Below are 111,810 nucleotides of genomic sequence, written 5' to 3' on the forward strand. Positions count from 1 at the left end.
CTGCTTGTCGGCGACGACGGGTCCGACGCCCTTTCCGACGCCGTACGCGGTGCCGAATGTCGCGGTAATCGCCGCAGCGAAGGCTGTGATCTTCAGTCCCGTGTTCATGACGCTCCCCTGGCGGTATGAGCCGCTGCTGAAGTGGCGGCCGATACGTCAAACATACCCCCTGGGGGTATGAAGTCAAGACCTGTCTGCCGACGCTGATCAGGGGCAAGCTCAGGCTTCGCCGAGCAGCGGTCCGAAGGTTTCCCGGCCGAGCACCTCCGCCTGCCGACGGCCGAGGACCTGACCCCGTACCTCCGGGTGGTCCGCCGCCCAGCGCAGCGCTGACGCGCTGTCGGCGAAGAAGTTCAGGGAGGAGCAGCAGGCGTCCACCGCAGGTCCCGAACACGCGCCGGTGGAAACGAGGACCACTGCGGACGCGGGCTCCCAGACGGCGGCGCCGTCGCGGAAGGCGACCGTGATCTCCCGCCCGTTGTGCGGGTCGGCCGAGCGGATGTCGACGTCCCGGCCGAGCATCGGCGCGATGCCCAGCGCGTCCACCGCGCACATCGCCCACACCTGCGGGCCGCCCGAGATCTCCACGCGATGCGCGGTCGGTACGGGCGAGAAGGGGTACGCCGCGCGAATCCGGCCGTTCGCGCCCAGGGACAGATAGTCGGCGGCGGAGAGCTGTGCGAGCACATCGGCCGGTGGAAGACCGAAGGGTCCGGCGGCTTCGGCGAGTTCGTCGTCCGTGGGCGGCCGCCCGTGCGTGGCGAAGGCGCGCAGAACCGCCTGCTGTACGGCGCGCTGCCCGCCCTCGACCGGCGCCAGTCGCCCCCGCCCGCCTCGGCCGAGCACGTCGGCCGCGAAGTGCTCGCCGAGAGTCGCGCGCAGGCGCTCGACCGAGGGCACTCCGGTGACCGCGTCCTGTTCCGGTCCGTACAGCCGGCACGACAGACTCGCGGTCTCCCCCTCCCGCGCGAAGGGATCGGCGCCATTGACCAGCAGGGTCGGGGATCCGTGCATCCCCAGTCGCACTGCCTCACCCTCCCCGCTCACCTCACGCCATGCCACCTGTACGTCGCCACGCCCGGCCAGCACCTCGGCCAGCCGTCCGCGCAGTACCTCGGCCAGGGGACACTCGGGCACCGCCAGCACCGTCAGTTCCATGACTGCCTCCTCGTCGGTCCGTACTGGCGACGCTAGACGTTCCAGTGCGGTGGAAGGTCAAGGGCGTACGGTGAATGCATGCGCATCGGAACCCTCGCTGCCGAAGCAGGCGTGAGCACCAAGGCCATCCGCTTCTACGAGGAGGCGGGACTGATGCCCGCGCCGCCGCGTACCCCCGGCGGCTACCGGGACTATCCGCCACGGGCCGCCGACCGGCTGGGCTTCATCCGCAACGCCCAGGCCGCCGGGCTCACGCTCGCCGAGATCCGTGACGTGCTGGCGATCAGGGACGGCGGGCAGGCGCCTTGCGAGCACGTCGGCACGCTGGTCTCCGAGCATCTGCGGCAGGTCGAGGAGCGGATCGCCGACCTCACGCGCGCCCGCTCCGCACTGCTCGAACTGGAAGCGGCGGCCGCCGCGACCGACCCCGCCACCTGCCCGGACGGGCCGATCTGCCGCATTCTCAACACCACCGCGCAACCGGCCGCCGACGGGTCACAGGCGCACTGACGCCTCGTTTCTCGCACCAGCCGGTTCGTTGACGGTCGTCGCCTCTCGTGTTCGGGGCGATCGACGGCGGCGCGGGCGGGGGGCCGCCTCGCTCAGGCAGTCCGGTCGCGGCCGTCGCGGCGGTCCGGTTCCTGGTCCGGACCGTGGCCGGGTCGCGCGCGCGGCACCAGTGCCGGGGCAACGTTGCCCAGCACGGTGTCGCGGTCGACCACGACGCGGGCCACGTCGTCCCGGCTCGGTACCTCGTACATCACGTTGAGCAGGATCTCTTCGAGGATCGTGCGCGCCGCACGGGCGCCGGTGCGGCGCAGAAGCGCCTGGTCGGCGATCGCCCCGAGGGCGTCCTCGGTGAACTCCAGCTTTACGCCGTCGATTTCGAACAGCCGCTGGTACTGCTGAATCAGCGCGTTGCGCGGCTCGGTGAGGATCCGCACCAACGCCGCCCGGTCGAGCGGCCGTACGGTCGACATCATCGGCAGCCGGCCGACGATCTCCGGGATCAGCCCGAACTTCAGGAGGTCCTGGGGCATGACCCCGGCGAAGGAGTCCCGCTCTTCCCTGCTCCCCTCGCCCGCTGTTCCCACCTCGCCCGCCTTGCCCGCCGGGATCGTGGCGCCGAACCCGATGCCCCGGCGAGTGGCCCGCTGCTCGATGATCAGCTCCAGGCCGGCGAACGCCCCGCCGACGATGAACAGCACGTTGCTCGTGTCGAACGGGATGAGTTCCTGCTGCGGATGCTTGCGGCCGCCCTGCGGCGGAATGCTCGCGGTCGTGCCCTCCAGGATCTTCAGGAGCGCCTGCTGTACGCCCTCACCGCTCACGTCGCGCGTGATCGACGGGTTCTCGCTCTTGCGGGCGATCTTGTCGATCTCGTCGATGTAGATGATCCCGGTCTCGGCCTTCCTGACGTCGAAGTCGGCGGCCTGGACCAGCTTGAGCAGGATGTTCTCGACGTCCTCGCCGACGTACCCGGCCTCCGTCAGAGCTGTCGCGTCGGCGATGGCGAACGGGACGTCGAGCATGCGGGCGAGGGTCTGGACGAGGTACGTCTTGCCGCAGCCGGTCGGGCCGAGCAGCAGGACGTTGGACTTGCCGAGTTCCACTTCCTCCTCGCCACCGCGCCGGCCGGCCGCCGCGCCGATGCGCTTGTAGTGGTTGTAGACCGCCACGGCGAGCGCCTTCTTGGCGCCGTCCTGGCCGACGACGTACTCGTCGAGGAAGGCGCGGATCTCCCGCGGCGTCGGCGGCTTCTTCGGCTCGCCCGAGGCCGGCCCGTCCGGTTCCTCCGCGATGAGTTCGTTGCACAGGCCGACACACTCGTCGCAGATGCAGATGCCGCCGGGGCCCGCGATGAGCTTCTTGACCTGCTTCTGGCTTTTCCCGCAGAACGTGCACTTCAGCAGGTCGCCGCTGTCACCGATACGTGCCACTCGGAAACGTCCTCACTCGTCGAAAACTCACCTACGCCGGCCGAACGTCCTCGCCGAATGTTCTCACCATATGACGTCACCATCTGGATGCCGACGGTATCTTGAACCGACACGGACGGCAACGCGCAGGCAAGTGAGGACCATGGGCCGGCTCAGCAGGGCGGAGCTGCAGGAGTACAACCGCGCCAGGGTGCTCGACGCGGCCAGGAACGAGTTCACCGAGCGTGGTTTCCCCGGAGCGAAGGTCGACGCCATCGCCGAGCGCGCCGGGCTCACCCGTGGTGCGGTGTACTCCAACTTCCCCGGCAAGCGGGCGTTGTACTTCGCCGTACTGGCCGACCTCGCCGAGCGCGTACCCGAGCCTCCGCACCCCGAACCCGGCCGCACCGCCCCCCAGGCGCTCGGCGCACTCGCCCGCGCCTGGGTCGCCGGGCTGCCACTCGTCGGCGCCGACACCGGCGAACGGTACGCAGACGGAGGGCCCCGGCTGGGCAGGCACCTGATGTCGGAGGTCCTCTCCGAGGAGCGGATCCGGCGGCCGTTCGCCCAGCTGATGAAGCTGGACGCGATCCTGCTCGGTCTGGCCCTGGAGGAACTCCGGCCGTCCGGCCTGCCCGCGCCGCCGGCCCGCCTCGTACGCCTGGCGGAGGCGGTCCTCACGACGCTGCACGGCGCGAGTCAGATGGCCGACGCCGCGCCGGGATTCATCGAGCCCTTCAACGTCGTCAGCGCCTGCGAGCGACTGGCGGGCCTCGACCTCCAGGACGCGTGGCCCCCGCCGCACCTCCCCTACATCCCGCAGGCACGCCCAGCCGACGAGCCGTGGTCCCCGCCGCCCGCGATGGACGCCGTGCGCGGCGAGCCGGCGCGGACGGCGGGGGACGGCGTGGTCGCGATCCTCGGGCTGCACCGGCTGGAAGCGGCGGAGGAAGCGGTACGGGCCGCACCGCCCGGCGCCACGGTCACCGCCGTCCTGGTCACCGGCGAACCGGACGAGCTGATGCCGCTGGCAAGGCTGGCCGTCGCCGGCCTCTGCGGCTGCCTGCGCCAGGCGTTCCCGCGGTCGGCGTGGCCGCGACTTCAGGTGGTGTACGACGCGTCGGGCGCCCTCGCGCGGGCGGCGGGCGTGCCGGCGGTCAGCGACGGCACCGAGGCGGCCGTCCGTATCGAACGGGGCCGGATCGTCGCCCGCGCGGACGGACGCGGCGCGTGCCACGCGGCCGCCACGGCCGCCGGAGCCACGCGGGCACATGACGCTCGCCGGGACGACACGAGCCGCCCTTCATGACGGCGGAAGATCAGGCCGCCGCGGCCGTGGTGGAAGCCGCCTGGCAGGAGTTGCTCGGCGACGACGCGGATTACGTGAGTGCGGACCTCGTCGCGGCGGCGTACGCCGAGCCGCGGCTGCGTGAGCTGTTTCCGTGGGTCGGCATGGGGGAGCTGCACTTCAGCCGGTGCACCGAGGAGCGGTGGACGTGGGATGTGCCGTACATCAGGCCGATGGCGGGGGGACGGGACCACACCGGACCGGGCCCGTACTCCGTGGAAGGCCCTTCGCGAATCCAGACGATCCATAGGGCCGGCAAGGCGGAAACCGCCCAGCGGGCCGTCGCGATGGTCGTCGAGCGGCTTCCTGAAGGGTGCGGTCCGGCGTTCGCCGGAACTCCGGAGGAATGGGCGTCAGCCCAGCTCGAGGCTCGTGATGCCGAACAGGCCTGAGCGGTCGATCTGCGGTACCGGCCCCGTGTACATCCGCGCGGTCTCGAACGACGGGGTCAGGCCGAGCCGTTCCATGAGGCGCGCGGCCTCCGGGTGGGTGTCCGGCACGTCGATCGCCACCGGCTTGCCCGGAGTGGTGGCCCCGAGCGCGCCGACCAGTGCGGCGGCCACGCCGGTCGACTCGGCGTAGAGGGGGCCGATGCGCGAGGCCGCGCGGCAGGCTCGCAGGACGGCGAAGCCCCGCAGCTCACCGTCCTGGACCGCCGCCAGCGCGGTGCGCTGCGGTGCGGCGATCCAGGACGCCAGGAAGTGGTCGCGAGCCGCCGGGAAGAACCGGCGGTCGTAAGCGGCGAGTTGGGTGAACGACAGCGTCCGGGCATCCACCAGGGTGATACCGGCGGGCGTCGCGGCGCCCGTATCTCCGCCCCTGTCTCCGCCCCTGTCTCCGCGCCCCTCTCCGTCCCCGCTCCCGTACGGCACACCTTCGTACCGGATGTTGTTCCAGGCTGACCGGAAGCCGGACTTGCGGTAGTTGTCCTGCTGTTCCACCACGCCGTCGAGCCCGACATTGCGTCCGTCGAGCCGCGCCATCCCCGCCCGCCACAGCTGAATGCCATAACCCCGGCCGCGCAGCGGAGGGCGGGTGATGTAGAAGCCCAGGAAGCCGAAATCGGTTCCGTAGCGCACGACCGAAACGCACGCCGCCGGCTCGCCGTCGAGCCGGCCGATCAGAAAGCCGTGCGGGTCGGTGGCGAAGAAGGCGCCGCCGTCACTGAGGCCCGGATTCCAGCCTTCGGCGCCGGCCCAGTCGCCCAGCAGCGCCATGTCGTCGACGCTCGCGACCCCGATCTCCAATGCAGGCATGTGTTTCGCTCCCAGAACGTCGTTGGGCCGGGGGAGGGTTCTCATGAACAATCCCCTTGACCCCAAGCGCGGTTGGTGTTCAAACGTGATCCCTGAACCTGGCAGGCCAGCGCCGGCGAACCGATTCAGGAGCGTATGACATGCACGCGATACGGCTGCATGCTTTCGGCCCCGCCCGGAACCTGCGCTACGAGTGATCGAGACCACCCTGCGCCGCGGCCTCCCCGTCGGCCCTCATGAGCCGCCGGCGGTCGGACCGGGCGTGAGCGGGGACCGGCTCGGCCGCCGGGTCGTGGCTCAACTGGAGCGGGACGGAGGGTACGCGGAGCAGGCCGTCGCCACCGTCGACTCGCTGCACCGCATTCCCGACCACCTGGACGACGGAACCGCAGTAGCGATGATCACGACCGGCTCCACGGCTGGGCGTACTCCCGGTCGCACGACTGACCCCGCGCGACGTGGTGTTGGCCATGTCGGCGGCCGATGCCGCCGTGGACTACCGCGATGCCGACTGGCCCGCCCAGGTCCGCAAGGCACTGGACGGCCGTGACGTGAGCGTGGTCTTCGACGGCGTGGGAGGGCGGCTCGGCCGCGAGGCCCTGGAACTGCTGGGCCCCGGCGGACGGTTCCTGCTGCACGGCTGGGCGGCGGGGGAGCCGACCGAGATCACGACGCGCGATCTGGTCGGGCGGCAGCTCACGGCGACCTGGGCGATCGGGCCGAATATGATCCCCGCCGGGGGCCCGCGCGAACTCGCGGCCCGCGCGCTGGACGAGGCGGCGGCAGGCCGTCTCGTCCCGTTGATCACTCGTTTCCCGCTCGCATGGGCCGCTGACGCGCACGCGGCCCTGGAAGCCCGCGAGACCGAGGGCAAAGTGATCCTGACGGTATGACGCCGGGTATCACGCCGTGTGGCGCCGGCTACTCGGGCCGCGACGCGCCGGGCGTCAGGTGCGTGGCGAACCAGTCCCGGGCGAGGTCGGCGACCTTCTCCAGCGCCCCTGGTTCCTCGAAGAGGTGCGTGGCACCCGGTACGACTTCGAGGCGGTTCTCGCAGCGCAGCTCCGCCTGGGCCTGCCGGTTGAGGTCGAGTACCAGGGTGTCGCGGCCGCCGACGATGAGCAGTGTGGGTGCTCGTACGTCGCCGAGTCGCGGCCGGGCGAGGTCGGGCCGGCCGCCGCGCGAGACGACGGCGCCGACGCCCGTTACCCCGCCTGTTTCCCGGCCCGTACTGGCGGACGCACCGGCGGACGCGGCGGCCCGCAGCGCTGCCGCGGCTCCCGTGCTCGCCCCGAAGTAGCCGATCGGGACGGACGTGCGGCGGCGCAGCCAGCGCGTGGCGTCCCCGAGTCTCCCGGCCAGGGTTTCGATGTCGAAGACGTTCGCCCGGTGGGCTTCCTCCGCGGGCGTGAGCAGGTCGAAGAGCAGCGTGCCCAGACCCGCACGGTTCAGGGCGGCGGCCACCGACCGATTGCGCGGGCTGCGGCGGCTGCTGCCGGAGCCGTGGGCGAACATCACGACCGCCGTGGCGCCCTCGGGCATGGTGAGATCCCCGGCGAGCCGGACACCGCCGGCGTCAACCTCGACCGCCTCCTCGACCCCCTCCTCGACTCCCTCCGAGCCGTTCCCCTCGGCCTCCCGCGCCGCCATCTGCCCCAGAAGTGTGATGACTTCCTCGTCGGAGGTCTGTGCGAAGTTGTCGTACCACTCGCCGACCGCACGGAACATTTGCGGAACGGACAGACACACGACGTCGTCCACCTCGCTGCTCAGCCGGGCCACCGCGTCCGGCGCGCCCACCGGGACGGCGAGCACCACGCGGGCCGCACCCTGCGCCCGTACGACCTGGCACGCGGCCGCCGCCGTGGCACCGGTCGCGATCCCGTCGTCGACCACGATGACGGTCCGCCCGTCGAGTACCAGCCGCGGCCGGTCACCGCGGAACCGCAGCGCCCGTCGTTCCAGCTCCGCCTTCTCGGCACGCTCGACCGCCGCCACATCGTCGGGCCCGACCCCGGTGCGGCGGACGATGTCGTCGCTGATGACGCGCGCCCCGCCCTCGCCGATGGCGCCGAACCCCAGCTCACGGTGGTACGGGACGCCGAGTTTGCGTACGACGATCACGTCGAGGGGGGCGCCGAGCGCCCGCGCCACTTCGAAGGCGACCGGGACCCCGCCCCTGGGCAGGCCCAGTACGACGGGCTTTTCGCCCTCCAGGTGCCGCAGGGCCTGCGCAAGCCGCTGTCCCGCGTCGGCGCGATCGGTGAACAGCACAGTGGTTCACCCCCAAACCAGGGGAGACAGAAACCACGTCCACACCCTCTTCGAAACAACCCTATTTGACACTGTTTGGCAAGTCGGCGGTTCTAGGCCGGTCGGCGCACTCCTGTACGGCAGTCGGGTGCGGCCGCGACGCCAGGGCCTTGAGCCGCAGCGGTTGCGGTTCTCGCTTCCCGGAGCCAGGATGTCCCTGACCCAATGGTGACTATCGCTCACTCTTCGTGTTCGGGGGTCGTTGCTGCAACGAGGTGAAGCATGTGAGCCTCGCGGTAAGGAGCCACGGCCATGACACTTCCCAGCGGCCGGTATTACGCGGTCGAACTGCACGTATCGGCGGAGCGCGTCTCGCAGATCCGGCGCATCGTTGCCGCTCACCTGCGGCACTGGAATCTCGAGCTGCACATCCAGCCTGTGTGCAGGGGTGTCGAGGAACTTCTGACCAATGTCCACCGGCATGTCGGCGACGACAACTGGTGCGTGGTCGAACTGCGCTGGACCGGCAGGCACCTGACGGCTTCGGTGGCCGACAACGGCCCCCCGATGCCACGCCTGGCCTCCGCCGGTGGAGGCGGCCTCGCCGTTGTCGCCCGGCTGTGCGACAGCTGGGGGACCTGCGGTACGGCTGACGGCAAGGTCGTGTGGTTCACGCGACGCGTGGAGGACGCGCGCAACAGCCCGCTGATGCCGCGCCCGCCCGTTCCGAGCATGGGCGACGCCAAGGGCCAGCCGGCCCCGGCTCCGGCGCCCGTCGCGGCTCCGTCCCCCGCACCGGCCCCGCTCCCCGCCCCGGTCCCCGTACTCGCCTAGCCGGAAAGTGCGCGACCGGGCTGCGCTCCACGTGGAGCGCAGCCCGGTCGCCGCTTGTCATCGGCGCGGGGTACTGACGGCCCGCCCGCGCACAGGACTAGGTTGTGCGCCATGAGCAATCTCGAGCGCCAGGCCGTGCCCTCCGTCTGCGGCGGCCGAGGCTTCGTCGTGGCGGAGCCGGTACGTGAACTCCTGACCGCCCGCAAGGTCCAGCTCGGCGAATCCACCCAGGTACGCAGGCTGCTGCCGAACCTGGGCCGCCGGATGATCGGCGCATGGTGTTTCGTCGACCACTACGGCCCCGACGACATCGCGGACGAGCCCGGCATGCAGGTCGCGCCGCACCCCCACTTCGGGCTGCAGACGGTCAGCTGGCTGCACGACGGCGAAGTCCTGCACCGCGACAGCCTGGGCAGCCTCCAGACGATCCGGCCGCGCGAACTGGGCCTGATGACCTCGGGGCGGGCGATCAGCCACTCCGAGGAAAGCCCGAAACCGCACGCGCGCTGGCTGCACGGTGCTCAGCTGTGGGTTGCCCTGCCCGAGGGCCACCGCGACATCGAGCCACACTTCCAGCACCACGCGGACCTCCCGGCCGTCACGGCGCCCGGCCTCACCGCCACCGTCATCCTCGGCTCACTCGACGGCGCCGCGTCGCCAGGTGCGACGTACACGCCGATCGTCGGCGCCGACCTCGCGCTGGCACGAGGCACCGAGACCAGGCTCCCGCTGGACCCCGACTTCGAGTACGCCGTCCTCTCCATGTCCGGCGAGGCGCACGTCGACGGCGTGCCCGTGCTCCCCGGCTCGATGCTCTACCTCGGCTGCGGCCGCACCGAACTGCCCCTGCGCGCCGAGTCCGACGCCGGCCTGATGCTGCTCGGCGGCGAGCCGTTCGAGGAGGAGCTGGTCATGTGGTGGAACTTCGTGGGCCGTTCCCACGAGGAGATCGAGCAGGCCCGCAAGGACTGGATGGAAGGCACCCGCTTCGGCGAAGTCCACGGCTACGCCGGCGCCCGCCTCCCCGCCCCCGAACTCCCGCCGGTGGTCCTGAAACCGCGCGGACGAGTACGTTGACCTGCGCTGACGCCCTGCCCTTGAGCGGCCACAACGTCGTGGCCACCATTTTGGTGGGGGGCGCCGCCACCGCACAGGCAGCCCCCACGCCCTCCGAGACCAGCACGACATCGACGGATGGGGCGGCGGGCTGGGAGCGATAGCCCGGCACCTACAGCTATTCGTCGTGCATTTCGCTGCGGGACTCCTGTGCCGGCGCCGCCCGCTGCGACGCGGTCGGCGGCGGCAAGTACGTGCTCTGGGCATACATTTAATTCAGCCCATCCTTTCGGGCCGGCTCGCGAAGAACACGTCACACCGTGAGCGCGCAGCAGCACGAGCGGCGGGCGGCGCGTGAAGGTGCTGAACGCGCCCCGAAGCGCACGGAGCGGGTTCGAAGTCCATTCGGCGGCGTACTGGCAGTGGACTTCCCAGGCTCCGGCCCCGGTCGGCGCAGTACGCGCTGACCAGATCGGCTACCAGGTCTACGACGGCACGACCTGGTCCGAAGAGGTACTCCTCCCCGTCAACGCATCCTCCCCGCCGTCGCTCCCGGACGGCTTGTTCCAAAACCCCTGGTCAGCGGCGCTCATTGGTCTTTCTGCTGATGGAACTCAGCCTCCATGGTTTGGAAAGCACATTGTGTACAGGGGTGTTGACAGATTGGATTGCCAAGGTCAAGACGGCGGGTTGCTCCCCGGCGTTGAGAAGGGGGCGACATGGGGTCGCTGCGACATTGACCTGGATCCTGGAGGTTGCCGTCGTGCTGGACCGGCCCTCAACTGGTACAGAAGGAAGCGAATGACATCCATGCTCGCCGACTGCACGTCCTGGCCCGAGGCGTTCGTCGACCGCTACTGGGCGGCCGGGCACTGGCGTGGCTATACGTTGGACAACCTGCTGCGCGGCTGGGCAGTGCGGTACGGACCGCGGACGGCGCTCGTGCACGGCGGCACCCGCATCACGTACGCGAACCTGAACCGGCGCGTGGACCGCATGGCCGCCGGATTCCGGCTGCGGGGCCTGCGGCCCGGGCAACGGGTCGTCGTCCAGCTACCGAACGTCCCCGAGTTCGTCATCACCGTGTTCGCTCTGATGCGCGTCGGCGCGGTCCCCGTGTTGTGCCCGGTCTCGCACCGCACGTCCGAGGTGTCCCACCTCGTGCGGGTCACCCAGGCCGTCGGCTACGTCGGTCCCTCGACGTACCAGGGCTTCGACCACACGGCGATGGCCGCGGACATCGCGGCCCGAGAGCCCTTCCTGCGGCGGGTGTTCACCCTTGAGGCGCCGGGCGCCTCGTCCCCGTACGGCGGCCTCTCGGCCGACTCGTCGGGCTGCCACTACTGCCCGCTCGGCTCCATCGACGCCCCGCCCGGGCCGGCGCTTGCGCAGAGCGCCGACCAGGTGGCGTTCTTCCTGGTCTCCGGCGGTACCACCGCGGCGCCCAAGCTCATTCCGCGTACCCACAACGACTACGCCTACCAGGCGCGGACCGCCGCCGAGCTGGTGTCGCTCACCGAGAACGACGTGTATCTCGCCGCGCTGCCCGCTGATTTCAACTTTGCCTTCGGCTGCCCCGGCATCGTCGGCACCCTCTCCGTCGGCGGCGCCGTCGCCCTGGTCGAGAACCCGGGACCCGCCGAATGCCTTTCGGTCATCGAACGAGAGCGGGTCACCATCACGTCGGTGGTGCCCGCCGTCGCCCAGCTCTGGCTTGACGTACTTCCCACGCTCCAGGCCGACGTGAGCAGTCTGCGTATCGCGCAGATCGGCGGCGCGCCCTTGCACCGGGCGACCGCCGAACGGATAGGCCCCGAATTGGGCTGTCGCCTGCAGCAGGTCTTCGGCATGGCTGAGGGGGTGCTCACTCTCACCCGGCCCGCCGATCCGGACGAGACCGTGCTCACCACGCAGGGCCGCCCGCTCTCACCCGACGATGAGATCCGCATTGTCGACGTCGACGGCAAGGACGTGCCCGACGGGGAGCCCGGCGAACTCCTCGCCCGCGGTCCGTATACCCTGCGGGGCTACTACCGGGCGCCCGACCACAACGCACGCTCCTTCACCACCGACGGCTACTTCCGCACCGGCAACCTCGCGCGACGTACCCCGGACGGCAACTTGGTGGTGACCGGCGGCCTCAAGGACGCCCCCCGGCGCGCGGCGGGCTGACCACGAAGATCCATCTGGCCTGTGCCGGGCAGGGCCGGCCGCCGGCCTTCACGACTGTTCGGTTTGAACGCCCCACGAGGTGGACTTGTCCCAAGTCAGCACACGGTCCGCCTGCTGATGCGTGAGGTCGGCGAGTTTTCTGGCCTCAGTGAGGACGTCTCCGTGTTCCATGACGAGCTGGTCGTAGATCGGCGAGCCGGGGCTGGTGGGACGGGCTATCACGTTCGGGTCTCCTTCGAGCACGGAGGGCACCGGGCGGGTCCCGGCCTCCGGCCCCTGCCCGAACGGCGGCGGTTCATGCTCAGGCGGAACACATTGCACCGGCCTCTTCCAGGGAAGGCGTGGCGTAGTCGACGGGTGCGATCCGGTCAGGGGCCAGTGACTGGGTGTGCGGCTCGCCGCTCCCTGGCCGGCACGCGCGCCACTTCGGCAGACCTGGCTTGTTGGGCGTGCCGGTACGGGCGAAGGCGGCCCAGTAGTCGGTCATGGTGGCCGCCCCTCGAACAGGTAGGGGGTGTCGCCCGCGTGGTAGGCGCCGAAGTCGAAGCGGCCCGGCAGCGGGAGGTACATGGGGGCGTCACGGTCCGCGAATTCGTAGGCGTACGTCGGAACAACGGCCTGTCACCCATGGTGAAGTCGTAGCAGCGCCACGAGAGCCAGTAACCAGGCGGCGCGCGCGGACGACCGCGCAAGGGAAAGCCTTCTCATTCTTCCTCCTGGACAACGCTACGGGCGGAGCCCGGAAAGGAGAGTGCTGGTCATGGCGAAGTCGGCGGGCCCGGTGTTCCAGTTCGCGGACATCGGGCTGACGGCGATCTTGTCGGCGCTCACGGCCTCGACGTCCCCGCCCTTGGCGGCCGGCTGCGGGGCGAACTTCACATCCACCTTCCACGTACCGTCGCCGGAGTCGATGAAGTCCGGCTTCAGGGGCGCCTGCGGGTCCTGGAACGTCGTGGCAACCCCGGCCGCGGTCCCGGTGCCGTCCGCGCCGACGACCGGGTGGTTGATGTTCAGGCCGACACCCTTGGGCAGCAGCCGCCCGGACTTCGCCCGGGACTGCAGCTGGTCGATGAGCTTGACCGTGAAGTCGACCGTCGGGCGCATGGCGTTGACAGTGGCGACCGCGTCGGGCACGCCGAAGCCGCCGGTACTCAGCGCGATCGCGGGTACGCCGGACTCGAGGGCGGCGACAGCGCCACCGACCGTACCGGAGTGATTCGCGAGACCGGCGAGATTCGGGCCGAAGTTGGTGCCCGAGACGACCAAGTCCGGGGCCCGGTCTTCGAATACCTCGGAGAGGCCGAAGACCACTGAGTCGCCGGGTGTGCCGTCCACGGCCCACACCTTCGGCTCGGGGTGCTTGACCGTGATGGTGGGGCCGCTGAGTATCTTCGTCCCGGTGCCGCTCTGGTTGGTCAGTGGGGCGACGATGGTGACGTCATGTCCGGCAGCGCTCAGGCGCTGGAACGCCGCACGAATGCCGGGGGCGTTGTAGCCGTCGTCATTGGTGAGCAGGATGCGCAGCGGGCCCGTAGGCGCGCTCTGCGGCGCGGCGGCCGCCGGCGCCGTTCCGGCAAGGGCGGGCGTACACAGCAGCAGTGCGGCCAGCGGCAGAACTTGCTTGCGTCTCACGATGTGCTCCTTCGAGGAGTGAGGGCGATGTATGGGACCGGCGGGCGCTCGACCCTCGACGAGGGCCCGCCGGAGTTGAGGGGCCGGGCCGCGCTCAATGAGTGCGCGGCCCGGGATTCGTTCAGCGCACGCTGCGGATCGGGAGGATCGCCAGTGCACCGAGCAGGGACAGCGCTCCACCCACCAGGAACAGCCCGGTGTAGCCACCCAGGACGGTGACGACCGCCGAGGCGACGAAGGGGGCGATGATCTGCGGTCCGGCATTGGCGATGTTGAGTACGCCCATGTCACGCGCGGCGTCCTCGGCACTCGGCAGGACGAGCGTCACCACGGCGGTGTCGACGGCCATGAAGCAGCCGAAGGCCAGGCCGTTGAGCGCGCTGAAGACGAGCATTCCGGTCCAGGTGGGACTGATGACAGGGATCACCGTTACCAGACCGGCGAGTGCGGCCGAGGCGCCGACGAACACCTTGCGTCGGTCCAGGCGGTCCGAGAGCAGACCGCCGGCCACCGTGGAGACCGCCATGGCGACCATCGACACCGGGGTGAGGATCGCAATCGCTGCGGCCGGCTGCATACCGCCCGGGAGCGCGATGTGGTCGTCCAGGATGTAGAGCTGGTAACCGATCACGGAGAAATAGCCGAGCACCATCAAGGCCCGACCGATGAACGCCCACCGGAAGTCGTGATGGGACAGGGCCGAGAGAAACGCGGCGAGCTGCGCGCGACGGGGCACGGCCGGTGCGGGTGCAGAGCGGGGGACATCGCGGCAGAAGCTCGTCAGCAGGACGGCTGCACCGGCGACCAGGGCGCCGAACACGAGATAGCCGGTTCTCAGATGACCTGAGGTCTGGGAAGCGATGAGTACGCCGACGGTTCCGCCGATCGGGAGTGCCAAACCCACCAGGGCCGATGCGGTTCCGCGCCGGGACGGGGGGATCCGGTCGGGCACGACAGCGGTGACCGCTGCCTGGTAGACGTTCATGGTCGCCTGGACGAGGCACCAGCCGATGCCGACCAGCACCGCTGTCTGGGCGGTACTGAGAAACGCCAGGGCGGCGAGCGAGGCGAGGGCGCCGCCGAGAATCCACGGGTTACGGCGGCCGGTCCGGTCGGACAACGCGCCGGCGATCGGATTGAACGCGGTCGCGAAGACCGCGCTGATCCCGCCCACCAGGCCCAGAATGGCGACCTTGTTCGCCGGGTCGATGGAGGCGATCTGCAGGGGCAGCAGCACGGAGCCGACACCCATGTACACGGCCATCATGGACGCGTTGGCCACCAGGAGCAGCAGCATCAGTCCGCGCTGCCGGGGCACCTTCGGCGTCGCGTGTGCGGGCGGTTCGGTCAGTTCGTTCGTGGTCATGACGGCCGCCGGTGTGTACACGCCGTACTACGGCTGATGGGGACGGACATGTCGACTCCTCGGGGGAGGGAGCAGAGAGGGGAGGGGCCGCTGTAGCGAGAAACGCGCGGCGGAAGAACCCTGAGACATCGCGGTTACACGTGTTAATCGCGGTGTTCACTGTTTAGCACTCGCTTCCGGCACTCCGCTAGGCCTGGTGTCGAGGGAACTGGGTGCGCGGGTCTCGATGAGAGGGCCGCGAAGAAGCGCGTGTAGGCGCCATCTAGCGCGTGGACCAGGGGGTCTGGCCCTCCCGGCCGCTGGGTGGTCACTGCTTTGGCGCGGTTCAGCCTGGCTGAAAAATGTATTGCCCTTGTGGCGAGGGTCGGGTCGGCGCAATACTCCGCGGTGCCGCTGCGCTACTGCCCGTACCGGAGCCGGCGATGTGAGCCCCGACAGCAACGTCCGCGCCACGCGCCACGAGCCACGCGCCACCCCGCAGGGGGTCTCCGTCCATGAAAGGCGTCTCGTGCTGAACTCGTCCCCGCGAACCGATCCGCCCCCAAGATCCGGCCGGCCTCCTGGGCACCAGCTTCCGGCCGCCCCACCCCGAGGCGCGCTCGTCACCGGAACCGTGCTCCTGCTGGGAGTTCTGGCGATCGGCCTCACGTTGAGAGGTGGAGGGGCATCGGCAATTCAGAATCTCGACGATCGTTGGGCCCGGTGGGCGGAGGGTCCACGAAGTGAGGCGGCCACGAACTTCACCGACATCCTCGATCGCCTGGGCGGCCCCTTGGGGCTGATCTTCCCCCTCGTGCTGGTGGGGTGCCTCTGCGTTTACGGTCGGTGGAGGTCGGGACTGTTCGTGTTCGTTGCCTGCGTAGTCGCGAACATGCTCGTCGTCCTGCCCCTGAAGTCCCTTGTTGACCGGCCGAGGCCACCACACCCTCTGGTCCTGGTCAACGACGGGTCGTACCCCTCTGGTCAGGTGTTTACCGCTGTGGCTCTCGTGATGGTCGTCGCCGTGGTGCTTTTCCGCCCGGATGTACGACGCTGGTGGTGGGTGTTTGGGGGCGCGTACGTCGCCACCATGATGTGGAGCCGCGTTTGGCTGCACGCCCAGTGGCTCAGCGACACGGTCGCCGGAGCTGTGGCCGGCATCGGCACCTGCTTGCTGTTGTGGCGGGCGTTCGCGCCCCTCCTGGAACGCGAGGCAGTGCGTGCTGCCGCCAACCGGTTGTGGTAGGTGCTCACTCAGGTCGACATCCCGTCGTATTGACGACCGTCGCAAAGGCGACACACTTGCACTTGGGTCGCTGCCTCCACGCCGTGAGGCCGGCTTCCATGACGAGTGAGGAAGGGAAGTTCATGGCTATCTCTGAAGGCCAGGTTCCGCCTGTGGTCGACCTGCGGGCAGGACGGCTGCAAGGCGCCGTTGACCGCGGGGTGGCCGTTTTTAAAGGAGTGCCGTACGCCGCACCCCCGGTCGGAGCTCTCAGATGGCGCCCGGCGCAACCGCACCCGGGTTGGAGCGGTACGCGGGACGCCACCGTCTGCGGTCCGAGCGCGCCGCAGATGTTCATGGAGGGCGGCGACCCCGTGATGGGTGGTCACGGTTCGCCGCCGTTCGACGACGACTGCCTGACCCTGAACGTATGGACACCGGCTGCCGACGAGGGCCGCCGTCCGGTGCTCGTCTGGATTCATGGGGGAGGCTTCGTATCGGGCTCGGGGTCCCTGCCCAATTACTCGGGGGAGGCCTTCGCTCGCGACGGCGACCTCGTTGTCGTGAGCATCAACTACCGGCTCGGGCCGCTCGGATACCTGTACTTCGATGGCGAGAAGGAAGGGAGCTCCGGGCCCGAGCCCGGGAACTTCTGGCTCACTGACCAGATGGCCGCGCTGCGGTGGGTGCGAGACAACATCGAGCGCTTCGGCGGGGACCCCGCCGCGATCACAGTGGCGGGCCAGTCGGGTGGCGCGATGTCAACCGCCGCGCTGGCAGGCCACCCCGAATCCCAGGGCTTGTTCCAGCGCGTCATTCTGCAGAGCCCGCCCCTCGGGCTGCATATCCCCACTCCGGCCGAGTATCTGGAGCGAACAGACTCCTATCTGGAGATCGCAGGCGCCAAGACCACCACTGAGCTCAGAGAGCTGCCCTGGCCGAAGCTGATAGAGGCGGCCGGCGGGCTGTTCGCGCGCACCATGCGATGGGGCTATTGGCCCACGCCATTCCTTCCCGTGCGCGATGGGGCGACGCTGCTCGAGCACCCCGCCGACACCCTGCTCCATGGCGCGGGCGCCGAGCTCGACGTGATGATCGGCTGGACCCGGGAGGAGGCCAACTTCGCCTTCGCGCTGGACAAGGGGTACGACGCGGCGACTCGGGATCAGGTGATCGCCAGGATCGCGGAGACCTTCAGTGAGGACGACGCCGCCGAGGTGTACGACGCCTACGCGCGGACCCGCCCCGGCTCCCGCCCGGTCGATGTGCTCATGGATCTGATGACTGACGAGCTGTTCCGGGTGCCGTGCGTGGAGCTGGCCGAGGCCCGGGCGGGGACGGGGAGGCTGGTGTGGGCGTACCAGTTCGACCTGTCCACGCCGGCGTACGGCGGCAGGCTCGCCGCGGCGCACTGCCTGGAACTGCCCTTCGTTTTCAGCAACTTCGACAACTGGACGCACGCCCCGTTCCTTGAAGGGCTGGATCCCGCGGTCTGTGACGGGCTGGCCCACAGCATGCACGAGGCGTGGATCGCCTTCGTTCGCACTGGAGACCCCAACCACCAGAACCTGCCGAACTGGGAACGATACGACGCGGATTCGCGACAGACCATGCGCTTCGACTCGGTGGTGAGTGCCGTGGGAGATCTGGCCGGACACTCGCGTCTCCTGCACGGCAGGTTGCGGGAGCGACCGTAAAACTGTGCGCGCGACATCTCGCGCGTACGCCAACCCATGGACTTAGGCAGTTACACGTGTCATCTTGTGGGTGGTCGCCGCGTGGGGGCGGCGACCACCCCGCATCGACAAGCCGGCCCACATCCCAAGGGTCGACGCACCATGAAACGGAACAGGTACCCCATGTCACAGACCCCGGCGGTTCGGCCGCGTATGCTCACCGCCCCCGACGGCACGGCCTTTCGCGACCTGAACGGCAACGGCGTCATGGAGCCTTACGAGAACCCACGCCTGCCAGTCGCCGAACGGGTAGCAGACCTGCTTCAGCGCATGACTCCGGAGGAGAAGGCGGGCCTGCTCTTCCAGACCATGGTCACCATCAACGCCGACGGGACACTGGTGGAGCCGGAACCAGGCGCTCCTGTCGATGACCCCATGCGTGCGTCCACCTCTGCCATGGTGACCGGCAAACTCATGAACCACTTCAACCTGTTCGGCGCGGCAGCCCCGAGGCGCATGGCCGAGTGGAACAACCGGCTTCAGGACCTGGCCGCAACAACACGCCTGGGCATTCCGGTGACGATCTCCACCGACCCCCGCAACGGCTTCGTGGACAACCCGGCCGCCAGTGTGCACACCGAAGGCTTCTCGCTGTGGCCGGAACCTCCGGGCCTCGCCGCCATCGGTGATGAGGACCTCGTCCTCGCGCACGCCGACATCGTCCGTCGCGAGTACCTCGCGGTCGGCATCCGGCTGGCCCTGGGGCCTATGGCCGATCTCGCCACCGAACCCCGCTGGCCGCGCGTCCTGGGCACCTTCGGCTCGGACGCGGAGGTGAGCGCGCGCCTGGTCGCCGCGTACATCCGGGGTCTGCAGGGGCAGACTCTCGGCACTGGCAGCGTCGCCGCGATGACCAAGCACTTCCCCGGCGCCGGCCCCCAGATGAACGGCGAGGACGCCCACTTCGCGTACGGCCGCGAACAGGTCTATCCCGGCGACAACTTCGACTATCACCTGATCCCCTTCGAGGCCGCCTTCGCGGCCGGGACCTCGCAGATCATGCCGTATTACGCCATGCCGATCGGCACGCCTCACGAGGAGATCGGCTTCGGCTTCAACAAAGGCATCATCACTGGTCTGCTGCGGGAAAAGTACGGCTTCGACGGCATCGTCTGCACCGACTGGGGTCTGGTGACCGACACGGAGATCTTCGGAGCACCCTTCCCCGCCCGCGCCTGGGGCGCCGAGCACCTGGACCGCCTGACCCGGGTGGAACGCATCCTCGACGCCGGGGCCGACCAGCTCGGCGGCGAGGCTGCCCCCGATCTGGTCCTGGAGCTGCTGCGCACCGGACGGGTGACGGCCGAGCGGATCGACGCCTCAGTGGCACGCCTCCTGCGGGAGAAGTTCGTCCTCGGCCTCTTCGAGGATCCGTACGTGGACCCCGACACAGCCGCCGAAGTCTGCGGAAGCGCCGAGTTCGCCGAGGCGGGGCTTGCCGCGCAGAGCCGCTCCATCACTGTGCTGAAGGACCGGCCGGACAACGCCACGGCGCCCCGGCTACCCCTCGCCGGCGACGGCCGCATCTACGTCGAGGGAGTCGACGCAGATGTCGCCGCGCGGTACGCGACAGTCGTTGCGACGCCCGAAGAAGCCGACGTGGCGATCCTGCGTATCGGCGCCCCCTATGACACGCGACGGACCACAGGGTTTGAGTCTTTCTTCCGGGCAGGCCGTCTCGACTTCACGGAGGAGGAACTCCGTCCCGTGCTCGCCGTCGCCGCCACCGTCCCCACGGTCGTGGACATCTTCCTCGACCGTCCCGCTGTCATACCGGAGATCGCCGAGCACGCGGCGGCGCTCGTGGCCAATTACGGCGCCTCGGACACTGCGCTGCTGAATGTCCTCTTCGGTGTCTCAGTGGCCGAAGGGCGCCTGCCGTTCGAACTGCCTCGCTCGATGCAGAGCGTCGAGTCCAGTCGCGAGGACGTACCCAACGACTCCGAGAACCCGCTCTTCCCCTATGGCCATGGCCTGCGGCTGGGCTGACCTCAGCCACAAGCGGCAGGGTGGCAGTCCGGTACATCCATTACCGCGAGGGTTGCCCGGTGGCGCCGCGCCGTTCGCGGCCGGTCGGAGTGAACACCGCGCGCAACCCTCATGGGAGCTGCGCCCCACGGACCACCCCAGTGCCCCAGCCCAGGTGAGCCCGATCGCCCAGCGTCCGGCGATGTTGTCATCGGGGTGACGGCCCACATCGCTCTGCCGGCGACGTCGGAGATACTCATCCGACCGGTGGCCAATGCGACGCTCACGCGTGCGTCGCTCAGCAGCACTTTCATCAACTCAGCCTCGACGTAGGCGCTTCGTCGGCATTTCCGACGATGGAACCAGTCAGTTCCACCAGCTTCGGGCCCTGGGAGTCCTCGAGCCCGAGCCTGCCGTGCATCGCTCATTCGTGTCACAGCCTGCCTCTGGTCGCGGCGCGGCTGTGCTGACCGACGACGTAGCAGTAACGCGTGTAACCTGGGGAGGAAGCGGTCAGTCGGACCGAGGGGAGCGAAGAAGGACGTCATGGCCCAGGACACACCCGCCCAAGCCTCGATCACCAGCGCGGACGTGGCGCGTCTGGCCGGGGTGTCCCGTGCCACCGTGTCCTTCGTACTCAACGACACTCAAGGGCACCGGGTCAGCGAGAGCACCAGGGCGCGAGTGCTTTCCGCGGCCAAGGACCTCGGCTACGTGCCGCACGCGGCCGCCCGTTCTCTGCGCGCCGGGCGAAGCAATCTGGTCCTCATGCCCGCGTCGATCTCCGCGATCGGCCGCCTGGTCAGCGACTGGGTGGACGATCTGCACAGCGAACTCGACCGGCACGGATACACCACCGTCCTGCACGCCGGCCGCTTCCCCGACCCGGTCAGTGCCGCCCGCTCCTGGGCCGAACTGCGGCCCGCGGCGGTGCTCGCCCTGGACGGCGACGCGCTCACCGTCCAAGCGGCGGACCTTCTGCGCCGCGCCGGCGTCCGCGGGCTCCTCGCCTTCGCGTCTCGCCCGATGGAAGGTATCCACACAGTGGCGTTCGACCACGCCGACATCGGCACGGCTGCCGCTGAACACCTCATCGGGCGCGGACGCAGCAGGATCGGAGTGGTCATGCCGCAGGAGCGCGGGCTCGACGCCTTCGCCCGGCCGAGGCTGGCCGGTGCCCAGGGCGTCGCCGCCCGGCACATGGCCACCGTCAAGCCGGTGGAACTCGCCTACACCCGTGACTCCGCCGGGTCCTTGGCCAGGCGCTGGAGGTCCTTGGACCTGGACTCGGTGTTCGCCTTCAATGACGAGTACGCAGGCCTCCTGATGCATGCCCTCCAAGCAGAGGGCATCACCATTCCGGACGACGTGGCCGTCGTCGGCTCCGACGACCTGGTGCTCTCCGCCCTCCAGCAGCCGCCACTGACCACGGTTCGACTGGAGCTGCCTTCGGCGGCGTTCATCGCGGAGACCTTGCACGACTTGATCGAGAAGGGGACAGCGCCGCCGGTGCCCGGCATAGAGACCGTGCTGGTCCAGCGCCAGACGTCCTGAGGTCGCCGGCCGGAGGCGAGCCGCTGTCCCCGGGCCTGGCGTTGTCTTCGGCCTAGCCTTCCCGGGCCAGCTTGTGCCGGAACACCCACCACGACAGGAGAGCGGTGCCTGCGCCGGCCGCCGCGCCGGCGACGGTGTCGCTGAGCCAGTGCGCATGCAGCCATGTACGGCTCCACATCATCGCCAAAGTGAACAGCAAGCCCCCGATCCACCACGCGCGTCGGCGGGCCATGGGGATGAGGAGAGCGCCGATCATCACCACCAGCATGGCTGCCCCAGCAGCGTGCCCGGAGGGAAAGGAGCCGTGGTCGACGCGGACCATCGGGTTCTCCGGACGGGGTCGGTCCACCAGGTACTTGAGGACCTGGACGACCAGCATGCCTCCGCCCAGGTACGTGGCGAGCAGATAGAAGACGGACCATCTGCGCTTTCGCATGATCAGGAAGATCAGGAGGCCGACGGGCACGACGACCCCCAGCGGTCCGCCGAACCAGTTCAGGACAGCTGCCACGGCGGCGTAGAGACCGTCGTGGGGGCCTCCCATCCAACCCAGCCAGCGCTCGTCCAGCCCCTGGAAGGGCGGCTGGGTGGCATCCGAATGAACGACGATCCCCAGCAGTGCGGTGACGAGGATGCAGAGAATCCCCAAACGCAGCACGCCGGCTCCGGGGGGAGCAGGAGTGGATCGGCGGCGTGTGGCGGCCACCGGAGTATCAGGGGCGGCGACCGGAGTGTGGGACATGAGAGCCTCTCGCGGCCGCGAATGCCCGCGGCCCAGATCTGATGAACGGGGACTCGGAACACCGGTCCGAAGGTGGGGGCGCGGCAGAGTGGCGCGCCCCCCTCGCGACGGGCGGGAGATGCCGGTCAGGCGCCGAGGTGGCGAGCCAGGAAAGCGACTCCCCCGGTGACGATCGGGGTGACATCCGGGGCACCGATGAAGATGTGGTCGGCACCGTCCACGGGCTGGAGCGTGACATCGCCGTCCACCGCCCGGAGCGCCTTGGCCAGCACCTCACTCTGGCTGTACGGGACCAGAGCATCCTGAGTGCCGTGAACCAGAAGGAACGGCGGGGGAGTTGACCCTTCCGCGTACGTGACAGGGCTGGCGACCCGCGCCAGCTCCGGCCGCTCCTCGGCGGTGCCGCCGAGCAGCGCCTCGTAGGGATCAGGGAATTCGACACCCGGTGGCATCGGCGGCATGGGATGCGAGAGCAGGGCGCCGACCTCGGAGACGCCGTACCAGTCCACGACTGCCTGGACGGCCGAAGTCCCCTCGCGCACGCCCTCGTTGCCTTCCAGGCCCTGGCCGTTCGGGCTCCCTGGTGTCACGAGCCCCGCGAGTGCGGCGAGATGACCACCTGCCGACTCGCCCCAGACGCCGATGCGCTCCGGGTCGATGCCGAATTCGCCGGCGTACTGGCGGACATAGCGGATGGCAGCCTTCACATCGTGGAGCTGGGCCGGGAAGGGGGCTTCGAGACTGTGCCGATAGTCAATGGACACGAGAGCGAGCCCTGCCCCGAGGATTGAGCCGTGCAGCAAGGTGACGGGAACGGTAGGCGGCGGGTAGCGCCGGTCGCCGTCCAGCCACCCGCCACCGTGGATCCAGACGACCGCCGGAACCGGAGCGTCACCCGGAGGTACGTGGACGTCGAGCAAGCGGGGCCGGTAGCCGGGAGTCGTCGCGTAGGTGAGCGCGTCGAAGCGGCGTACACCGTCCTCCGCCACCACTGGCGGCTCTGGAGCCCGGTAGGGAGGCGGAGGCCACGCCTGGTCGAGGTCGACCGGAGCAGATTGCGTCATGGGGGCCCTTTCGAATCAGTCGGGAAACAAGCAGGAAGCGGTGCGGTGCGGTGCGGGGCGTCAGGTCGAGGGCTCGGATGGCCCGCAGACCTTGGCAAACATGGGCTTCATGTCATTTGTCCGAAATGCTTGCGCTTTCCCGTGGGAGATGCTTAGCATGTTACACGTGTAACAACAACCTGGCGACGTCTGGCCGCCTCTCATGCGCTCGACGTCAACGGTCCCGTCTCGGCCTCGTTACACGCGTAATCTGCCCGGCCGTACGCCCTCCTGCTCGGGAGCTCCTCATGCTCGCTGCCGCTGTGGTTCGTACCGGCCCGCCTTCGGGTCGGCGCACGTCCGCTCACTGGTCGTTCAGTCCGACCGCCGCCGCTGTCCCGCTGATCCGGGCTCGGGTTCGCGACGCCCTTGAGGTGTGGCGGATCTCCCTCGATCTCTCCGACACCCTGCTGCTGGCTGTCAGCGAACTGGCGACCAACGTGGTCCGGCATGCTGCATCGGCAACCGGCAGGCTGCGCGTCACCGTGACCTTTGGGGGCGGGTTGCTCCGGCTCGACGTGGCTGACGGGGACCCGTCCCTGCCGTGCGTCGGCCCGGTCGACCTGGAGGCCGAGGGAGGCCGCGGGCTGGCGATCGTCGGCCTGCTGGCCGCAGAGGCGGGCGGGGGAGTGTCGGTAGTCGCAGGCCGGTGCGGCAAGGCCGTGCGGGTGTGCCTGCCGGTGGGCTGAGGCGAGCCGAGCGCAACACGCTGTTAACGAAATCGAATGTGCTGAAATATTGACGGACGCCATTTTGGCGAGATACTACCTTCACTCTCCCCGCTGCCCCGAGATTGAGGTGCCGCCCCATGGAGCTCTCCCCGTCCGCGCACGTCGATTCCTTCTGTCGCGATCGACTCCCGCCCTTCCCCCTCTGGCCCGAACTGCACTTCGATCTGCCGGAGTTGCACTACCCGGACCGGCTCAACGCGGCCCAGCACCTACTCGACGGCGCTGTCGAACGCTGGGGGCCCGACCGTGACTGCCTGCTGACTCCCACGGAGCGGTGGACTTACGGCGACCTGCTGATCCGAGCCAACCAGGTCGCCCAGGTGCTGACTCAGGACTTCGGGCTTCGCCCCGGCCATCGCGTCCTGCTGCGCGGCCCCAACAACCCCTGGCTGGTGGCTGCTTGGTTCGGTGTGCTCAAGGCCGGCGGGGTCGCCGTCACCACCATGCCGCTGTTGCGTGCGACAGAGCTCGCTGACCTCTGCGACATCGGCCGGCCGACTGTTGCCGTATGCGACCACCGCTACCTCGACGAGCTTGCCGCCGCCGACGCCCCCGGCCTCGCTGTACTCGCATACGGCGGCACCACGGAAGCGGACCTCACTGCGCGCTGCGCGACCAAGGACGGGCGGTTCTCCAACGTCATAACGGCGGCCGACGATGTGGCCCTGATCGCCTTCACCTCTGGAACAACTGGTCGGCCGAAGGCGACCATGCACTTCCACCGCGACGTACTGGCAAACGCCGACACCTTCTCCCGCCACATCCTCAAGCCGCGGCAGGACGACATATTCACCGGCACGCCTCCGCTGGCCTTCACCTTCGGCCTCGGCGGACTCGTGGTCTTTCCCCTGCACGTGGGCGCGGCGACCCTGCTGATCGAGCAGGCCGCCCCGCAACAGCTGGCCGACTTGGTGGAAAAGCACGGTGTCACGGTGCTCTTCACCGCACCCACCGCCTACCGGGCGATCATGTCTGCCGGTGCGGTGGGCCGGCTGGCCGGGCTGCGCCGCTGCGTATCGGCCGGTGAGGCGTTGCCGGCGGCAGTGTGGGAGGAATTCCATGCCGCTACGGGGCTGCGCATCATCGACGGCATCGGTGCTACTGAGATGCTGCACGTGTTCATCTCCGCCGCTGACCAGGACATACGGCCGGGTGCCACGGGGAAACCTGTCCCCGGGTACCGGGCGCGTGTGGTGGACGAAGAAGGCCGGCCCGTCCCCGACGGGCAGCCCGGCCTTCTCGCGGTAACCGGCCCCACCGGCTGCCGGTACATGCGGGACCCGCGCCAGACGACGTACGTCAGAGGCGGCTGGAACATCACTGGCGACACCTACATCCGGGATGCCGACGGCTACTTCTGGTACGTAGCCCGCAGCGACGACATGATTGTCTCCTCCGGGTACAACATCGCCGGACCAGAGGTGGAGAAGGCGCTCGCCGCCCACTCCCACGTCGAAGAATGCGCCGTCGTCGGCGCGCCGGACACCGAGCGCGGGATGCTCGTCAAGGCGTACGTGGTCCTCCGGTCCGGCGTCGCCGCCGACGAGGCCACCGCCGCGGAGCTGAAGAACCACGTCAAGCGGTCGATCGCGCCTTACAAGTACCCGCGCGCCATCGAGTTCGTCTCCGAACTGCCGCGTACGAGCAACGGGAAGCTCCAGCGCGGCGAACTGCGCAGACGGGCCCACTCCGCTTCGCCGACGGACAGCTGTGCGGCCGGATCTGCTGAATTCCAGGAGCACGAGCTGCCCAGCGTCGTCGTCGAGAGCCGCGTGGAGTGGCAGGACACCGACGCGGCCGGCCACTACCACCACTCCACAGTGGTGCGCTGGGCCGAAGCCGCCGAGGCGGTCCTGCTACGGCGCCTGGGGCTGGCGCACCTCTTCGGCAGCACCCCCCGCGTCCACTTCGAGGCCGACTACCGGGCTCGCCTGTGGTTCGGCGAGAGGGTGCTTACTGAAATCCGGGTCACCAAGGTCGGAAACAGCTCCCTGCACTACGCCTTCACCGTCAGAGGCGAAGGCGCCGAGGTTGCCGCCGTCGGGCGCATGGTCATCGCCCACTCCGCTGCCCGTGCCACGGGAACCACCCCCTGGCCGGATGACGTGCGGGAGGTCCTCACCAAGGCCGGTCCGCAAGCCTCCGAATTGTTCGCGTGACCGAGCCGCAAACACTCGATACATATGTAGCCATCTTGACGGTCGTAGAAAGAGCGGCATATGTTGTTGTTCAGAACCACAAGGAGGATGCAGTGCGCGTAGCAGTAATCGGAGGAGGGCCTGGAGGGCTGTACTTCGCGGCCCTGGCCAAGCAGCTCTCCCCGCGATGGGACATCACCGTCTGGGAACGCAACGCGCCTGACGACACATTCGGCTTCGGAGTCGTCTTCTCCGACGAGACACTCGACGGCATCGCACAGGCCGACCCCGAGATCTTTGACGCCATGTCAAAAGACTTCGCCCGGTGGAGCGACATCGATGTCCGTTGCCAGGGGCAGGTGCTCACCTCGGGCGGTCACGGCTTCGCGGCCCTGGGCCGTAAGCGGCTGTTGCAGATCCTTCAGGAACGCTGTGCCGCACTGGACGTGGACGTTCGCTACCGCACTCAGGCGCCCCCGGTGGAGGAACTCTCCTCCCAGTACGACCTGGTCGTCGCCGGTGACGGCGTGCGCTCGGCCACCCGTGCGGCGTACGCCGACACCTTCGGCCCGGACCTCGACGAGCGGAACTGCCGCTACATGTGGCTGGGAACGGACAAGGTCTTCGAGGCCTTCAACTTCATCGTCGCCGAGGGGGACTTCGGCACGTTGCAGGTCCACGCCTACCCGTACGACGACACCCGCTCCACGTTCATCGTCGAGATCGACGAAGCCTCCTGGCGCCGGGCCGGCTTCGACAAGTTCGCCGCCCGTGACCACCCCGCCGGGACCAGCGACGAGGACAGTGTCCGGCTGTGCGAGGAGATACTCGCCGAGCACCTCGACGGCCACCGCCTCATCCCCAACAACTCCAAATGGATCCGCTTCACCACGGTCCGCAACAAGACCTGGCAACACGGCAACGTCGTACTGCTCGGGGACGCCGCCCACACCGCTCACTTCTCCATCGGCTCCGGCACCAAGCTCGCCATGGAGGACTCACTCGCTCTCGCCGCCTGTCTTCACGAGCACCCCGACGTCCCTACCGCGCTGGCCGCATACGAGGCCGAACGCAAGCCGGTCGTCGAATCCACCCAGCGCGCGGCGCAGGCCAGCCTCGAATGGTTCGAGAACGTCGGGCGCTACACAGGCCAGCAGCCGCACCAGTTCGCCTTCAACCTCCTCACGCGCAGCCGCCGTGTCACCTACGACAACCTGCGGGTACGGGATGAGGAGTTCACCGCCGCAGTCGTCCGGAGCCATGTCGCAGATGACTCGTCGGAGGTCGCTCTGCCCGGGGACGCGAACGTCCCGCCGATGTTCCGCCCCTTCTGCCTCGGTGGCCTGCGCCTGCGCAACCGCGTTGTCGTGCCCCCCACCGCCCTCTACACCGCGCGCGACGGCGTGCCCGGAGACTTCGAGCTCGTCCACCTGAGCACCCAGGCGCTGGGTGGATCAGGCCTCGTCTTCGCCGGCATGACGGCCGTCAGCCCCGACGCCCGGGCCACCACCGGCTGCCCGGGGCTCTACAGCGACGAACAGGAAGCGGCCTGGCGGCGCATCACCGACTTCGTCCACCGCCAATCAGAAACCTGTCTGGGTATCCAGCTCACCCATGCCGGCCGCCGCGGCGCCACGCACACACCGCGCCCCGACGGCAGCTCCGCCCCCCTGGACGCGGCGGAGGCCTGGCCACTGCTCGCCGCTTCACCGATGGCCTGGGACGAGCGCAGCGCCGTACCGCGTGAAGCCACCCGGCACGACATGGACGTCATCACACGCGACTTCGTCACCGCGGCGCAACGCGCCCACAACGCCGGCTTCGACGCCCTTGAACTGCAGTACGGCCACGGGCACTTGATGTCCGGTTTCCTTTCGCCACTGACCAATCACCGCACTGACTCTTATGGCGGCAACCTGGCCGGACGACTGCGCTTCCCGCTGGAAGTGCTGCGCGCGGTCCGCGCTGTCTGGCCAGCGGGCAAAGCTCTCGTCGTCCGCGTATCCGCCGCCGACTGGGCCGAGGGCGGCACCACCGAGGCGGACGCCGTCACCATCACCCGCGCGCTCGCAGAGGCCGGCGCCGACGCGGTGGACGTTTCCACCGGAGAGGTGGTGGCCCATCAGCAACCTCGGTACGGTCGCAGCTATCAGACGCCCTACGCCGACCTGATCCGCAACGCCACCGGAGTTCCCACGATCGCCGTGGGTGCCATCTCGACGTATGACGATGTGAACTCGATCATTCTGGCCGGCCGGGCTGATCTGTGCGCTGTCGGCCGCGCCCAACTGCACGATCCCCTCTGGACCCTGCACGCTGCGGCCGCCCAGGGGTATGTGGGTCCGGCGGCTCCCTGGCCGCCTTCGTGGAAGGCGGGCAGCGGGCGCCCTCCCGGGGCGCGGACGGACCGTATCCCGCCCCGGCTTCAGCTGCTCCGGCAAGCCACTGCGCCCGTCCACCAGCGCTGGCTCGCGCCCGTTGAAGCTGCCGCTGTTCCGACGGCCCGCTGATCAGGAGAAATGATGGAAAACCTGCCCCGCTTCACCGCTGCGGCAGTCCAGGCGGCGCCCGTCTACCTGGACCCTGCCGCCACCGTCGACAAGGCGATCGGCCTCATCGCCGAGGCCGCCGCGGCGGGCGCCGAACTTGTGGTGTTTCCCGAGGTCTTCGTCCCCGGTTATCCGTACTGGAACTGGACCATGAATCCGGTGCAGGGTTCCCCCTGGTTCGAGCGTCTCTACCGCGCGTCCATCGATGTACCCGGCCCACACGTGGACGCACTGCGCGCGGCGGCTCGCCAGTACGGCGTTGTCCTGGTGATCGGTGTCAATGAGCGCGGTCCGCACAGCCTGGGCGTCCTCTACAACACTCTCCTGACGATCGGCCCGGACGGCGAACTGCTGGGCGTCCACCGCAAGTTGGTGCCCACCTGGGCCGAGAAGCTGACCTGGACCGGGGGAGACGGCAGTTCCCTGCGGGTCCACTCCACCCCTGTCGGACCGCTGGGCGCGCTCGCCTGCGGTGAGAACACCAACACCCTCGCCCGGTTCACCCTGCTGGCACAGGGCGAACTGGTGCATGCCTCCTGCTACATCGCCCTGCCGGTCGCCCCTGCCGACTACGACATGGCGGACGCCATCGCCGTGCGTACCGCGGCTCACAGCTTCGAGGGCAAGGTCTTCTCCGTTGTGGCCTGTTCGACGATCTCTCCGGAGATCGTCGACACCATCGCGGGCGACGACGAGGAGATACGTCGGACCCTCGCCCGTCCCCGCAGCGCGCTGTCCGGGATTTTCGGGCCCGATGGCAGGCCGGTCACCGAACCGCTGATCGACGACGAGGGCATCGTCTACGCCGAGATCGACCTGTCCAAGTGCATTCAGCCCAAGCAGATGCACGACATCGTCGGCCACTACAACCGCTTCGACATCTTCCAGCTCCACGTCGACAACACACCCCGCACGCCGGTCACCTTCACGACCGACCCCGCGCAACAGCCCGTACACCCCGTCACCGCCCCGCTCTCGACCGAGAGCACCAGCACGAGCACCAGCACCAGCACCAGCACCAGCACCACAAAGGAGGACGCATGACCACCGAGTACGACGACGACCAGCTCGGCCGCGCCCGGGTGGCCGACACCCCCGAACTCACCGCGTACTACGCCGAACTCGCCGGACGCGAGGCTGGTGCTCTGTGGACCGTCGCCAATGACATCGAACCGTGGTTCCCGCAGCCGAAGTCCGTACCGGTCCTGTGGCGGTATGACGAACTGCGGCCCCTCGTCCACAAGGCACTCGACATGGTGAAGGCCGACGATGCGGGCCGGCGAGTGGTCATGCTCGTCAACCCGGGCCGCAAGGACGTCAGCGCCGCAGTCGGGCTCCTCTATACGGGCCTGCAGATCATGGGCCCCGGCGAAGCCATGACCGCCCACCGGCACCAGGCGGCTGCCCTGCGCTTCGTCCATGAGGGCACCGGCGCCTGGACCGTCGTCGACGGCCAAAAGCTCAGGGTGAGCCCGGGCGACTTCGCCATCACCCCCAACGGCACCTGGCACGAACACGGCAACGAGTCCGACGACGCTCCCGTCATCTGGCAGGACGGCCTCGACATCCCGCTGGTCAACGCGCTGGACGCGGGCTTCTACGAGGTCCACCCGGAGCTGTACCAGGAGCCGGGCAAAGTGATCAACTCCTCCGTCCTCACCTACGGCGCGAACCTCCTGCCGTACGGCGTGGACAAGTGGACCAAGCCCTACTCGCCGCTGCTCGCCTACCCGTGGGAGCCGACGTACGAGTCGCTGCGCAGCCTGGCCAAGGCCTCCGAGGGCTCCCCCTACGACGGCGTGATCGCGGAGTACACCAACCCGGTCACCGGCGGCTCGGTCATGCCCACGATGAGCGCGCACATGCAGTTGCTGCGCCCCGGCCAGTCGACCCAGGCCCATCGCCACACCGGGTCGGTCATCTACACCGTAGCCAAGGGCCACGGCGTCTCAGTGATCGCCGGACAACGCTTCACCTGGAAGAAGGGCGACATCTTCTGCGTCCCGTCCTGGGCCTGGCACGAGCACCACAACATCGACCAGGGCGACGACGCCTGTCTGTTCTCCTTCAACGACTTCCCCGTGATGCGCGCACTCGGCTTCTACCGGGAAGAGGCCTACACCGACAACGGAGGTCACCAGCCCGCCACCTAGACCCGCGCCGCCGTTACCACCGCCCGCCGGCCCTGACACCGGTGTGTGGAACGGCAGCGCGACCGGGGACGGGCCTTCCGCCCCGCATCGTCCCCGGTACCGGGGCGGTGGTGCAGAAACCTGACCTCTTCACCACCGCCCCATCCTCCAGCCCGTACCTCTCGCTGATCGCGTATCCCGCAAGGAGCCCCCATGCGCCTGGTCACCTACACCCACAACGAAGCCTCCGCCCGCCTGGGCGCACAGGTCGACGACCGTGTCATCGACCTGGCCACGCTGGCGGCCTGTCACGGCGAGCAACTCCCGCTGGACCTGCTGTCCTTCGTCCAGGCCGGCGACATCGCCCGCGAGACCGCGCAGCGCCTGATGGCCGGAGACCCGGCTGAATGGCCGTCCGATGCCGTCCACGCGATCGACGACGTCACGCTGAGCGCTCCGCTGCGCCCAGGGAAGATCATCGGCGTTGGGCTGAACTACGTCGAACACGTCGAGGAGTCCAGCCGCAGCCTGGACACCGACAAGGAACTGCCGCCGCGTCCGGTGCTCTTCAGCAAGCCCGCAACCGCCGTCACCGGTCCTGGACAGCCGATCCGCCACAACGCCAACCTGACGAACCAGCTCGACTGGGAATGCGAACTGGCTGTCGTCATCGGCCGGACTGCCTTCGGCGTCAGCGAGGACGACGCCTTCGACTACATCTTCGGCTACAGCATCATCAACGACATCAGCGCCCGCGACCAGCGCCGCTCCGGCCAGTGGTTCTTCTCCAAGGGACAGGACTCCTTCGCACCCCTCGGACCGGCCGTGGTCACCGCCGATGACATACCCGACCCGATGGAACTCGACCTCGAACTGCGCGTCAACGGTGTCACCAAGCAGAAGTCGAACACCCGCCACATGCTCTTCCCCATCGCCCGACTCATCGCCGACATCACCTCCGGCGTCACCCTTGAGCCCGGGGACATCATCGCCACCGGATCCCCTTCGGGCGTCGGCGCCGGCATGGTCCCCCCTGAGTTCCTCACTCCCGGAGACACCGTCGAGGCCACCGTCGAGGGCATAGGCACCCTGACCAACCCCGTCACCGACGCGCGCTGACACACAAGCACCACCCGCACTCACCCTCACACAAACCACTGAGCGACAGGAGCGCCCCTGTGTCCCCCCGCACCTACCGGATCGGCCAGATCGTGCCGAGTTCCAACGTCACGATGGAAACCGAAGTGCCCGCCATCCTGCGCGCAAGAGAAACCATTGCGCCGGAACGCTTCACGTTTCACTCCAGCCGGATGCGCATGACCCATGTCACGCCCGAGCAGCTCAAGTCCATGGACGCGGACTCGGACCGGTGCGCCGTCGAACTCTCCGACGCTCACGTGGATGTTCTCGGCTACGCGTGCCTGGTGGCCATCATGAGCATGGGCCTGGGCTACCACCGCACGTCCGAGGAGCGCCTCCACACCCGCACCGCGGAAAACGGAGCTCCGGCGCCGGTCGTCACCAGCGCCGGCGCCCTCGTCCACGGACTGCACACTCTCGGTGCCAAGAAGATCGCCCTGCTCGCGCCCTACCTGCGGCCCCTCACCAAGACCGTCGTGAACTACCTCACTCACGAAGGCATCGAAGTCCTCGACTACGAGGCGCTCGAAATCCCCAACAATCTCGACGTCGCCGCCCACGACCCCTCCAAGCTGCCGGGCCTCGCCCGCGCACTGGACTACGCGGACGCCGACGCCGTCGTCCTCTCCGCATGCGTGCAGATGCCCTCGCTGGGGGCCATCGAGGAGGCGGAACAGCTTCTGGGCAAGCCGGTGGTGTCCGCCGCGGTCTGCACGGCCCATCAGATGATGCGTGCGCTCGACCTCCCCGCGATCGCCCCGGGAGCCGGCCACCTTCTCGCGGGCGCCTACGCCGAGGCTCCCCTCCCGCAGCGGACCGCTCCCATGGCGTGACGTCGGGTGACGGTAGGATCGCCACCGCACACGACGGAAGGCGATCATGTGGAAAGCTCCAGGCCAAGCTCTCTGATCAACACGGTCTACGGAGCGTTCCTCCGCCGGCTCGGCGGGTGGATCTCGATCGCCGACCTCATCGTGCTGCTCGCCGAGCTGGACGTGGACAGCCAAGCCGTACGCTCAGCGATCTCCAGGCTGAAGAAGCGCGGCGTACTGGAACCGGAACGCCGGTCCGCTACCGGCTACCGGCTCAGCCCGGCCATGCACACCGTTTTCGACGAGGGTGACCGACGCATTTTCGGCAGCCTCGAGCCGGCTGAGTTGAGAGACGGCTGGGTCATGGCGGTGTTCTCCGTACCCGAGTCCGAACGAGCGCACCGTTACCAACTGCGCACCCGCCTGACCTGGCTGGGGTTCGGCAACCTCGCCCCCGGTGTCTGGCTGGCACCCGGCCGCCTCCTGAAGGATGCCCGCAGCACGCTCACGCGGCTTGGCCTGAGTGACTACGTGCACCTCTTCACCTCGGATTACGCCGCTTTCAGCGACCTGCGCACATCGGTCGCTTCCTGGTGGGACTTCCCTGCCATCCAGGCGCAGTACGCGTCGTTCACCGACACCTACGGCCCGGTCGCTGAACGCCTGGGCACGAAAGGTGACGTAGACAGCGGCGAGGCGTTCCGTCACTACGTACCCATGCTGACCCAATGGCGCAGACTCCCTTACCTCGACCCCGGCCTGCCGGCAGAACTGCTCCCGCAGGACTGGAACGCTGTCGCCGCGCGTCAGGTGTTCCAACAGCTGCACGACGTGCTTGCCTCTCCCAGCCTGGATCACGTACGGAAAGTGACCGCCCTGTAGATCGCGCACCGTAGTAAATCCGGTGCGCGATCTCGTGCTGCGCGCTGAGCGCTGCGCCACACCGACGCGGGGCACGGGCGCGGGTCGGGCGGGATTTCACCTTCGTCACCGGGCCCGCCCGGCACTTCGTACGCAAGCCTGCCCGGATCGACCACGTCCAGGCAGCCGCAGCCCGCGCTTCGAAGCACGCGTTCCTGCGGGGGCTCGGGGCGGACGAGGTGGTCGACTACGCCCGTTGGTCCGCAACCCTCGGGCTAATCCGCTGATTGGCCAGGGGGTCGGGCGATGAGGGCGTTGATTGTCTTGCCGGGGCCAGGGCCGAGTGTGATGGTCACGCCGTCGGTCAGGCGGCGGACCATGTGCCAGCCGAAGCCCCCGCTGCCGCCGTTGAGGTCGGGGGTGACCTCGCGCGGGGGCGCGGGATTGGGGTCGCTGACTGCGGCGCTCACCGCGTCGGGGCCGGCGGACAGTTCGAGGGTGTAGCGGCCGCCGCCGTGGCGCAGGGCGTTGGTGACGAGTTCGGACACCACCAGCACGAGGGTGTCCGCCACGTCCGCTCCCAGTGCCGGGCTTAGGCTGTTGGTGAATGCGCGGGCGATCTCGCGGGCGCGATGGATGTCAGCCGTGCTGTCACCCATCGTTCGATGTGAGGCAACCGCGTTGGTGATCTTTGTGTCGTTCATGCACGTACACCCCACCTGGATCGGTTGTACCGCTTTGCAGAACGAGTAGCGTGCCCGCTCGATCAGCTTCCACACGCGGGCGGCGGAATCCCGACTTCTCCAACTGAAGAAAATCTGCCGTGGCGGTAGTAGACATTGCCGTTTGGTCGGGTAGGGTTTCGCTCGTAGCCAGGACAGCAAGTGAGGCGCGGCAGGGATGAACTGCCGCGTACGCAGGTTCAAGTGAGTTGTGGCACGGCAGCGGAACCTCAGGGCCGGATGCGCCAGGGTCCTGAGGTTGGCTGCCGGGCCGGACGGCCCACAGGGGCCGTGAGCAGTTCCGCAGTACGACAGATTGATCGCAAGGAAAGAAGGAGGTAGACGCCATCAGGATCGCCCGGGCGAGGAAGAGTCCGCTCGGGTACCGAAGGCCCCGGAAGGTAGGTGGTCCCCGGTCACGCATCCGCGATCCCCGCGTTCCCGTCCATCCCCATGGCGGAGATGCGGAAACACGAATCCGGCACAGAAGTAGCCGGTAGATGGTGTTCATTCCCCGGACCCTGGTGCCATGCGGCACCAGGGTCCCTTCACATGTTCAGTACGACGCGGACGCCGGCGAGCCAACCCTGTGCCTCTCACGGGCGGATGCCGGGCTCAACAGCGAACAGCTCGCGCCGGGAACAACGGATGCATTCGTCGCCGACGCAGGGGCACAAGGGCACGTACGACAACTCGTTGGAACGGAAATAGAGATGAGTGTGATTGCATGTCCCACCACCCCCGGACGCCGGACGACTACGCGCAGACCCACCCTGACAAGGGTGTGAAGCGCAGCAACGGACTGGCGATCGCCGCGCTTGTTCTCGGCATCGCGGCGATCCTCCTCTTCTGGACCGTCTTCGGCGGCATCGTACTGGGCCTGCTGGCAGTGATCTTCGGCGTTATCGGCGCACGCAAGGCACACGGGAGCCGGGCACCGCACGGCAAGATATCGATCATCGGCGCGGTGCTTGGAGCGCTGGGGCTGATCGCATCCGTTGTGATCATCGCGATCGGCGCGTCGATTCTCAACTCCGATGAGTTCAAGAACTTCGACGACTGCGTCAAGCACGCCAAGACGCAGAGTGAACGGGACCTGTGCGCGAAGGACTTCAACAAGGAAGTCGATTAGGCCAGGAGACGGCGGGGGCCCGGCCTCGTTCAGCAAGCGGCGGCGTGTCCTTCCCTCCAGCGCTGCGCGATCGTGCCGCGCACGGTGTAGAAGTGTTCCGCTTCTACACCGGGTGGGGGCAGCCGCTCAAAAGGAAGACCACGTATCGAGGACGTGCGCACGACGCGTCGGTGTCACGGTAGAGTGGATATTTGCTGTGTGGCAATAGTTTGGCCCGGCGCCTGCGGTTGGTGGGAGCTTCGGCGCGTTCAGATGCAGTCAGTGTTGGCGGGCGCGGCGCAAGCTCTTCTCTACGCCTCGATAGGCTGCCGCTCCCCTCTTACCGCTTTCTCGACGAAATGGCCTTCACCGTGACGAACTTCCTGGCCGTGGAGCGTGCTGTGCGCACTGCCGCACCTCATGCGATCTTTGACACGGTGCGCGCCGCACTGGTCGAGTTCTACGAGGCCACCGAGGTCGATCTGCTGATGGCCGACTACAGTCTCACCGTCCTGCAGCCGGTGACTGCCCTGCCGCACACCGCGAGGCCGTTGCCCGTCCATGCCAGCCCGGAGGGCCGCGCTTTCGGCAGTCAGGAGCCGTTCGGGCAATACGTGGCTCATGACGGTTCCGTGGATCTGCATCTGCCCGTGACCGTCCGCGGGGACAGGCTCGGGATCTTGACCGTACGCCTGCCCAAACGGAGATGCACCCCCGAGACTGTTGAGGAACTGACTGAACTCGCTGAGCTCCTCGGGCACGAAATCGTCGTTGCCGAGCGCGATACGGATCTGTTCCTTCAGGCCCGCCGCGCCAGTCGGCTCACCTTGGCGGCGGAGATGCAGTGGCAGTTGCTGCCTGCTCGGGCCTGCACGCGCCCGGAGTATGCCATCGGGGCCCAGCTGGAACCCGCCTACGACATCCACGGTGACAACTTCGACTGGTCCACTACGGCTGAGACCCTCACTCTGAGCATCACCAACGGAATGGGCGAGGGAATCCAGGCGTCGCTGCTGACCAACTTGGCCGTCAACGCTCTGCGTAACGCTCGCAGGGCGGGCATTGACATCGTTGATCAAGCGGCCCTGGCCGACCAGGCCATCTATGCCCAGTACCGCGGCGCGCAGTACGTCTCGACCCTGCTGTTGTCGTTCGAACTGGCCACCGGACGCGGGCAAGTAGTTGACGCCGGCTCGCCTCAGCTGTGGCGTCAGCGGGACAAAGTCGTGGAGCACGTCGACTTCGAGGCCCAGCTCCCCTTGGGCATGTTCGAGGAGACCCTCTACACGGCCCAGGAATTCCAGGCGCTGCCCGGCGACCGCTTGATCTTCGTCAGCGATGGTGTCTACGCCGCGGTCTCTGGCGTCGGCGAGGCCTACGGGGAGCGTGCGCTGGCACGTGCCATCCAGTCTGTCAGCCTCCTGCCGGCCGCCGCTGTTCCGCGCGCGCTCTTGCAGGAACTGGCGTCATACCGTGATGCCGACGCCGATGACGACGCTCTGGTCGTGTGCCTGGACTGGTTCGGGCGCACCGCCGCGGCTTAGGAGTGAGCCTCGGCAATGATGAGGCGTCTCCCTGCACCTCGGGGTGACGGCGCACGCAAGCAAGTGGCGCGTCGCCTCGAAGGCCTCTGTCTGACGGCGTTTCGCCGCGTCTGCGGCACGCGCCGGTGCCGCGGCTCATCTCTCCGGCGCGGTTCCGGCTTCCCTTGGTCGTGTGTCACGTGCTTATATTTGCCATACGGCAACAATCGAACGGAGCGGGAACACCCCGGCCGGCCGCGGGGCCGGGCGTTGCTTGCGGGGTCGCGAAGGGGAGTTTGAGTGAGCAGCAATGAGGCGGTGGCCCGAAAGCGTGTCGCCGGCGTCATGCAGGGACGCGTCGATGAGATCGCCGACCGGTGGGTGCAGCTGCAGGTGCGGCACGCCGCTGTGAGTGCGGATGCTCGTGAGAGTGAACTGCGCGAGGAGGCCGACGCTCTGGTCGCTGCCTTGGCTGCCGGTCTCGACAGCGCTCTGCCGGTTGACCGGATCGTGAACTCCCACGCCGACCTGAACCGCGCTGTCACCGAACTCTCGTTGCGCAGAGCCAGGAGCGGCGAATCCCCGACCGCCACGGCGCTGGCAGTCCTCGCGCTCAAGGAGGCGCTGCTGGAGGCCGTGCAGGAGAGCACCCAGGACGGCGGAGAGCTGTTCTCCGCGGCGTTGCTGATCAACCGGCTCCTGGACGCCGCCGGGGCACTGTCCTTCGACACCTACGTCGAAGGCCGCGAGGAGATCATCCGCAGGCAGAGCAGGCAGCTGCTGGAGCTCTCGACTCCCGTCGTCCGCCTCTGGAAACAGGTTCTCGGCGTACCGCTCATCGGCACTCTCGACACCGCCCGCACGCAGGTGGTGATGGAAAACCTGCTCCAGGCCATCCAGGACCAAGAAGCAACAGTCGCCATCATCGACATCACCGGCGTACCGACCGTGGACACCGCTGTGGCGCAGCACCTCATGCAGACCGTCAACGCCGTGCGTCTGATGGGGGCGGACTGCATCATCAGCGGCATCCGGCCGCCGATCGCGCAGACCATCGCCCAGCTGGGCATCGACCTGTCCACCATCATGACCCGGGCCACCCTCTCCGACGCCCTGTCCGAAGCCATCAAGCTCACCGTCGGCTCCCTGCCCACCTCCAACGGGCCTTCCGACGGGCCGGCGCCGCGATGAGAGGACGTGCTTCCACCGGTGTGCCCATCCTCCGTCTGGGTGACGTCCTGATCACCGGGCTGCTCAACGAACTCGACGACAAGGCCGCCCTGGCCTTCACCGACGAACTCACCGAGCGCATCTCGGCCGACAGGGTACGCGGGGTCCTGATCGACATCTCCCGCCTCGAGATCGTCGACTCCTTTGTGGCACGCACCCTGATGGAACTCACCACCATGGCCAGACTCCTGGGAGCACGCGTGATTGTGGCCGGAATGCGACCCCCCGTAGCGATCACTCTGGTCGAACTGGGCATTGAACTTATTGGTGTGGAAACCGCCCTGAACGCAGAGCAGGGCATGGCCGCCTTGGGCTGGCATCAAAGTCCGCAGCCCCCGGAAGGGGCCCGACGTGACACAACTCGCTAAGACAACAACCGCCGCTGCTCCCCGCGAAAACCGGCCCCCGGCCGGCACCGCTCCGATGGAGTCCACCACGCGCGTGGTACTGGCCACCGAGGAGGACCTGCTGACCGTCCGCCATGCGGTGCGCGCAGCCACACTCGCCGTCGGCTTCGGCATCGTCGATCAGACCCGTGTGGTGACCGCGGCCAGTGAGCTGGCGCGCAACGCCTACATCCACGGCGGGGGAGGGGTGCTCACCATCGACTACCCGCGTCGCCACGGTGGAAAAGGACTGCGGCTGACCATAAGTGACGAAGGCCCCGGCATCCCCGATGTCGACGCCGCGCTCGTCGACGGCTTCACCACCGGGGCGGGTCTCGGCCACGGCCTGGGCGGTGCCCGTCGTCTCATGGACGAGTTCGACGTACGCACCGGGCCGGGCGCCGGAACGACTGTGATCGCCACGCGGTGGGTGAACCGGTGACGCGTTCAGCGATGCCGGCGACCGCCTTCGTACGCATCGATCACTACAGCGCCGTACAGCTGGCCGCCCAGACCGCCCGCTCGTTCGCCGAACAGCGCCACCTCCCCGGGGCGATGCCCGACCAGGCCGCGGTCCTCGCCTCCGAACTGGCCAGCAACCTCGACAAACACGCCAAAGACGGGGCCCTCTACATACAGCCACTGCCGCTGGGGGCCGGTCTGGAGATCCTCGCGGCCGACCGCGGCCCGGGCATGCCGGAACTGCAACGCTGCCTCGCCGACGGCTACACCACGACCGGCACCCTGGGGGCCGGCCTGGGCGCGGTCAGCCGGATAGCGACCGACTTCACCATCCGTACGCAGGTCGGTGTCGGCACTCTGGTCTGCGCCCGCCTGGCCCTGCCCGACCAGCCCCAACCGGTGTGCCAGGGCGCCGGGTTCCTTTGCCTGCCCGCTGGAGGCGAACAGGAATGCGGGGACGCGGGCGCCATCGTCGAAAACGACAACGTCCGCACCGCGATCGTCATCGACGGGCTCGGGCACGGACCTCATGCCGCCGAAGCCGCCCAGATCGCCCTGCGCTCCTTCCACAGCGCAGCAGACCAACCACTGCCCCAAATCCTCACCACACTGCACCGGGCGCTGCGCCACACCCGAGGCGCAGCGGTCGGCCTGCTGCGCCTGCACGCCCAACAGGCGCAGCACTGCGGGATCGGCAATGTCCGCGCTCTGGGCTTCTCGCCTCGCGGCGTCGATCACCGGCTGACCGGCCAGCCCGGCATCGTCGGCTGGAAGATGCCCGTCCCCCAGATACACACCATCCCCCTGGCGCCCGGAACAACCGCCGTACTCCACAGCGACGGTATAAACGCCCAATGGGCGCACGCACCCTCCCCCTTCGTGCTCCGCCTGCCACCACCTCTGCTCGCCGCGGCAGTCGCCCACGGCCACCGCTTCAGCCGCGACGACGCCACCGTTCTGGCCGTCAGGGCCCACCAGGAATACTGATGACCGACCGTCTCTTTCACGCTCTGCCGCCACTGCGCCGGACCGTGCGCCGTCTCGCACATGCCTACCAGCTGCCTGCCGAAGTCAGAGGCCGCCTTGTGCTGTCTGTGGCCGACCTGACGGACAGCGAATTCCAGGCCGGCCGGCCCGTCACCCTGCACACCGCCCACGAAGCGGGTACGGACGCGGACTCCCACGTCCTGGCAGTCACACTGCGGTTCGCGAAGGGACGGGGCACGCTCGCCGCCACGACAGATCTGCCCCTGCCCGCCACGCAATCGTCCCCGGACTCGCTCACGTGGCGGATCCCCGTCTCCGCAACACAGGAAGACCGCTCCTTTTCCAGCCGGCTCCCGGCTGACGGCAGTACCCGATACGAACCGTGGCCGGGCAGACCAGCAGGGACGGAGACGCAGGCCATCGAGGAAGAACTCCGAGCAGCTTTTGCACAGACCGACGGGCTCGTCGCCGAGCATCGCCGCCTCAAGCACGAGCTCGCCGAGACCAACGCCGGCGTCCTCGCCCTGTACGTACAACTTGAAGAACGCGACGAACAGCTACGCAGGGCACACGGTCAGATCCTTCAGGAACTCGAAGACGCCCTGCGCCCACAGCCGCTCAGCCTTGACGGCCTCGAGCTCGCTGTCCACTACGAACCCGCCGACCCCAACGCTCCCACTGGCGGGGACCTCTACGACTGGTTCCGCCTCCCCGACGGTACGCTTCACATCACTGTCGTCGACGCACTCGGACATGGAGTGCGAAGCACCCGTAACGCCCTCAACGTGACGCACGCCGTACGGACCCTGGCCCTCGAAGGCCATCCACTGCAGTCCATCCTCGCGAGCACCCACGAGATCCTCATGCCGCTGGACCCCGAACTGATGGCCACCGTGCTCCTGGCCCGGCTGGACCCGGCCACCGGACAGCTCCAACTGGCCAACGGCAGCCACCCACCCGCGCTTGTGCTCCGGTCCGACGGCACCGCGCACTACCTGGAAGCCCGGGGGAGAGGCATCGGCTTTCCACTGCCCGGCAGCGAGAAGGTCCTGCACGCCGGTATCGAGCCGGGCGACCTGCTCATCCTCTACACCGACGGACTCACCGAAAGCCGCCGAGACCCGTGCGAGGGCGAGATCCGACTCATCGAGGCGTCGCGCCGCCACGCGGCAAGACCGCTGGCCGAAATCCCCAGTTCCATCGCGGCCGACATGCACGCAGTCGTCCTCCACGCCGACGACACCCTGGCCCTGGCCATCCGCATCACCAGTCGCGAGGGGTAATAGAGGTCCATTACCTCGCCGTGATCCGTCCCACACCCCGCGGGTGGGGGCACTGGATGTGGAGGGGGCGGCTGACAAAACACTCTCTCGAATGAGAGAGTGGTGCGATGCCCCGCAATCTGCACTCCGTCGACCATGAAGAGGTGGCTCACGCCGCATGCGCGGTGTCGGAACTCCTGCAGATGCTGTGGGGCCGCGGTCAGGAAGCCGCACCCTCCGGGCCGGTGTCATCTTCCCAACTGCGGGCCCTGACGGTGCTCGAGGGGCAGGACGGTGTCAACCTCCGGGCTTTGGGTGAGGCGCTCGGATCGCGACCGTCGTCCGTGAGCCGTTTGTGTGACCGCCTGGAAGCAGCGGGGCTCGTCGAGCGGTACCCCAGCGCGATCAGCCGCCGAGAGATCGAGGTGCGCCTGAGCCGGCGGGGACGTGCTCTCCTCGACGAGTTCCGGGCGTTTCGGGCACGCGAGGTCGAAACGGTGCTGCAAGAAATGAGTCCGGCGAAATTGGCCGCCCTCGCCGAAGGGCTGGAAGCCTTCCAAGCTGCCGCTGCGCGTGTCGGCCTTCCCGCCGAAGCGGCTAACGGACAGCGCCCCGCGGACATCGCCTAATCCCCTGCCTTCGATCGCTGTGGCCTCCTGTCGCACAGGGTGAACCGGACATTGCGGCCACAAAATAATTGCCCTCAGGACAATATTGACACAGGGCAACTGTTTTAGTCCAGGGGCCTCGATGAAGGTACGGACGTCCCTTGCGGGGCCCAGGCGTCGCTGCGATCGCATTGGTATCGTTGCCGCGCGGCAAATGATCCGTGCCGGCAAGCAGCTCTTGCGCTTGCCGCCAAGGGGCGGAACTGTCGGCCAATGATGGCCGTGCAGCCCACGGCCGTGCAGCCCACGCAGAGGCAGGATGGAACATGCGTATGGCCCGGCGTGGTGATCGGCGAGCCATCGCTGTCCGTGTCGAACGTGCGGACGATGAGGGAAGCGATCATGACTGACCAGTCCCGAAGCTGGCTCGGTGCAGCCGAAGACGCATTGAGGGCGGCGCCCCCCACCGGCCTTCTGTTCACCGCACGCTCGCTGCTCGCCACCTACCTGGACGCCCGCTGGGTGACCTTGCTACTGGCGGACTACGGCCTCACCGTGCTCCAACCAGTGACGCGCCTGCCCCACACAGGCGAGGCGGTGCCCGTTCGCGGCGAGCATCCGGCCGGCCGCGCCTTTTCCGCCCAGGCCGCCGTCGTGGAGGTGGCAGGAGAACCCGGCATGGTCACCGTGCACCTCCCCATCACCGTGCGAGGAGACCGTTTGGGCGTCCTGTCAGTGCATCTTCCGGAGCCGGCCAGAGGCACGCCCGGCGTACTGGAGCTCGCGGCCTTCGCCACAGCCATCGGACATGAACTGCTCGTCGCCGAACGAGACACCGACCTCTACCTGCAAGGGCGTAGACGCAAGCGCCTCACGCTGGCAGCGGAAATGCAGTGGCAGCTCCTGCCCGGCCGAGGGCTCACTCAGAATGAGTACACCCTTGGTGCTCACCTCGAGCCGGCCTACGCAATCGGCGGCGACAACTTCGACTGGACCACGACCGACGACCACCTCACCATCACAGTCTCCGACGGCAGGGGGACAGGAATCCAGGCCGCGCTCCTGACAAACCTCACCGTCAGCGCACTGCGCAACGCGCGCCGAGCCGGAATCTCGTTGTCCGACCAAGCATGCCTTGCTGACCAGGCCATCTACGGTGAATACGGTGGAGCGCTCTATTCGGCCACCCTCCTGCTGCGCTTCGACTTGACCACCGGGCACGTTCAGGCGGTCGACGCCGGCTCACCGCAACTGTTCTGCCAGCGGCAGGACACCGTCGAGCGCATCGAACTGGAAACCCAGATGCCGCTGGGCATGTTCGAAGAAACGGAGTATCGCGAACAGTCGCTGAACGTGAAGCCTGGAGACCGGTTGGTCATCGTGAGTAGCGGCGTACACAAGGCTCAGTCACGCGACGGGAGTGTCTTTGGTGAACGCGCCCTGCGGGAGACCATTGCTGCCACTCGCGGCTCATCGACGCACGAAACAGCACGCGCCGTCGTCGACGCGTTGGTGCAGTACCACGGCAGCCACGATCTGCCCAACGATGCCGCCGTAGTCTGCCTGGACTGGCGCGGAAGGCCCAATACTCCCGTGTCAGCCGCCGCTGCCCCCGCCGACTGAGCCGATTAGTCCCGGTCGGAGTCGGCGGCCCGAGCCGCCTTCGAAAAGGCCAGCAAACCGGCGAGGAGATGCTCGCGTTCAGCCGGCGACACGCGGTTGAGGATCTCGCCGAACAGTGCGTAGCGGCGTGCGAACAGGGAATCGATCAACCCATTTCCCGCCAGTGTCAGCACCAGCCCGATTTCCCGTCGACTGGTTTTCGCCGGTTCACGGCGCAACAGGCCCGCTGCTTCGAGCCGATCACACAGCCTGCTGACAGCGGGCGGAGCCGCACCGACTTCGTCGGCCAACCCCGTCAGGTTGATGCCCGGACTTCGGCGAGCGATCAGCAGCGCTTCCAACTGGAGCGCCGACAGCCGAGGAGATGCGGAGTGAGAGGCCTGCCCCCAGACGTCCACCAAAGCTTCAGCAGCCTCAGCCACCTGGACGGCAAAATCGTGCAGGGGATCGTTTGATGGTCCCGCGCGGTCCATACGGCCGTCACTCCCATGAACACACGTATCGGTGGAATCTAATACGGGTCGTCTGCCCGCTCTGCCGAAAATATCCCTGCTCAGGCGTCGTCGCTTGCGGAGATGTGGCAGCCGGTGGCAGGCCGGACGGCACATGTCCGGCCCGGTGTCTGAGTTCCCTGCCTCGACACACACCAGTTGCAGCCCTGACTACACTAGTGCGGCCGGCGTGCCACGTCTTGTTCCAGCCCGGCCATGTCAGTTCGCGTGCCCACGACCAGGTCCCCGGTCGGTAGACCGGGACCAGGACCTGGCCGCGGGAAGTAACACGGGCGGTGGTGCGGGCGGCGATCAGGGTTTTCCTGTGCCGCCGGCAGCGATCACTCCCCCCGCGTATGGGCGCGCAGAGTACGGAGAGCGGCGGTGACCGTTTCCTTGTGATGCGGTCGCTACAAACGGCCCTTGCTACCGAGGAAGTTCGCCTGCCGTCTTCTCCAGGCGTAGGAGGTCGTGGGGTGTGAGCTCACAGGCGTCACATACGGCTTCGATCGGCGCGCCCTTGCGCACAGCACCGACTGCTTCCATCTCCACATCTGCGCGGGCAGCGTCTACTGCGGCTTCGGCGTCACGTAGACGGTTGACGGCCAGCTCAAGAGGGGCGAGGTCCATTGCCGGATGGTCGCACAAAACTGTGCTTCGGAGGAACTGAGGGGGGCGCATGGTTGTCGACTTCAGCCTCCGGCAACGCCTGCGGGCTCACCGTCATCGGCCCGGCAAAGCTGTAGAGCCACAGGGCGCTCTCCATGGGGGCCCGTTCGAGTGGCCCTTGCAGCAAACTTCCCTATGAGCGCTCTCGTTGACACGCCGCGGCCCACGCGTGCCCGATGGCTCAGCCATGTCCCGACGGCGGCAAAGTGGTGGCGGCAACTCTGCCTCGTTGACGACTCCGAATGGAGGAAACGCTGCGCCTGGCATCACCCAGTGTGTTTTGCGGCCGGTATCCGGGTAACACTGCGTAACGAAAGCCTCCTGAGGAACCTCAGAGAAAGGCGGGACACATGTCCATGGGCACCGGAATCATCTTCGGCATGGTCGTAGCGATCATCACTGCACTCATGCTCGTCCCACCAGTGACACAGTCACGCTCCGGCCACCTCAGAAACCGGTTCGGGCCAGAGTTCGATGCAGTCGCCTCTCAGTACAACGGAAACGCCAAAGCGACAGAACGGGAACTGAACGCCCGGGTAAGCCGGTTCGGCAACCTGCGCATCCAGGGTCTCACCCCGCAGATGCGCGAGCAGTACGCCGCTCAATGGGCCGGCCTGCAAGAACGGTTCGTCGACTGCCCCACCGTCGCCGTCGCGAAAGCCAATCAGCTGCTGTGTCAACTGGCCGTGGCCGTCGGCTTCCCGGCGGAGTCGCACGAACGTCAGCTTGAGGCCCTGTCCGTACATCACCCGTACCGCGTGGACGGCTGTAGGCAACTGCACTTGGCTGCGCACAAGCACAAGACGGCTACTGGAGCGGCTGAGGTCGAGGAGATGCGCCAGGCTATGGTCGCCGGTCGCCTGCTCTTCGAAGAGTTGCTCAGGGCACGGCCGGATGAAGGGCCTCGCAAGGCAGGGGCACATCGGCGGAGTCCGCGGCGCTTTCGAAGCGTTCCGGCCCAGCGAACTGGCGGCCGTACGCGGACCATCGGTTAAGCGACGACCTTTGCCCTCTCGATCCCAGGAGCTGGGCGGGGACCAGGCAGGCTCAGGGTCTGGTCCCTGTGCCGCCTCGGGGTGCGCGCAAGCACACCGCGCGAGGTCACCGATCGGTCAGGACCCCGGTGGCGGTTTCGTTGCCTGCCTGGTCGTAGGACCAGCCGGTGGTCACCCCGTTCTTCGCCGTCGCTGGCCGGCCGAGGCTGTCGTAGGTGTAGGTGGTGACACCGAGCGGAGCAAGCGGGGTGGGCGTCGTATGTGAACGACGTGATGGTGCCGCGGGCATCCTCGACCGCGCAACGCCGACCTTCGAAGCCGCCGCAGGTTGTGGTGGCTTTGTTGTATGTGAAGGGCATGTGTAGCGCCAGTCGCCCCCTGTTGCCGTCTGGCAATAGTTGCTATTCTGCACACGTTCAAGCAGTCTTTGAGGGCCGGGGCGTGAGGCCAAGAGTTGTCGACCGATAGCCACTTAGGACATGGGGCCGGAAAGGAATCCGTGGATCGACCGCTCAGCCCGGGCAGCCGGCTTCCAGCGAGGCTCAACCGGCTTAGCGGCACTCCCCGTTGCCCGTGCCGGGAGCGGCCCTGGCTTGGTGGTCATCGACGCTCGACCTCAAGGGGCGTCGAGTGACAACGGACGCCGCCCTGTTGCTGGCTCCCCCTACGCACGCCCGGCGGCACACCGCTGCAGCTGCCAGCGGTGCAGGGTTGGGGAGTGGGCCGCTCGTCGAGAACAACTACGACGCCCGAAGACGGCGTAACGGCGTGGCAGATCCGTCGTCATCCTGGCGGCCCAAACGAGCCTCTTGGTGGCCGTCACGGACCCGCTCGGCTGATGGCCGCGTTCTCCGGTACCCGGCGAACGCGCGCGAAACCTCAGATGGTCGCTATGAGAGGAAAGAGACATGACGGCGTTCTCTGCAAGAACCGGTGAGACACGGGAGCAGGCCACTGATGGTCCGGTCCGTGTGGGTGATTTGCCTTGGATCGAGGACGCGGGAAAGGTCGCCCCGAAGGATGCGCGGGTTGTGTCGAAGTTGTTTTTCGATCAGTTGCAGGTCCTCGAAGAGGGCACGCATGAGTATCAGTACGCGCGTAACACGCTCATCGAGATGAACCTCTCACTGGTCAGATTCGCTTCGCGCCGCTTCCGTACTCGGGGCAGCGGCGAGATGGACGATGTCGTCCAGGTCGGCACGATCGGGCTGATCAAAGCCATCGACCGCTTCGACCTCTCTCGCGAGGTCGAGTTCGCCACCTTCGCCGTGCCCTACATCGTCGGCGAGATCAAGCGGTTCTTCCGTGACACCAGCTGGGCAGTTCACGTGCCCCGCCGACTGCAGGAATTGCGGGTCAACCTCGCCAAAGCCAAGGAAGACCTTGCCGCCGTCCTTGACCGTGATCCCACGGTCAGGGAACTCGCCGAGCAACTTGAGTTGAGCGAGGAAGAGGTCATCGAGGGCCTGGTCGCCTCCAACGGATACACCGCCAGCTCGCTTGATACGCCCACCGAACCGGGCGAGGACGGCCAGTCGCGCCACGCCCGCGCCTTGGTCGACGTGCTGGGCGAACCCGATGCCGCGATGGAAATCGTAGAAGACCTGCAGGCCCTGGCTCCCCTGCTCAGCGGCCTCAATGACCGGGACCGAACAATTATCGAGATGCGCTTCGGCCGTGAGTTGACTCAGGCACAGATCGGGAACGCACTCGGTATCTCCCAAATGCAAGTCTCCCGGCTGCTGAGCCGCGTCCTGACCACACTCCGGTCGGGCATGCTCAGCAACAACTGAGACGGCCACACTCCGGCCTTGGTCTGGAGACTGCCGCCATGGATGTGGCGCGCTGGAAGCGCCTGCCGCACCAGGGCGGGAAGACCGCAGTGAAGTACCACACCCGGCGCCTTGTTCTTGCAATAGCCGGCACCGATGGGGGTACACGCACGTCCTTGGGAACCGATGATCACGGCGTCGGCGATGACCGAGGCCGTGACGAAACCAGAGAAGAGGGCATGCTTATGTCGCAGGTCGAGGAATCCATCGAGGTCAACGTGCCGGTCAACACGGCGTACAACCAGTGGACCCAGTTCGAGACGTTCCCGCAGTTCATGGAAGGCGTCGAGCGGATCGAGCAGCGCACCAACACCCTCACCCACTGGGTCACCACTGTGAACGGCGCGGCGCGCGAGTTCGACGCTGAGATCACCGAGCAGATTCCTGATGAGCGCGTGGCCTGGACGACAGTGAATGGCGAAGCCAAGCAAGCGGGCGTTGTCACGTTCCACCGCATCGACGATGCCAAGACGAAGATCATGCTGCAGATGGACTTCGACCCCGAGGGCTTGGCCGAGACGGTGGGCGACAAACTCGGCTTCGTCAAGCGGCAGGTAACCGGCGACCTGAACCGGTTCAAGATCTTCATCGAGAACCGCAGTGCCGAGACTGGCGCTTGGCGCGGCCAGGTCTGACCAGCCCTGCTACGTAGGGGGTGGCTCGATCAACAATGCAGTCTGGGCGGCAGAGCTTTTCGCCGCATCTCGGTCGGCCGTTGATCTGGTCGACGCGTTCGGGGATGGCGGCCACCTTCTCGGGCCGGGTCCGGGGATTTTCCGGGCCCGGCCGGCCCACGCGGACACCGTCCATGGCGGATTCGGGCCGGGGCCGCGTGCTGGTGGGCGCGTACTGTCGTGCAATCGACGAGTCATCTGCCGCCGGTCACGAACCGGCCGCCCCATCTGCGACCGCGGCAGCAACGACTCAACAACGGCCCACGACCAGTGCGATGCGTGGCCGGTCAAGCCCGGTCGCTTCGTGCAGTGGAAGCTCGACACCGACTTCGGATCGCCCCTGGTGTAGCGGGCGTACTTCGGGCAGCGGCAGCGGCAGTCGGCTGTCGGCAGTGAGCGCAGTACGTGGCCCGTGGTGGAGTCCATCTCGTACGAGGTCACCGTCTCGACCAGGCGCGCCGACAGCACGGCCACCCTGCCGGCCGTGCCGCCGGTGCGGGTCTCGACGCAGCTTCTGCCTTGCTGCACACTGACCGGCACGGTGGAGAAAGCGGCCGTCAAATGATCCGCCCCGGGTTGGGGCACAGCGAACGGGAAGCAGGGGAGCGCCGGTGGAACACTCCCTCGTACAGGAATCCGCGCAGGGAGAGCGCGGAGCGTCGCCGGTGGTCCCGGCGGAGCGCCCTGCGTCGCCCCGCCGTGGTTCCGAGTCCGGTACCGGGCCGGTGCTGGGCCGCGCGCTGCAGATCCTCGGTGCGTTCAGCGCGGACTGTCCGGAGATGACGTTGAGCGAGCTGTCCCGGCGGTCCGGGCTGCCCGTGTCGACCGTGCACCGGATGCTGGGCGAGCTGATCGCCTGGGGGGCGCTGGAGCGCGGTGACAAGGGGTGCTACCGCGTCGGCCTGCGGCTGTGGGAGGTCGGCTCGTTGGCGCCGCGCGGTCAGGGGCTGCGGGAGCGTGCCCTGCCGTTCCTGGAGGATCTTTCCCAGATCACCCGCGAGAACGTGCAGCTCGCGGTGCGCGAGGCTACCGAGCTCGTCTTCGTCGAGCGCATCGCGGGCTCCGGCGCGGTCCCTGTACTCACACGCGTGGGCGGGCGTTTCGCCCTCACGGCCACCGGGGTCGGGCTGGTGCTGCTCGCGCATGCCCCCGCCGAGGTGCAGGACCAGGTGCTCGCCGGTCCCTTCGAGCGTTTCACGCCGTGTACGGTCACCGATCCGCGTGCGTTGCGGCGCATGCTGGCCGAGACGCGGACCAACGGCTACGTGGTCAGTGACCGCCAGGTCACGATGGACGCCGTGTCGGTCGCCGCACCCGTGCACGGCAGCGACGGTGCGGTGATCGCCGCCGTCTCGCTCGTGGTACGCCACGGCAGCACCTCTCCGCACGCGCTGGCCCGGCTGGTGTGTACCAGCGCCCGGGCGATCTCCCGGGCCATGGTCGCGCCAAGGGCCTGAAGCGCGACTGTCAGCAGCTTCGGTGCCTGGGGCGATCGGTGACCGCCTTGCCGTACGTCTGCTCTGTCATGGGCCGTCGCCCCGGGATGGCGACGCGCCGCGGCGATCAGGTCGCGCAGAACTGTCGACTGGCGACCTGATCGCCGTTCATAACAAGGTGACGTTGGGGCGCCCCCAGGAACGCAGCTGTTCAGAAGCCGCCGCGTTGCCAGGGACCCCAGATGGCGATGCTCATCCCGATTTTTGACTGGATGTTCACGAAGAGTGTCCTGCCGTCGGGCGCGAAGGTCGAGCCTGCGAATTCGGCGTCAGGGTCATCTGTGAGGGGTTCCAGGCGTGCGAAGTCGAAGATGGAGCCGGCGGGAGTAAGTCCACGCAGGTAGTTGCCCCCGTCGCCGTCCTCACACAGCACGAGGGTGCCGCGCGGACTGGCGGTGACGTTGTCCGGCAGATCGAGGGTCATCGAGTGTGGAGACTCGTACATGAGTCGAAGCATGTTCTCTTGCGTGTCGTACGCCCACACCTGGCCGCGGCCGTCGCCGAAGCCGCTGGGTGCCGCATCACCCGCTGCGGTCGCGCCGCCTTGGGTTGAGACGAAGTACACGACGCCACGGTGGTAGACGCACCCTTCCAGCCGGGAAAAGATCGCCGCACCCTTGGCCCGGCCCTGCGAGCCGACCGCTTGCATCGCCGTGGCATTGGCCGTTCCCGGCGCGAAGTCCGGGTCGGGGTCGTCTATGTCCACCCAGGACACCCGGTAGGCCGCGCCCGGCCGCTGGCCGAGCGAGAGGTCCGCGTTCTCCTCGCCGCGCACAGCCAGCATCTGGAGCCGTCCGCCGTCCAGCAGTTTCCCCGTGGTCCGCGGATCGCGCGGCGGCAGATAGCGGTAGAAGCCGGAGGCGAACCCGAAGTTGTCCTCGCACTCGTAGACCGCACCTGTGTGAGGGTCGAAGGCGACCGACTCATGGGGGAACCGTCCGGCGGCCCGTATCGGACGGGCGGCGGCGGCCTTGCCCGTGGGCACCTCGAAGATATAGCCGTGCTTCTGTTGCAGAAGACTGTTGTCGCCGCCGGTGAAGTCGTTTCCGACGTCGGGGCCGTTGACGGTCTCCTCACAACTGACCCAGGCTCCCCACGGCATCGGTCCGCCGGAGCAGTTCATCTGCGTACCGCTGAGGCTGGCCGCGCTCCGTAGCACTCGTCCCTGACCGGTCACCATCAGAGTGGCGGTTCCGCCGCGGGCGGCTGGATCGTAGACGGTCTCCTCCGGCCCGAAGGCCTTTCCGGGGCCGTTCAGTTCATGGTTGCGGACCAGCAGTGTGGTGCCCAACTTGCCCGGGAAGGCGGCCATGCCGTCGTGCTTTCCGGGGGTGATGGACCCGTCGCTCATGGGCTCGCCCGCCGGGTTGAAGGACCGGTAGGAGAATCCCTTCGGCAGATGAAGCCGGATCTCGCCGTCACGCGCGTCGCGCACCGGCCCGAGCGTTCCGTAGCCGCTGCCGGGCCTGGGGCCGCCCTTGAGCGAGGCGCTGGCCACTCCAAGAAAGGGCCCGCCCAGAACTGCTCCCGCAGCCACAGCGGTGCCTCCGGCAAGGAAATGCCGTCGTTCCACGCTTCCTCCTGATGTGAAGTCTTGAAGAGGCGCACAAGGTATCCGCGCGTAGACCCTTCAGGGAACCCCTGCGTCGGCTTCTATTCATTCAAAGTTTGATCAGATGGTGTTGCGGTGTCTGCCTGCCGCGTTCCGGTGTACTCCAGCCTTTGATTGTCAGGTCGGCTGACGTTAGTGTTCCGGCTTCCTGCTCCTCCTGGAGGTTTTTCATGACCATGGAGTTCGCCACCCGCTACCGCTCGCGCTCCCACATCCCCGCCGAGCCGGGCAAGCCGTACTTCATAGAAAAGGGCATGGGTGACCGCGCCCACCTGATCACCGATCTGTTCACCATCTACTGCGGCGGCGAACAGACCGAGAACACCTTCAACTTCTTCACCTGTGACGGAGTCAAGGGCGACCTCATCCCCGCCCACCTCCACGCGGACACCTACGAGGTCTTCTACGTCACCGACGGCGCGGTACGTCTCTTCGTCGAGGACCTTCAGGGCGAACAGCAGGAGAAACTGCTCACCAGCGGCGACTTCGGCTTCGTACCGAAGAACTGCCCGCACTCCTACCGCATCGAGCGCCACCACAGCCGGATCGTCGGCGTGGCCGCAGGTCCCGGCAGCACCTTCGAGCGGTTCTTCGAAGGCCTCGGCGACCCCACCGACGACATCGGCCTCCCGCACCGGCCCCGCGTCCCCAGCCTGGACGAGTTCCGCGCCGCCGAACAGAACTTCGACGTCCGGTACCTGCCCACCCACCAGTGGAACACCGGGAGTTGACGTCCAAGTCCGCAGCCACCCCCGGCCCCGCCCGCTGCCCCGGCCCTGTCCTGTCCTGGAGAAAACAGTGCCCCTGTCACCCGACCTCATCGCTCTGCTCACCCCGCCCGCGCCCACTCGGCTGCCTCTGCCGCCGGCCGCACACCCCGCCCCTGGCGTCCGGCTGCTACGCGGCGCGGTCTACTCCACCCCGGCCAACGCCCGCCCGCTGGAACTCGACCTGTGGCTGCCCGACGAGCCGCAGGGTGCACTGCCGGTCATCGTCTACATCCACGGCGGCGCCTGGCGGACCGGTACGCGGACGGACATGGGGCCGCGCCTGCGTGGCTGGCGGCCCGGTCCCTTCGCCCGGCTGGCGCAGGCGGGGTTCGCCGTCGCCAGCCTCGACTACCGGCTCAGCGGCGAGGCGCTCTACCCCGCCCAGCTCGATGACGTCACCGCCGGCCTGGCCTGGCTGAACGCCCGCGCCGCGGAACTGGGCCTGGACACCCGCCGCATCGTGACCTGGGGTGAATCCGCGGGCGCCCACCTCGCCGCCCTGCTCGCGCTCACCGCCCCGGTCAGCGGCTGCGTCGCCTGGTACGGGCCGACCGACCTCACCGCCCTCCCCGCCCAGAGCGCGCCCGGCGCGTACGACGCCGCCGACCCGCGCACTCCCGAAGCACTGCTCATCGGGGCGGCGATCGCCGATGCTCCCGACCGCGCCCGGGCGGCCAGCCCGGTCACTTATGTCACCGCCACCGCGCCGCCGTTCCTCATCCTCCACGGCACCGACGACTCCGCGATCCCACTCGCTCAGGGCGAAGAGCTCGCCGCAGCCCTGCGCGACGCCGGCGTGGAGGTGGACTTCCAGCCGGTGCCCGGCGCCGACCATGTGTGGGTTGGCCTGCCCGAGGAGGAGGTCGAGCGGTGCTTCGACACCTCCCTGGCCTTCGCCCGCGCCCACACCGCGGCGCCACCATCGCCGGGACGTCCGTAAGCACCGGCTGCCGATCACGCTTGCAGCGGTCTTCGGGTCGGCGTACGGGTTCTCCGGTGTGCCGACTCGTCGATCCGCTGGTGGTTTATCAGTCCCTGCTTCACGGCGGTGACGACGTAGGACGGCTCGTCGAGCCACCTGTCTGGACCACGCCGGCGTTGACGTATAGAGCGCCACCGTGGTGAAGGGCGTGCTGTTCGCGCGAACGGTCGGCTGCCGGATCCGGGGGGCCGCCGGCACCCGGGGGCGCCGCGGCGGCAAGCAGGTGTGACGGTGCGACCGGCGCGCGGCGATACCGGCACTGGCCGATCGGGGACACGGCCCAGACCGACGCGCTGCTCTCGGTATGGGCCTTGGGGCGTGGCCGGGACCCTGGCGGTGACCGTCTCCGCGCCGTGGCTGATCGTCGCGCAGGGGCGCGGAAGTTACCGCCTCCTGCCTCAGCTGGCGAGCGTCATCTCCTCCGGGCGGCAAGTCCTGGTGGTGACCGCGCTGGGCGCCGCGGCTGCGACGGTGCTCGCAGCGCGGGTCACCGCCAAGGGCGCCGGTCCGCTGCCCCAGGAGGTCGTCCCGGCGCGCGCCGCCCGCCTGGCCGATCGCACTGTCCCTGATGGTCCTCTCGTACCCTGTTCGCCGAACCGGGCGAACTCCTGGGCGGGCCCGGCGGGCGCGCCACTCGGCGACTGGCTTCTGTATCGCGCCGCCGACGTGCTGCTGCTCGCGGTGGTGTGGTTGGCGCTGCGGCAGTTGCCCGGACTGCTCACCCGAGCCACTGTCCCGGCGCTGGCGGCCGGCGCGGTCTGTGCGACCGTCCTCGGGCTGCTGGCGAGCCGGCTGCTGCGGGTGGTGATGGACGGAGCGGGCCTGCGCTGGGGCCTGCTGCACCTGTCCACCGGTATCGGTCGCGGCGTCCCGGCCGCGCGGAAACCGCCGAAGCCACGGCCACCGTCCAGGACACCGCCCGGTCCTAGCGCTACAGGGCTACAGGGCTACAGGGCTGCTTGAGCTGAGCGACCAATGGGTGCATCCGCGCTGCCCCGTCGGGGCGAGGTGGGGCGACTGCCGTGAGGCACGCGGCGGTTCAGTCCACCCAGGTGGGCAAGGTGTTTCTCGCGCAGCTCTTCGGCCCCGCGCTCGTGGCTGCGCTACTTCTGCGGTCGCCCGTACCTCGGCGGGCTCGCTGTGGCCGCCGCCGCGCAAACCTTTCGTACGTACGCCGCCCCGGACTTGGCGGAAGCCGCTCCCGTTCCCGCGCTATCCGGCGCGATCGCGGAGGTACGCGTCCAGCTCGGCGGCCCCGGCCAACATCGCGCGCCCGCGGGCGGACAGCCGGCCGTGCCAGTCGCGCAGGGCGGCCTCCAGCGGCTCCAGCCCGCCGGCCGCCCGCACCTGGGCGATGAGCGGGGCGATCTGCTCCAGCAGGTAGCCGCCCCGCCTGAGCTGGTGGGCCAGCAGGACGTCCCGCACATCGGCCTCGTCGTAGACGCGGTACCCGGTCCGCGGGTCGCGGCGCGGGCGCACCAGCCCGGCGCGCTCCCATTTGCGCAGTGTGGCGGAGCGGATCCCGAGCTTCCCTGCCAGCGGCCCGATGAACGTCCCGCCGGGCGACCCCGACACCGCGTCCAGCCCGGACGCCGCGGTGGGCTCCAGGTCGCGCAGGGCGCTCTCCACGGCCTGGAGCGTCCGCCGGTCCTCAAGGAGCTGGGCGTGGCTCTCGTCGATGAGGCGGAACGCCTCATCGACCACGTCCTCGTTCACCGCCCGCATGATCGACGTCGCCGTCTGGTGGCCGTGGCCGGGCACCAGGGCGAGGAACGCGCGCAGGGCCCGCGCATGCAGCGGGGTGTAGGTGCGGTAGCCGTGGGGTGTGCGCCGGGCAGGCGGAAGGATGCCGGCCTCCTCGTAGTTCCTGACGGCCTGCGTGGACAGACCGTGCCGGCGCGCCAGGTCAATCGGCCTGAGCCGCTCGCCGTTTTGAAGGTTCTGACCCATGAGCCTGCCGAATCGCGGGATGTATCGCGGGAATATCGCGGAAAAGTTTCAACCGAGGGTTCAACGATACCGTTGATGGCATGGCTACTGACATCCAGGACACCGCCCATGCCGTCGAGGCAGCCGCCGTCATGAAGCTGCTCCCGGCCCGGCCGCGGCTGCTCGCCCTCGGCGAGCCCACCCACGGCGAGGACACTCTGCTCGACCTGCGCAACGAGCTCTTCCGGCAACTCGTCGAGCAGGAGGGCTACCGGACCATCGCGATCGAGAGTGACTGCGTGATGGGCCTGGTCGTGGACGATTACGTCGCCACGGGCACGGGCACCCTCGACGAGGTCATGGAACGTGGATTCAGCCACGGGTTCGGCGCGTCCGCGGCCAACCGTGAACTCGTGCGCTGGATGCGCGCGTACAACGACGGCCGGGCCGCGTCCGAGCGGCTCCGCTTCGCCGGCTTCGACGGCCCACTGGAGATCACCGGCGCCGCGAGCCCCCGGCATGCCCTCTCCGCACTCCACGGCTACCTCTCCGCCCTGGTGGACGCGGACCTGCTCCCCTGCACCGCGGAAACGCTCGACCGCCTGCTCGGCGCCGACGACCGGTGGACCAATCCCGCCGCGATGATGGACCCGGCCGAGTCCGTGGGGCAGTCGGCCGAGGCCAAGGAACTGCGGCTGCTCGCCGATGATCTGGTGGCGCTGCTCGACGCGCAGACGCCGCACCTGATCACGGCGACCTCGCGAGACGACTGGGACCGGGCGTGCCTGTACGGGCGCGCTGCCACCGGCCTGCTGCGCTACCACTTCTGGATGGCCGACACCTCACCGGCCCGCATGACGCGTCTGATCGGGCTGCGGGACTCGATGATGGCCGACAACCTCCTCGCCGTCGCCGAACGGAACCCGACCCTGGTCCACGCCCACAACAGCCATCTCCAGCGCGACAAGAGCACGATGCGCATGTGGGACCAGCCACTGCTGGAGTGGTGGAGCGCCGGCGCACTCGTGAACGCCCGCCTGGGGAAGGAGTACGCCTTCCTGGCCACGGCCCTCGGCACAATTCGGCACCAGGGAGTCGACACCCCGCCACCGCACACCGTCGAAGGACTCCTGTACGCGCTCCCGGAGGACCGCTACGTCGTCGACGCCACCCGGCTGGCCACCGCCCTCGGCGACGCGCGACCCGCCGCCCGCGTGTCGCCCTGGTTCGGCTACTCCCCGCTGGACCCGGCCCACTTGGCAGAAAACGACGGGATCGTGTTCGTCAAGGACGTTCCGGAGTGCTAGTGCCGCGACCGGGAAGGCTTACCGGGTTGCTCGGGGTGGACTGGTTCACCGTGGTGGTCGCGACTGGCGATTCAGGAGCCCCACCAGTACGGCGAGATCAGCCGCTCCTGCGGGATCGTCCGCGTAGGGGGTGGTCTGGAGCGGGCCTGCCTCGGCCGGCACCACACCCTCGCGGGCCGGCACGAAGGTGAGCGCGAGCAGAGCCGCCCGGCCGTCGCCGTCGCCGTCGCCCCAGCTCGGTACCAGCCGCACTCGGCGCCGGTACGATCCAGCACCCAGTTGCCGACCACACCGCCGCTGCCCCCTTCCCCGACGCCTTCGTGCCCGGCCAGTGGGCGATACGGAGAGTACGGTTCGGGCAGCTCGGTGGGCGGGGCGCACTCCATGCTCGTCTCGGATCAGCGCAGTTGGTGCGGCAGCTCAGTCCCGCCGCGACAGGCCGGCAGTGATGAGCCAGGCGGCCGATTCGTAAAGCACGCCGCTCGGCGTCTCGTGGGCGTCCAGGCTCGCGCGCAGATCTGTCAGGGCTCGGTGGCGGCCGCTGTCGTCGAGGCCGTCGAGCATCCAGCCGAGGAGCCCGGAGACGAACGCGTACGCCCGCCCGGCGTCCGGCCCGAAGCGCAGGGGGGCGGACAGGTCCTCGAAGCGCGGCTCGGTGAAACCCGCCGCCGTGAGCCGCGCCCGTACTTCGTCCGGCTCGGCCATGGAGAACGGACCCGGCGCACCGGGCGCGGGTGCGGGCAGGGGCCGGCCCGCGGCCATGGCCGTGGTGAAGGCCCGGAACCATTCGTTGCGGGCCGGCGCCTGCCACACCAGCAGCACCAGACGGCCACCGGGGCGCAGAGCCCGCGCGATGTTGCGGAACGCCCTCACTGGTTCGGCGAAGAACATCGACCCGGTGCGACTGATCGCCACATCGAACTCTCCCTCGGGGAACAGATATGTCTGGGCATCAGCCTGCTCGAAGCGGACGTTGCCCAGTCCCTCCCCGGCGGCCTTCCGCCGTGCCACCCGCAGCATTTCGGCCGACAGATCGACGCCGAGCACCCGTCCGCCGACCGCCAGGCGTGCGGCGGCACGGGCCGATTCGCCCGTCCCACAGCCGATGTCGAGCACCCGCTCACCGGCGCCGATGGCGGCGGCTCCAAGAAAACGTGGTTGGTAGCCGCGGACCGCCCGGTCGAACTGATCGGCGTGTGCGGCCCAGTAGGCCCCCTGCTCGCCGTCCCAGGCGCGCGCCTGCTCGACGTTCGACGGATCGGGCTGCACGGTCTTGTCGCTCACCATGATCACCTGCTTGTGCGGACAAAGGGGTGATTTCATCCCGGTTTACGCCTTGGGGGTCCCGGCCGCATCTGGCCGCGGGCCCGGAGCAAGCTCTACGAGGAGCCGGTTTCCTGACCGACTTCAAACGGGCCGGCGAGCGGCCTGGAGCGAGGCCGACGACTCACCCCGGATTTATGAGCCAGAGGGGCACAATCGAGGCAGGGGGACGGCGACAGCGCTCCGCCCGGAGGGTGATGATTGACATGCCAGGGACCCGGTCTCATTCCCGCTATGTGCCGGATCGGGGGCTCACCACGCGCATGGTGACGACGATGTTCCTGATCGGGCTGCTGTACGTCGTCTTCATAGGCGTCCTGCTGGCCGTCCTGCGGGGGTCGTGGCCCGTCATCCTGCTGATCGCGGGTGGGCTGTTCATCGCGCAGTTCTGGTTCAGCGACCGGATCGCGGCCTTCAGCATGGGTGCCCGCGAGGTCACCCCCGAGCAGGCGCCCGAACTGCACGGTGCCATTGACCGCATCTGCGCTCTCGCCGACATGCCCAAGCCCCGTGTGGCGATCGCCGACAGCGACGTACCGAACGCCTTCGCCACCGGCCGCAGCCAGAAGACCGCCCTGGTCTGCGCCACCACCGGCCTGCTCCGTCGCCTGGAGCCGGAGGAACTGGAGGGCGTACTCGCGCACGAGCTGTCGCATGTCGCCCATCGCGATGTCGCGGTGATGACCATCGCGTCGTTCCTCGGTGTCCTCGCGGGCGTGATGACGCGGGTCGCGCTCTGGGGCGGCTTCAGCCGGGCGGGACACGGCCGCGACGGAAACGGCGCCGCTCTTGCGATACTCCTGATACCCCTGGTCAGCGCCGTCGTCTACGCGATCAGCTTCCTGCTCACCCGGCTGCTCTCCCGCTACCGCGAGCTGTCCGCCGACCGCGCGGCCGCTCTGCTGACCGGCCGCCCGTCGGCCCTCGCCGCCGCGCTCACCAAGGTGACCGGCCAGATGGCGAGCATCCCGACGCGGGACCTGCGGAAGGCTGAGCCGTTCAACGCCTTCTGGTTCGCGCCGGCGTTCTCCTCCGGGCAGAGCCTGAGCAGGCTGTTCTCCTCGCACCCGACGCTGGAGCAGCGCCTGGAGCAGCTCGGCAGGATCTCGATGCAACTGGGCCGCCCGTAACGCGGCCGCTGAAGCCGTCCGTAACCCAGAAGAGAGGATCTTCCTGTGGGACTCCTCGACACCATCCTCGGCCGCAGCAAGCCCGTACGCCCCGACCTCGACCAGCTCTTCGGCCTGCCCGCCGCCGCGATCACCCTCCAGGCGGCTGCCGGTTTCACCCCGACCGGCATCGGCTCGGTGTGCTTCGCCAGCGTGGAGGGCGGCGCCTTCGCCGCGCTCCAGCAGGACGTACGGGAGCTGCTCGACGCCGATACCGGCCGGGGCGGCGTACCGGTCGCGTTCAGCCAGGACGCGTACGGCTACACCTGGCTGCTCGTCCGCCACCCCGCCGATGACACGGCCTCACTGGTCAACGACCTGCACGCCGTCAACACCCTCCTCCAGGACGCCGGATTCGGCCCGCAGCTGCTCTGCTCGCTGATCGGCTTCCGGGAGGCCGCCGGGGACCGCGCCCTCGCGCTCATATACCTCTACAAACGCGGCACCTTCTACCCCTTCGCGCCGCTGCCCGGGAGGACCGAGAAGCGCGACAACGCTCTGGAACTCCAGGTCAGGGCGCTGCTCGCGAACGATCTGCGGGTCGAGCCGGACCTGGCCCGCTGGTTCCCGGTGTGGGGCGCGCCGGGGCTCGCGGGGGCGAACTGACCTGCCCACGCTTCCTTGCGGTCGCAGTCGGGCTCAGGCCGGCCAGGGGGAGGGGCGGGGCGGTGCGGGGCGGGGATAGATCCGGGACTGCTTGACGCTGCCGAAAGCAAAGCTGGACTGGATCGAGGCGATGCCGGGGATGGCATGGATCTGGTCGCGGACGAGGCGCTCGTACGCTTCAAGACTCTCGGTGACGATGCGGAGCAGATAGTCGCTGTCACCGGTCATGAGGTAGCAGTCCTGGATGTGTTCGATCCGGCCGACGTGCTCCTCGAATGTGCCGACCATGTCGGACGTGTGCCGTTCGAGGCGGATGTTCACGAAGACGGTGATCGGAAGGCCGAACGTCAGCTGGTCCACGATCGCGGTGTAGCCCCGGATGAGACCCGCCTCCTCCAGCCGCCGGACCCGGCGCAGGCACGGCGACGGCGACAGCCGGACGCGGTCGGCCAGCTCCTGGTTGGAGAGCCGCCCGTCGGCCTGCAATTCGCGGATGATCTGTAGGTCTACGGCGTCCATCGGGCACTCCTTGGCAGATTCTGCCCCCAGGCTAGGAATCCGGGGTGGAAATAGCAATCGCGTGCCCCGCCTCCTGCCATAGCGTTGCGGACGGTCTGACAGACCCGGCCCGCCCCTGACAGACCCGGCCGAGCCGGTTGCGCCGCGCCGCCCACCACGCCCGCCGGAGGAAACCCCTTTGAGTACGACCGAGCTCGCCCCCGCGGCCCCGCCCGCCCCCGCGAGCCCGAAGCACGGCACACGTCGCCCGGGCGAGGTCGCGGGGATGGTGGCGCTGCTGCTGACGGTGGCGGTCTGGGCCGGGTTCGCGCTCAGCGCGCGGGCCCTCAGTACGTCGACGCTCGAGCCGGCGGATGCCGCGCTGCTGCGGTTCGGCGTGCCCCTGCTGGTCCTGGCGCCGGCGCTGTGGCGCCGCCGCAGGCGTTTCGCCGCCGTCGGCCGATGGACGGCGCTCAAGATCGTCGGCGGCGCCGGGGTGCCGTTCTTCCTGGCCGCGATGTACGGCGGCTCGCTGACCTCGACGGCCTTCGTGGGGGCGATCGTGCCCGGCATGGTCCCGCTGTTCGTATCCGTACTCATGATGTCGACCGGGCGCGGCGTCCCCAAGCGGATGCAGACGGCCGGGCTCTGCCTGATCGCCACGGGCGTCGTCGCCCTCGTCTCGCCGTACGTCGTCGCGGTCGACGGGGACGTCCTCTTCGGGTCCGGGATGCTGCTCCTGGCCAGCGGGCTGTGGGCGCTCTACACCGTCGGGCTGCGCGAGGTGGACCTTGACCCCATCGGGTCGATCGGGCTGCTGTGCGCGCCCTCGTTCGTGGTGGTGGCCCTGCTCGTCCTGGCCGGCGTCCTCCCCACCAACCTCGCTGCGGCCACCTGGCCCGACCTCGCGTTCTTCCTGCTCGTGCAGGGTCTGGGTGTCGGGCTCTGCGCCGGTCTGCTGTACGCCTTCGCCATCCGGCGCCTGGGCGCGGAGCGGAGCGCCGTTGTGGGCAGCCTCAGCCCTGTCGTCGCGACGCTGCTGGCCATTCCGCTCCTGGACGAGCCGCTGACCCTGGCCGTGCTCGTCGGCGTACCCCTCATCACCCTCGGCGTCGTTCTCGCCAACACCCGTACTCGCCATCGTCCCAAGGTGCTCCCCCATGCTTGAGCTGCTCAGCCCTCCGCCCACCGACCCGCTGTTCGCCCTGGTCGCCGAACTGGGCGAGGCCGTCGCCCGCCCCGAGCGGCTGGACCTGCTGGTCGGCGTCTACCGGGACCAGACCGGGACCACGCCGGTAATGGCCGCCGTCCGCGAGGCCGAACTGAGGCTGGCCGAGCGGGGCGAATCCAAGGAGTACCGGGGCCTGTCGGGCAACCAGGCGTTCAACCGCGCGATGACCGCCACCGTGCTGGGCACCGAGGACCTGATATCCCGGGCGACGGCGATACAGACCGTCGCCGGTACCGGGGCGCTGAACCTGCTCGCCGAGTTCGTCCACCGGACCGCTCCCGGTGCGACCGTCTGGATCAGCGACCCGTCGTACGTCAACCACCGGCCGATCCTGGAATCCGCCGGCCTGACCGTACGCACGTACCGCTACCTCGACGCCGACGGCCGACCCGACCAGGCCGGCCTGCTGCGCGACCTGAGCCAGGCCCGGCGCAACGACGTCGTCCTGATCCAGGGCTGCTGCCACAACCCCACCGGCGTCGACCTGTCCGCCGAAGCCTGGGACACGCTGGCCGACCTCGCGGCGCACCATGGCTGGGTGCCCTTCGTCGACCTCGCGTACCACGGACTCGGCGACGGCCTGGAGGCGGACCTCCAGCCCACCCGGACGATGGCGTCGCGGGTCGAGGAGATGCTCATCGCCGTGAGCTGCTCGAAGAACTTCGGTCTCTACAGCGAACGGACCGGCTGCGCGATCGTCCTCGGCCCTTCGCAGCAGGCGCTGCGCCATGTGGAGTCGACCCTGCAGAACGTCGCCCGGGTGCTCTACTCGATGCCGCCCGAGCACGGTGCCGCGATCGTCACGACCATCCTGGACGACCCGGCCCTGTACGCCACCTGGCGAACCGAACTCGAGGCCATGCGCACCCGCATCAATGCCAATCGGGCCGACCTCGTCGCCCACCTCGGCTCCCTCGGGTGCGACCGGCCGGCGGGGATCCTCGCGCAGCAGAGGGGCATGTTTTCTATGCTGCCGCTGACTCCGGACCACATGCTGCGCCTGCGCGAGGACTTCGCGGTCTACGGCACGGGATCGGGCCGGATCAACATCGCCGGCATACCCGCCCACCGCATCCCGTACCTCGCGAACAGCATCGCGGCGGTCGCCACAGTCGGCGCGGTTACGGGGGGCTGATTCGACGTGGGTCGCCGAGGGCGCGGCGCGCCCTCGGGCCAGGAGGGCGCGCCCGGTCGCGCCGAACAGCCGCCGTCGCGGCTCCTCCCTCGGGCAGCAGCCGCGCGAGCTCAGTGAGGTGGGGGCGGTCCAGCCGCGACAGGCGCGGGCCTCCACTGTCACCGCGCCGGCGTTCGCGCGCAGCGTGTCGACCAGCCTCATCTTGCCGACGCCCGCCTCGCCGGTGACCAGCACCGGCCGAGCGCGTCCGGCCGCCGCCGCACGCCACACGGCGGTCAGCCGTGCCTGCTCGCCGGCGCGCCCGACGAGTGGCTACGTCGCCGGTGCCTTCCCGGCGGAAGCCGATGTCGGCGCCGTCCGGTGCGGCGGCAACAAGCGACTCGCACAGGGCGCGGGTCCCGCGCGATGGCTGGACTCCCAGCTCGCGCTCCAACGTCGTGGCACAGCTGCGGTGGGCGCGAACTGCGCGGGCAGGGTCCCCGGACGCGTGGCAGAGCCACATAGGAGCCGGTGGGTCTCCTCACGCAGCCGATCGTGGGTGACCAGCCGTTCTGCGCAGCGGATGGCCTCCGGCCACTGCTGGTTCACTCATGCCGGCGTGCGAGCCGCTCGAGTGCCTCCAGGTGGAGCTCCGCGAGCCGCCCCTCGGCAAAGGCTCGCGGCTGCGGCGCGTCGCGATGGAGCAGCCGCGCGCGGAGAGCTTCCGTGTGCGTCAGCACGTCACCGGATCCACCAACCCGCCGCAAACGCGGTCGGTGCTGGTGATCGATACGCCTAGGCTGCCACTCGGCACCGGCCTCGATTCCAGGAGCGCACATCATGTCCGACCCCGTCCAGAAGCACCCGTATCCCGACGCCCTTCGACCGGACGAAGCACCCGCGCCGCACGCACTGCTCGCGCCGGTGATCGGGTTGCTGGGTACCTGGGCCGGCCGCGGCTGCGGCAGGTACCCGACGCTGGCAGAGGAGTTCGCGTACGCGCAGGAGGTCACCTTCAGCCACGACGGGCGGCCCTTCCTCCACTACGAGGCGCGCGCCTGGCTGCTCGACGCGGACGACACCCCGCTGCGGCCGTCGGCTCGGGAGAGCGGCTGGTGGCGGCTGCAGCCCGATGGGCGCGTGGAGGCGTTGATCACCCAGCCCACCGGCATCGCGGAGATCTCGGTCGGCCACGCGGGCGACGGCGCGGTCGACCTCACCACCCATCAGGTGGCTCTCGCTCCCACCGCCAAGGAGGTCAACGCCACCCGCCGCCGCTACACCCTGACGGACGAGGACACGCTCAACTTCGTCCACGACCTCGCGGCCGTCGGCCAGCCACTGCAACACCACCTTTCAGCACAGCTCCGACTTCGACGCGGGAGCGGGAACTAGGCCGTCTGTTGCCGCTGTTGATGCGGTCGGTCGGTCGACGCGGCTGCGGGCGCTCAGAAAAGTGGAATATCGGATATGGCGCGTGCAACCATACGGTTGTCACGCATGTCTTCATGAGTGACAACACTGTCCCCATACCAGGAGAACTGGGGGACGCCATGCAAAACCGTCCACGCCTCGCGGCACTCGCCGTCGGCATACTTCTCACCGCCGGGGTCGGCGCCACGACTCCCGCCGTCGCTTCGCCCCAGTCCGGGGCATCGCAGCAGGCCCCCGCAACCGCCCTCGTCGTCAACGCACGGTGGGGCGGACACTGCACCTTCGACCGTCTCGTCATCGATGTCCGGGGCGCCATGCCCCCGGTCTCCGTGAAGCCGGTGAAGGAACTGCGGTACGACGGCTCCGGGAAGAAGGTCCCGCTCCCCGGTAAGTACTTCCTGGAGATCAAGCTCAGCCCGGCCGCCGCTCACAATGAAGCGGGTCGGTCGGTCTACAAGGGGCCCAAGCTGGTCAAGACCGGGCTGCCCACGCTCAAGGGCGTCGCCCTGACCGGCGACTTCGAAGGAGTGGTCACCTTTGGGGCCGCTTTCCACACCAAGCCCTCCTACAACACCTTCAAGCTCCACTCGCCGGAACGCTTCGTTCTCGACATCCGCCATCCGTCCGGGTCTCAATGCCGCACGGGCTGACGACGGCCACTGCTCGAAGCCGCACCTCTTCCCACGACTGTGGCCACCGGGTGGGAACCCGGTGGCCACGTGATCTATGACTGGAGTATCAGGCGACAGTCCGCATAGGGGAGGGCTTTGGCACGCGGCAGATGCACCAGGAACTCCTCCATCGCCGGCACCCCGTCCTCCCGCGGCACCTTCGCCCTGATGAGCTGCCCGGCCACCACCATTTCGAGCACGCGCTGCGGCCCGTGGTCCCGGACGCCCCTATTCGGGAATGTCCCACGCCACGGCCAGGGGCCGGCCCCCGAGCGCGACGGTGCCGCGTGCCCTGTCCACGGTCAGGAAGGTCATTGCCGGTGATCCGATGAGTAGCCGAGGTACGTCGAAGAGGGTGCCTCGAAAAGCTGCTCCGGGGTGCCCTGCTGCATCGCCCGGCCGTCTTTCATGACCAGCACTTCCTGGCAACGCTCATCGCTTCGTACTGGTCGTGGGTCACGTAGATCACTATGGGCCGGAATTGCCCAGTGATCTCACGGATCTTGTGCCGCAGCGAGTGCTTCAGCTGGGGGTCGATGACCGTCAGCGGCTCGTCCATCAGCACGGCCGCCACGTCATCGCGGACAAGGCCACGGCCGAGCGAGATCAGCTGCTTGTCGTCGGCGGTGAGCCGCCGGGCGGGCTGCCCGAGCCGGTCGTCCAGGTCCAGCGCTTCGGCGACTTGATGGCGAGGTTCTCGTACACCGTCATCGACTGGTAGATGACGGGAAGCTCGAGTCGGTGATCCGTGGCCTCGCCCGGCGACCTTGTGGCGGGATCGTCCGGGTGGAGGATCTGCCGCCGGAATGCCGGGTGTCGTCCCACAAGGTTCTGACCACCATCGAAGCGCTGGAACGGGATGCCATTCTGCGGGGGCTGATGGACCGCAAGTCCAACGTCCAGCGCACCGCGCAGGATCTCGGCACGAGCCTCACCTAGCCCGCCGCACGGCGCCCCTGACGCAACGTCAGCGCACACTCGCGCTAGTGTGCGAGCGTGAGTCTTCATGTCGTCATAGGTTTCGGGCCCGCCGGGGCGGCCACTGCTCGGCTGCTGGCCGAAAAGGGCCATTCAGTACGCGTCGTCACCACGTCGGGCCGTAGCCCGGAGCCCGGCATCGAGCATGTGGCGGTGGACGCGACGGACAGCAAGCGACTGATCGACATCGCGCAGGGCGCGGCCGCGATCTACGGCTGTGCCGCACCGCCCTACCATCGCTGGGCGAGTGAATGGCCGTCGCTGGCCTTGTCGGTGTGTACGGCGGCCGAGGCGACCGGGGCCGTCCTCGTCATGCTGGGCAACCTCTACGGCTACGGTCCGGTCGACGGCCCCATGACCGAGGAACTGCCGCTCGCGGCGACCGGCCCCAAGGGGCGGGTACGCGCCGCCGTTTGGGAGCGGGCGCGGGAGCTCCATGAGCAGGGTCGTATCAAGGCGGTAGAGGTGCGGGCCTCGGACTTCTTCGGGCCCGGCGTCACCGACGGCGGGCACCTGGCCGTGCGGGTCGTGCCACGACTGCTGCGCGGTAAGCCGGTCTCCACGCTCGGGGACCCGGACGTCCCGCACAGCTGGAGCTACCTCCCCGACGTGGCCAGGGCCCTGGCCGAGGTCGCGGGAGAGGAACGGGCCTGGGGACGGGCCTGGCACGTTCCGACGGAACCCGCCCTGTCCGTCCGGGAGATGGTCGACCGCCTTGCCGCTCGGTCGGAAACGGGTCCGGTCACGGTGCGAAGGCTGCCGCCGGCCGTGCTGGGTGTCGCGTCGGTCTTCTCCCCGCTGCTGCGCGAACTCAAGGAGATCCGCTACCAGTTCGGCCGTCCGTTCGTAGTTGATTCGAGCGCTTACGAAGCCGAATTCACGGTACGAGCCACCCCCATCGACGAGCAGGTCAAGGCGACGGTGGACTGGTGGCGTGAGCGACTGGCCACCGCCGAGTAGCGACCTCAGTGAGCCCGCGTTCGACATCCTGCCCGGCTGGGAGGCCGTCGGCCTCATACAGAGCCCGGCGAGCGCGCACCATACCGAGAGGTCCGTCTGGTGGCGCCGGCGACGGCGGATCCCGAACACGCCCGTTGGTTCGTACAAGTCGTCGCCGAGGAACTCCTGCGCCGCCACCACGGCGGGCAACTCGCTCGAACTGCGCCCGGCTCTGCGGATCGCCCGGCACGTCGACGGCTGAATGCTCTCGTACCGCTGCCGCCCCGGGGACCGGCCCGCTGGTTGAATCCCCCGGTTTGTGCGTTGTAATGAACTCGTAATGCCCCCGACCGTCTTTGGCATGCTCAGCACCCATACGCTTCGTAAGCCCTCGCCACAACAGCCCCAACGCGAGGCAACACACTCATCACTTCCCTGTTCCCGTGGGCTGGCTCAGCCAGAACGGGCAGCAGGAAGCACGCAAGCAAGTAGGGAAATTGATGTCCACCGACGTCCGCACGTCCGCGCCCGCCGGCGCTCCTTCCAGCCCGGTCGTCACCTGGCTGCTCACCCTGGTGACCCTCGGAATCTACTGGCTGATCTGGTACTACAAGGTCAACAAGCAGGTGAAGGAGATCGACCCGACCATTGAGGTCAAGCCCGGCATGGCGGTCGTCGCCGTCACCTTCGGCTCGTTGCTGATCGTCCCGCCGTTCGTCTCCATCGTGAAGACCGGTTCCCGCATCGCCCAGGCACAGCGCGCCGCCGGCGTGACCGCCGACTGCTCCGGCGGCGTCGGCCTGCTGCTCGCCTTCGTCCTCGGACTGACCCCGCTCTACTACCAGAGCAAGCTCAACACGGTCTGGGCCGACCGCGCCTGATTTACCGCCACACAGGCGGGCCGGTACGTGGGTAAGGGGCCGGGAGAGCGAATCGCTCTCCCGGCCCCTTCTCGCTCAGCGGCGCAGCACCCACCGCTGTGCCGACTCCAGCGGGCCGTACCGGAAGCGCCGTAGCCACAGCGTGGCCCCCGCCATCAGCACCACGCACACCGCGGCCCACAGTCCCATCACCCACCACGGGTGGGCCGGCCCGGCGAACCGGGTCGCGAGGCCCAGCCCGAAGCCGTACGAGACCACAACACACAACACGTTCTGCAGGACATAGCCGGACAGGGCCATCCGGCCGACCGAGGTGAGGCCGATGGTCAACGGGCCGGGACGCCGCACCCGGTCCACCACCGCACCGATCAGGCCGATGTAGCCGACGGCGACCAGCGGCGCGGCGCAGTAGCGGCCCAGCAGGAACCAGTCCTGGCCCGCCATCGCGAAGGCCGCGGTGAGAGGGATTCCCAGGCCCAGCCCCCAGCGGAACATCCGGGCGCGGAGTTGTCGCCCTGTTTCGTCCGCGCCGAATGCGCCGGCCCGCAGCAGCCGTACGCCGAGCAGGAAGAGAAAGACCAGCAGCCCGAAGGAAAGGACCGGCTCCAGCCGCAGCGCGAGTGCGTTCTCCAGCCGGAAGGACACCTGGTCCAGGTAACTGCCGTGCGCGTACAGGTCCACGACCTCGCGCGAGACACCGCCCCCGCTCTCCTCGTCGGCGCCGGCCGACACCAGCACGGCCGTGAGCAGTCCCATGACGGCCAGGTGCAGCCCGGCCGCCCACCACATGACCCGTCGCCGCGCCACGTCCGACCGGGTCAGCAGCCAAGCCACGAGCAGGGCGGTGACCGCGTACCCCATGAGTACGTCCCACGCGAAGACGAGAACGAAGTGCAGGGTCCCCTCGGCGAACAGGAACAGCGCCCGCCAACGGTAGCGGCCCGGCCAGCGACGGCCGTGCCGTGCCGCGGAGTCGAACTGGATCGCCAGACCCACTCCGAACAGGATCGTCAGCATCGACAGGAACTTCCCGTCCGCCGCCACTCGGAACAGCAGCTCGGCGACCGCCGGTACGGTTCCTTGGCCGCTCCCGCCGGTCCCGCTCTGCAGGATCCCCCACTCGGCGCCGGGAGCCGTGAAGATCCACACGTTGGTCATCAGCGTGCCCAGGATCGCGACTCCGCGCAGTACGTCGAGGAGTGCGAGGCGGCTGCCACCGGCGCCGGATGTCGAGACAGGTGAGGGCAGGGTTTCGGTCATGTCCCCATGGTCGGGGCCTCTCGCCCGGCCCTCGTCGTGAGCAAGGACGAACCCGGGCTACATCGAAAGATGCACTCGAGGGCCGGGACGCCGACGCCTCGGCCCACGCTGTGTGGCCAACTCCACTGTTAACGTGTCACTTTGATGAATGGAGACAGCAGGTGACATCGACCGAGTTCCGCATAGGCGGCGACCTGGACGTGCGGCGGATGGGTTTCGGAGCCATGCGACTGCCGACCGAAGCGGGCCCCGCCCGCGAAACCTCCCTGGCCGTTGCCCGGCGGGCCGTCGAGCTGGGCGTCACGTTGATCGACACCGCGCACTTGTACGGCGGGGGAGCCAACGAGGAGCTCCTCGCCGAGGCCTTGTACCCCTACGCGGACGGGCTGCAGATCACGACCAAGGTAGGAGTCGCGCGGTCCGGCTCCGGCCCGGAAGCCGAGTGGAAGCTCGACGGACGTCCGCATGTCCTCCGTGAGCAGGTCGAACACGCGCTGCGTCGACTGCGGGTGGAGCGGATCGAGCTGCTCCAGTTGCACCGTATCGACCCGGAGGTCCCCCTCGCCGACCAGCTCGGCACACTGCGTGAGTTGCGGACCGAGGGCAAGATCGGCCGGATCGGGCTGTCCGAGGTCACCGTGGCGGAACTCGACCAGGCACGGGCGATCGTCGACGTCGCGAGCGTACAGAACCGGTACAGCCTGGTCGACCGCGAGCACGAACCTGTGCTCGCAGCCTGCGAAACAGCGGGGATCGCCTTCCTGCCGTGGCGGCCCGTCGCAGGAGCGGCGGCAGGCTCGACAGCCGAGATCGCCGCCGTGGCGGGCGAACTCGACGCCACCCCCGCGCAGGTCGCTCTCGCGTGGCTCCTCGACCACTCTCCGGTCATCCTCCCGATCCCCGGCACCGCGCGGATCGACCACCTGGAGGAGAACCTGGCCGCAGCACATGTCCGCCTGACGCCGGCCCACCGGGCCCGCCTCGACCGTCTGCCCTTGAGTGCCTGACCCCCCAGTTCGCCGGCGCGGGATGCTCGCCCGTGCGCATCAGGCCGGGCTGACCAGGCGGTCCACCGCTGCGGTTCCTGACGTATAGCCTCTGGCCATCGCTCCGGGCAGCACCGCGTTCGGGGGCCGGCTCTGTGCCTGCGCCGCACCGAAGTCGTGGGCGGACGCCGGCTGCTGACAGGCCCGGGCGAGCATCACTGCCGGTCCGGGGGTGTGCGGCAGCTGCCCGTACAGCACCTGTTCGAGCGCCGATATCAGCCGGGCCACATCGTGCTGAGGGCGTACCACAAGCCGCAGGAAACGGCTGGAGCTGCCCACTTTGTTGGCGCAGTCTCGCACCAATACTCCCTGCTCGGAGAGCAGCCGGTCGCGCAGAACCGTCCCGTCCGCACCTTCGGGCAGCCGTACGTAGACGAAGTTGCCCTGCGAGGGATAGACGGTCAGGCCCGGCAGTTGGGAGAGCCACCAGGTCATTTCCTCCCGGTCGCGGCGCGAGCGCTGAATGCTGTCCGCGTACTCCTGGCGGTGTCCCCTCAGCATGAACACCACTGTCTCTGCGAAGGAGTTGAGGTTCCACTTCGGCAGAGCGGCGCGCACCTTCCCCGCGAGCCCGGGATTGGACACCAGGTAACCGAAGCGCACACCGTGCAGCCCGAAGTTCTTGCCCAGACTGCGCAGCACGATCACATTCGTCCGCAGCACCGCCTCGGCAGCGACGCTCGGTTCCGGTTCGGCGTCGGCGAACTCCAGGAAGGACTCGTCGACGACCACCAGATCGAGGTCCTGGAGTGCGTCGAGGAGCGCGAGGACCTGGTGCTTGGGCAGGAAACCGCCGTCGGGGTTGTTGGGGTTGCAGATGACTGCCGCGCGGGAACCACGCGTCCGGATGAACCGTACGAACGATTCCGGATCCAGGCCGAAGCCATGTGCTTCCGGCAGCAGGAGCATGTCGACGCGCTTGCCGGTTTCCATCGGCTGGTCGGTCCACCGGCCGAAGGTGGGGACGGGCACGGCCAGCGACTCGTGGACGAGCAAGTGGTCGATCCACGTGATGAGTTCCGTGGAGCCGTTCCCCATGGCGACGGTCTGCGGGTTCAGTCCGAGCACCTGGCACAACTCGGCGGTGATGGTGTCCGCACTGCTCGGGTAGTACGTCAGGATCTCGCGGAGCCGGCTTCCGAGTTCGTCGAACATCTCGGGGGTGGGGAAGTACGGGTTGCAGGGAATGCAGAAGTCGATGATCTCGCCGGCCGCTCCGGCCCCCGCCCGGTTCAGGGTGAAGTACGAGGGACTGTGCGCGGTGGACGAGCGAAAGAGCGCGGTGACATTGGTGCCGGCCATGAACTGCCTCCCCTGCGTGCGTAGGCCCGTACATACGGACGGTGGTAGGGCGGCGTTCAACGTGTGAGGTGGGGGAGGAGGCGGTGGCGGCCGGTAGCGAGTGAACAGCGTCGTATGACGACCCGTATGTAGCAGGGACCGCTTCCAGCGGCTCCCGGCGTTGGTGACGTCGTGTCGGAACGGCTTTGAGGATGTCGGATGAGACATGCACGACGCAGACTGCAAGGACTCGCGCGTTTGGCAGCCGTCGGTGGACTGCTCAGCGGCGGTCTGATGATGACGACCGCGATGGCGGGCGAGCCGGCCACTCCGGACACAGACGAGGGTGGCACCGTTCAGCCCGCCGAGTTGGGCGCGACTCTCGTTTCGCGGCTCGGCACCTCCCGTACCGCAGGCAGCTGGATCGGCTCCGACGGGCAACCGGTCGTCGCGGTGACCGATGCGGACGCGGCGGTCGAGGTCGGTCGGGCGGGGGCACGCGCCAAGGTTGTCCGCCACAGCATGCGACAACTCCGCTCGGCCACCGACGCACTGCGTGCCGCGCCCCGAGTGCCGGGCACCGCATGGGTGGTGGACTACGCGTCCAACGAGGTCGTGGTGCATGCCGACAGCACGGTCTCAGCCGGGGACTGGTCACGCCTGTCCGGCCTCGCCGACCAGATCGGCGGCTACGTACACATGCAGCGGACCGCGGGGTCCTTCACCACCCGGGTCAGTGGCGGCGACCCGGTCTTTACCGGCAATGGGCGCTGCTCCGCCGGATTCAACGTCACCAACGGCAGGAACGACTTCATCCTGACGGCGGGGCATTGCGGTCCCGTTGGCACCACCTGGTTCCAGGACGCACAGGGCGGCGAACGGGTCGGCACCACGAAGGCCGGCAGGTTCCCCGGCAGCGACTTCTCGCTCGTCGAGTACGAGAACGGTGACGCGTCCAGTGGCAGGGGCGTAGTGGACATCGGTGGTGGCCAGGAGGTACGGATCACCGCGGCCGCCGATCCCTTCGTCGGCCAGCAGGTCTTCCGCAGCGGCAGCACTACGGGCGTGCGTTCAGGCCGGGTGACCGCTTTGAACGCGACGGTGAACTTTCCCGAGGGCACGGTGACGGGACTGATCCAGACGACGGTCTGCGCCGAACCGGGCGACAGCGGTGGCCCGCTGTTCGCACAGGGGCTGGCGCTCGGGCTGACCTCGGGCGGCAACGGCGACTGCACCACCGGTGGTCTCACCTTCTTCCAACCAGCGACCACGGCGATGGCCGCCCTCGGAGTGAGCGTGGCCGGCGCCGCCACAACGGCCGAGGAGGGTAGCGGCGCGGCTCCGCCACCGGCTGCCGCTCCCGGAACGTCCGCACCGGGAGGGGCAGCCGGTACGACGCTGCCGGCCGGAAGTGTCTCCCTGCGGACCCTCGTACCGGGACTGGTGGTTGTCGCTGTGAGTCTTCTGGGCCTGGTGGCGACCCGCTGGATCCGGTCGGCTTCTGACCGCAGAAGCTACCGGAGGCACTACTCACAGGCCTGGGGCTGATGGTCTTAACTGAGCGCTGTCGCAGCCCCTCTGAGCAACAATCCACACCCCAGTACGAAGACGACGGCGGCCGTGCCGAGCGGGGCCGCGCGCTGGGCACGCGACAGTGCCCGGCCTCGCAAGCGCCGCGTCAGCCTGCGCGTCGCGGTCTCCCTCAACCGCACGGCCGCGAACCCGGCCGCCGCGAGTGTGAGCGCCAGCCCGGCTCCGTACGCCAGGACCAGCAGAAACCCGAACCATGCTTGGCCGAGCGCAGCCGCTCCGACCAGGACAACTACGGCGGACGGACTCGGGACCATGCCGCCGGCGAAGCCGAGGAGGATGATCCCGCGCAGGCCGGGGGCGGGAGGGACGTGGGAGTGGGAGTGGTCGTGCCCGTGTCCGTGGCTGTGGCTGTGGCCGTGGCCGTGGCCGTGTTCGTGGTCGTGGTCGTGTTCGTGACTGTGCCCATGGGGACGATGGCGCTGTCGCCACGCCCTCCGCAGCAGCAGCGCCCCCGCACCCGCGACCAGCATCCCGCTCGCGATACCCAGCCAGGAGACGACCGTAGGCGCTGCCGCCGATCCCGCCGTGATCAGTGCGCCCAGCGCGAAGACGCCCAGGGTGTGGGTCAGGGTCACCGAAAACCCGAGGGCCAGCACGTCGCGCAGCGAACGTCGGCCGCCCGCTGTGGCGGCAGCCGCCATCATCGTCTTGCCGTGCCCCGGTGCCAGCGCGTGCATGGCGCCCAGCAGCAGGGATGCGCCGAGCGCGAGTGCGGCGAAACCCGCGGTCAGTTCGTGCCGGGCCACCAGCCCGGTCAGCGACTCCGCCCAGCGGTCCGCCCCGCGCGGCAGCACGCCCGCTGTCGGGGAACCGCTCCTTTCGTCCTGGCTTCCGGCGAGTGCCGGCCCGCCGGTACGGACCGTGAAGGCGGCGGACCGGAATTCAGGCGGGGTGAAGAGCTGATCGTCGGGGTACGTGGTCAGCCGCCGCGAGACGGAGTCCCCCGGCACGTCCGACCCTGAGAGCGTCATCCGGTCGCCGCGCGCCGTGATCTCCCGCCACCCCGCTCCGGCCGTGACAGATGCCGGGCGGTACGCCAGCCTCATTCGCTCGTCACGCGGCAGGGGCGCCGTCAGCTCGCACGTTACGCGCAAGGTCTGCAGCCCCGCCTGCCCCGGCCGTACTTGCGCCTTCGCGCTTCCCGCCGCGACGGACGCGGTCTCCCCGCTCGGTGACGCCCCGCCCGCGAGCTCGACCCGAGCTTCCCGTGCCGCCGCGTCGCACCGCGACCGGGCCCATGCCGACAGTTCGGCCGAAGCCAGCCGATCGTCTCCGTCGGCGTCGATACGGTTCCGCTCCTGGGCGGCCGGTATCTCTGCCAGGTCCTCGACGTGGTCCACTGTCAGCTTCCCCGGAGCGACGACAAGCCCGTCGTACTGATTGACGGTGAAGTTGCCGAGGGGGTGTGCCTGCGCCGCCTGGGCGGGGAGTACGGCCAAGGCCGATCCGGCCACCAGCGTGGCGAGTGCGGAAGCGGTGGTACGGCGCTTCATGACTCCCCCCGAGGCCCGGAGAGCACGGACTTCCCGGAAAGCACGGACTTCGCCTCGCGCGCCGCCGTGGGCGAGAAGCCCGGATTCAGATCCAGCGCGGCACGCAGAAAGCGCCGCGCGGCCTTGTCGTCGCCGAGGGCGTGTTCGATCATGCCCCGGTGGAAGAGGAACGAAGCGTTCTGGTAGCCGGGCGTTCCGGCCGTCGCCTTCTTCGCGTAGGTCAGGGCCTCCTCATCCTTGCCGTTCGCGTGGAGCGCCCAGGCGAGCGCGTCCGCCGTGTGGACACTCTCGCGGCGCGACCATTCGGCGCGCGCCGACCTCAACGCCTCCTCGGCGTCGCCGTGATCCGCCTCGATGAGAGCGGATTCCAGATCGGTGGCGACGCCGTTGGCGCGCGCCAGCCGGGTCCACGTACCGACGAGCGCGTACTGCTCCTCGGCCCGCTCGCGTTGCCCGGACGCCTCATGCAGTTCGCCGAGTGCGGCGAGCTGACCCGGCAGTGGGTAGCGTCGTACGACCTCTTCGAGATCGCTGAGGGCCCGCTTCGTCCGACCTTGCGCGGCATACGTACGCCCGCGCCCCTCCAACGCCGGCACATACTCCGGATCGGCGCGCACCGCCGTCGTGAAATGGCCCTGTGCACGCCCGTACTGCCCCTGCGACCAGGCCAGTTGGCCGAGCGAAGTGGCTACGTACGCCACATCGGCGGGAGCGAACGCGGATTCCAGCGCACGCAGCAGCACCTGGCGCGCCCTCTTCATGTCACCGTGCAGCTCCAGCACGTACGCGTACCGGGTGAAGACCGGGATGCCGGGCCGGCGCCGGTCGGCCAGCTCAGCCGCTCGCAGCGCCTCGTCGTAGCGCCCGAGTTCCACCAGGGCGTCGACCCGGCTGGACAGCGCCCGCTCGCTGTACGGGTTCACGCGCAGCGCCCGGTCCGCCTGACTCAGCGCCGCGCCGAAGTCGTGCCGGGCGGCGGCGAGCGCCGCCCGCCCGGCGAGTGCCGCATCGTTCTCGCCGGGCGGGCGCAGCTTCAACGACCGCTCGTATGCCTTCTCCGCCTGCGGATACCGTGTCGGATCACCGCTGGTCCGGGCCTGCTCGACGTACGCCGTACCCAGCGTCGCCCAGCCCGTGGCGTCCTTGGGCTGCCGCTGGAGGTGCTTGTGCAGGGCGTCGATGCCCTGCGCGAGGTCTCCGGCTGTCAGTCGCTCGACGGACACGTCCGCCGCCAGGGCGGGTGTGTCCCGCCCGGACCGGTCCGAGTCGCCGTCGGCCCCCATCGCCACCGAGGTGGCGGTGAGCCCCGCTGCCACCGCCACGACCACCGCGATCCGCCACCGCCGCGGCCCATGCCATCGCGCATGCCATCGCTCACGCGACCACGCGGACCGCGGCTTCCGTACGAGCATCGCCTCTCGCCTTCCTCGGGTTTTCCTTCGGGTGTTCTCGGCCGGAGGTCAGCCGAGCCAGGACCGGCGTACGGGGTGACGACGTGAGCGCACGTATGCCGTGCCGAGGCCGACGAGCAGCACCCCCGCCGCCCCTGAGGCGGCCGAGACGAGCATCACCGTGTTGTCGTCCCACGACGCGGTGATCGAGGACACCCCGCCCGTCAGGCCCGTGGCGGCCGCCTTGGTGTCTGCCTCCGCCGCCTTCCTGCCGTCGGAGCCGGAGGTGGGCAGGGCGACGTACGGGAAGCTGGCGGCGAACTTCTTGTCGTTGGCGTCGACCGCGTCACCCAGGTCGTTCTTCGAACCGACGAGTTCGCCCTCGACGACCTGAAGCGCGATGTCCAGCACGTCGTCGGTCAGTCGTCGTCCGTTCGGGAAGCCCGCGTTGTCGCCGTCCAGTACGCCGAGCCGCTTCGGCTCCGCGACCGGCTTGATGGAGGTGTTCAGGCGCAGCATCTCCGACGGTGTGACGTTCGGCGGCTGGTTGACGTCCTTGACACCGGTCAGGAACACCGAGACGAGGTCGTTGCGCGGCTCCGCCGGAGCCTTGATCTTGTAGATGCCCTCGATGAGCTTCGGCAGCTCCGGTTCGGTGACGTTCTTCAGGAAGTCCCCGTCGTTCTCGGGGGAGGACGCGTTGAACTTGTCCTTGTCCTTGACCGGGTTGACGACTTCGTTGACCAGTGGCATGCCGAGCCGGGACACGCGTGTCCAGTGGCCGGAGGCGCTCTTGCGCTCCGTCGTCGAGTAGATGCCGACGACCGGCTGTTTCTCCGACTCGCGGATGTACGAGTTCGGCACCTGCAGGGCGATCGTGTTGACGTTGTAGCCCTTGAGCGTGTCGTTCCCGACCTCCGACAGATCACCGCCGTACAGCAGGTCGAAGACCCGCAGATCGAGGAAGAAGGGGTCGTCGGCCTGACCGGCGAAGGCCTTGAGCCCGCCGGGGACCTTCTGCACCGCCTGGTCGCGCAGCTTCTGGTAGTCGGGCATCGACGCCTTGCCGACGTTCGACGGGGCGACCGGAAGGCTCTTCGCGAGCTTGTGCCGCGAGACGGTCTTCCCGTGCGCCAGCCGCAGCAGATCGATGTCGTAGGTCTGGGTGAAGTTGAGGTCCGGGTCGTCCAGGCTCTCCACCGCACCTGTGTTGTAGAGGAAGGTGTTCTCGTTCTTGCGGTGGTCCTTGAACGTGAACCGGTACAGCAGGTCGTCCTGGGCGTCACCGTCGCTGTCGATGTGGATGTCGTAGCGTGCGTCGTTGGCGAAGGTGTAGAAGTTCGGCCCGCCCGCCGGCTCCTGGAACGGCAGCCAGTTCGCCACCAGAGTCGTCGAGTCGGGATGGTCGGGGCTGACGAACGCGTACACGTCCGTGTTGTCGAACTGCGGCTGCCCGGAGATCAGCGGCGCCTCCCGGTGGCTGGAGGCGGCCGCCGCCCGCGGCTCCAGGACGGTCACGCCGGCAGCTGCGAGTCCTCCGCCTGCCAGCGCACCACAGGCCAGCAGAGCGATGCTCCCGCGACCGGGCCTAGTCCACACACTTCTGGTGATTACGGCCATCTCGTCCGTCCCTCATCCGTCATCTCGTCCGTACCGGCGTGCTTGTACGTCCAGTACGTGCGCCGAACCCGTCTTGTTCGGTCTCGATGGCTGAAAGATCGGCGGGGTGCGTGACGGCCGAGCCGTCAGGTCCGGGCCGGGAGGCGCGTCAGCGCCGTTCAGGTGTCGGTGCTCTGCGTCCTTCTGCGCGGTTTCCAGCCCGGCTTGGGGATGGAATCGATGAGGCGCCGCGTGTACGGATCCTGTGGATGGTCGAGGACGGCTGCGATCGGGCCGTGCTCGACGACCTTCCCGGCCCGCATCACCAGGACTTCCTCACTGACGTGCCGGACGGCGCTGAGGTCGTGCGTGATGAACAGCAGTGTTGTCCCTGTGTTTGTTCGGATACGCGCGAGCAGGCTCAGGATCTGTGCCTGGATCGACACGTCCAGCGCCGCGATCGCCTCGTCCAGGATGAGCACCCGCGGTTCGGCGGCCAAGGCACGGGCGATAGCGACGCGTTGGCGTTGTCCGCCTGACAGGGCCTTCGGCAGGGACCTCGCTTGCCGGTCGTCCAGCCCCACCATGTCCAACAGTTCCGAGACCCGGGCGTGGAGTGCGTCCTTCGGCAGAGGCCGGTGCAGCATGACCGCCTCCGCTACGGCGTCGTACACCCGCTGTCGCCGGTCGAGTGAGGAGTAGGGGTCCTGGAACACCATCTGGATCTGCCGGCTGCGCACTCGCCGCACATTCGGCCGTACTCGTCCGGACGGGCGCCCGCTTCCCGCGACGACGATCTGCCCTCCGCTGGGAGCCTCCAGCCCGGCGATCATTCGCGCGGTGGTCGTCTTGCCGGATCCCGACTCGCCGACGACCGCCAGTGATCCCCGCTCGGGAAGGGAGAATGTGACGTCGTCGACAGCGACGAAGTCCCCGAAGACCTTGCGCAGGTTCGTTACCTCAAGCATGCCTGCCGGCCTCCTCGGTCGGGAGCGTGTGGGGGAAGTGGCAGGCCGCTGTGCTGTCGCCGGCGGAACGCGGCCGGGGGCGGTCACTGACGCACAGGTCCTGCACGCTGGGACATCGGTCGGTAAAGGCGCACCCGTGGGGCGCCTCGAAGCCGGACAGCGGTCTCCCGGCGATGGCGCGCAGCTCGGTGCTGGTGTCGCCGACGGCCGGGCGGGACGCGAGCAGGGCGCGCGTGTACGGGTGCGCGGCCTGGTGGCGGAGCAAGGTGGCCGGGAGTTCCTCGACGGTCGTACCCGCGTACATGACCATGACCCGGTCGCACACAGCGGCGGCCAGTTCCAGGTCGTGGGTGATGAACAGCATGGCGAGACCGCGGGCTTCACGTGCCTCGCCGATGATGGCCATCACCTCCTCCTGGGTAGTCACGTCGAGCGCGGTGGTCGGCTCGTCGGCGAGCAGCAGCCGCGGTTCGGCGGCCAGCGCGGCGGCGATCATGACCCGTTGCAGCAGGCCGCCGGACAGTTCGTGGGGACGCTGCCGCATGCGCCGGTCGGCATCGCTGATGCCGACTTCCCGCAGGATTCCCGTGACCTTGGCGATGGCCTCGGCGGCGGGGACGCCGCGCGCCGCGGTCAGTCCCTCCACCAGGAAGTCGCCGACGCTGCGGGCCGGATTGATGTGGGCCCGCGGATCCTGGAACACCATGGCCACGTCGGTGGCGCGGAATTCACGCAGCCGCTCCCGGGTCATGTCCGGGACGGACTCGCCCGCGAAACGCAGATCCCCGTGCAGCCGGGCCCCGTTCGGCAGCAGGCGCAGAACGGAACGGGCCGTCAGCGACTTACCCGATCCGGACTCGCCGACCAGGGCCACGGCGAGGCCTTCGTCAATGCTCACATCCGCTCGGTGGACCACGGTCCGCATGGTTCCGTCGAGGGGCAGATCGAGCCTCAGCCCGTTGATCTGGAGCAGCGGTGATGATGTCAGCGGTGACGATGTCATGCGTCTTCTCCGAGCAGGCGTCGGGACAGCCCCGTCCCCAGCAGGTTGAACGCGACCACCACCACCAGGATGACGAGGCCCGCGTACAGCGACTGCTGTGGTTGGCCGGCGAGGATCGAGGGGGCCCCGTTGGACACCATCAGTCCCCACTCGGGGTCCGGCGGCTGGCTGCCGAGCCCGAGGAACGAGATCGCCGCCACGTCGAGAAGGGCGTACCCGAAACCGATGGTGGCCTGGACGAGGACGAAGGGCAGCAGGTTCGGCAGCAGATGCCGGAGCCAGATGCGGTGCGTGGGAGCCCCGAGGAGCTGGAGCGCCGAGACGTACGGCAGATTGCGTTCCTTGATCGCGGCCGATCGCACGACGCGCGTGATCAGTGGCAGGTAGGCGATCGACAGGGCCACGACGGGAGCGGTGAGGCCCGCCCCGAAGACAGCGGCTGCGAGAACCGCCATGATCAGGCCGGGGAAGCCGAAAATGACGTCGAGCGCACCGGAGACGAACCGGTCGATCCAGCCCCCGGCCCAGGCGGCGGTCAGCGCCAGCATGGTGCCGAGGGTGGTGGAGATGAGGATCACCACGGCCGGTGCCGCCAGGCTGGAGCGAGTACCGGAGATGAGCCTGGACAGGATGTCGCGTCCGGTGTCGTCAGTGCCCAGGAGGTGGACCGCGGAGGCTCCGGCGTTGACGTTGAGCGGGTCGACGGCGTTGGGGTCGTGCGGGGAGATCAGCGGACCCAGCGCGGCCAGCAGGAGGAACATGGCGACGACGCCGCCGGCGCCGAGCGTCACGTAGTCGCGTGGGCGGTCAATTCGGTCCTCGGTACGGGCCGGACGGCCAGGACGGCGTGCAGGGCTGCGGCTGAAAAGGGTGGTGCTCATCGGGTCCCCTTCTGCTTCTGCGCGGTTCGGGGATCGAGTGCGGCGCTGACCAGGTCGACGGCGGTGTTGATCACGACGAACACGACCACGAAGATCAGGGACACGGCTTGGACCACAGCCATGTCCTGCTTGGACGCCGCCTCGATCATGAGCGCTCCCAGCCCGCCGGTTCCGAACGCCTGCTCAGCGACGGCGGCGGTGGCGATGAGGCCCGCGATGCCGACGCCGGACACGGCGAAGACGGGGCCGGAGGCGTTGTGCAGAACGTGCCGTCTGATGACGGTCGGCTCCGGTACGCCGCGGCTGCGGGCGGTCTCCACGTGCTCCGCGCGCATCTCCGCGCGCACGGCGGTCCGGGTGACTTGGGCGACGTAGCCCGTCCAGGTCACCGCCAGCGCGAGAGCCGGCAGCGTCAGGTGCGAGAGGGTGCCGGTGAAGCCCTCGCCCGACCCGTACACCGGGAACCACGGCAGCTGGACGGCGAACACCCAGATGAGCAGGACCGACATGATGAACGTCGGCACCGCCATCGCGCCGGCCGTGAGCGTCGTGGCCAGCGTTTCGATCCGGCCGCCGCGCAGTGCGGCGATCGTGCCGATGAGCGTGCCGGCGAGGAGGACCAGGACGGAGGCGTAGGTGACCAGCGAGAGGGTGTCGCCCGCACGGGCGCCTATCAGGTTGGCGACGGTGTCGCGGTAGACCAGGGATTTCCCGAAGTCACCGTGGAGGCAGCCACTGAGCCAGTGCCAATAGCCCTCCAGGAACGGATCGTCCAAGTGGTACTCGCGGTGGATCCGCTCCAGCACCTCGGGGTCCGGGTTCCGGCTGCCGCCGACGAGCAGCGTGGCGGGGTCGCCGGGAGTCAGGAACAGGGCGCCGTAGATGGCCAGACTGGAGGCGAGGACGGTCACCACGAGAGTGGCCAGCCTGGTGGCGACGAACCGGAGCGTCATCTCGGACCACCCCCCGTACCGCTGTCGGGCAGGACGGTGAGGCGCAGGCGCGAGGGATGCGCGGCTCCCGTCCGAAGCAGCTGGACGCTCGCCTTGGGAGCGGTCGTCAGCCACGGGTTCTCGTGCGAACCGGAGTTGGGCAGGTGGTTGGGAAAGTCGCTGCTCGCCACGGTCAGCGCGAGACGGTGGCCCGGGCGCACCCGGTAACCGGTGTGGCCCAGAGCGATCTCCATCTCGCCCGGCGCGTCCGCCTGTGCACAGCCGCGTACGATCAGCCGGGCCGTGCCGTCCGGTGCCAGGTCGAGGAGCCTGACGAATACGTCGAAGGTGGGCGCCGTGCTTTCGACGTGCAGCACCGCGTGTATGGGGCCGGCCAGATCGAGCGGGGCGTCGGAGGCCGGTCCGGTGAAGACGAGGACGTCGTCCCGGTCCGCCGTAGGGCGCTCGTCCGGATGATCGCGCAACACCATGAAGGTGTCCGCCGTGGCGGACGGCACCAGGTCGTCCGGGTCGTACCGCCACTCCACGGACTCCACGGACTCCGCGTCAGGTGCCGCAGCGGCGGCGAGCCTGCCGCCCGGCACCGGACTGGTCGCGGCTTCCGGTGCCCCCAGGTACAGCTCGGTTCCGGTCGCCTGCGGCGGGGGCCAGGCCGTCGACGTACGCCAGTCGGCGTGTCCGAGCTTCCACCGCACTCGCGGTAGTGATTCGGGCCGCGTCGTGCCCTTGAGGAAGACGTCGAAGAACTCCAGTGCCGGCCCGGTGTACGCGTCGAGCATGCCGTCGAGAGCGGCCTCGCTGACCAGGTGATCGGCCTCCGGGGAGACGGGCGCGTTCTCCAGGAAGTAGTTCTCGTGGTCGGTCGTGTCGGCGATCAGGTACTGCACCGCCGCCCAGCCGGGGCGTCGGGCCAGTTCGGTGTAGTCGCGCATGTGAGCGATGCCGAGGTTGTCGAACCAGCCCACGCAGTGCAGGACCGGGACCGGGCGTGCGTCGTAGGGATGCGGTCCGTTGTACGGGCGCAGAGGGATGCCGCCGACGACAAGGTCGAAGCCCGCCGAGCGCTTCCCGATGACCGCGAAGGCCTCCTCGTACGCCGCGATCAGCGGGCGCTTGGTGAGGTCAGCCTCGAACGCGTAGCTGTCGTTGTCGATCCAGACGTGCGCCTGGTAGTCGGCGCCTTCCAGCCACAAGGGCTGTCGGCCGGACCCGGCGTCGTAACTGGCCACACCAGGGCCGTTGTTGGTGCACGTCACGCGGGGGACGATGGCGCGCAGGGCGGGGTGCTGGCCGGCGACCGCGGACCACTGGGTGAAGCCGTAGTACGAGTCGCCGAACATGCCCACGAGCCCGTTGGACCACGGCTGGTGCGTGAGCCACTCGATGGTGTCGTACCCGTCGTCCACCTCGCCGGTCCAGCCCAGCGTCTCGCCCTGCGAGCGGAACTTTCCGCGGACGTCCTGGACCACCATGACGTAACCACGCGCCGTGAACCGCCGCGCGACCTTCTCGAAGAAGACGTATCGGCTGTTCTTGTCGTACGGCAGTCGGACCAGCACGGTCGGAGCGGGTTCAGGGCCGGCGCCATAGACGTCGGTGGCCAGCAGCACTCCGTCCCGCATCCGCACCATGTGCTGCTGCGCGTGCTGGGGGACGGGCTGGGCAGTAACGCGCTCAACGGCAAGGCTCATGGGCTCTCCACGCGAAGTAACATTGAGAAAACAATGTGATATAACAGCGTTGCATCTTAATGCCCGCAGCGTCAACCCCCTCTGAGCTAGGTTGCCTCCATGCCGATCGACGTCGACGAAGTCCAGCGCCGCAAGGAAATCGCCCGGGCCACCCTCGCGGTCGCCGCCCGCGACGGGGCTCGCGCGATCACCATCCGCGCCGTGGCCAAGGAACTGGGCGGCTCCACCGCGATGGTGACCAACTACGTGCCCACACGGACAGCCCTGATCATCAACGCGGTCCGTGCCGCCGAGTCCCGCTGGCGCACCGACCTGGAAGCCCGCCTGGAGGACCTGGTAGGCAGAGAGCGTCTGCGAACCACGGTGGAATGGCACCTCAGCACCGAACCCGACGACCTGCTGCTGCGCACGCTGTGGGTCGAGATGCTCTCGTCGGCGCACACCGACCCGAACGGCGTCGACCACCGCGAACCGCGTGAATCACGCCAGGAGTTCGTCGACGCGGCCATCGCGGCGGGAGTACCCGATGCGGAGCTGGCCGCCGACATCCTCTCGCTGCTGACCCGCGGCTATTTCATCTCCACCGTGGAGGATCCGGCCTACTGGACGGCCGAGCGGGCGGGCCGGGTCGCCCGGGCCGTGGTCGACGCGCTCGTCGAGGACTGACGGAGCCCGCCGGAGGGGGATCAGGCGTAAACGGGGATCAGGCGTAGTGGCGGTAGACCGCCTGGGCCACGCAGGCGGGCTTGTCGCTGCCCTCGACCTCCACGGTGAAGGTCAGCCGCATCTGTACGCCGTTGCCCTTGACCTCTTCCACGGAGCCGACCGCGCCGTGCAGGCGGACTTTCGCGCCGACCGGCACGGGGCTGGGGAAACGGACCTTGTCCAGGCCGTAGTTGACGCTCATGGAGATGCCGGTGATGTCCAGCAGATCGTTGAAGAGCGGGATGATCAGGGCGAGCGTCAGGTAGCCGTGGGCGATGGGCCCGCCGAAGGGGCCCTCCTTGGCCCTCTGCGGGTCCGTGTGGATCCACTGGTGGTCATCGGTGGCGTCGGCGAAGGTGTTCACCCGGTTCTGGGTGATCTCCCGCCAGTCGGTGCGGCCGAGGTCGGCTCCACTGAGGGCCTTGAGTTCGTCGAGGCCGTGGGCTGTTGCGGGCATGGGGTTCCTCATTCGGGGTGCGTAGGGTGGCCGGCGTAGGTCTCGCGCACGGCTGGTTTGATGATCTTTCCGGAGGCTGTACGGGGGAGATCGCCGGCGAAGACGACGGACTTCGGGATCTTGTACTTCGCCAGCCTGCCGCGCAGGTGGCCGAGGATGGCGTCCTCGTCAGTGTCGACTTCGGCGTCGGCTTCGGGCCTGAGGACCACGACGGCGCGGCCGACTTCGCCCCAGACCTCGTCCGCCACTGCGATGACCGCGCACTCGCCGACCGCGGGATGGCTCAGGATCGCGTCCTCGACCTCGGCCGGATAGACGTTCTCCCCGCCCGAGACGAACATGTCCTTGACCCGGTCGACGATGTAGGCGTACCCGTCGCCGTCTGTCCGGGCCACGTCGCCGGTGCGCAGCCAGCCGCCGTCCGCGAAGGCGGCCGCGGTGTCTTCCGGTCGGCCCCAGTAGCCCGACATGACGTTCGGGCCGCTGACGAGGATTTCGCCGCTCTGCCCGGGTGCGGCCTCGCGGCCGTCGGGCAGGGACACGCGGGTGTCGGTGAAGAAGTGCGGTACGCCCGCGGAGCCGGCCTTGGCCGAGGTCTGCTCCCTGTCCAGGTAGAGGATCCCGGGGGAGGCCTCGGTCATGCCGTACCCCTGACTGAACGCCAGGTCGCGGGCGAGGTACGCGGCGATGGTGCGGGCGGGGACGGGTGCGCCGCCGCAGTTGAGCGTACGCAGGCTGGACAGGTCGGTGTCGGCCCACCGCGGCCGGGCGGCCAGGGCGTCGTACATGGTGGGAACGCCGAACATGTACGTCACGCGCTCGGACTCGATGAGTTCCAGGACGCGGTCGGGGTCGAACGCGGGGAGCAGCAGCACGCGGCCGCCTTTGAGAAGGGTGGGCAGGCACGTCATGTTGAGACCGGCGGTGTGGAACAGCGGGGCGGCGACCAGGGTGATCTCGTCGCCGGCCAGATCGGTGTCCACGAGGACGTTGACGCTGTTCCAGGCGATGTTGGCGTGGGAGAGGACGGCGCCCTTGGGCCGGCCCGTGGTCCCGGAGGTGTACATGATCATGCAGGGTTCGTCCGGGGCGACGGCCTCGTCCAGCGGCTCGGTTCCCCCGCCGGCGAGCAGTTCGTCGTAGCCGATGACACCGGCCCCGGCCCCGTCGAGGGCTATGCGGTGGGGCACGCCGGCCTCTGCGGCGGCCGCAGAGGCGGCCTCGGCCTGCTCCGGTGCGTGGATGAGGACCGTACTGCCCGAGTCGGAGAGGTTGTAGGCCAGCTCCGGAGCGGCCAGTCGGATGTTGAGGGGGACGAAGACCGCTCCGAGCGCACCCGTCGCGAACAGCGTTTCGAGGAAGGCCGGGTGGTTGGGGCCCAGGTACGCGACCCGGTCGCCGCGGCCTGTTCCGAGCGCGCGCAGAGCGTGGGCCAGGCGCAGTACTCGCTGGTGGAGTTCTCGGTAGGTCCACGTACGGTCCTCGTGAACGACGGCGATCCGGTCCGGGGTCTTACGGGCCCTGCGGGCCGGCCAGGAACCGATGCCTTGGTTCAACACGGCGACTCCTTCAGTCCTTGAGCAGGCCGAGCAGGCGGGCGGCGTTGTCTTTGAGGATCTTCGGCCGGACCTCGGGTTTCATGTCGAGCTTGTCGAAGTCGGCGAGCCACCGGTCGGGGGTGATGACGGGGTAGTCGGAGCCGAAGAGGACCTTGTCCTTGAGCAGGGTGTTGGCGTACCGCACCAGCTGCGGCGGGAAATACTTCGGCGACCAGCCGGACAGGTCGATGTAGACGTGCGGCTTGTGGGTGGCCACCGCCAGTGCCTCGTCCTGCCAGGGGAACGACGGGTGGGCCAGGATGATCCGCAACTGCGGGAAGTCCACGGCGACGTCGTCGACCAGCATGGGATTGGAGTACTTCAGCCGGATGCCGCCGCCACCGGGGACACCGGCGCCGATGCCGGTCTGACCGGTGTGGAACAGCGCGGGTACGCCGAGTTCCTCGATGGCCTCGTAGAGGGGGTACGCGAGTGGGTCGTTGGGGGAGAAGGCCTGGATGCTGGGGTGGAACTTGAAGCCGCGTACTCCGTACTCCGCCACCAGGCGGCGGGCCTCGCGCACTCCGGCCCGGCCCTTGTGGGGGTCGATACTGGCGAACGGGATGAGCACGTCGGGGTGGGCGGCGCAGCTTTCGGCGATCTCCTCGTTGGCGATCCTCGGGTGCCCGGTGGCGTGTTCGGCGTCCACGGTGAACACCACGGCGGCCATGCGGCGTTCGCGGTAGTAGGAGGCCATGGCTTCGATGGTCGGCTGCCGGTGCCCGTGGGCCTTGAAGTACTCCTCGGAGGCGCCGAACAGCTCGGGGCTCAGAGAGCCGCGGCCGTCCTTGGAGACCTCCGCATGGGTGTGCATGTCGATGGCGGTCAGTGCGTCGAGGTCGAGCGCGAGGCCGCTCATCTCAGGCCTCCGGTGCTGCGGGGGCCGGGATGCCGTACGTCTCGGGCTCCGCGCCGACGCCGCCGTGCCACTCCTGCGCGATCGCGCCGGCGCTCCAGCCACCGTCGGCGAAGGCGACCGCCTTCTCCTGGGGGTGCGCCCACAGGGCCAGCCGGTCACCACCGATGCCGATCGCCTGCCCGGTGACGTCCTTGGAGGAGTCCGAGGCCAGGAAGGTGATGAGCCCGGCGACGTCTTCGACCGTGCCCAGGCCCTCGTCCTTGCGCAGCCAGTCCGGGAGGGGGTCGCCGGTGCGCTCGGACTCCGCGAGAACCGGCGCGAAGGCCGGAATGGTCTTGGTCATATCGGTGGCCGCGACCGGAACGACGGCGTTGACGGTGATGCCGGCCCTGGCCAGCTCCATGGCCCAGGTACGCGCCATCGCGACGATGCCGGCCTTGGCGGCGGCGTAGTTGGTCTGGCCGAAGTTGCCCCGCTGCCCGGCCGGCGAGGAGATCAGGATGAGACGGCCACCGGTGCCCTGCTCCCGCATGCGGACTGCCGCCGCCCGGGCGCACGTGAAGGTGCCGCGCAGGTGAACGTTGACGACGGCGTCGAAGTCCTCGTCGGTCATCTTCCACAGCACCCGGTCGCGAAGGATGCCCGCGTTGGTGACGAGCACGTCCAGGTGTCCGAACTCGCGCACTGCCGTCTCGACCAGCTGCTCGGCCGCCCGGCTGTCGCCGACCGCGGCCACGACACCGGTGGCCTTGCCGCCGGCGGAGGTGATGGCGGCGACCGCGGCGTCGACCGCGTCGCCGTCGACGTCGTTGACGACGACGGCGGCTCCTGCTGCGGCGAGGGCCTGGGCGTACCCCAGACCGAGCCCACGTCCGCTGCCGGTGACGACGGCGACCTTTCCGTGCAGATCCATGTCTCGCGCCTCTCTCGTTCTGCAGTGATTAACAGGAATCCTGATGATGGGGAGTCTGGTCGATTCTCAGGAATCCTGTCAATGGCCTAATCTGGATCCCTGTTGACGTTCAGACGGAATCTCGTGGAGGCATGACATGGCGTCCCTGCTCTACCTGGTCAAGCGGACCGAGTTGGTGGTGCGCGCACGCCTGGAGGAGCTGCTCAAGCCCGCAGGTGTCACGGCGCTGCAGTACACGGCCCTCACCGTGCTGGAGCAAAACGACGGGGTGTCGGCCGCGCAGCTCGCCCGGGACTCCTTCGTCACGGCCCAGACCATGGCCGACATGATCCGCACGCTGGAGAACCGCGGTCTGATCCGCCGCGAACTCAACCCCCGCAACCGGCGGGAGAGGCTCGTCCTGCTCACCGACGCCGGCCGCCGGCTGCTGGCCGAGTACGCGCAGCCGGCTCGGCAGCTCGAAGAGCACATGGTCCGGGACCTCAGCCCCGAGGAGACCGCCCAGTTCCGCGACACCTTGAACCGTGCGTGGCGGGCGCTGTCCTGACGCCCTTACTTGAGTGCGTACATGCGGATGGCGACGACGTCCTCGCCCTCGGGGCGCGCGAGCCCCACGAAGACCGTCTCGGCGAGCCATCGATGCGCGGGCGCGTCCGTACGGAAGACCGGGGAGGTCCGGTAGTAGTGGCCGGCCTCCGAGACCTGGAGGTCGCCGTCGTACTGGTCCGGGCTGTCGGGCTTGGGCCGGTAGAAGCCGCGGTTGACGATGTCGATCACCGCGCCGTCCTCCGCCTGGATCAGATAGCGCGCGTCGAGCTCGCAGACCTCGCCCCGGGTGCTGCTCCAGTCACCGCCGCCTGCCAGTACCTTTCCGCGGAGCAGGGGACCTTCCACGGTGCCTCCGACGATGGGGGTGAACTCGGTGTTCTCGCCGTCGCCGTGGCCGATGTGGAGCGTCTCGGTGACGTGGGCTCGGATCTCGAAGGCGAACGCGAGAGCGGGAGTGAAGGGCACGGTGGGACTCCGTTCAGTGGGTGTGCTTCATGGGGCTCGCCGTGAGTGGGCGAAGGCGGGCCCTGGAGGCTGGCGCGCGTAACGGGGGACAGCTGCTCAAGTCGGCAGTTCTGCCGCAGGCGGGGCATTGATGCTGCCCGGATGTCGCCGCTGGGGGCGCTGAGAAGTGCGCGGGGCGACGGTATGGACGCAGAAGCTACCTGCCTCCGCGCGGTTGCACCAGCCCCGGACGTGCGGCCTGTCCGGGGATCGGAGAAAACACGCCAGGGTCTTGACTCGTTCGCCCGACGGATGGAAACGTGTCATGCAACAACGTTATATGACGTTCGTTTATTACGTCGGCAAGGAGCATCCGCCATGGCTGTCCAAAGACCGGTGCTGACGGTGCTCATGTGCGTGGGCCTGCTGGCCACAGCGTCCTGCACGTCCGCAACCAGCGGAGACACCGGCACACCCCGGGAAATCCGGCTCACCACCACTACTCCGCCCGGCAGCGAAGTCGTCGATCGCGTCACCTGGGCCCTGCCCTACGGGGAGCCGACGACCCTGGACCCGGCGAAGGTGGGCGACTACTCGCCCCAGACCGTCGGAGCGAACCTCTGCGACACGCTGACGCGGATGAACGCGGACTTCTCCCTGAGTCCCGGCCTGGCCCGGAAGACGACCTGGACCGACGCGCGCACCCTGGTGCTCGATCTCCGGTCCGACGTCACGTTCTGGGACGGCTCCCGCATGACACCCGAGGACGTGGTCTACAGCCTGGAGCGGCAGACCGACCCGAAGACGCAGGCGCTGTACGGGAACTACCTCTCCGCGGTGACGTCGATCAAGGCCACGGGTCCGAACCAGGTGACGCTGCGCACCAAGGCGTACGACCAGACCCTCCCCAAGGCGCTTTCGACCTCCTTCGGCGCGGTCAGCCAGCAGGCGTACACGCAGAAGGCCGGCGCCGCCTATGGCACCGCCAAGGGCGGGCTCATGTGTACCGGGCCGTTCAAACTGGCCTCGTGGAAGTCCGGCGACAGCATCACTCTCGAACGCAACGACGCTTACTGGGACTCCCGGCTCAAGCCGAAGGCCGGCCAGGTCGACTTCAAGTTCATCACCAACAGCAACACACTCACCAGCGCACTTCTCTCCGGCGAAGTGGACGGTACGTACGAACTGCCGCCCACCAGCGCCACCGCGCTCGCCCGGGCGAAGAACGGTGCGACCTACCTCGGTCCCTCCACGCAGAACGTCCTGTTGATCCCCGGCAGCGCCAAGTCCCCCGCCGCCGACCGCCGGCTCCTGGACGCACTGTCACACTCCCTGGACCGGAACGCGCTGATCAAGAACGTGTTCGGTGGCGACGCCACGACCCTGAAGTCGCTTGTCCCACCGCTCACGTGGAGCGGCGATCCGGCCGCCGACCGGTTCGACGCCGCCTACGAAGCGCTGCCGGCCGTGCCGAAGCCGGACCTGGAACGCGCAAAGAAGCTGATGGACCAGGTGGGTCCCGTGGCACGGCCCCTGGTCGCCGCGATCCCGGCGGGTGACCAGAAGGGGCTGCAGACCCTGACCTTCATCCAGGCCGCCGCCAAGAAACTGGGTGTCGACATCCGGATACGGCAGCTTCAGCCCACCGAGATGTCCTCGCTCTTCTACGACCCCTCGATCCGGCAGGGCATCGACCTGATTCTCACCTTCGGTTACGTCGCCATGCCGGACCCGTCGTCCTACGTGGCGGAAATGGTCACCCCGCGGGGACTCTTCAACTGGACGAACTACAACAACGCCGAAGTGACCCGGCTGCTCGGGAAGGCGCGTACGTCCTCGGACGCCGCGGCGTCGGCCAAGGCCTACACCGAGGCCCAGGCCCTCTTCACCTCCACCGTCCCGGTGGTCTATCTCGCCAGCACTCACGAACGCATGTTCATGAACAAGCGCATCAGCGGCGTGCCCACCTCCTTCGCCTACATGGGCATGCCGTGGGCCGCCCACATAGGCGGTACGGCGAAGTGACTCGAGACCTCACATCCCAGGAGACAACGATGACCGACAGCACGGGCGAGAAGCCGCTGTGGGACCGCTCAGCCGCCGAGCTGGCAGCCGGAATCCGCGACAAGATGTTCTCCGCGACCGAGGTCGCGCAGGCGTTCCTGCGGCGGATCGACGAAACCAACCCGGCTCTCAACGCCCTCGTGGACATCCGCCCCGAGGAGGCACTCGCCCAGGCCGCGGCGGCGGACGCACAGGTCGCCGCTGGAGAGGCGTTGGCGCCCCTGCACGGCGTGCCGGTCGCCACCAAGATCAACACCGCGCAGCGCGGGTACGCCAGCTCGCACGGCATCCCGGCATGGGCGGGCGCCGTCGCCCAGGACGACGCGGCGTGCGTCGCGGCACTGCGCCAGGCCGGCGCGAACCTCATGGGCCGCAGCAACAGCCCGGCGTTCGCCGTACGGTGGTTCACCGGCAACGATCTGCACGGCAGGACGCTCAACCCGTGGAGCAGCGCACACACCCCGGGCGGGTCGTCCGGCGGCGCCGCCGCCGCAGTCGCGTCCGGGATGGTGCCGATCGCGCAGGGCAATGACATCGGCGGCTCCATCCGGTTCCCGGCCTACTGCTGCGGCGCGGTCGGCCTGCGCCCGACGATGGGCCTAGTCTCCGCCATGGAGCCCGGCGGAGGAGTGGAGTTCGACAGCCCGCTCTCCTTCCAGACCATGGCGGTGCACGGACCGTTGGGCTGGACGGTCGATGACGTACGACTGGCGTTGAACGCCATGGTCACACCCGATCTGCGGGACCCGGTCGGCCTCCCGGTGCGCCCGCCCCTCGGTGAGTCCCGCCCGGTGAAGGTCGCGGTCGTACGCGATGTCGGGCTGGCCAAGTCCCACGCGGCGGTGGAGGCGGCCATCGACGACGCCGCGGGCCGGCTCGCCGAAGCCGGCTACGAGGTGGAGGAGGTCGAACTGCCGCTGCTGGGCGAGGCGGCCCGGCTGTGGTCGCTGCTGCTCTACGAGGAACTGCGCACGATGATGCCGGAGATCGAGCAGTTCGGTGACGACACGGTCCGGATCTCGCTCGCCTCGTCGTTTGCCGCCGCCGCCGAGACATGGGGGGAACGGCCGACGCTGGACGCCTACATCAAGGGCTACGCGCGGCGCGGCACACTCATCACCCGGCTTCAGCAGTACCTGGGGGACGAGCGGATCCTGCTGACACCCGTGTCGGCCGAGCCACCGTTCGAACAGGACGCGGACCTGGCCGGCGACGGCCGCGTACGGGAACTGCTCGCCGCGCAATGGCCCATGCAGGCCGTTCCGGTGCTCGGCTTCCCGGCGATGTCGGTACCGACGGGCATCAGGGACGGCCTTCCGTCCGGCGTGCAACTGATCGGAGGGCGCTTCCGCGAGAACCTGCTGCTGAGAGCGGCCACCGAGATCGAGGCTCGGACACCGCGAACCCGCCCTTCACTGGCCTGGTCCAACAGCAGCTGAGACGGACTTCGCGCTCACGGCGACGGCGTTGGCGGTGACGATCACGGTGACGGCAAGCCACGACGCCAGGTCGAGGTGCTGGCCGAGGACGAACATGCCGATCAGGGCGGCGAACACCGGATTGACGCTCATGAAGACGCCGAAGAAGCGGGCCGGGACCCGGCGCAGCGCGAGCAGGTCGGCGAGGAACGGTACCGCGGAGGACAGCACCCCGGCGGCCAGTGCGCACAACAGGGCGCCGGGGGTGGGCTGGTGGAGCCACAGGGCGACCGCGCCGACGGGCAGGTAGAGCAGGCCGGAGACGGTCGCCGCGGCGGCTGACCCCTGCAGCCCGGGCAGGCGCTCGCCCACGGTGCGGTTCAGCAGGATGTAGCAGCCCCAGCAGACCGCGGCGACCAGCGCCAGCGCGATGCCGGGGTAGTCCGTGCTGGGCCGGGGCCGGGCCAGGACCACCACAGCCGCCGCGGCGGCGAGCGCACACGCCAGGTCGATACGGCGGCGGGAGCTCGCCAGCGCCACGGTGAGCGGGCCGAGGAACTCCAGGGTGACCGCCAGGCCGAGCCCGATCCGGTCGATCGCCGTGTACAGCGTCAGGTTCATGGTCGCGAAGACGGCGGCCAGCCCCAGTACGGGCGCCCATTGCGCGGCGGTGAAGGAGCGCAGCCTCGGCCGGCCGGCGCTCAGCAGCACCACGGCTGCCACCCACTGGCGTACCGCCACCACTCCCACCGGACCGAGAACCGGGAAGGCGAGCGCGCCGACCGACGCCCCGACCTGGTTGGACAGGCCGCTGCCCACCATCAGCGCCATCCCGGACCACCGGGGCGACGTCGTCTTCGTACCAGCGTCCATTGCCATGCCATGACGATCCGCCGCGCCGGCCCATACCCAAAATGCATCCGACGCGCTATCTATACCCTGGACGCATGGATGGTCGTACGGAACTGGAACTGCGGCACCTGCGCTGCCTGGTCGCGATCGTCGACACCGGCAGTTTCACCGACGCCGCGATCGAGCTGGGCCTCTCCCAGGCCGCGGTCTCCCGCACCCTGCTCGCGCTGGAGCGGATCCTCGGCGTGCTGCTGCTGCACCGCACCAGCCGCACCGTCACCCCCACCACCGCCGGCGTGCAGGTCCTCGCCCGCGCCCGCCACCTGCTCCTTGAGGCCGACGAACTGGTCCACCAGGCCACCACCGGCCACACCCGGCTGCGCATCGGCCACGCCTGGTCCGCGATGGGCCGTCACACCGCCGAGTTCCAGCGCCGCTGGCACGACCGCTACCCCGACGTCGAACTCCACCTGATCCGCCACTACACCCCCACCGGCGGACTCGCCGAGGGCCTGTGCGACCTGGCCGTCCTGCGCACCCCCATCGACACCCGCCGCTACGCCCACGCCCTCGTCGGCCACGAGCGCCGCTACCTCGCCCTCGCCTCCGACGACCCCTGGGCCAAGCGCCGCAGCGTACGCCTGGAAGAGATTCGCGACCGCACCCTGGTGGTGGACCGCCGCACCGGTACCACCACCTTGGACCTGTGGCCCGAAGGCGCCCGCCCCGCCGTTGAGTACACCCACGACATCGACGACTGGCTCGCGTCCATCGCCACCGGGCGCTGTGTCGGCGTCACCGCGCAAGCCACCGCCAACCAGTACCGCCGCGACGGCATCGCCTACCGCCCCCTGCGCGACGCCGACCCCATCCCCGTCCACCTCATCTGGCGCCGGCACGACCCCCACCCCACCACCCACGCCGCCGTCGCCCTGCTCACCGACCTCTACCGCGCCGGCCCCGATCGGGCACGCGGCGGGAAGTAATGAATGGGAGCCCACCTTACGGGCTGGATTCTTCCCCCCCAACGCCCTCAAGGCTGTACACGCCGGAGGGATTTCGCTGATCGGCTTCCTGCTGCGCTGTTGCTCGTGTTTTGACCATGGGCCGGCCGCTTCCGACGCGTTCCTCAGCCTGCCCGCCGCCGTGAGGCCATCGGGCCGGGAATGGCCAACTTCCGGCCCGGCCGGATTCCGGGACGACCGGGTCGTCAGTCTCCCCACCTGTCGTGCGAGGGCCCTACCACGTCCGGGCCGTGGCCTGCTCCGGCCGGGCGCGGTTGCTCATGTCGGGGAACGTGACGGTGACCGTCAGCCCGCCTCCCGGTCGCGCACCGGTCGTGATGTCGGCGTCATGGGCGTCGGCGATGGCCGCCACGATCGACAGACCGAGCCCGAGCCCCTCGGTACGGGCGGCGCGGGTGGCACCCAGCCGCTGGAACGGCTGGAAGAGCTGATCGATGGCGTTCGGCGGGACCGGCGGACCGGTGTTGGTGAGGGTCAGCGTCGCGCGGCCTTCCACCGTCCGGGTGGCCACGTCGATCCTGCCGTGGGGCATGTTGTGCCGGAGCGCGTTGTCGACAAGGTTCGTGACGAGGCGCTCGGCGAGGTTACGGTGGCCGGCCGCCAGAGCCGACGAGATCGAACAGCGGAACGTGATGCCCCGGTACCGGGCTTCGGCGCTCCTCGCCTCGACCACCTCATGAGCCATCCGGGCCAGGTCGAACGGTTCACGGACGTCGATGCCCCCCTGGCTCCTGGCCAGCGTGAGGAGCGCCTCGATGAACCGCTCCTGCTGCGCCCCCGCGGCGAGGATGCGCTGGTGCGCCGCCCGCAGGGACTCCACGGTCGCGTCGGGATCCGACAGGCTGACCTGGCCGAGCGTCCGTTGACGGGCCAGCGGAGTGCGCAGCTCGTGCGAGGCGTTGGCGACGAACTGACGCTGAGCCTGGAAGGACGCTTCGAGCCTGCTCAGCAGCCCGTCGAAGGTGTCGCCCAGTTCCTTGAGCTCGTCGGCCGGACCGTCGAGCGCCAGGCGCTGGTGCAGGCTCGTCGCCGAGATGTCCCGGGCCGTCGCCGTGATCGTACGCAGCGGGCGCAGCATGCGGCCGGCGACGATCCAGCCCAGCACGATCGAGATCACCAGCATCAGGGCGAGCGCGATCCCGGACTGTACGAGCAACTCCTGCATGACGACGGTCTTCTGATGCGCCAGGATCTGCTCCGCCGCGTTCGAGAGCATCTCGGAACCGCTGCGCCTGAGGGGATCCCGAGCGCCCTCGGGCGGCGCGAGCGCGTCGCTGGTGCCCGGGGCCGGGATGAAGCCCTTGGCCGGCCGCGCGGAGACGGCGCGGCTCGTCAGGACGTACGTAACACCCAGCAGGGCGGCGCCGGACACGAGGAACAGCCCCCCGTACAGCAGCGTCATGCGCAGCCGCACCGTGCGGCGGGGCAGGGATGAGCGGGCGATCCGGCTCGTGAGCCGGGCAATGACCGACATGGGCGTCCTCAGCTTGAGATCCGGTAGCCGCTCTTGGCCACGGTTTCGATGACCGGGGGATCCCCGAGCTTGGCCCGCAGCCGACTGATCGTGATCTTCACGGCGCTGGTGAACGGATCGGCGGCCTCGTCCCAGACGCGTTCGAGTAACTCCTCGGCCGAGACGGCCCGGCCCTTGGAAGCCAGGAGCAGCTCCAGGACCCCGAACTCCTTGGGCGCCAGCTCCAGCAGCCGGTCCCCCCGGCTCGCGCTGCGCCGGGCCGTGTCGACCACGAGGTCGCCATGGCGCAGGGCGGGTGGCACGGCCGGATGGGCGCGACGAGCCAACGCGCCGATCCGCGCGATCAGTACGGGGAAATCAAAGGGTTTGGGGAGATAGTCGTCGGCCCCCAGGCTGAGCCCGTCGACCAGATCCGTCGCCGTCGCCGCCGCGGTCAGCATCAGCACCCGGCTCCGGCACCCGGCTGCGATCAGCTCGGCGCACACCTTGTCGCCGTGCATCCCCGGCAGGTCCCGGTCGAGCACGATGACGTCGTAGTCGTGGAACAGCGCTCGCTCCAGCCCGTTCGGACCGTCGAACGTCACGTCGACGGCCATCTGCGCACGGCGCAGACCGACGGCCACTGTCTGGGCCATCTCCTCGTCGTCCTCCACAACGAGCACCCGCACAACCCGTCGCCCCCTTCGTCTTCGTCGATGCGCAGCCGGCCAGGCACATCTTGACCACCTCATCCAGTATGTTCCCCACCTCCGGTTTCCTGAGGGTTTCACCGCGAGGCCGTGTGCACTTGTTATTCACCGGAGGAGGCAAGGTATTTACGGGAATTGGGGTCCAAGTGCTCAAACTCGTCGTTCCCCGCGTGCCCGACTACGGTCCTTCATGTCTTACGCGGTCAACTCAGGGGAGTGGTAGAAAGAATTCTCCTGTACGCAAGCAGACGAACGCCGAGATGGGCTCGTTGATGAACGAGCGGTTCAACGTCAGCGGGGCGCTGCCGGCCAAGCTCTACGGCCGACCGGAAACTCACCGAGCTCACCTTTTCCGGGACTTCTCCATTCCCAAATGCCGCTGAATGGCCGCCCGGTGGAGCGAAATCTTGGTGAAACCGCCGCCTCCGTAGAAAGGACTCATGCCGGAGAACCAGCGAGCAATGGAGACGAAGATGGTAGTTACCGCCATCGAGGGCACCGACCCGAAAGCGGGACGGAACAGACGGTTGCGCCGGAGCGGCGCGATGGCCGCTCTGCTGATGAGCGTCGCGCTGTTGGCCGGCGCCTGCTCCGGCAGCGACGAACCGAAGGAGACCGTGGCGGAAGTGCCCGGTTCGGAGTCGGAGACTCCCAAGGCCACCGGGAAGGAGGACGTGCTGGCGTACGCCAAGTGCATGCGCCAGAACGGCATGCCCGACTTCCCCGACCCGCAGCCCGGTGGCGGCCTCGGCCTGCCGCCCGGGACGGACCCCAACTCGCCCGACTTCAAAAAGGTCGAGGACAAGTGCAAGCACCTCATGGGCGGGGACCAGGAGAAGCGGAACGGCGACGACACCTGGTCCGCGGCCGACAAGCTCAAGTACTCCAAGTGCATGCGGGAAAACGGCGTGTCGAAGTTCCCGGACGCCGACGCGAACGGTGGCTGGCAGTTCCCGGAGACCGGCGGCGACGTCGATCCGCAGTCGCCCCAGTTCAAGAAGGCAGAGAAGGCATGCAAGAAGTACCAGCCGCAGAACATGCAGAGGACGGGATCCGGGAGCGGCTCGTGAGCGCCTCGCAGACTCTGGAGGAGAACGCGGCTGCCGGCTCCTCCCAGGACAACGACGGTCCGCCTCCCCGTCGCCGGCGGCGCGGACGTGTCCTCGCCATCGCCCTGGCGGTTCTGGTCGCGGCGGGCGTGGGCGTCGTCATCGCCGATCCCTTCGGTACGAAGGCGAAGGACGCCACGATCGAGAACGGCACTCCGACCGCGACAGCGAAGGTGACCAAGGGAACGCTCTCCGCCCGGACCCTGGAGAACGGGACGCTGGGGTACGCCGGCGACTACCAGGTGATCAACAAGGCCGGCGGCACTGTCACGAAGATGCCTGCCGTCGGCCAGGTGATCAAGCAGGGCAAGACGCTCTACCGGGTCGACGGAGAGCCGGTGATCATGCTCTACGGCGGCTACGTGCCGGTCTACCGGGCCCTGTCCTGGGGGACCGAAGGCGCTGACGTGAAGCAGCTCAACGCCGCACTGGTCGCCCTCAAATACGCCACCAAGGACGAACTCGACCCCGGCTCGGACTACTTCGGCCGGCAGACCTACAACGCCCTCCTGGAGCTTCAGGACGACGTGGGCCTCAAGGAGACAGGAGATCTCCCGCTCGGACAGGCCGTGTTCATGCCGGCCAAGGAGATCAGGGTCACCAAGGTCACCGGGGTGGCCGGCGCGGCGGCGGGCGGCGGCGCGAGCCTGATGCAGGCATCGTCCACCGACCGGGAGGTCACCGTCGAACTGAGCGCCAGCCAGCAGGCCGACGTGGCGGCCGGCGACAAGGTGACCATCACGCTGCCCACCGACAAGACCATCGACGGTGTGGTGTCGGCGGTGGGCAAGGTGGCGACGAAGGGGACGACCAGCCCCACCATCGACGTCAAGATCAGGCCGCTGAAGCCGAAGGAGACGGGCCGGCTCGATCAGGCGCCCGTTCAGGTGTCCATCATCACGGAGACCGTGAAGGACGTGCTGTCGGTGCCGGTGAACTCGCTGCTGGCGCTCGCCGGCGGCGGGTACGCGGTCGAGGTCGTCGAGGCCGGTGGCAAGCACCGTCTGATCGCCGTGAAACCGGGCCTGTTCGACGACGCCGCGGGCAAGGTCGAGGTCACCGGCACCGGCCTCGAGGCCGGCCAGAGCATCGTGGTGCCGTCGTCATGACCGAAGTCGAGACGGAGGTACGAGCGACCGGTGCCCGGCAGCTCGGTGAGCCGGTACTGCAGCTGGAGAACGTGACCAAGATCTATCCCGGGGTGTCGCCGGTCGTGGCCATGGACCGGGCCGGCTTCACCATTCGCCGGGGCGACCTGGTGGCGATCGTGGGCCCGTCGGGTTCGGGGAAGTCCACCCTCCTACAGGTGATGGGCACCCTGGACCGTCCCACCTCGGGGACCGTCAGGATCGTCGGTGAAGACGTCGCCAAGATGTCGGACTACGCGCTGGCCGGACTGCGGGCCACCCGGATCGGTTTCGTGTTCCAGCAGTTCTTCCTGGCGGAGCACGCCACAGCCCTGGAGAACGTGGCCGACGGAATGCTGTATTCGGGCGTCAGGCACGGTGCACGGATGAAGGCCGCGGGGGCGGCGCTGGCCCGGGTCGGTCTCGGCCACCGTGTCAACCACCGCCCGCCGCAGCTGTCGGGAGGTGAGCGGCAGCGCGTCGCGATCGCCAGGGCTCTGGCCGGGAACCCGGCGATCGTGCTGGCCGACGAACCCACCGGCAACCTCGACAGTGTCTCCGGGGCCGCGGTCTTCAAGCTGCTCAAGGAACTCAACGCCGAGGGCACCACCATCATCATGATCACCCACGACCGTGAGCTGGCCGCCCGGCTGCCGCGCCGCATCGAGGTCCACGACGGCCGGATCGTCGCCGATGTCACCGCGGACGAGCAGCCCCTGGACACCGAAAGGCATCTGCCATGACGACCACGGCTCCCGGCCGGATGCATCCGGCCGACATGGCGCGGACCGCCGGGGTCGGGCTGCGCACCCGGCGGATGCGGGCGGCGCTCTCGGCGCTGGGCATCTCGATCGGCGTCGCGGCGATGGTGGCGGTCCTCGGGCTGTCCGCCTCTTCCCAGGCCGGCCTGCTCGCCGAGATCGACAAACTCGGCACCAACCTGCTGACCGTGACGCCGGGTCAGATGCTGGGCGGCGGGGACGCCGAACTGCCGCAGGACGCTCCGGCGATGATCGCTCGGGTCGGCCCGGTGGAGACCGTCCAGAGCACCGGCAAGACCAAGGCCAACGCCTTCCGCAGCCCGTACATCAAGAGCATCAACACCAACGCGATCACGGTCAGCGCCGCCAGTCTCGATCTGCCCGCCGCGGTACGCACGACCGTCGCCCGCGGCAATTACCTCAACGCCGCCACCGCCGAACAGCCGGTCGCCGTGCTCGGCTCGGCCGCCGCCAAACGGCTGGGCATCGCCAAGGTCCACCCGGGCGCACGCATCTGGGTCGGCGGACAGTGGTTCTACATCGCCGGGGTCCTCAACTCCGCGACCCTGGCGCCCGAGCTCGACTCCTCGGTCCTGGTCGGCTATCCGGCCGCACGGAAGTACCTCGACTTCGACGGTCATCCGTCCATGGTCTACGTACGCTCCGACACCGATCAGGTCAACGAGGTCCGCGACGTGCTCGCGGCGACAGCCAACCCGGCGAACGCCAGTGAAGTAGACGTCAGCCAGCCGTCGGCCGCTCTCGTGGCCCGCGCCGCGACCCAGTCCGCGCTCAACGGCCTGTTCCTCGGGCTCGGGGCGGTGGCCCTGCTCGTCGGCGGCATCGGTGTGGCCAACACCATGGTGATCTCCGTCCTTGAACGCCGCTCCGAGATCGGGCTCCGACGCGCACTCGGCGCCACCAAGGGCAACATCCGTCTGCAGTTCCTGTCCGAAGCGGTCCTGCTGGCCGCGATGGGCGGTGCGGTCGGGGTGGCGCTGGGAGTCGTCGCCACCGCCTTCTACGCCCACATCAAGGGCTGGGCCACCGTCGTGCCACCGCTCGCCTGGGGAGGGGGACTCGGGGCGGCCATCGCCATCGGCGCCATCGCCGGCCTGCTCCCCGCGCTCCGAGCGGCCCGCATGCAGCCCACCGAAGCCCTCCGGACTTCGTAGTCACACCGCCGGCGTCACAGTGGCCGGCCCGGCACCGCGCGGAAGGAGCGTCGGTGCGGTGCCGGGCATCGCCGTACCCGCGTCAGTCCACCCTCGGAGCCTTCGTCTGTGGCCCCGATCGTGCTCGCGGTCGCGATCTTCGGCAAGTTCACCGGCGCCTACCTGGGCGCGCCCGGCCTGCGGCTGGGCATCCTCGACACCAACAGCTACACGATCATCGTCCTCGTCGCGGTGGTGACCTCGGTCATGGCGCCGCCGCTGCTGCGCATGGCCATGAAGCGGGTCGAGTACACGGAGGAGGAACAGTTGCGCCTGAGCGACCGGGCCGAAGCGGACACACGGGGCAAAGATGTGAGCGGGTGGCGGCACGGAACGAGTGACGGTGACGGTTCGCCACAGCCCTACGGTGCGTGTCGATCGCGCGGAGGGCCGAGGTGAGCGGCCATGGTGGTTGTATGAACAGTGCCGGCATGCTGGTGGATGCGTTCGGACGGATCCGGGAAGTGGTGCACGAGGCCGTCGAAGGCCTTCCGCCCGATGACCTCAACGCGCGGCTGGACGAGGGGGCGAATTCCATCGCCTGGCTCGTGTGGCACCTCACGCGGATCCAGGACGACCACGTCGCGGGCGTGGCCGGGGTCGAACAGATCTGGTTCACCGAGGACTGGGCCGCCCGCTTCGCTCTGCCCTTCGCGAAGGAGGCGACCGGCTACGGCCACAGCAGCAAGCAGGTAGCGGCCGTGCGGGTGAGCTCGGACGAGCTGCTGCTCGGCTATTACGACGCGGTCCACGAGCGCACCGTGAGCTTCATCCGCGACCTGCGCGACAAGGACCTGGACCGGATCGTCGACGAGAGCTGGTCGCCCCCGGTCACGCTGGGTGTCCGCCTCGTCAGTGTCATCGCCGACGACCTCCAGCACGCCGGCCAGGCGGCTTTCGTCCGGGGGGCGCTGGAGCGCCGTTAGCTCAGTAGCTCAGTAGCTCAGTAGCTCAGTCGGTCGGGTCTGCCGCGCGCAGCTGCGCGCGCTCCGCGTTCTTCTCCTTGATACGCACCGCTTCCTTCCGCACCTCGGCCAGGTTGGCGCGCTCCTGCTGCAGCCACTCGGGACCGTCCGCCTTCAGCGCCTCGATCTGCTCCGTGGTGAGCGGTTCCGTGATTCCGCCACGCGCGAGACCAGCGATGGAGACGCCCAGCTTGGCCGCGACCACGGGGCGGGGGTGCGGGCCCTTTGCCCGCAGGTCCAGCAGCCACTGGGGCGGATCGGCCTGCAGCGCGTTCAATTCGGTGCGCGAGACGACACCCTCCTGGAACTCGGCGGGGGTGGCCTCGAGGTACACACCCAGCTTCTTCGCCGCGGTGGCGGGCTTCATGGTCTGGGTGTTCTGGTGCGACGTCATGTGTCAAGGGTATCGAGCGTGCGTGCCACCTCTGACCATGACGGTAACCTTGCGGGGTGACAGGCTCGGAAGTATCCCCTTTGTTCCGGCTCGCATACGTGCCGGGAGTGATGCCCACGAAGTGGGTACGGATCTGGAACGAGCGGCTGCCGGAAGTCCCCCTCACTCTCCTCGGGGTGCCCGCCGCCGAGGCATTCGACGTGCTGCGGGGCGGTGGCGCCGACGCGGGTTTCGTGCGGTTGCCGGTCGACCGGACGGATCTCAGCGCGATTCCTCTCTACACCGAGACGACGGTCGTGGTGATCCCGAAGGACCACCACGTGGCGGCGCTCGACGAGGTGTCCACAGAGGATCTTGCCGACGAGCTCGTGCTGGACCCCCTCGACGACACCCTTGTCTGGGAGCGTCGGCCGGGACTGCCCGCGAACGAGCGACCCGCCACGACGGCGGACGCCGTCGAGCTGGTGGCGGCAGGGGTGGGCGTACTCGTCGTGCCGCAGTCGCTCGCCCGCCTGCACCACCGCAAGGACCTCACATTCCGGCCGGTGCCGGACGCCCCCCAGTCGCGCGTCGCGCTGTCGTGGCCCGAGGACGCGACCACCGACCTGGTCGAGCAATTCATCGGCATCGTTCGCGGGCGTACCGTCAACAGCACGCGGGGCCGGCCCCCGGCCGAAGCAGAGCCGAAGCGCAAAAAGCGCCCCGCCGCAGGCGCGGCGGCCCAGCGGAAGTCCGCAGCCGGCAAGTCGACCGGCAAGAACCCCCGAGGCGGATCCGGCGGCCCGAAGGGCGGCAAGCGCGGCAAACCGCGCCGCCGGCCGTAGCCCACGGACCTACGCTCATGCCGCGCCCCACAGATCGCAGTGGTGCGCGGCTCCCAGGCCCGTCGTAGTGGCGTTGCCGCCCCTCGGACGCCGTACGCGGCTGAAGCACCCGACCCGGTCGCCGACCCTGTTCCGGCATGTCCTGCCCGCCCCGAGCGCGCGGCGCGCGTGTGGCCCGCGCAGTCGCCGAACGTACCGCTCTGGATGATGGCGGCCCGGTACAGGCCGCGGCTGCCCGGCGAGGCCGGCTGTGCGCGGACCTCGCTGCCTGGCGGAGCCGTACATCCCGTCGCCCGACTTCGGTGATCCCACGCCGAGCGCTTTCCCCCCGCCGGGAGCCTGTGGCTGTGAGTCGGCCCATAGGTCCTGCGTCACATACGAAGCGGGGTAGTAGCCCCGTCGCGCGGCCCTGCCGCGCTGGGGCGCGCCGGTCGGCCTCTCGTCGTCTCTTACTACGTAGACGAGCAGTAAAGGCGGTCATTGCCGACATCTCGGTCAGCCGTTAACCATGGATCGAGCCCCGGGGAGCTGATTGCTCCGCTTGGCCGTCGCCGGCCCCCGCGGCTGTCCCTGACAGCACCTGAATGGAGACTTTCTATCCGTACGCCCGCGCAGTCCCTCATCCGTGCCACCCGTACCGCCCGCATCCGTAAGTTCTCGGCTTCCGGTATGTGCGCCGCAGGAGCCGCAGCAGTGGCCCTGACCCTCGCCCCGTCCCCCGCGCAGGCCGCCGAGCCGGCCACGCACGGCGTGTCCGCGGCGGCCACGGTCTCGGCAGCCGGAGTCTTCGCGCAGGCCGACGCCATTGCGAAGAAGGCCGAGAAGGCGGAGAAGGCGGAGAAGGCCGAGAAGGCGGAGAAGGCGCCCTCGTACCCGGACAACCTGGACGGCTGGATCCGCGAGGCCCTGGACATCATGAAGGCCAAGGGCATCCCGGGCACCTACGAGGGGCTGCACCGCAACATCATGCGTGAGTCCGGCGGCGACCCCGACGCAGCCAACGGCTGGGACATCAACGCGCAGAACGGCACGCCGTCCAAGGGCCTGCTGCAGGTGATCCAGCCCACCTTCGACGCCTACCACGTCGCGGGCACCCCGCAGGATCTGACCGACCCGGTCGCCAACATCACCGCGGCCGCCAACTACGCCGCTGACAAGTACGGCTCCATCGACAACGTCGACTCCGCCTACTGAGCCCCGGCGATTCAGCGCTCCCGCCATCCCCGTGCCTGAAGGGCCTTTCTCAACGGCGCCGTCAGGCCGGGCGCGACACTGTCGTGGACCAGTCCGGCCAGCTGGCAGGTGGCACATGTTTGCCGGAGATCCGGGCGCGCCCCGACTTGCCCCTGCGCAGCACGTTCTCGACGATCTCCACACCGCGGCTGCGCCTGGTCTCATCCGTCGCGGTGATGGCACGCAGACCGTCGACCATCTCGCCCAGGTCGGAGCCCAGTTCCTCAAGCAGGTCGGCCACGGCGCCGGCGTTGGCGCTCAGTATGTCCAGCCACAGCCGGGGGTCGGCTTCCGCGATGCGGGGGAGGTCCCGCAGGCCCGGTCCCGCGAGGCTCACCGTACGTTCCTCGGCATGCTCCAGGCGCATGGCGACCAGGCTCGCCACGACATGAGGTGCGTGCGAAACCAGCGCGACGGCACGGTCATGCACGGCAGCCTGCATCACGACCGGCACAGCGCCGCACAACGACACCAGCTCCAAGGCCGTGTTGAGCGTCTCGGTATCGGTGTCTGCCGTCGGTGTGAGCGCCCACGTACGCCCCTCGAACAGGTCGGCCCGGGCGGTCAGCGGGCCGCTGCCGGCCGCGCCGGCCATCGGGTGGCCGCCGATGTAGTGCGAGGTGTCGCAACGGAGGGCGATGGCATCTTGCTGCGGCTCCGCTTTGACGCTCGCCACATCCGTGTAGTGCCGCGCCAGACCCTGTGCCTGTACGTCCGCCAGCACCCTGCCGACCAGCGGCGGCGGTACCGAAGATGTACGGTCACGTCGCGCGCCCGCAGAGCCAACGCCACCGACGTGCCCATCAGTCCTGTGCCGGTCACCAATGCTGAGCGCATAACGACTGCGTCCATTCCCTGAGTTGAACAGCAACGTGACGGCCTGGATATCCGAGCACCCGGTCAGTCGGGACGATAGACGGCCGACAGCGCCGTACGAAAGGTCAGATAGCGGTTGGACGGCCCCAACGACCGCCCTGCGCCCGCCCCGTAGTACCTGAGAGCTACCTGGAAGGTGCCCTCCAAGGAGGGACGCAGACCACGAAGCGTGATCCGTAACTTCAGTGCCGGAGTCCGAAGGATTTCCGGTACGGAAGGACCACCTGCCCATGGCGTCGCCCGGCTCACGCGGAAACACTCTGCGCCGCACCCTGCTCGCCGCACTCATCACCGTCTCGGTGGCAGTGCCGGTGTCGGGGGCGGCCCGCCCGGCGGCGGTCCCGGCGCCTGTTCCGGCCCTCCTTGCCCCGATGCGCGCCGCGACCCCCACCGCGCTCGCCGAGCGGTACGCCGCCACGCGTGACGGCATCCGGGCGGCCGAGCGGATGGCCGTCGGCCACGGTGACCGCAAGCGGGCCGCCGGACTGCGCACCATGGCGGGCCCCGAGCGCCACTTCCTCTCCTTCGACGGCCGTGACGGCGGCCGCAGCGTCGAGGTGTACGGCGACTTGTCGCGGGCCGAGCGGATCGCCGTACTGGTCCCGGGCTCGGACACCAGTCTCGACACGTACTGGCGCCTACGACGCGACTCCGTCGCGCTCGAGCGGGAGCTGGGCGAAGGGTCCGCCGTAGTCGCCTGGCTCGGATACGACCCGCCCGCCACGGTGAGCCCGGCGGTGACGACTCCGGGACGGGCCGACCGCGCCGCCCCTGAACTGCGCGAGTTCGTACGGTGGTTGATCGATCTCAGGCCCGCCGCCCGGACCTCCCTCCTCTGTCACTCCTACGGTTCCGTCGTCTGTGGCCGGGCCGCGTCCGGCCTGGAAGTCGCTGACATCGTTCTCTACGGCAGCCCCGGTACCGGCCATGACAACGCCGCCGCGCTCCATACCCGGGCCACTGTCTGGGCAGGCCGGGGCAGCACCGACTGGGTCGCCCATGTTCCCCACGCCGCGCTCGAACTGCCGTTCACCACAGTCGGCTTCGGGACGGACCCGGTGTCGCCCGAGTTCGGCGCCCGGCTTTTCGCGGCGGGCGACAGCGGCCACAGCGACTACCTGAAGCGCGATTCCGTGTCGCTGCGGAGCATCGCCCGGATCGTCGCCGGAGAAGCCGCGTCCGGAGAGCCCGCGTCCGGAGAAGCCCGGGGGAGCCGTCATGCGTGACTTCGCCCGGCGGATCGACTCCGCGACTCCTCCCGACCGCGACCGTGCCGTCGACGCTCTGCGGGCCATGGCCATCCTGGGCGTGGTGTTGGGCCACTGGCTGGTGACCGCACTCGTCAGCGACAGCGGCACGGTGCGCGGTGCCAGCCCGCTCCGCTACATGCCCGAACTCACGCCGGTGTCCTGGGTGTTACAGACCCTCGCGGTCTTCTTCCTGGTGGGTGGGCAGGTGAGCGCGAAGAGTTACGCCTCCTCCCGCGCCCGGGGCGTGACGTACGGCGCGTGGCTCGGTGCCCGGATGGCCCGGCTGTTGCGGCCGGTCGCCGTCCTGGTGGGGGTGTGGACCGTGGTGGCGGGCGTGATGCTCGCTTCCGGGACGAACCAGGACACCATCCGCGCGCTGTGCAAGCTGGTGTGGTCCCCGCTCTGGTTCCTGCTGGTCTTCGCGGGGCTGACAGCGGCGACCCCGCTGGTGGCGAAGCTGCACCCGCTGTGGCCGTTGGCCGTCGTCCTGTACGTCGACCTGTTCCGCCTCGGCCTCGACGGCCCGGCCTGGCTCGGCTGGATCAATGTCCCGGCCGGCTGGCTGGTCCCGTACTGCCTGGGCACCGCCTGGGCCCGGAGTGCCCTGCGGGGCCGTGCGACCGGCTGGGTGCTGCTGCTCGGTGGCGCCGTCGTCGCCGCCGGACTCGTCCTGTGGGCGGGCTATCCGGCGTCCATGGTCGGGGTGCCCGGCGTTCCGGTCTCCAATCTCGACCCGCCCAGCCTCGCCGTCGTCTCCTTCGGGCTCGCCCAGTGCGGCGCCGCCCTGCTGCTGCTCGGCCCGCTGCGGCGAGCGCTGCGGCGCCCCGCCGCCTGGGCGGCGGTGGCACTGGTGAACCTCTTCGCGATGACCGTCTTCCTCTGGCACCAGACCGCGATGATCGCCGTCACCGCCCTCGGCCTGCTCGTGGGCGCACCCCTGACCGGCCTGCACACCGTCCCCGACAGCCCCGTCTGGGTGCTCGCCCGGGTGGCCTGGCTGCCGGTGTTCGCGCTCGCCCTGCTGGCCTGCTGGGCGGCGTTCCGTACGTACGAACAGGGGCGGTCGCGCATTGTCGCTCGCGACACCGGGGAGAGGGTGGCCGTGGCCGCAGTGACCCCCGCTCCACCTCGCACCCGCGCTCGATCATCAACACCGAGCGCACACTGACCGTGGAGCAGCTCACCCAGGTCCTCACCGGCATGTACACCCTCGCCCTGTCCACCGTGACGGCGAAGGGCGAGCCGCGGATCAGCGGTGTGGACGGGCACTTCCCGCACGGAAAGTGGCACTTCGGCACGGCGCGCGGCGCCGCCAAGGCCCGACGTGGTCCACTACCGGCTGCATCCGCACTGGATTGCCGTCTACGCCCCCGACATCGCGAAGCTCACGGTGGTGGCGGCCCGCCGAGGTACGCCGGGCCCTACTCCTGCCCGGGCACGACCACCGTGGCGCGCTCGGGTGTCAGCAGCCGCGTCAGGTGACGGGCCGACGCATCCCACGACCAGGACTTCTGAACCCAGCTGCGGCCCGCTGCGCCCATCTCGGCGGCCCGGTCGGTGTCGAGCAGTATCCGGGTCAGCGCGTCGGCGACGGCAGCGGTGTCCGTGCCGTCCACGACGTGACCGGTCACGCCGTCCAGCAAGGTGTCCGGAGCGCCGCCGGAGTCGCCGACGACCACCGGGAGTCCGCTCGCCGCGGCCTCCAGGAACACGATGCCGAGCCCCTCCGCCTCCAGCCCGGCCTTCCGGGTGCGGCACGGCATGGCGAAGACGTCCGCCGCGGCGTAGTACCGCGGTGTCTCGGCGTGCGTCTTTCCGCCCAGGAAGAGGACCGAGCCGTCGGCATGGGTCAGCGCGAGCTTCCGCAGCCGGGCCTCGTGGGGGCCCAGGCCGACCACCAGCAGCACCGCGTCGGGCACCTGTCGCCGGATCAGGGGCAGGGCGCGGATCAGCTGGTCCTGGCCCTTGCGCGGGACCAGACGGGCCACGCAGAGGATCACGCGCTTCCCGTGCAGGCCCAACTCCGTACGCACGTCGAGGGCCGCAGCGGTGTCCGGCCGGTACGCCTGCGGGTCGACACCCGGTACCAGGCGGCTCATCCGCGCGCGGGGGCCGAGAGCGGGCTCGATCCGGTCACGCGTGTACTGGCCGAGATAGGTGACGACGTCGACGCCTGCTCCGATCCGACGCATCATCTGGCGCGGGCCGGGCGTCCTGGCCCACCAGATCTCGTGCCCGTGCGTGGTCGCGACGATGCGGCGTACGCCGGTGTGGCGCAGAGCCGGTGCCATCAGGGCGAGCGGCGCCGCGGCCCCGAACCACACCCTGTCGCAGCCGTGGGCCCTGGCAATCTCAACGGCCCGCCTGGTGACCCGCCGGGTCGGCAACAGCATGCCGCTGCGGTCCCGTACGACAGGAAACGGCAGGGTCGCGTCGTACGCGGTGTCGCCCGGCTCCCGCGAGGTGTAGACGACAACGTCGTTGTCCGGCACACGCGTGGCCATCGCGTGTACGAAAGTCTCTATTCCGCCCTGACGGGGCGGGAAGTCGTTGGTTATGACAAGAGTGGTGGAGCCCATGGAAGTGTCCGGATCTTTCAGCTGGAGGGGATCGGTTCAGCCGTGAAGAGGTAATTGCGGCAGTCGTCGTTTACATCGGCGACGCGATCCCAAACCCCGTGGCGCCAGCGGTACATGTCGTAGTCGAGGCCACCCAGCCGGCTCACGAGTTCGGCCGACTTCATGTCGTACTTCGCGAGGTGACGGTCCTCGATCTCCAGCAACAAGGCGGGCCGATGACGCGACAGCGTGTTCTTGGCTCCCAACAGCACGGCCGCCTCGGCGCCTTCGACATCGGCTTTGATGAAGTCGACCTGGTCCAGCCCCAGATATGTGCACATGCCGTCCACCGTCCGCACCGGAGTGGCCACCGAACGGGACGTGGGGAATTCGGAGTTGGGGCCGGGACCGGACGATCCCTCGGTCAGGTAGGCACGGCCGTGGACGGGCAGCAGCCGGCGCCGGGGCAGACTCATCGTCCCCTGCTGTGCTCGCTCGCCGAAGGCCGTGCGGTGCACGGTGACGTTGTCGCAGCCCAGGGCCGAGGCCGCGGTACGCAGCCAGCGCGCGGGGCCGGGCAGCGGTTCCACACTGTGCACCGCTCCGGACGGTCCGGTGAGCGCGGACAGGGCCCAGGTGTAGAGGCCGTACTCGGCACCGATGTCGAGGCAGACGGCGCCCGGCCGCACGAAGGGCCGCAGGCCCGCGACTTCCTCCTCCACGAAGCTCCATCGCGAAGACGCCCAGCGCAGGGTGCTTGCCACGGAGGTCACGCGCAGACCGGCGTGCGTACGGACGCCGGTCTGCGCGTGACCTAAGCGATCCTTGGGACGCTTCAGCATGCCACTCATCAAAGGCCTTTCAGCTTTTCACATGATCGGCCTGCTATCGCATCATCCGTTTCTTCCGGGGTAAACCTTCCGCAGAAGGAGATCCGTCTGCGAAAGTCACCCCTGAGGCGTACTTCTCAGGGGATAGCTGACTACAGCACGAACCCGTGGGGGAACGGATCGCCCGGATCGAGGAGGTAGTTCGCAGTCCCGGTGATCCACGCCCGGCCGGAGAACTCCGGCACGACGGCCGGCAGGCCGGCCACCTCGGTCGCGGCGAGCAGGCGTCCGGTGAACCGGGTGCCGATGAACGACTCGTTGACGAACTCCGTGTTCAGCGGGAGCTCCCCGCGAGCGTGCAACTGCGCCATGCGCGCGGACGTTCCGGTGCCGCACGGTGAGCGGTCGAACCAACCGGGGTGAATGGCCATGGCGTTGCGGGAATGCCTGGCATGCGAGCCGGGGGCGATGAACTGCACGTGCTTGCAACCGCCGATGAGCGGATCCAGCCGATGCACCGGCCGCCTCTGCTCATTCACCGCCTCCATGATCGACAGGCCGGCGGCGAGAATCTCGTCCTTGCGCGCCCGGTCGAACGGGAGCCCCAGCTGCTCCAGTTCCACGATGGCGTAGAAATTTCCGCCGTACGCCATGTCGTAGCGGACGACACCCACGCCCGGGACCTCCACGGCCGCGTCCAGCTCAGTGACGAAAGCATCCACATTGCGCAAGGTGACGCGTTCGGCCACGCCGTCGCGGACGGTGACGCGCGCCTCCACCAGCCCGGCGGGTGTGTCGAGGCGTACGACCGTCTCCGGCTCGGTCACCGTGACCATTCCGGTCTCCACCAGCACGGTGGCCACGCCGATGGTGCCGTGCCCGCACATCGGCAGGAATCCGCTCACCTCGATGTAGAGCACGCCCCAATCGGCGTCCGGCCGGGTCGGCGGCTGGAGGATCGCGCCGCTCATCGCCGCGTGTCCGCGCGGCTCGTCGACCAGATACCGGCGCAGCGGGTCGAGGTGGTCCACGGCGTAGCGGCGGCGCTCGGCCATGGTGTCGCCAGGGACGGGGCCGACACCGCCCGTGACCACCCGGGTGGGCATGCCTTCGGTGTGGGAGTCGACCGCGCTGATCGTACGGACCGAACGCATCAGGCCGACCGCTTCCCGAGCGCCGCGACGGCGCGGGCCATGTCGGCGCCGATCTGCTCACGCTGAGCCGGGGACAGGGGGCCGCGGGGCGGGCGACAGGCGCCGCCGAAGCGGCCGACCTGCTCCATGCCGAGCTTGATGGCCTGTACGAATTCGGTACGGGAGTCCCACCGGAAGGCGGCGACCAGTGGCTCGTAGAGCGCGCGGGCCTCCGCCGGCTTGCCGGTGGTGGCCAGCTCGAACAGCAGGGCCGACGCGGCGGGAAACACGTTCGGGAAGCCGGCGAACCAGCCGGTGGCTCCCATCAGCAGGCTCTCCAGCACGACGTCGTCGGCGCCGCTGATCACCTCAAGGCCGGGCGCCCGCTCCTTGATCTCCAGTACGCGTCGCACGTCGCCGGAGAACTCCTTCACCGCGACGATGTTGTCGATCTGCGCGATCTCGGCGAGCAGGCCCGGGGTCAGGTCGACCTTGGTGTCGATGGGGTTGTTGTAGACCATCACCGGAAGGCCTACGGACGCGACCGCTTCGTAGTGCGCCAGGACCTCGTCCCGGTTGGCGCGATACATCGTCGGCGGCAGGCACAACAGCCCGTCGGCCCCGTCCTCGGCCGCGATCTCGGCCCAGTGCCTGGCCTGGTGCGAGCCGGCGCCGTGCACGCCCACGACGACCGTGCCGGAGCCGTCCACCGCCTCGATCGCGGTACGGGCCACCGCCCGCCGCTCCTCGTCCGTCAGGGAGGAGTATTCGCCCAGCGAGCCGTTCGGGCCGACTCCGTGACAGCCGTTGTCCACCAGCCACTTGCAGTGTTCGGCGTAACGGTCGTAGTCCACTGCCAGCCCGGCCGGCGCCGACGCGCTCTCGTAATAGGGGAGGGCTGTGGCCACGATTACGCCGCCGAGAGCGCCGAGCCCCCGAAGAGTGCTGAGCTGCTGCGTGGTGTCGCTCACGAATCGTTCTCCTTCGTCGGGTCGGGGGGCGCGGCCAGTTCGCCGAGCCGAATGGGCTGGGCGATCGGCCGACGGTGCGGGCAGGCGGGCGGCAGCCCGTCCACGGGGCCGGGGCCGGCCGCGGGAGTGCTGCCCAGCCGCGCGCTGAGTTCGGCGACGGTGGGGCCGCAGATGCGGGCCTGACACGGGCCGAGTCCGGCCCGGGTCTCCAGCTTGGCGACGCGCGCCGCGGCGCCTGCCGGGTGGGTGAGGGCCTTGCGGAGCGTGGCGTAGTCCGTCTCCTCGCAGCGGCAGACCACCGTGTCCGGCCGCAGCCACCCGGACCAGGCCGCGCCGATGGGGTGCGCCCGGGCCAGCCGCCCGGCGAAGGTCCGGCCCTGGTCCCGGCTCCGGCGCAGGCGGCCGAGGGCAGGGGCCGCCGGGTCGCCGCCGCCGGCGATCCACCCGGCGACGGCACCCTCCGCGCGCGCGGCCGGGGCGCCGGCGATGCCGGTGATCTCGCCGGCGGCATACGTCTCGGGGCGGCTGGTGCGCTGGTCGTCGTCGACCGCCACGAACTCGCCGCCGTACGACGCGTGCAGCGCGCAGCCCGCGGCCAGCGGCAACTCCAGCTGCGGGCTGAAGCCGTGCGTGACGCACAGCGCGTCCACCGCCGTGGTCCGCTCGCTGCCCGGCAGCACCGACCAGTCCGGCCGCAGCCGCGCGGTGACGACCTCTTCCACCCGGCCCCGGCCGCGCGCCTCGATGACGGCGCGCCCGGTCCGGTACGGCACCCGACGGCGGATCAGGCCCGCCGCATACACGACGAGTTCGCGGGCCTTTCCGGCGGCCGCCTGCGCGCCCAAGTCCCAGGGGCGGCGTGACCAGCCCCGGGCCACGGTGGCCGGCCCGTTGGCCTCGAGTACCTCCAGTACCCGCGAGCCGGCTTCCAGCAGCGACGCGGCCACCGGAAGCAGGAACGGTCCCGTGCCGGCGATCACCACGCGGTCGCCGACCACCACCCGTTCCCCCTTGGCCAGAGCCTGTGCCGCGCCGGCCGTGAACACCCCGGGCAGCTCCCAGCCGGGAAAGGGCAGCACCCGGTCGTGAGCGCCGACGGCGAGCACCAGCGCGTCGGGATCGAGCACGTGGCGCCGCCGGTCACTGCCGTCGGCCTCTCCGCGCAGTACGTGCACCCGTG

Annotated in this window: 107 protein-coding genes and 5 pseudogenes (2 of these 112 cut by a window edge); 67 read left to right on the plus strand and 45 right to left on the minus strand. The window is 69.1% G+C overall.

From position 1 onward, the window contains the following. Both ABZX79_RS06075 and merB read right to left on the minus strand, forming a co-directional pair. Positions 1 to 108: the beginning of a hypothetical protein gene (locus tag ABZX79_RS06075; protein WP_355252334.1), read on the minus strand. The gene continues 891 nt to the left of window position 1, outside the view; the window shows 108 of its 999 coding nt (coding positions 1–108); it begins with the start codon at positions 106 to 108; the stop codon falls past the left edge of the window. Between the two features lie 111 nt (positions 109 to 219). After that, on the minus strand, positions 220 to 1,158 hold the full coding sequence (gene merB, locus ABZX79_RS06080; protein ID WP_355252337.1) for an organomercurial lyase: 939 nt from the start codon (positions 1,156 to 1,158) through the stop codon (positions 220 to 222). A gap of 78 nt (positions 1,159 to 1,236) precedes the next feature. Between merB and ABZX79_RS06085 the strand changes: the two genes are divergently transcribed. After that, the gene (locus ABZX79_RS06085; RefSeq protein WP_355252340.1) at positions 1,237 to 1,668 is read left to right on the plus strand and encodes a heavy metal-responsive transcriptional regulator; all 432 of its coding nucleotides are present in this window, start codon (positions 1,237 to 1,239) and stop codon (positions 1,666 to 1,668) included. Positions 1,669 to 1,760: 92 nt separating this feature from the next. On the opposite strand, the gene clpX is transcribed toward ABZX79_RS06085, so the two are convergent. Beyond that, complete coding sequence (gene clpX, locus ABZX79_RS06090; RefSeq protein ID WP_355252343.1) at positions 1,761 to 3,098, minus strand: ATP-dependent Clp protease ATP-binding subunit ClpX; 1,338 nt, start codon at positions 3,096 to 3,098, stop codon at positions 1,761 to 1,763. 142 nt (positions 3,099 to 3,240) lie between these two features. On the opposite strand from clpX, the gene ABZX79_RS06095 reads away from it, so the two are divergent. Together ABZX79_RS06095 and ABZX79_RS06100 are read left to right on the plus strand one after the other, a co-directional pair. After that, positions 3,241 to 4,386: a helix-turn-helix domain-containing protein gene (locus ABZX79_RS06095; RefSeq protein ID WP_355252346.1), complete on the plus strand. Its 1,146-nt coding sequence runs from the start codon at positions 3,241 to 3,243 to the stop codon at positions 4,384 to 4,386. After that, positions 4,383 to 4,817, plus strand: coding sequence for a DUF6193 family natural product biosynthesis protein (locus ABZX79_RS06100; protein ID WP_355252349.1), 435 nt, complete (start codon positions 4,383 to 4,385; stop codon positions 4,815 to 4,817). Before ABZX79_RS06095 ends, ABZX79_RS06100 begins: the two co-directional genes overlap by 4 nt. Here ABZX79_RS06100 and ABZX79_RS06105 read toward each other — a convergent pair. Next, positions 4,779 to 5,681: a GNAT family N-acetyltransferase gene (locus tag ABZX79_RS06105; protein WP_355252352.1), complete on the minus strand. Its 903-nt coding sequence runs from the start codon at positions 5,679 to 5,681 to the stop codon at positions 4,779 to 4,781. The two genes, ABZX79_RS06100 and ABZX79_RS06105, sit on opposite strands and share 39 nt — an antisense overlap. A gap of 140 nt (positions 5,682 to 5,821) precedes the next feature. On the opposite strand from ABZX79_RS06105, the pseudogene ABZX79_RS06110 reads away from it, so the two are divergent. After that, positions 5,822 to 6,574, plus strand: a pseudogene (locus ABZX79_RS06110) (zinc-binding dehydrogenase). A 28-nt stretch (positions 6,575 to 6,602) separates the two neighbouring features. On the opposite strand, the gene ABZX79_RS06115 reads toward ABZX79_RS06110, so the two are convergent. Continuing rightward, positions 6,603 to 7,955, minus strand: a complete 1,353-nt coding sequence (locus ABZX79_RS06115; protein WP_355252354.1) for an alpha/beta family hydrolase — start codon at positions 7,953 to 7,955, stop codon at positions 6,603 to 6,605. A 291-nt stretch (positions 7,956 to 8,246) separates the two neighbouring features. Between ABZX79_RS06115 and ABZX79_RS06120 the strand changes: the two genes are divergently transcribed. The 3 genes from ABZX79_RS06120 (at position 8,247) to ABZX79_RS06130 (ending at position 11,996) form a co-directional block, all read left to right on the plus strand. After that, positions 8,247 to 8,768 carry an ATP-binding protein gene (locus ABZX79_RS06120; protein ID WP_355252357.1) on the plus strand — a complete coding sequence of 174 codons (522 nt, stop codon included), beginning with the start codon at positions 8,247 to 8,249 and terminating at the stop codon, positions 8,766 to 8,768. 111 nt (positions 8,769 to 8,879) lie between these two features. Next, the gene (locus ABZX79_RS06125; protein WP_355252360.1) at positions 8,880 to 9,845 is read left to right on the plus strand and encodes a pirin family protein; all 966 of its coding nucleotides are present in this window, start codon (positions 8,880 to 8,882) and stop codon (positions 9,843 to 9,845) included. A gap of 780 nt (positions 9,846 to 10,625) precedes the next feature. Beyond that, entirely contained in the window at positions 10,626 to 11,996 is a 1,371-nt protein-coding gene (locus ABZX79_RS06130; protein ID WP_355252363.1) for an AMP-binding protein, read from the plus strand. Positions 11,997 to 12,044: 48 nt separating this feature from the next. Here ABZX79_RS06130 and ABZX79_RS06135 read toward each other — a convergent pair whose 3' ends face one another. The 4 genes from ABZX79_RS06135 to ABZX79_RS06150 all read right to left on the minus strand — a co-directional run bounded on the left by ABZX79_RS06135 (position 12,045) and on the right by ABZX79_RS06150 (position 14,994). Next, a complete protein-coding gene (locus ABZX79_RS06135) occupies positions 12,045 to 12,218 on the minus strand; it encodes a hypothetical protein (protein WP_355252366.1) in 174 nt (57 codons plus the stop codon). A 79-nt stretch (positions 12,219 to 12,297) separates the two neighbouring features. After that, on the minus strand, positions 12,298 to 12,483 hold the full coding sequence (locus tag ABZX79_RS06140) for a hypothetical protein (RefSeq protein WP_355252369.1): 186 nt from the start codon (positions 12,481 to 12,483) through the stop codon (positions 12,298 to 12,300). A 239-nt stretch (positions 12,484 to 12,722) separates the two neighbouring features. After that, a complete protein-coding gene (surE, locus tag ABZX79_RS06145) occupies positions 12,723 to 13,628 on the minus strand; it encodes a 5'/3'-nucleotidase SurE (protein WP_355252372.1) in 906 nt (301 codons plus the stop codon). A 121-nt stretch (positions 13,629 to 13,749) separates the two neighbouring features. Then, the gene (locus ABZX79_RS06150) at positions 13,750 to 14,994 is read right to left on the minus strand and encodes an MFS transporter (RefSeq protein WP_355252375.1); all 1,245 of its coding nucleotides are present in this window, start codon (positions 14,992 to 14,994) and stop codon (positions 13,750 to 13,752) included. Positions 14,995 to 15,220: 226 nt separating this feature from the next. Between ABZX79_RS06150 and ABZX79_RS06155 the strand changes: the two genes are divergently transcribed. The 4 genes from ABZX79_RS06155 to ABZX79_RS06170 all read left to right on the plus strand — a co-directional run bounded on the left by ABZX79_RS06155 (position 15,221) and on the right by ABZX79_RS06170 (position 21,456). After that, on the plus strand, positions 15,221 to 16,219 hold the full coding sequence (locus ABZX79_RS06155) for a phosphatase PAP2 family protein (protein ID WP_355252919.1): 999 nt from the start codon (positions 15,221 to 15,223) through the stop codon (positions 16,217 to 16,219). A 122-nt stretch (positions 16,220 to 16,341) separates the two neighbouring features. Then, positions 16,342 to 17,895, plus strand: a complete 1,554-nt coding sequence (locus ABZX79_RS06160) for a carboxylesterase family protein (RefSeq protein ID WP_355252378.1) — start codon at positions 16,342 to 16,344, stop codon at positions 17,893 to 17,895. 162 nt (positions 17,896 to 18,057) lie between these two features. Continuing rightward, entirely contained in the window at positions 18,058 to 19,923 is a 1,866-nt protein-coding gene (locus ABZX79_RS06165) for a glycoside hydrolase family 3 N-terminal domain-containing protein (protein WP_355252381.1), read from the plus strand. Between the two features lie 525 nt (positions 19,924 to 20,448). Beyond that, positions 20,449 to 21,456 carry a LacI family DNA-binding transcriptional regulator gene (locus tag ABZX79_RS06170; protein WP_355252384.1) on the plus strand — a complete coding sequence of 336 codons (1,008 nt, stop codon included), beginning with the start codon at positions 20,449 to 20,451 and terminating at the stop codon, positions 21,454 to 21,456. A 52-nt stretch (positions 21,457 to 21,508) separates the two neighbouring features. Here ABZX79_RS06170 and ABZX79_RS06175 read toward each other — a convergent pair whose 3' ends face one another. After that, positions 21,509 to 22,114, minus strand: a complete 606-nt coding sequence (locus ABZX79_RS06175) for a phosphatase PAP2 family protein (RefSeq protein ID WP_355252386.1) — start codon at positions 22,112 to 22,114, stop codon at positions 21,509 to 21,511. 209 nt (positions 22,115 to 22,323) lie between these two features. Beyond that, a complete protein-coding gene (locus tag ABZX79_RS06180; protein ID WP_355252389.1) occupies positions 22,324 to 23,262 on the minus strand; it encodes an alpha/beta hydrolase in 939 nt (312 codons plus the stop codon). Between the two features lie 287 nt (positions 23,263 to 23,549). On the opposite strand from ABZX79_RS06180, the gene ABZX79_RS06185 reads away from it, so the two are divergent. From ABZX79_RS06185 to ABZX79_RS06225, 9 genes and pseudogenes are all read left to right on the plus strand, one after another. Further along, positions 23,550 to 23,990, plus strand: coding sequence for an ATP-binding protein (locus ABZX79_RS06185; protein WP_355252392.1), 441 nt, complete (start codon positions 23,550 to 23,552; stop codon positions 23,988 to 23,990). 119 nt (positions 23,991 to 24,109) lie between these two features. After that, positions 24,110 to 25,708, plus strand: a pseudogene (locus ABZX79_RS06190) (benzoate-CoA ligase family protein); the annotation flags it as partial. 96 nt (positions 25,709 to 25,804) lie between these two features. Further along, positions 25,805 to 26,191: a thioesterase family protein gene (locus tag ABZX79_RS06195; RefSeq protein ID WP_355252922.1), complete on the plus strand. Its 387-nt coding sequence runs from the start codon at positions 25,805 to 25,807 to the stop codon at positions 26,189 to 26,191. A gap of 92 nt (positions 26,192 to 26,283) precedes the next feature. After that, positions 26,284 to 28,680, plus strand: coding sequence for a bifunctional salicylyl-CoA 5-hydroxylase/oxidoreductase (locus tag ABZX79_RS06200; protein WP_355252395.1), 2,397 nt, complete (start codon positions 26,284 to 26,286; stop codon positions 28,678 to 28,680). Positions 28,681 to 28,692: 12 nt separating this feature from the next. After that, positions 28,693 to 29,763, plus strand: a complete 1,071-nt coding sequence (locus ABZX79_RS06205) for a carbon-nitrogen hydrolase family protein (RefSeq protein WP_355252398.1) — start codon at positions 28,693 to 28,695, stop codon at positions 29,761 to 29,763. Beyond that, complete coding sequence (locus ABZX79_RS06210; RefSeq protein WP_355252401.1) at positions 29,760 to 30,872, plus strand: cupin domain-containing protein; 1,113 nt, start codon at positions 29,760 to 29,762, stop codon at positions 30,870 to 30,872. The genes ABZX79_RS06205 and ABZX79_RS06210 overlap by 4 nt, the downstream gene beginning before the upstream one ends. A 192-nt stretch (positions 30,873 to 31,064) precedes the next feature. Beyond that, a complete protein-coding gene (locus ABZX79_RS06215) occupies positions 31,065 to 31,970 on the plus strand; it encodes a fumarylacetoacetate hydrolase family protein (protein ID WP_355252404.1) in 906 nt (301 codons plus the stop codon). 113 nt (positions 31,971 to 32,083) lie between these two features. After that, a complete protein-coding gene (locus tag ABZX79_RS06220; protein WP_355252925.1) occupies positions 32,084 to 32,824 on the plus strand; it encodes an Asp/Glu racemase in 741 nt (246 codons plus the stop codon). Positions 32,825 to 32,872: 48 nt separating this feature from the next. Next, positions 32,873 to 33,685 carry a PaaX family transcriptional regulator C-terminal domain-containing protein gene (locus ABZX79_RS06225; RefSeq protein WP_355252407.1) on the plus strand — a complete coding sequence of 271 codons (813 nt, stop codon included), beginning with the start codon at positions 32,873 to 32,875 and terminating at the stop codon, positions 33,683 to 33,685. 254 nt (positions 33,686 to 33,939) lie between these two features. Here ABZX79_RS06225 and ABZX79_RS06230 read toward each other — a convergent pair whose 3' ends face one another. Then, positions 33,940 to 34,368 (minus strand): ATP-binding protein, encoded by a 429-nt coding sequence (locus ABZX79_RS06230; RefSeq protein WP_355252410.1) that lies wholly within the window; start codon positions 34,366 to 34,368, stop codon positions 33,940 to 33,942. Between the two features lie 745 nt (positions 34,369 to 35,113). Between ABZX79_RS06230 and ABZX79_RS06235 the strand changes: the two genes are divergently transcribed. The 9 genes from ABZX79_RS06235 to ABZX79_RS06275 all read left to right on the plus strand — a co-directional run bounded on the left by ABZX79_RS06235 (position 35,114) and on the right by ABZX79_RS06275 (position 43,578). Then, positions 35,114 to 35,518, plus strand: coding sequence for a DUF4190 domain-containing protein (locus tag ABZX79_RS06235; RefSeq protein WP_355252413.1), 405 nt, complete (start codon positions 35,114 to 35,116; stop codon positions 35,516 to 35,518). Positions 35,519 to 35,856: 338 nt separating this feature from the next. Next, positions 35,857 to 37,041 carry a PP2C family protein-serine/threonine phosphatase gene (locus ABZX79_RS06240; protein WP_355252416.1) on the plus strand — a complete coding sequence of 395 codons (1,185 nt, stop codon included), beginning with the start codon at positions 35,857 to 35,859 and terminating at the stop codon, positions 37,039 to 37,041. A gap of 279 nt (positions 37,042 to 37,320) precedes the next feature. Further along, complete coding sequence (locus tag ABZX79_RS06245; RefSeq protein WP_355252419.1) at positions 37,321 to 38,211, plus strand: STAS domain-containing protein; 891 nt, start codon at positions 37,321 to 37,323, stop codon at positions 38,209 to 38,211. Beyond that, complete coding sequence (locus ABZX79_RS06250) at positions 38,208 to 38,618, plus strand: STAS domain-containing protein (RefSeq protein ID WP_355252422.1); 411 nt, start codon at positions 38,208 to 38,210, stop codon at positions 38,616 to 38,618. Before ABZX79_RS06245 ends, ABZX79_RS06250 begins: the two co-directional genes overlap by 4 nt. Before the next feature lie 55 nt (positions 38,619 to 38,673). Further along, positions 38,674 to 39,078: an ATP-binding protein gene (locus tag ABZX79_RS06255; RefSeq protein WP_355252928.1), complete on the plus strand. Its 405-nt coding sequence runs from the start codon at positions 38,674 to 38,676 to the stop codon at positions 39,076 to 39,078. Continuing rightward, entirely contained in the window at positions 39,075 to 40,085 is a 1,011-nt protein-coding gene (locus ABZX79_RS06260) for a SpoIIE family protein phosphatase (protein ID WP_355252425.1), read from the plus strand. Before ABZX79_RS06255 ends, ABZX79_RS06260 begins: the two co-directional genes overlap by 4 nt. Next, on the plus strand, positions 40,085 to 41,368 hold the full coding sequence (locus ABZX79_RS06265) for a PP2C family protein-serine/threonine phosphatase (RefSeq protein WP_355252428.1): 1,284 nt from the start codon (positions 40,085 to 40,087) through the stop codon (positions 41,366 to 41,368). Before ABZX79_RS06260 ends, ABZX79_RS06265 begins: the two co-directional genes overlap by 1 nt. Positions 41,369 to 41,475: 107 nt before the next feature. Beyond that, positions 41,476 to 41,976 carry a MarR family transcriptional regulator gene (locus ABZX79_RS06270; protein WP_355252431.1) on the plus strand — a complete coding sequence of 167 codons (501 nt, stop codon included), beginning with the start codon at positions 41,476 to 41,478 and terminating at the stop codon, positions 41,974 to 41,976. A gap of 381 nt (positions 41,977 to 42,357) precedes the next feature. Next, positions 42,358 to 43,578 carry a PP2C family protein-serine/threonine phosphatase gene (locus ABZX79_RS06275; RefSeq protein ID WP_355252434.1) on the plus strand — a complete coding sequence of 407 codons (1,221 nt, stop codon included), beginning with the start codon at positions 42,358 to 42,360 and terminating at the stop codon, positions 43,576 to 43,578. A gap of 5 nt (positions 43,579 to 43,583) precedes the next feature. On the opposite strand, the gene ABZX79_RS06280 is transcribed toward ABZX79_RS06275, so the two are convergent. After that, entirely contained in the window at positions 43,584 to 44,051 is a 468-nt protein-coding gene (locus tag ABZX79_RS06280) for a MarR family transcriptional regulator (RefSeq protein WP_355252437.1), read from the minus strand. Positions 44,052 to 45,088: 1,037 nt separating this feature from the next. Here ABZX79_RS06280 and ABZX79_RS06285 point away from each other — a divergent pair. The 5 genes from ABZX79_RS06285 (at position 45,089) to ABZX79_RS06305 (ending at position 49,696) form a co-directional block, all read left to right on the plus strand. Then, a complete protein-coding gene (locus ABZX79_RS06285) occupies positions 45,089 to 45,733 on the plus strand; it encodes a hypothetical protein (protein WP_355252440.1) in 645 nt (214 codons plus the stop codon). Between the two features lie 908 nt (positions 45,734 to 46,641). Beyond that, positions 46,642 to 47,526 (plus strand): RNA polymerase sigma factor SigF, encoded by an 885-nt coding sequence (locus ABZX79_RS06290; RefSeq protein ID WP_355252443.1) that lies wholly within the window; start codon positions 46,642 to 46,644, stop codon positions 47,524 to 47,526. Between the two features lie 224 nt (positions 47,527 to 47,750). Further along, positions 47,751 to 48,200, plus strand: a complete 450-nt coding sequence (locus ABZX79_RS06295) for an SRPBCC family protein (RefSeq protein WP_355252931.1) — start codon at positions 47,751 to 47,753, stop codon at positions 48,198 to 48,200. A 451-nt stretch (positions 48,201 to 48,651) separates the two neighbouring features. Next, positions 48,652 to 48,804, plus strand: a complete 153-nt coding sequence (locus tag ABZX79_RS06300; protein WP_355252446.1) for a hypothetical protein — start codon at positions 48,652 to 48,654, stop codon at positions 48,802 to 48,804. A 46-nt stretch (positions 48,805 to 48,850) separates the two neighbouring features. After that, complete coding sequence (locus ABZX79_RS06305) at positions 48,851 to 49,696, plus strand: IclR family transcriptional regulator (protein WP_355252449.1); 846 nt, start codon at positions 48,851 to 48,853, stop codon at positions 49,694 to 49,696. Positions 49,697 to 49,886: 190 nt separating this feature from the next. Here the strand turns inward: ABZX79_RS06305 and ABZX79_RS06310 are convergent, their stop codons facing one another. Beyond that, on the minus strand, positions 49,887 to 51,308 hold the full coding sequence (locus tag ABZX79_RS06310; RefSeq protein WP_355252452.1) for an alkaline phosphatase PhoX: 1,422 nt from the start codon (positions 51,306 to 51,308) through the stop codon (positions 49,887 to 49,889). Between the two features lie 209 nt (positions 51,309 to 51,517). On the opposite strand from ABZX79_RS06310, the gene ABZX79_RS06315 reads away from it, so the two are divergent. From ABZX79_RS06315 to ABZX79_RS06325, 3 genes are all read left to right on the plus strand, one after another. Beyond that, positions 51,518 to 52,078, plus strand: coding sequence for a quercetin 2,3-dioxygenase (locus ABZX79_RS06315; protein ID WP_355252455.1), 561 nt, complete (start codon positions 51,518 to 51,520; stop codon positions 52,076 to 52,078). A 67-nt stretch (positions 52,079 to 52,145) separates the two neighbouring features. Beyond that, a complete protein-coding gene (locus tag ABZX79_RS06320; protein WP_355252457.1) occupies positions 52,146 to 53,057 on the plus strand; it encodes an alpha/beta hydrolase in 912 nt (303 codons plus the stop codon). 360 nt (positions 53,058 to 53,417) lie between these two features. Then, on the plus strand, positions 53,418 to 54,062 hold the full coding sequence (locus tag ABZX79_RS06325; protein ID WP_355252460.1) for a hypothetical protein: 645 nt from the start codon (positions 53,418 to 53,420) through the stop codon (positions 54,060 to 54,062). A 249-nt stretch (positions 54,063 to 54,311) separates the two neighbouring features. Here ABZX79_RS06325 and ABZX79_RS06330 read toward each other — a convergent pair whose 3' ends face one another. After that, positions 54,312 to 55,049: a TioE family transcriptional regulator gene (locus ABZX79_RS06330; protein WP_355252463.1), complete on the minus strand. Its 738-nt coding sequence runs from the start codon at positions 55,047 to 55,049 to the stop codon at positions 54,312 to 54,314. 80 nt (positions 55,050 to 55,129) lie between these two features. On the opposite strand from ABZX79_RS06330, the gene ABZX79_RS06335 reads away from it, so the two are divergent. Further along, positions 55,130 to 56,335 carry an erythromycin esterase family protein gene (locus ABZX79_RS06335; RefSeq protein WP_355252466.1) on the plus strand — a complete coding sequence of 402 codons (1,206 nt, stop codon included), beginning with the start codon at positions 55,130 to 55,132 and terminating at the stop codon, positions 56,333 to 56,335. 45 nt (positions 56,336 to 56,380) lie between these two features. On the opposite strand, the gene ABZX79_RS06340 is transcribed toward ABZX79_RS06335, so the two are convergent. Together ABZX79_RS06340 and ABZX79_RS06345 are read right to left on the minus strand one after the other, a co-directional pair. Then, positions 56,381 to 56,587 (minus strand): hypothetical protein, encoded by a 207-nt coding sequence (locus tag ABZX79_RS06340; RefSeq protein WP_355252469.1) that lies wholly within the window; start codon positions 56,585 to 56,587, stop codon positions 56,381 to 56,383. 168 nt (positions 56,588 to 56,755) lie between these two features. Continuing rightward, positions 56,756 to 57,658 carry a class I SAM-dependent methyltransferase gene (locus ABZX79_RS06345; protein ID WP_355252472.1) on the minus strand — a complete coding sequence of 301 codons (903 nt, stop codon included), beginning with the start codon at positions 57,656 to 57,658 and terminating at the stop codon, positions 56,756 to 56,758. 206 nt (positions 57,659 to 57,864) lie between these two features. Here ABZX79_RS06345 and htpX point away from each other — a divergent pair, with 206 nt between their 5' ends. After that, positions 57,865 to 58,788, plus strand: a complete 924-nt coding sequence (gene htpX, locus ABZX79_RS06350) for a zinc metalloprotease HtpX (RefSeq protein WP_355252475.1) — start codon at positions 57,865 to 57,867, stop codon at positions 58,786 to 58,788. A gap of 45 nt (positions 58,789 to 58,833) precedes the next feature. Next, entirely contained in the window at positions 58,834 to 59,433 is a 600-nt protein-coding gene (locus tag ABZX79_RS06355; RefSeq protein WP_355252478.1) for a hypothetical protein, read from the plus strand. 33 nt (positions 59,434 to 59,466) lie between these two features. Here the strand turns inward: ABZX79_RS06355 and ABZX79_RS06360 are convergent, their stop codons facing one another. Next, on the minus strand, positions 59,467 to 59,952 hold the full coding sequence (locus tag ABZX79_RS06360) for an Lrp/AsnC family transcriptional regulator (protein WP_355252481.1): 486 nt from the start codon (positions 59,950 to 59,952) through the stop codon (positions 59,467 to 59,469). Between the two features lie 178 nt (positions 59,953 to 60,130). Here ABZX79_RS06360 and ABZX79_RS06365 point away from each other — a divergent pair, with 178 nt between their 5' ends. Together ABZX79_RS06365 and ABZX79_RS06370 are read left to right on the plus strand one after the other, a co-directional pair. Next, positions 60,131 to 61,099 carry a DMT family transporter gene (locus ABZX79_RS06365; protein ID WP_355252484.1) on the plus strand — a complete coding sequence of 323 codons (969 nt, stop codon included), beginning with the start codon at positions 60,131 to 60,133 and terminating at the stop codon, positions 61,097 to 61,099. Next, the gene (locus ABZX79_RS06370) at positions 61,092 to 62,297 is read left to right on the plus strand and encodes an amino acid aminotransferase (RefSeq protein ID WP_355252487.1); all 1,206 of its coding nucleotides are present in this window, start codon (positions 61,092 to 61,094) and stop codon (positions 62,295 to 62,297) included. The genes ABZX79_RS06365 and ABZX79_RS06370 overlap by 8 nt, the downstream gene beginning before the upstream one ends. A gap of 36 nt (positions 62,298 to 62,333) precedes the next feature. Here the strand turns inward: ABZX79_RS06370 and ABZX79_RS06375 are convergent. Both ABZX79_RS06375 and ABZX79_RS06380 read right to left on the minus strand, forming a co-directional pair. After that, positions 62,334 to 62,567, minus strand: a pseudogene (locus ABZX79_RS06375) (hypothetical protein); the annotation flags it as partial. Between the two features lie 314 nt (positions 62,568 to 62,881). After that, the gene (locus tag ABZX79_RS06380) at positions 62,882 to 63,016 is read right to left on the minus strand and encodes a hypothetical protein (protein WP_355252490.1); all 135 of its coding nucleotides are present in this window, start codon (positions 63,014 to 63,016) and stop codon (positions 62,882 to 62,884) included. A gap of 100 nt (positions 63,017 to 63,116) precedes the next feature. On the opposite strand from ABZX79_RS06380, the gene ABZX79_RS06385 reads away from it, so the two are divergent. From ABZX79_RS06385 to ABZX79_RS06415, 7 genes are all read left to right on the plus strand, one after another. After that, positions 63,117 to 63,671 carry an FABP family protein gene (locus ABZX79_RS06385; protein ID WP_355252493.1) on the plus strand — a complete coding sequence of 185 codons (555 nt, stop codon included), beginning with the start codon at positions 63,117 to 63,119 and terminating at the stop codon, positions 63,669 to 63,671. 158 nt (positions 63,672 to 63,829) lie between these two features. Then, positions 63,830 to 64,360, plus strand: coding sequence for a hypothetical protein (locus ABZX79_RS06390; RefSeq protein WP_355252495.1), 531 nt, complete (start codon positions 63,830 to 63,832; stop codon positions 64,358 to 64,360). Positions 64,361 to 64,862: 502 nt separating this feature from the next. Beyond that, the gene (locus tag ABZX79_RS06395) at positions 64,863 to 65,102 is read left to right on the plus strand and encodes a hypothetical protein (protein WP_355252498.1); all 240 of its coding nucleotides are present in this window, start codon (positions 64,863 to 64,865) and stop codon (positions 65,100 to 65,102) included. A gap of 20 nt (positions 65,103 to 65,122) precedes the next feature. After that, a complete protein-coding gene (locus tag ABZX79_RS06400) occupies positions 65,123 to 65,320 on the plus strand; it encodes a hypothetical protein (protein WP_355252501.1) in 198 nt (65 codons plus the stop codon). A gap of 57 nt (positions 65,321 to 65,377) precedes the next feature. Further along, positions 65,378 to 66,319, plus strand: coding sequence for an NAD-dependent epimerase/dehydratase family protein (locus tag ABZX79_RS06405; RefSeq protein WP_355252503.1), 942 nt, complete (start codon positions 65,378 to 65,380; stop codon positions 66,317 to 66,319). Then, positions 66,294 to 66,560, plus strand: a complete 267-nt coding sequence (locus ABZX79_RS06410; protein WP_355252506.1) for a hypothetical protein — start codon at positions 66,294 to 66,296, stop codon at positions 66,558 to 66,560. The genes ABZX79_RS06405 and ABZX79_RS06410 overlap by 26 nt, the downstream gene beginning before the upstream one ends. A gap of 238 nt (positions 66,561 to 66,798) precedes the next feature. Next, positions 66,799 to 67,179 carry a DUF4234 domain-containing protein gene (locus tag ABZX79_RS06415; protein ID WP_355252509.1) on the plus strand — a complete coding sequence of 127 codons (381 nt, stop codon included), beginning with the start codon at positions 66,799 to 66,801 and terminating at the stop codon, positions 67,177 to 67,179. Between the two features lie 75 nt (positions 67,180 to 67,254). Here ABZX79_RS06415 and ABZX79_RS06420 read toward each other — a convergent pair whose 3' ends face one another. Beyond that, on the minus strand, positions 67,255 to 68,439 hold the full coding sequence (locus ABZX79_RS06420) for a DUF418 domain-containing protein (RefSeq protein WP_355252511.1): 1,185 nt from the start codon (positions 68,437 to 68,439) through the stop codon (positions 67,255 to 67,257). Between the two features lie 161 nt (positions 68,440 to 68,600). Here ABZX79_RS06420 and ABZX79_RS06425 point away from each other — a divergent pair, with 161 nt between their 5' ends. After that, positions 68,601 to 69,446: an aldo/keto reductase gene (locus tag ABZX79_RS06425; protein ID WP_355252514.1), complete on the plus strand. Its 846-nt coding sequence runs from the start codon at positions 68,601 to 68,603 to the stop codon at positions 69,444 to 69,446. 39 nt (positions 69,447 to 69,485) lie between these two features. Here the strand turns inward: ABZX79_RS06425 and ABZX79_RS06430 are convergent, their stop codons facing one another. After that, on the minus strand, positions 69,486 to 70,787 hold the full coding sequence (locus ABZX79_RS06430; protein WP_355252517.1) for a histidinol-phosphate transaminase: 1,302 nt from the start codon (positions 70,785 to 70,787) through the stop codon (positions 69,486 to 69,488). A gap of 198 nt (positions 70,788 to 70,985) precedes the next feature. Between ABZX79_RS06430 and ABZX79_RS06435 the strand changes: the two genes are divergently transcribed. Next, positions 70,986 to 72,314: a S1 family peptidase gene (locus tag ABZX79_RS06435; RefSeq protein WP_355252520.1), complete on the plus strand. Its 1,329-nt coding sequence runs from the start codon at positions 70,986 to 70,988 to the stop codon at positions 72,312 to 72,314. Between the two features lie 5 nt (positions 72,315 to 72,319). On the opposite strand, the gene ABZX79_RS06440 is transcribed toward ABZX79_RS06435, so the two are convergent. The 8 genes from ABZX79_RS06440 to ABZX79_RS06475 form a co-directional block, all read right to left on the minus strand. Further along, positions 72,320 to 73,852 carry a nickel transporter gene (locus ABZX79_RS06440; RefSeq protein WP_355252523.1) on the minus strand — a complete coding sequence of 511 codons (1,533 nt, stop codon included), beginning with the start codon at positions 73,850 to 73,852 and terminating at the stop codon, positions 72,320 to 72,322. After that, positions 73,849 to 75,174 (minus strand): tetratricopeptide repeat protein, encoded by a 1,326-nt coding sequence (locus ABZX79_RS06445; RefSeq protein ID WP_355252526.1) that lies wholly within the window; start codon positions 75,172 to 75,174, stop codon positions 73,849 to 73,851. The genes ABZX79_RS06440 and ABZX79_RS06445 overlap by 4 nt, the downstream gene beginning before the upstream one ends. Positions 75,175 to 75,312: 138 nt before the next feature. Further along, positions 75,313 to 76,863, minus strand: coding sequence for a DUF4331 domain-containing protein (locus ABZX79_RS06450; protein ID WP_355252528.1), 1,551 nt, complete (start codon positions 76,861 to 76,863; stop codon positions 75,313 to 75,315). Between the two features lie 158 nt (positions 76,864 to 77,021). Beyond that, positions 77,022 to 77,810, minus strand: a complete 789-nt coding sequence (locus ABZX79_RS06455; RefSeq protein WP_355252531.1) for an ATP-binding cassette domain-containing protein — start codon at positions 77,808 to 77,810, stop codon at positions 77,022 to 77,024. After that, on the minus strand, positions 77,803 to 78,813 hold the full coding sequence (locus ABZX79_RS06460) for an ABC transporter ATP-binding protein (RefSeq protein ID WP_355252534.1): 1,011 nt from the start codon (positions 78,811 to 78,813) through the stop codon (positions 77,803 to 77,805). Before ABZX79_RS06460 ends, ABZX79_RS06455 begins: the two co-directional genes overlap by 8 nt. Beyond that, complete coding sequence (locus ABZX79_RS06465; protein ID WP_355252537.1) at positions 78,810 to 79,694, minus strand: ABC transporter permease; 885 nt, start codon at positions 79,692 to 79,694, stop codon at positions 78,810 to 78,812. The genes ABZX79_RS06460 and ABZX79_RS06465 overlap by 4 nt, the downstream gene beginning before the upstream one ends. Further along, a complete protein-coding gene (locus tag ABZX79_RS06470) occupies positions 79,691 to 80,647 on the minus strand; it encodes an ABC transporter permease (RefSeq protein WP_355252540.1) in 957 nt (318 codons plus the stop codon). Before ABZX79_RS06470 ends, ABZX79_RS06465 begins: the two co-directional genes overlap by 4 nt. Next, on the minus strand, positions 80,644 to 82,338 hold the full coding sequence (locus tag ABZX79_RS06475) for a CocE/NonD family hydrolase (protein ID WP_355252542.1): 1,695 nt from the start codon (positions 82,336 to 82,338) through the stop codon (positions 80,644 to 80,646). The genes ABZX79_RS06470 and ABZX79_RS06475 overlap by 4 nt, the downstream gene beginning before the upstream one ends. 99 nt (positions 82,339 to 82,437) lie before the next feature. Between ABZX79_RS06475 and ABZX79_RS06480 the strand changes: the two genes are divergently transcribed. Further along, on the plus strand, positions 82,438 to 83,004 hold the full coding sequence (locus tag ABZX79_RS06480; protein WP_355252545.1) for a TetR family transcriptional regulator C-terminal domain-containing protein: 567 nt from the start codon (positions 82,438 to 82,440) through the stop codon (positions 83,002 to 83,004). A gap of 37 nt (positions 83,005 to 83,041) precedes the next feature. Here ABZX79_RS06480 and ABZX79_RS06485 read toward each other — a convergent pair whose 3' ends face one another. Genes ABZX79_RS06485 through ABZX79_RS06500 form a run of 4 tightly spaced genes read right to left on the minus strand, consistent with a single transcriptional unit; the run spans position 83,042 to position 86,870 of the window. Continuing rightward, positions 83,042 to 83,500 carry a MaoC family dehydratase gene (locus ABZX79_RS06485; protein WP_355252548.1) on the minus strand — a complete coding sequence of 153 codons (459 nt, stop codon included), beginning with the start codon at positions 83,498 to 83,500 and terminating at the stop codon, positions 83,042 to 83,044. Between the two features lie 8 nt (positions 83,501 to 83,508). After that, positions 83,509 to 85,059 carry a long-chain fatty acid--CoA ligase gene (locus ABZX79_RS06490; RefSeq protein ID WP_355252551.1) on the minus strand — a complete coding sequence of 517 codons (1,551 nt, stop codon included), beginning with the start codon at positions 85,057 to 85,059 and terminating at the stop codon, positions 83,509 to 83,511. A 10-nt stretch (positions 85,060 to 85,069) separates the two neighbouring features. Then, positions 85,070 to 85,957, minus strand: a complete 888-nt coding sequence (locus ABZX79_RS06495; RefSeq protein WP_355252554.1) for an amidohydrolase family protein — start codon at positions 85,955 to 85,957, stop codon at positions 85,070 to 85,072. Position 85,958: 1 nt separating this feature from the next. Beyond that, a complete protein-coding gene (locus ABZX79_RS06500; RefSeq protein ID WP_355252557.1) occupies positions 85,959 to 86,870 on the minus strand; it encodes an SDR family NAD(P)-dependent oxidoreductase in 912 nt (303 codons plus the stop codon). Positions 86,871 to 87,006: 136 nt separating this feature from the next. Here ABZX79_RS06500 and ABZX79_RS06505 point away from each other — a divergent pair, with 136 nt between their 5' ends. Next, positions 87,007 to 87,417 (plus strand): MarR family transcriptional regulator, encoded by a 411-nt coding sequence (locus tag ABZX79_RS06505; protein ID WP_355252560.1) that lies wholly within the window; start codon positions 87,007 to 87,009, stop codon positions 87,415 to 87,417. Positions 87,418 to 87,422: 5 nt separating this feature from the next. Here the strand turns inward: ABZX79_RS06505 and ABZX79_RS06510 are convergent, their stop codons facing one another. Further along, positions 87,423 to 87,884 carry a DUF3237 domain-containing protein gene (locus ABZX79_RS06510; RefSeq protein WP_355252563.1) on the minus strand — a complete coding sequence of 154 codons (462 nt, stop codon included), beginning with the start codon at positions 87,882 to 87,884 and terminating at the stop codon, positions 87,423 to 87,425. Positions 87,885 to 88,241: 357 nt separating this feature from the next. On the opposite strand from ABZX79_RS06510, the gene ABZX79_RS06515 reads away from it, so the two are divergent. Beyond that, positions 88,242 to 89,888, plus strand: a complete 1,647-nt coding sequence (locus ABZX79_RS06515) for an ABC transporter substrate-binding protein (RefSeq protein ID WP_355252566.1) — start codon at positions 88,242 to 88,244, stop codon at positions 89,886 to 89,888. A 29-nt stretch (positions 89,889 to 89,917) separates the two neighbouring features. Continuing rightward, the gene (locus ABZX79_RS06520) at positions 89,918 to 91,366 is read left to right on the plus strand and encodes an amidase (RefSeq protein WP_355252570.1); all 1,449 of its coding nucleotides are present in this window, start codon (positions 89,918 to 89,920) and stop codon (positions 91,364 to 91,366) included. Here the strand turns inward: ABZX79_RS06520 and ABZX79_RS06525 are convergent. Further along, on the minus strand, positions 91,340 to 92,224 hold the full coding sequence (locus ABZX79_RS06525; protein ID WP_355252573.1) for an EamA family transporter: 885 nt from the start codon (positions 92,222 to 92,224) through the stop codon (positions 91,340 to 91,342). The genes ABZX79_RS06520 and ABZX79_RS06525 overlap by 27 nt on opposite strands. A gap of 68 nt (positions 92,225 to 92,292) precedes the next feature. Here ABZX79_RS06525 and ABZX79_RS06530 point away from each other — a divergent pair, with 68 nt between their 5' ends. Continuing rightward, positions 92,293 to 93,183 (plus strand): LysR family transcriptional regulator, encoded by an 891-nt coding sequence (locus ABZX79_RS06530; protein ID WP_355252576.1) that lies wholly within the window; start codon positions 92,293 to 92,295, stop codon positions 93,181 to 93,183. A gap of 253 nt (positions 93,184 to 93,436) precedes the next feature. Here the strand turns inward: ABZX79_RS06530 and ABZX79_RS06535 are convergent, their stop codons facing one another. Both ABZX79_RS06535 and ABZX79_RS06540 read right to left on the minus strand, forming a co-directional pair. Then, positions 93,437 to 94,696, minus strand: coding sequence for an ATP-binding protein (locus ABZX79_RS06535; RefSeq protein ID WP_355252579.1), 1,260 nt, complete (start codon positions 94,694 to 94,696; stop codon positions 93,437 to 93,439). A gap of 8 nt (positions 94,697 to 94,704) precedes the next feature. Further along, entirely contained in the window at positions 94,705 to 95,364 is a 660-nt protein-coding gene (locus ABZX79_RS06540) for a response regulator transcription factor (protein WP_355252582.1), read from the minus strand. 461 nt (positions 95,365 to 95,825) lie between these two features. Between ABZX79_RS06540 and ABZX79_RS06545 the strand changes: the two genes are divergently transcribed. The 6 genes from ABZX79_RS06545 to ABZX79_RS06570 all read left to right on the plus strand — a co-directional run bounded on the left by ABZX79_RS06545 (position 95,826) and on the right by ABZX79_RS06570 (position 100,522). Next, the gene (locus ABZX79_RS06545) at positions 95,826 to 96,455 is read left to right on the plus strand and encodes a hypothetical protein (RefSeq protein ID WP_355252584.1); all 630 of its coding nucleotides are present in this window, start codon (positions 95,826 to 95,828) and stop codon (positions 96,453 to 96,455) included. Beyond that, positions 96,452 to 97,603, plus strand: coding sequence for a peptidoglycan-binding protein (locus tag ABZX79_RS06550; protein ID WP_355252587.1), 1,152 nt, complete (start codon positions 96,452 to 96,454; stop codon positions 97,601 to 97,603). Before ABZX79_RS06545 ends, ABZX79_RS06550 begins: the two co-directional genes overlap by 4 nt. Beyond that, complete coding sequence (locus ABZX79_RS06555) at positions 97,600 to 98,364, plus strand: ABC transporter ATP-binding protein (RefSeq protein ID WP_355252590.1); 765 nt, start codon at positions 97,600 to 97,602, stop codon at positions 98,362 to 98,364. Before ABZX79_RS06550 ends, ABZX79_RS06555 begins: the two co-directional genes overlap by 4 nt. Then, the gene (locus ABZX79_RS06560; protein WP_355252593.1) at positions 98,361 to 99,557 is read left to right on the plus strand and encodes an ABC transporter permease; all 1,197 of its coding nucleotides are present in this window, start codon (positions 98,361 to 98,363) and stop codon (positions 99,555 to 99,557) included. Before ABZX79_RS06555 ends, ABZX79_RS06560 begins: the two co-directional genes overlap by 4 nt. Positions 99,558 to 99,665: 108 nt before the next feature. Continuing rightward, entirely contained in the window at positions 99,666 to 99,995 is a 330-nt protein-coding gene (locus tag ABZX79_RS06565; protein WP_355252596.1) for a hypothetical protein, read from the plus strand. A gap of 17 nt (positions 99,996 to 100,012) precedes the next feature. Continuing rightward, the gene (locus ABZX79_RS06570) at positions 100,013 to 100,522 is read left to right on the plus strand and encodes a DUF664 domain-containing protein (protein WP_355252599.1); all 510 of its coding nucleotides are present in this window, start codon (positions 100,013 to 100,015) and stop codon (positions 100,520 to 100,522) included. Positions 100,523 to 100,547: 25 nt separating this feature from the next. Here the strand turns inward: ABZX79_RS06570 and ABZX79_RS06575 are convergent, their stop codons facing one another. Next, positions 100,548 to 100,955 carry a DUF5997 family protein gene (locus ABZX79_RS06575; RefSeq protein ID WP_355252602.1) on the minus strand — a complete coding sequence of 136 codons (408 nt, stop codon included), beginning with the start codon at positions 100,953 to 100,955 and terminating at the stop codon, positions 100,548 to 100,550. Between the two features lie 56 nt (positions 100,956 to 101,011). Between ABZX79_RS06575 and ABZX79_RS06580 the strand changes: the two genes are divergently transcribed. Further along, positions 101,012 to 101,779 carry a LysR substrate-binding domain-containing protein gene (locus tag ABZX79_RS06580; protein WP_355252604.1) on the plus strand — a complete coding sequence of 256 codons (768 nt, stop codon included), beginning with the start codon at positions 101,012 to 101,014 and terminating at the stop codon, positions 101,777 to 101,779. Positions 101,780 to 102,448: 669 nt separating this feature from the next. Further along, positions 102,449 to 102,973 carry a transglycosylase SLT domain-containing protein gene (locus ABZX79_RS06585; protein WP_355252606.1) on the plus strand — a complete coding sequence of 175 codons (525 nt, stop codon included), beginning with the start codon at positions 102,449 to 102,451 and terminating at the stop codon, positions 102,971 to 102,973. An 11-nt stretch (positions 102,974 to 102,984) separates the two neighbouring features. Here the strand turns inward: ABZX79_RS06585 and ABZX79_RS06590 are convergent. Next, a pseudogene (locus ABZX79_RS06590) lies at positions 102,985 to 103,849 on the minus strand (prephenate dehydrogenase/arogenate dehydrogenase family protein). A 269-nt stretch (positions 103,850 to 104,118) separates the two neighbouring features. On the opposite strand from ABZX79_RS06590, the gene ABZX79_RS06595 reads away from it, so the two are divergent. The 3 genes and pseudogenes from ABZX79_RS06595 to ABZX79_RS06605 form a co-directional block, all read left to right on the plus strand. After that, positions 104,119 to 105,114, plus strand: a complete 996-nt coding sequence (locus tag ABZX79_RS06595) for an alpha/beta hydrolase (protein WP_355252609.1) — start codon at positions 104,119 to 104,121, stop codon at positions 105,112 to 105,114. Further along, the gene (locus ABZX79_RS06600; protein ID WP_355252612.1) at positions 105,107 to 106,306 is read left to right on the plus strand and encodes an acyltransferase; all 1,200 of its coding nucleotides are present in this window, start codon (positions 105,107 to 105,109) and stop codon (positions 106,304 to 106,306) included. The genes ABZX79_RS06595 and ABZX79_RS06600 overlap by 8 nt, the downstream gene beginning before the upstream one ends. Then, a pseudogene (locus tag ABZX79_RS06605) lies at positions 106,261 to 106,528 on the plus strand (hypothetical protein); the annotation flags it as partial. The gene ABZX79_RS06600 and the pseudogene ABZX79_RS06605, both read left to right, overlap by 46 nt. A 31-nt stretch (positions 106,529 to 106,559) precedes the next feature. Here the strand turns inward: ABZX79_RS06605 and ABZX79_RS06610 are convergent. The 5 genes from ABZX79_RS06610 to ABZX79_RS06630 form a co-directional block, all read right to left on the minus strand. Then, entirely contained in the window at positions 106,560 to 107,717 is a 1,158-nt protein-coding gene (locus ABZX79_RS06610) for a glycosyltransferase family 4 protein (RefSeq protein ID WP_355252615.1), read from the minus strand. A 17-nt stretch (positions 107,718 to 107,734) separates the two neighbouring features. After that, the gene (locus tag ABZX79_RS06615) at positions 107,735 to 108,538 is read right to left on the minus strand and encodes an FkbM family methyltransferase (protein WP_355252618.1); all 804 of its coding nucleotides are present in this window, start codon (positions 108,536 to 108,538) and stop codon (positions 107,735 to 107,737) included. Positions 108,539 to 108,678: 140 nt separating this feature from the next. Beyond that, positions 108,679 to 109,680: a proline racemase family protein gene (locus tag ABZX79_RS06620; protein ID WP_355252620.1), complete on the minus strand. Its 1,002-nt coding sequence runs from the start codon at positions 109,678 to 109,680 to the stop codon at positions 108,679 to 108,681. Then, positions 109,680 to 110,630: a dihydrodipicolinate synthase family protein gene (locus ABZX79_RS06625; RefSeq protein WP_355252623.1), complete on the minus strand. Its 951-nt coding sequence runs from the start codon at positions 110,628 to 110,630 to the stop codon at positions 109,680 to 109,682. Before ABZX79_RS06625 ends, ABZX79_RS06620 begins: the two co-directional genes overlap by 1 nt. Then, positions 110,627 to 111,810 carry the 3' portion of an FAD/NAD(P)-binding oxidoreductase gene (locus ABZX79_RS06630; RefSeq protein ID WP_355252626.1) on the minus strand. The gene runs 298 nt beyond the window's last position, so the window shows 1,184 of its 1,482 coding nt (coding positions 299–1,482); the start codon falls outside the window, past its right edge — the gene reads right to left on this strand; the stop codon is at positions 110,627 to 110,629. Before ABZX79_RS06630 ends, ABZX79_RS06625 begins: the two co-directional genes overlap by 4 nt.

It is taken from the genome of Streptomyces sp. NPDC002994 (assembly GCF_040611155.1).
Lineage (GTDB): Bacteria > Actinomycetota > Actinomycetes > Streptomycetales > Streptomycetaceae > Streptomyces.

Bases quoted from the DNA above. Each gene is read 5' to 3' on its own strand.
- ABZX79_RS06575 (WP_355252602.1), bottom strand. From the start codon at position 100,955: ATGACGTCGCACCAGAACACCCAGACCATGAAGCCCGCCACCGCGGCG.
- ABZX79_RS06505 (WP_355252560.1), top strand. From the start codon at position 87,007: ATGGCGTCCCTGCTCTACCTGGTCAAGCGGACCGAGTTGGTGGTGCGC.
- ABZX79_RS06230 (WP_355252410.1), bottom strand. From the start codon at position 34,368: ATGAACGACACAAAGATCACCAACGCGGTTGCCTCACATCGAACGATG.
- ABZX79_RS06185 (WP_355252392.1), top strand. From the start codon at position 23,550: ATGCTCGCTGCCGCTGTGGTTCGTACCGGCCCGCCTTCGGGTCGGCGC.
- ABZX79_RS06315 (WP_355252455.1), top strand. From the start codon at position 51,518: ATGACCATGGAGTTCGCCACCCGCTACCGCTCGCGCTCCCACATCCCC.
- ABZX79_RS06255 (WP_355252928.1), top strand. From the start codon at position 38,674: ATGGAGTCCACCACGCGCGTGGTACTGGCCACCGAGGAGGACCTGCTG.
- ABZX79_RS06105 (WP_355252352.1), bottom strand. From the start codon at position 5,681: ATGCCTGCATTGGAGATCGGGGTCGCGAGCGTCGACGACATGGCGCTG.
- ABZX79_RS06170 (WP_355252384.1), top strand. From the start codon at position 20,449: ATGGCCCAGGACACACCCGCCCAAGCCTCGATCACCAGCGCGGACGTG.
- ABZX79_RS06495 (WP_355252554.1), bottom strand. From the start codon at position 85,957: ATGAGCGGCCTCGCGCTCGACCTCGACGCACTGACCGCCATCGACATG.
- ABZX79_RS06420 (WP_355252511.1), bottom strand. From the start codon at position 68,439: ATGACCGAAACCCTGCCCTCACCTGTCTCGACATCCGGCGCCGGTGGC.
- ABZX79_RS06450 (WP_355252528.1), bottom strand. From the start codon at position 76,863: ATGGCCGTAATCACCAGAAGTGTGTGGACTAGGCCCGGTCGCGGGAGC.
- ABZX79_RS06280 (WP_355252437.1), bottom strand. From the start codon at position 44,051: ATGGACCGCGCGGGACCATCAAACGATCCCCTGCACGATTTTGCCGTC.
- ABZX79_RS06155 (WP_355252919.1), top strand. From the start codon at position 15,221: ATGAGAGGGCCGCGAAGAAGCGCGTGTAGGCGCCATCTAGCGCGTGGA.
- ABZX79_RS06205 (WP_355252398.1), top strand. From the start codon at position 28,693: ATGGAAAACCTGCCCCGCTTCACCGCTGCGGCAGTCCAGGCGGCGCCC.
- ABZX79_RS06615 (WP_355252618.1), bottom strand. From the start codon at position 108,538: ATGCTGAAGCGTCCCAAGGATCGCTTAGGTCACGCGCAGACCGGCGTC.
- ABZX79_RS06535 (WP_355252579.1), bottom strand. From the start codon at position 94,696: ATGTCGGTCATTGCCCGGCTCACGAGCCGGATCGCCCGCTCATCCCTG.
- ABZX79_RS06435 (WP_355252520.1), top strand. From the start codon at position 70,986: ATGAGACATGCACGACGCAGACTGCAAGGACTCGCGCGTTTGGCAGCC.
- ABZX79_RS06270 (WP_355252431.1), top strand. From the start codon at position 41,476: ATGCCCCGCAATCTGCACTCCGTCGACCATGAAGAGGTGGCTCACGCC.
- ABZX79_RS06390 (WP_355252495.1), top strand. From the start codon at position 63,830: ATGCAAAACCGTCCACGCCTCGCGGCACTCGCCGTCGGCATACTTCTC.
- ABZX79_RS06415 (WP_355252509.1), top strand. From the start codon at position 66,799: ATGTCCACCGACGTCCGCACGTCCGCGCCCGCCGGCGCTCCTTCCAGC.
- ABZX79_RS06480 (WP_355252545.1), top strand. From the start codon at position 82,438: ATGCCGATCGACGTCGACGAAGTCCAGCGCCGCAAGGAAATCGCCCGG.
- ABZX79_RS06465 (WP_355252537.1), bottom strand. From the start codon at position 79,694: ATGAGCACCACCCTTTTCAGCCGCAGCCCTGCACGCCGTCCTGGCCGT.
- ABZX79_RS06475 (WP_355252542.1), bottom strand. From the start codon at position 82,338: ATGAGCCTTGCCGTTGAGCGCGTTACTGCCCAGCCCGTCCCCCAGCAC.
- ABZX79_RS06520 (WP_355252570.1), top strand. From the start codon at position 89,918: ATGACCGACAGCACGGGCGAGAAGCCGCTGTGGGACCGCTCAGCCGCC.
- ABZX79_RS06485 (WP_355252548.1), bottom strand. From the start codon at position 83,500: ATGCCCGCAACAGCCCACGGCCTCGACGAACTCAAGGCCCTCAGTGGA.
- ABZX79_RS06150 (WP_355252375.1), bottom strand. From the start codon at position 14,994: ATGACCACGAACGAACTGACCGAACCGCCCGCACACGCGACGCCGAAG.
- ABZX79_RS06500 (WP_355252557.1), bottom strand. From the start codon at position 86,870: ATGGATCTGCACGGAAAGGTCGCCGTCGTCACCGGCAGCGGACGTGGG.
- ABZX79_RS06555 (WP_355252590.1), top strand. From the start codon at position 97,600: ATGACCGAAGTCGAGACGGAGGTACGAGCGACCGGTGCCCGGCAGCTC.
- ABZX79_RS06240 (WP_355252416.1), top strand. From the start codon at position 35,857: ATGGCCTTCACCGTGACGAACTTCCTGGCCGTGGAGCGTGCTGTGCGC.
- merB (WP_355252337.1), bottom strand. From the start codon at position 1,158: ATGGAACTGACGGTGCTGGCGGTGCCCGAGTGTCCCCTGGCCGAGGTA.
- ABZX79_RS06120 (WP_355252357.1), top strand. From the start codon at position 8,247: ATGACACTTCCCAGCGGCCGGTATTACGCGGTCGAACTGCACGTATCG.
- ABZX79_RS06160 (WP_355252378.1), top strand. From the start codon at position 16,342: ATGGCTATCTCTGAAGGCCAGGTTCCGCCTGTGGTCGACCTGCGGGCA.
- ABZX79_RS06560 (WP_355252593.1), top strand. From the start codon at position 98,361: ATGACGACCACGGCTCCCGGCCGGATGCATCCGGCCGACATGGCGCGG.
- ABZX79_RS06275 (WP_355252434.1), top strand. From the start codon at position 42,358: ATGACTGACCAGTCCCGAAGCTGGCTCGGTGCAGCCGAAGACGCATTG.
- ABZX79_RS06455 (WP_355252531.1), bottom strand. From the start codon at position 77,810: ATGCTTGAGGTAACGAACCTGCGCAAGGTCTTCGGGGACTTCGTCGCT.
- ABZX79_RS06530 (WP_355252576.1), top strand. From the start codon at position 92,293: ATGGATGGTCGTACGGAACTGGAACTGCGGCACCTGCGCTGCCTGGTC.
- ABZX79_RS06285 (WP_355252440.1), top strand. From the start codon at position 45,089: ATGTCCATGGGCACCGGAATCATCTTCGGCATGGTCGTAGCGATCATC.
- ABZX79_RS06610 (WP_355252615.1), bottom strand. From the start codon at position 107,717: ATGGGCTCCACCACTCTTGTCATAACCAACGACTTCCCGCCCCGTCAG.
- ABZX79_RS06295 (WP_355252931.1), top strand. From the start codon at position 47,751: ATGTCGCAGGTCGAGGAATCCATCGAGGTCAACGTGCCGGTCAACACG.
- ABZX79_RS06460 (WP_355252534.1), bottom strand. From the start codon at position 78,813: ATGACATCGTCACCGCTGACATCATCACCGCTGCTCCAGATCAACGGG.
- ABZX79_RS06525 (WP_355252573.1), bottom strand. From the start codon at position 92,224: ATGGCAATGGACGCTGGTACGAAGACGACGTCGCCCCGGTGGTCCGGG.
- ABZX79_RS06265 (WP_355252428.1), top strand. From the start codon at position 40,085: ATGACCGACCGTCTCTTTCACGCTCTGCCGCCACTGCGCCGGACCGTG.
- ABZX79_RS06385 (WP_355252493.1), top strand. From the start codon at position 63,117: ATGTCCGACCCCGTCCAGAAGCACCCGTATCCCGACGCCCTTCGACCG.
- ABZX79_RS06290 (WP_355252443.1), top strand. From the start codon at position 46,642: ATGACGGCGTTCTCTGCAAGAACCGGTGAGACACGGGAGCAGGCCACT.
- ABZX79_RS06165 (WP_355252381.1), top strand. From the start codon at position 18,058: ATGTCACAGACCCCGGCGGTTCGGCCGCGTATGCTCACCGCCCCCGAC.
- ABZX79_RS06620 (WP_355252620.1), bottom strand. From the start codon at position 109,680: ATGCGTTCGGTCCGTACGATCAGCGCGGTCGACTCCCACACCGAAGGC.
- ABZX79_RS06370 (WP_355252487.1), top strand. From the start codon at position 61,092: ATGCTTGAGCTGCTCAGCCCTCCGCCCACCGACCCGCTGTTCGCCCTG.
- ABZX79_RS06600 (WP_355252612.1), top strand. From the start codon at position 105,107: ATGCGTGACTTCGCCCGGCGGATCGACTCCGCGACTCCTCCCGACCGC.
- ABZX79_RS06440 (WP_355252523.1), bottom strand. From the start codon at position 73,852: ATGAAGCGCCGTACCACCGCTTCCGCACTCGCCACGCTGGTGGCCGGA.
- ABZX79_RS06330 (WP_355252463.1), bottom strand. From the start codon at position 55,049: ATGGGTCAGAACCTTCAAAACGGCGAGCGGCTCAGGCCGATTGACCTG.
- ABZX79_RS06140 (WP_355252369.1), bottom strand. From the start codon at position 12,483: ATGACCGACTACTGGGCCGCCTTCGCCCGTACCGGCACGCCCAACAAG.
- ABZX79_RS06130 (WP_355252363.1), top strand. From the start codon at position 10,626: ATGACATCCATGCTCGCCGACTGCACGTCCTGGCCCGAGGCGTTCGTC.
- ABZX79_RS06470 (WP_355252540.1), bottom strand. From the start codon at position 80,647: ATGACGCTCCGGTTCGTCGCCACCAGGCTGGCCACTCTCGTGGTGACC.
- ABZX79_RS06360 (WP_355252481.1), bottom strand. From the start codon at position 59,952: ATGGACGCCGTAGACCTACAGATCATCCGCGAATTGCAGGCCGACGGG.
- ABZX79_RS06210 (WP_355252401.1), top strand. From the start codon at position 29,760: ATGACCACCGAGTACGACGACGACCAGCTCGGCCGCGCCCGGGTGGCC.
- ABZX79_RS06545 (WP_355252584.1), top strand. From the start codon at position 95,826: ATGCCGGAGAACCAGCGAGCAATGGAGACGAAGATGGTAGTTACCGCC.
- ABZX79_RS06345 (WP_355252472.1), bottom strand. From the start codon at position 57,658: ATGAAATCACCCCTTTGTCCGCACAAGCAGGTGATCATGGTGAGCGAC.
- ABZX79_RS06585 (WP_355252606.1), top strand. From the start codon at position 102,449: ATGTGCGCCGCAGGAGCCGCAGCAGTGGCCCTGACCCTCGCCCCGTCC.
- htpX (WP_355252475.1), top strand. From the start codon at position 57,865: ATGCCAGGGACCCGGTCTCATTCCCGCTATGTGCCGGATCGGGGGCTC.
- ABZX79_RS06595 (WP_355252609.1), top strand. From the start codon at position 104,119: ATGGCGTCGCCCGGCTCACGCGGAAACACTCTGCGCCGCACCCTGCTC.
- ABZX79_RS06430 (WP_355252517.1), bottom strand. From the start codon at position 70,787: ATGGCCGGCACCAATGTCACCGCGCTCTTTCGCTCGTCCACCGCGCAC.
- ABZX79_RS06095 (WP_355252346.1), top strand. From the start codon at position 3,241: ATGGGCCGGCTCAGCAGGGCGGAGCTGCAGGAGTACAACCGCGCCAGG.
- ABZX79_RS06085 (WP_355252340.1), top strand. From the start codon at position 1,237: ATGCGCATCGGAACCCTCGCTGCCGAAGCAGGCGTGAGCACCAAGGCC.
- ABZX79_RS06215 (WP_355252404.1), top strand. From the start codon at position 31,065: ATGCGCCTGGTCACCTACACCCACAACGAAGCCTCCGCCCGCCTGGGC.
- ABZX79_RS06235 (WP_355252413.1), top strand. From the start codon at position 35,114: ATGTCCCACCACCCCCGGACGCCGGACGACTACGCGCAGACCCACCCT.
- ABZX79_RS06250 (WP_355252422.1), top strand. From the start codon at position 38,208: ATGAGAGGACGTGCTTCCACCGGTGTGCCCATCCTCCGTCTGGGTGAC.
- ABZX79_RS06335 (WP_355252466.1), top strand. From the start codon at position 55,130: ATGGCTACTGACATCCAGGACACCGCCCATGCCGTCGAGGCAGCCGCC.
- ABZX79_RS06220 (WP_355252925.1), top strand. From the start codon at position 32,084: ATGGAAACCGAAGTGCCCGCCATCCTGCGCGCAAGAGAAACCATTGCG.
- ABZX79_RS06515 (WP_355252566.1), top strand. From the start codon at position 88,242: ATGGCTGTCCAAAGACCGGTGCTGACGGTGCTCATGTGCGTGGGCCTG.
- ABZX79_RS06100 (WP_355252349.1), top strand. From the start codon at position 4,383: ATGACGGCGGAAGATCAGGCCGCCGCGGCCGTGGTGGAAGCCGCCTGG.
- ABZX79_RS06180 (WP_355252389.1), bottom strand. From the start codon at position 23,262: ATGACGCAATCTGCTCCGGTCGACCTCGACCAGGCGTGGCCTCCGCCT.
- ABZX79_RS06125 (WP_355252360.1), top strand. From the start codon at position 8,880: ATGAGCAATCTCGAGCGCCAGGCCGTGCCCTCCGTCTGCGGCGGCCGA.
- ABZX79_RS06570 (WP_355252599.1), top strand. From the start codon at position 100,013: ATGAACAGTGCCGGCATGCTGGTGGATGCGTTCGGACGGATCCGGGAA.